Origin of the sequence: Hyphomonas oceanitis, from assembly GCF_036964545.1 — a bacterium.
Lineage (GTDB): Bacteria > Pseudomonadota > Alphaproteobacteria > Caulobacterales > Hyphomonadaceae > Hyphomonas > Hyphomonas oceanitis.
On sequence record NZ_JBALTL010000003.1, the window covers coordinates 1 to 111346 of the forward strand.

At 60.9% G+C, this 111346-nt stretch carries 113 protein-coding genes and 2 tRNA genes (1 of these 115 cut by a window edge); 48 read left to right on the top strand and 67 right to left on the bottom strand.

Annotation, left to right across the window (positions count from 1 at the left end; genetic code table 11):
- Positions 1–253: antirestriction protein ArdA (locus V7651_RS09095; RefSeq protein ID WP_335612992.1), on the bottom strand; the 253-nt coding region annotated here is incomplete at its 3' end.
- Between the two features lie 558 nt (positions 254–811).
- Between V7651_RS09095 and V7651_RS09100 the strand changes: the two genes are divergently transcribed.
- Positions 812–1720 carry a restriction endonuclease gene (locus V7651_RS09100; RefSeq protein WP_335612993.1) on the top strand — a complete coding sequence of 303 codons (909 nt, stop codon included), beginning with the start codon at positions 812–814 and terminating at the stop codon, positions 1718–1720.
- Between the two features lie 7 nt (positions 1721–1727).
- Here V7651_RS09100 and V7651_RS09105 read toward each other — a convergent pair whose 3' ends face one another.
- From V7651_RS09105 to V7651_RS09140, 8 genes are all read right to left on the bottom strand, one after another.
- Complete coding sequence (locus V7651_RS09105; RefSeq protein ID WP_335612994.1) at positions 1728–2453, bottom strand: M48 family metallopeptidase; 726 nt, start codon at positions 2451–2453, stop codon at positions 1728–1730.
- Complete coding sequence (locus tag V7651_RS09110) at positions 2450–5704, bottom strand: type I restriction endonuclease subunit R (protein WP_335612995.1); 3255 nt, start codon at positions 5702–5704, stop codon at positions 2450–2452. The genes V7651_RS09105 and V7651_RS09110 overlap by 4 nt, the downstream gene beginning before the upstream one ends.
- Positions 5701–6780, bottom strand: a complete 1080-nt coding sequence (locus V7651_RS09115) for a DUF4917 family protein (RefSeq protein WP_335612996.1) — start codon at positions 6778–6780, stop codon at positions 5701–5703. Before V7651_RS09115 ends, V7651_RS09110 begins: the two co-directional genes overlap by 4 nt.
- A 10-nt stretch (positions 6781–6790) precedes the next feature.
- Entirely contained in the window at positions 6791–8152 is a 1362-nt protein-coding gene (locus V7651_RS09120) for an anti-phage deoxyguanosine triphosphatase (RefSeq protein ID WP_335612997.1), read from the bottom strand.
- Complete coding sequence (locus V7651_RS09125) at positions 8149–9246, bottom strand: restriction endonuclease subunit S (protein ID WP_335612998.1); 1098 nt, start codon at positions 9244–9246, stop codon at positions 8149–8151. Before V7651_RS09125 ends, V7651_RS09120 begins: the two co-directional genes overlap by 4 nt.
- A gap of 79 nt (positions 9247–9325) precedes the next feature.
- Positions 9326–10843 (bottom strand): type I restriction-modification system subunit M, encoded by a 1518-nt coding sequence (locus V7651_RS09130; protein ID WP_335612999.1) that lies wholly within the window; start codon positions 10841–10843, stop codon positions 9326–9328.
- Positions 10840–11448: a restriction endonuclease subunit S gene (locus V7651_RS09135; RefSeq protein WP_335613000.1), complete on the bottom strand. Its 609-nt coding sequence runs from the start codon at positions 11446–11448 to the stop codon at positions 10840–10842. Before V7651_RS09135 ends, V7651_RS09130 begins: the two co-directional genes overlap by 4 nt.
- 391 nt (positions 11449–11839) lie before the next feature.
- Positions 11840–12349, bottom strand: a complete 510-nt coding sequence (locus V7651_RS09140) for a hypothetical protein (protein WP_335613001.1) — start codon at positions 12347–12349, stop codon at positions 11840–11842.
- 68 nt (positions 12350–12417) lie between these two features.
- Here V7651_RS09140 and V7651_RS18680 point away from each other — a divergent pair, with 68 nt between their 5' ends.
- Positions 12418–12666, top strand: a complete 249-nt coding sequence (locus V7651_RS18680) for a transcriptional regulator (protein ID WP_418887236.1) — start codon at positions 12418–12420, stop codon at positions 12664–12666.
- Positions 12667–12754: 88 nt separating this feature from the next.
- On the opposite strand, the gene V7651_RS09145 is transcribed toward V7651_RS18680, so the two are convergent.
- Both V7651_RS09145 and V7651_RS09150 read right to left on the bottom strand, forming a co-directional pair.
- Positions 12755–13969 carry a tyrosine-type recombinase/integrase gene (locus V7651_RS09145; protein ID WP_335613002.1) on the bottom strand — a complete coding sequence of 405 codons (1215 nt, stop codon included), beginning with the start codon at positions 13967–13969 and terminating at the stop codon, positions 12755–12757.
- 99 nt (positions 13970–14068) lie between these two features.
- Positions 14069–14145: transfer RNA gene (locus V7651_RS09150), tRNA-Arg, on the bottom strand.
- Between the two features lie 131 nt (positions 14146–14276).
- Between V7651_RS09150 and V7651_RS09155 the strand changes: the two genes are divergently transcribed.
- The 3 genes from V7651_RS09155 to V7651_RS09165 all read left to right on the top strand — a co-directional run bounded on the left by V7651_RS09155 (position 14277) and on the right by V7651_RS09165 (position 17383).
- Positions 14277–15041: a thermonuclease family protein gene (locus V7651_RS09155; protein WP_335613003.1), complete on the top strand. Its 765-nt coding sequence runs from the start codon at positions 14277–14279 to the stop codon at positions 15039–15041.
- Positions 15042–15110: 69 nt separating this feature from the next.
- A complete protein-coding gene (locus tag V7651_RS09160) occupies positions 15111–15674 on the top strand; it encodes a LemA family protein (protein ID WP_156950382.1) in 564 nt (187 codons plus the stop codon).
- Positions 15671–17383: a DUF2207 domain-containing protein gene (locus V7651_RS09165; RefSeq protein ID WP_335613004.1), complete on the top strand. Its 1713-nt coding sequence runs from the start codon at positions 15671–15673 to the stop codon at positions 17381–17383. The genes V7651_RS09160 and V7651_RS09165 overlap by 4 nt, the downstream gene beginning before the upstream one ends.
- Before the next feature lie 5 nt (positions 17384–17388).
- On the opposite strand, the gene V7651_RS09170 is transcribed toward V7651_RS09165, so the two are convergent.
- On the bottom strand, positions 17389–18276 hold the full coding sequence (locus V7651_RS09170; protein ID WP_035536300.1) for an RNA polymerase factor sigma-32: 888 nt from the start codon (positions 18274–18276) through the stop codon (positions 17389–17391).
- Positions 18277–18452: 176 nt separating this feature from the next.
- Here V7651_RS09170 and V7651_RS09175 point away from each other — a divergent pair, with 176 nt between their 5' ends.
- Positions 18453–18938: an MmcB family DNA repair protein gene (locus V7651_RS09175; protein WP_051624537.1), complete on the top strand. Its 486-nt coding sequence runs from the start codon at positions 18453–18455 to the stop codon at positions 18936–18938.
- A gap of 8 nt (positions 18939–18946) precedes the next feature.
- The gene (locus tag V7651_RS09180; RefSeq protein ID WP_335613005.1) at positions 18947–19393 is read left to right on the top strand and encodes a hypothetical protein; all 447 of its coding nucleotides are present in this window, start codon (positions 18947–18949) and stop codon (positions 19391–19393) included.
- Between the two features lie 75 nt (positions 19394–19468).
- Here V7651_RS09180 and V7651_RS09185 read toward each other — a convergent pair whose 3' ends face one another.
- A complete protein-coding gene (locus tag V7651_RS09185) occupies positions 19469–19846 on the bottom strand; it encodes a hypothetical protein (RefSeq protein ID WP_335613006.1) in 378 nt (125 codons plus the stop codon).
- Positions 19847–19996: 150 nt separating this feature from the next.
- Here V7651_RS09185 and V7651_RS09190 point away from each other — a divergent pair, with 150 nt between their 5' ends.
- Both V7651_RS09190 and V7651_RS09195 read left to right on the top strand, forming a co-directional pair.
- Positions 19997–21232 carry an MFS transporter gene (locus V7651_RS09190; RefSeq protein WP_335613007.1) on the top strand — a complete coding sequence of 412 codons (1236 nt, stop codon included), beginning with the start codon at positions 19997–19999 and terminating at the stop codon, positions 21230–21232.
- Complete coding sequence (locus V7651_RS09195; protein ID WP_335613008.1) at positions 21205–22005, top strand: hypothetical protein; 801 nt, start codon at positions 21205–21207, stop codon at positions 22003–22005. Before V7651_RS09190 ends, V7651_RS09195 begins: the two co-directional genes overlap by 28 nt.
- A 12-nt stretch (positions 22006–22017) precedes the next feature.
- On the opposite strand, the gene V7651_RS09200 is transcribed toward V7651_RS09195, so the two are convergent.
- Positions 22018–23025, bottom strand: a complete 1008-nt coding sequence (locus V7651_RS09200) for a hypothetical protein (RefSeq protein ID WP_335613009.1) — start codon at positions 23023–23025, stop codon at positions 22018–22020.
- A 77-nt stretch (positions 23026–23102) separates the two neighbouring features.
- A complete protein-coding gene (tkt, locus tag V7651_RS09205; RefSeq protein ID WP_335613010.1) occupies positions 23103–25073 on the bottom strand; it encodes a transketolase in 1971 nt (656 codons plus the stop codon).
- Between the two features lie 102 nt (positions 25074–25175).
- Between tkt and V7651_RS09210 the strand changes: the two genes are divergently transcribed.
- From V7651_RS09210 to V7651_RS09230, 5 genes are all read left to right on the top strand, one after another.
- Positions 25176–25478 carry a DUF4164 family protein gene (locus tag V7651_RS09210; RefSeq protein ID WP_051624539.1) on the top strand — a complete coding sequence of 101 codons (303 nt, stop codon included), beginning with the start codon at positions 25176–25178 and terminating at the stop codon, positions 25476–25478.
- Positions 25479–25787 carry a cell division protein ZapA gene (locus V7651_RS09215; RefSeq protein ID WP_335613011.1) on the top strand — a complete coding sequence of 103 codons (309 nt, stop codon included), beginning with the start codon at positions 25479–25481 and terminating at the stop codon, positions 25785–25787.
- Positions 25788–25875: 88 nt separating this feature from the next.
- Complete coding sequence (locus tag V7651_RS09220) at positions 25876–26088, top strand: twin transmembrane helix small protein (RefSeq protein ID WP_335590403.1); 213 nt, start codon at positions 25876–25878, stop codon at positions 26086–26088.
- Positions 26089–26096: 8 nt separating this feature from the next.
- A complete protein-coding gene (locus V7651_RS09225) occupies positions 26097–26669 on the top strand; it encodes a cob(I)yrinic acid a,c-diamide adenosyltransferase (RefSeq protein ID WP_335613012.1) in 573 nt (190 codons plus the stop codon).
- A gap of 163 nt (positions 26670–26832) precedes the next feature.
- Complete coding sequence (locus V7651_RS09230; RefSeq protein ID WP_335613013.1) at positions 26833–27354, top strand: hypothetical protein; 522 nt, start codon at positions 26833–26835, stop codon at positions 27352–27354.
- Between the two features lie 115 nt (positions 27355–27469).
- Here V7651_RS09230 and V7651_RS09235 read toward each other — a convergent pair whose 3' ends face one another.
- Positions 27470–28387 carry a LysR family transcriptional regulator gene (locus V7651_RS09235; RefSeq protein WP_335613014.1) on the bottom strand — a complete coding sequence of 306 codons (918 nt, stop codon included), beginning with the start codon at positions 28385–28387 and terminating at the stop codon, positions 27470–27472.
- Between the two features lie 100 nt (positions 28388–28487).
- Between V7651_RS09235 and V7651_RS09240 the strand changes: the two genes are divergently transcribed.
- Both V7651_RS09240 and V7651_RS09245 read left to right on the top strand, forming a co-directional pair.
- Complete coding sequence (locus V7651_RS09240; protein WP_035536316.1) at positions 28488–28811, top strand: nuclear transport factor 2 family protein; 324 nt, start codon at positions 28488–28490, stop codon at positions 28809–28811.
- Positions 28808–29587, top strand: a complete 780-nt coding sequence (locus V7651_RS09245) for an SDR family oxidoreductase (RefSeq protein ID WP_335613015.1) — start codon at positions 28808–28810, stop codon at positions 29585–29587. The genes V7651_RS09240 and V7651_RS09245 overlap by 4 nt, the downstream gene beginning before the upstream one ends.
- Before the next feature lie 20 nt (positions 29588–29607).
- On the opposite strand, the gene V7651_RS09250 is transcribed toward V7651_RS09245, so the two are convergent.
- The 6 genes from V7651_RS09250 to argH are packed head-to-tail and all read right to left on the bottom strand — an operon-like array spanning position 29608 to position 36508.
- Entirely contained in the window at positions 29608–30570 is a 963-nt protein-coding gene (locus tag V7651_RS09250) for an MBL fold metallo-hydrolase (RefSeq protein ID WP_335613016.1), read from the bottom strand.
- 57 nt (positions 30571–30627) lie between these two features.
- Positions 30628–33354, bottom strand: a complete 2727-nt coding sequence (locus V7651_RS09255) for a DUF4175 domain-containing protein (protein WP_335613017.1) — start codon at positions 33352–33354, stop codon at positions 30628–30630.
- Complete coding sequence (gene lysA, locus V7651_RS09260) at positions 33333–34607, bottom strand: diaminopimelate decarboxylase (RefSeq protein WP_335613018.1); 1275 nt, start codon at positions 34605–34607, stop codon at positions 33333–33335. Before lysA ends, V7651_RS09255 begins: the two co-directional genes overlap by 22 nt.
- Positions 34608–34610: 3 nt before the next feature.
- The gene (locus V7651_RS09265) at positions 34611–34862 is read right to left on the bottom strand and encodes a hypothetical protein (protein WP_335613019.1); all 252 of its coding nucleotides are present in this window, start codon (positions 34860–34862) and stop codon (positions 34611–34613) included.
- Between the two features lie 3 nt (positions 34863–34865).
- On the bottom strand, positions 34866–35105 hold the full coding sequence (gene lptM, locus V7651_RS09270; protein WP_035536329.1) for an LPS translocon maturation chaperone LptM: 240 nt from the start codon (positions 35103–35105) through the stop codon (positions 34866–34868).
- 5 nt (positions 35106–35110) lie between these two features.
- Complete coding sequence (gene argH, locus V7651_RS09275) at positions 35111–36508, bottom strand: argininosuccinate lyase (RefSeq protein WP_156950386.1); 1398 nt, start codon at positions 36506–36508, stop codon at positions 35111–35113.
- A 38-nt stretch (positions 36509–36546) separates the two neighbouring features.
- Between argH and V7651_RS09280 the strand changes: the two genes are divergently transcribed.
- The gene (locus V7651_RS09280) at positions 36547–37137 is read left to right on the top strand and encodes a TlpA family protein disulfide reductase (protein ID WP_335613020.1); all 591 of its coding nucleotides are present in this window, start codon (positions 36547–36549) and stop codon (positions 37135–37137) included.
- Here V7651_RS09280 and V7651_RS09285 read toward each other — a convergent pair.
- Complete coding sequence (locus tag V7651_RS09285; RefSeq protein ID WP_035536332.1) at positions 37120–37923, bottom strand: hypothetical protein; 804 nt, start codon at positions 37921–37923, stop codon at positions 37120–37122. The genes V7651_RS09280 and V7651_RS09285 overlap by 18 nt on opposite strands.
- Before the next feature lie 99 nt (positions 37924–38022).
- On the opposite strand from V7651_RS09285, the gene V7651_RS09290 reads away from it, so the two are divergent.
- Positions 38023–38700 (top strand): Fe2+-dependent dioxygenase, encoded by a 678-nt coding sequence (locus V7651_RS09290; RefSeq protein ID WP_035536334.1) that lies wholly within the window; start codon positions 38023–38025, stop codon positions 38698–38700.
- Here V7651_RS09290 and V7651_RS09295 read toward each other — a convergent pair.
- Positions 38697–39179 carry a thermonuclease family protein gene (locus V7651_RS09295; RefSeq protein WP_035536335.1) on the bottom strand — a complete coding sequence of 161 codons (483 nt, stop codon included), beginning with the start codon at positions 39177–39179 and terminating at the stop codon, positions 38697–38699. The two genes, V7651_RS09290 and V7651_RS09295, sit on opposite strands and share 4 nt — an antisense overlap.
- A gap of 128 nt (positions 39180–39307) precedes the next feature.
- On the opposite strand from V7651_RS09295, the gene V7651_RS09300 reads away from it, so the two are divergent.
- Positions 39308–39931, top strand: a complete 624-nt coding sequence (locus V7651_RS09300) for a LysE family translocator (protein ID WP_335613021.1) — start codon at positions 39308–39310, stop codon at positions 39929–39931.
- 12 nt (positions 39932–39943) lie between these two features.
- Here V7651_RS09300 and V7651_RS09305 read toward each other — a convergent pair whose 3' ends face one another.
- From V7651_RS09305 to V7651_RS09355, 11 genes are all read right to left on the bottom strand, one after another.
- On the bottom strand, positions 39944–40822 hold the full coding sequence (locus V7651_RS09305) for a 3-hydroxybutyryl-CoA dehydrogenase (protein ID WP_035536338.1): 879 nt from the start codon (positions 40820–40822) through the stop codon (positions 39944–39946).
- Between the two features lie 179 nt (positions 40823–41001).
- Positions 41002–41931 carry an electron transfer flavoprotein subunit alpha/FixB family protein gene (locus V7651_RS09310; protein ID WP_335613022.1) on the bottom strand — a complete coding sequence of 310 codons (930 nt, stop codon included), beginning with the start codon at positions 41929–41931 and terminating at the stop codon, positions 41002–41004.
- Positions 41931–42677 (bottom strand): electron transfer flavoprotein subunit beta/FixA family protein, encoded by a 747-nt coding sequence (locus V7651_RS09315; RefSeq protein ID WP_035536341.1) that lies wholly within the window; start codon positions 42675–42677, stop codon positions 41931–41933. Before V7651_RS09315 ends, V7651_RS09310 begins: the two co-directional genes overlap by 1 nt.
- 513 nt (positions 42678–43190) lie before the next feature.
- Positions 43191–44024, bottom strand: a complete 834-nt coding sequence (locus V7651_RS09320; protein WP_335613023.1) for an isocitrate lyase/PEP mutase family protein — start codon at positions 44022–44024, stop codon at positions 43191–43193.
- 93 nt (positions 44025–44117) lie between these two features.
- Positions 44118–45371 (bottom strand): bifunctional folylpolyglutamate synthase/dihydrofolate synthase, encoded by a 1254-nt coding sequence (locus tag V7651_RS09325; protein ID WP_335613024.1) that lies wholly within the window; start codon positions 45369–45371, stop codon positions 44118–44120.
- Positions 45368–46348, bottom strand: coding sequence for an acetyl-CoA carboxylase carboxyltransferase subunit beta (locus tag V7651_RS09330; protein WP_335590383.1), 981 nt, complete (start codon positions 46346–46348; stop codon positions 45368–45370). The genes V7651_RS09325 and V7651_RS09330 overlap by 4 nt, the downstream gene beginning before the upstream one ends.
- Positions 46349–46378: 30 nt before the next feature.
- Entirely contained in the window at positions 46379–47206 is an 828-nt protein-coding gene (trpA, locus tag V7651_RS09335; RefSeq protein WP_035536355.1) for a tryptophan synthase subunit alpha, read from the bottom strand.
- Positions 47206–47523 carry a divalent-cation tolerance protein CutA gene (gene cutA, locus V7651_RS09340; RefSeq protein WP_035536356.1) on the bottom strand — a complete coding sequence of 106 codons (318 nt, stop codon included), beginning with the start codon at positions 47521–47523 and terminating at the stop codon, positions 47206–47208. The genes trpA and cutA overlap by 1 nt, the downstream gene beginning before the upstream one ends.
- Positions 47524–48741, bottom strand: coding sequence for a tryptophan synthase subunit beta (gene trpB, locus V7651_RS09345; protein ID WP_418887230.1), 1218 nt, complete (start codon positions 48739–48741; stop codon positions 47524–47526).
- 37 nt (positions 48742–48778) lie between these two features.
- Positions 48779–49408, bottom strand: coding sequence for a phosphoribosylanthranilate isomerase (locus V7651_RS09350; protein WP_335613025.1), 630 nt, complete (start codon positions 49406–49408; stop codon positions 48779–48781).
- Between the two features lie 48 nt (positions 49409–49456).
- Positions 49457–51082 carry a putative bifunctional diguanylate cyclase/phosphodiesterase gene (locus V7651_RS09355; protein ID WP_335613026.1) on the bottom strand — a complete coding sequence of 542 codons (1626 nt, stop codon included), beginning with the start codon at positions 51080–51082 and terminating at the stop codon, positions 49457–49459.
- Positions 51083–51450: 368 nt separating this feature from the next.
- On the opposite strand from V7651_RS09355, the gene V7651_RS09360 reads away from it, so the two are divergent.
- Entirely contained in the window at positions 51451–52074 is a 624-nt protein-coding gene (locus V7651_RS09360) for a porin family protein (RefSeq protein WP_035536361.1), read from the top strand.
- Positions 52075–52231: 157 nt separating this feature from the next.
- Positions 52232–52495 carry a DksA/TraR family C4-type zinc finger protein gene (locus tag V7651_RS09365; RefSeq protein WP_035536362.1) on the top strand — a complete coding sequence of 88 codons (264 nt, stop codon included), beginning with the start codon at positions 52232–52234 and terminating at the stop codon, positions 52493–52495.
- A gap of 30 nt (positions 52496–52525) precedes the next feature.
- On the opposite strand, the gene V7651_RS09370 is transcribed toward V7651_RS09365, so the two are convergent.
- Positions 52526–52615, bottom strand: a tRNA-Ser gene (locus V7651_RS09370).
- Between the two features lie 111 nt (positions 52616–52726).
- On the opposite strand from V7651_RS09370, the gene msrA reads away from it, so the two are divergent.
- A complete protein-coding gene (gene msrA / locus V7651_RS09375) occupies positions 52727–53377 on the top strand; it encodes a peptide-methionine (S)-S-oxide reductase MsrA (protein ID WP_335613027.1) in 651 nt (216 codons plus the stop codon).
- Here msrA and V7651_RS09380 read toward each other — a convergent pair.
- Positions 53374–54441, bottom strand: coding sequence for a hypothetical protein (locus tag V7651_RS09380; RefSeq protein ID WP_335613028.1), 1068 nt, complete (start codon positions 54439–54441; stop codon positions 53374–53376). The genes msrA and V7651_RS09380 overlap by 4 nt on opposite strands.
- 121 nt (positions 54442–54562) lie before the next feature.
- Between V7651_RS09380 and gluQRS the strand changes: the two genes are divergently transcribed.
- From gluQRS to V7651_RS09405, 5 genes are all read left to right on the top strand, one after another.
- The gene (gene gluQRS, locus V7651_RS09385; protein ID WP_335613029.1) at positions 54563–55408 is read left to right on the top strand and encodes a tRNA glutamyl-Q(34) synthetase GluQRS; all 846 of its coding nucleotides are present in this window, start codon (positions 54563–54565) and stop codon (positions 55406–55408) included.
- Positions 55409–55461: 53 nt separating this feature from the next.
- On the top strand, positions 55462–56307 hold the full coding sequence (locus V7651_RS09390) for a DMT family transporter (protein WP_335613030.1): 846 nt from the start codon (positions 55462–55464) through the stop codon (positions 56305–56307).
- 78 nt (positions 56308–56385) lie between these two features.
- Positions 56386–57984, top strand: a complete 1599-nt coding sequence (locus V7651_RS09395; protein WP_335613031.1) for an alkaline phosphatase — start codon at positions 56386–56388, stop codon at positions 57982–57984.
- A 110-nt stretch (positions 57985–58094) separates the two neighbouring features.
- Complete coding sequence (locus tag V7651_RS09400) at positions 58095–59195, top strand: Zn-dependent alcohol dehydrogenase (protein ID WP_335613032.1); 1101 nt, start codon at positions 58095–58097, stop codon at positions 59193–59195.
- A gap of 105 nt (positions 59196–59300) precedes the next feature.
- Entirely contained in the window at positions 59301–59705 is a 405-nt protein-coding gene (locus tag V7651_RS09405) for a response regulator (RefSeq protein ID WP_051624544.1), read from the top strand.
- Between the two features lie 38 nt (positions 59706–59743).
- Here V7651_RS09405 and V7651_RS09410 read toward each other — a convergent pair whose 3' ends face one another.
- The 6 genes from V7651_RS09410 to argB all read right to left on the bottom strand — a co-directional run bounded on the left by V7651_RS09410 (position 59744) and on the right by argB (position 64958).
- Positions 59744–60244 (bottom strand): hypothetical protein, encoded by a 501-nt coding sequence (locus V7651_RS09410; RefSeq protein WP_335613033.1) that lies wholly within the window; start codon positions 60242–60244, stop codon positions 59744–59746.
- A gap of 8 nt (positions 60245–60252) precedes the next feature.
- The gene (locus tag V7651_RS09415) at positions 60253–61377 is read right to left on the bottom strand and encodes a ParA family protein (RefSeq protein ID WP_335613034.1); all 1125 of its coding nucleotides are present in this window, start codon (positions 61375–61377) and stop codon (positions 60253–60255) included.
- A gap of 86 nt (positions 61378–61463) precedes the next feature.
- Entirely contained in the window at positions 61464–62291 is an 828-nt protein-coding gene (gene dapD, locus V7651_RS09420; RefSeq protein ID WP_035536371.1) for a 2,3,4,5-tetrahydropyridine-2,6-dicarboxylate N-succinyltransferase, read from the bottom strand.
- A 25-nt stretch (positions 62292–62316) separates the two neighbouring features.
- A complete protein-coding gene (locus V7651_RS09425; protein ID WP_051624545.1) occupies positions 62317–63060 on the bottom strand; it encodes a pyrimidine 5'-nucleotidase in 744 nt (247 codons plus the stop codon).
- Complete coding sequence (locus V7651_RS09430; protein WP_335613035.1) at positions 63050–64087, bottom strand: DUF1036 domain-containing protein; 1038 nt, start codon at positions 64085–64087, stop codon at positions 63050–63052. Before V7651_RS09430 ends, V7651_RS09425 begins: the two co-directional genes overlap by 11 nt.
- Complete coding sequence (gene argB / locus V7651_RS09435; protein ID WP_335613036.1) at positions 64062–64958, bottom strand: acetylglutamate kinase; 897 nt, start codon at positions 64956–64958, stop codon at positions 64062–64064. The genes V7651_RS09430 and argB overlap by 26 nt, the downstream gene beginning before the upstream one ends.
- A 147-nt stretch (positions 64959–65105) precedes the next feature.
- Here argB and V7651_RS09440 point away from each other — a divergent pair, with 147 nt between their 5' ends.
- Positions 65106–67265, top strand: coding sequence for a penicillin acylase family protein (locus V7651_RS09440; RefSeq protein ID WP_335613037.1), 2160 nt, complete (start codon positions 65106–65108; stop codon positions 67263–67265).
- On the opposite strand, the gene V7651_RS09445 is transcribed toward V7651_RS09440, so the two are convergent.
- From V7651_RS09445 to V7651_RS09470, 6 genes are all read right to left on the bottom strand, one after another.
- Positions 67266–68999 (bottom strand): hypothetical protein, encoded by a 1734-nt coding sequence (locus V7651_RS09445; protein ID WP_335613038.1) that lies wholly within the window; start codon positions 68997–68999, stop codon positions 67266–67268.
- 737 nt (positions 69000–69736) lie between these two features.
- Positions 69737–70375 carry a ribosome biogenesis GTP-binding protein YihA/YsxC gene (gene yihA, locus V7651_RS09450; protein ID WP_035536377.1) on the bottom strand — a complete coding sequence of 213 codons (639 nt, stop codon included), beginning with the start codon at positions 70373–70375 and terminating at the stop codon, positions 69737–69739.
- A gap of 3 nt (positions 70376–70378) precedes the next feature.
- Positions 70379–72208, bottom strand: a complete 1830-nt coding sequence (yidC, locus tag V7651_RS09455) for a membrane protein insertase YidC (RefSeq protein WP_335613039.1) — start codon at positions 72206–72208, stop codon at positions 70379–70381.
- A gap of 54 nt (positions 72209–72262) precedes the next feature.
- Positions 72263–72631 carry a ribonuclease P protein component gene (gene rnpA, locus V7651_RS09460; RefSeq protein ID WP_035536379.1) on the bottom strand — a complete coding sequence of 123 codons (369 nt, stop codon included), beginning with the start codon at positions 72629–72631 and terminating at the stop codon, positions 72263–72265.
- Positions 72632–72675: 44 nt separating this feature from the next.
- Positions 72676–72810 (bottom strand): 50S ribosomal protein L34, encoded by a 135-nt coding sequence (gene rpmH / locus V7651_RS09465; RefSeq protein ID WP_034738102.1) that lies wholly within the window; start codon positions 72808–72810, stop codon positions 72676–72678.
- A gap of 133 nt (positions 72811–72943) precedes the next feature.
- Positions 72944–74317, bottom strand: a complete 1374-nt coding sequence (locus tag V7651_RS09470) for a TrkH family potassium uptake protein (RefSeq protein ID WP_335613040.1) — start codon at positions 74315–74317, stop codon at positions 72944–72946.
- Between the two features lie 173 nt (positions 74318–74490).
- Between V7651_RS09470 and V7651_RS09475 the strand changes: the two genes are divergently transcribed.
- The 7 genes from V7651_RS09475 to V7651_RS09505 all read left to right on the top strand — a co-directional run bounded on the left by V7651_RS09475 (position 74491) and on the right by V7651_RS09505 (position 81352).
- A complete protein-coding gene (locus V7651_RS09475) occupies positions 74491–75675 on the top strand; it encodes a serine hydrolase domain-containing protein (protein ID WP_335613041.1) in 1185 nt (394 codons plus the stop codon).
- A gap of 108 nt (positions 75676–75783) precedes the next feature.
- Positions 75784–76587, top strand: coding sequence for a DUF547 domain-containing protein (locus tag V7651_RS09480; RefSeq protein ID WP_335613042.1), 804 nt, complete (start codon positions 75784–75786; stop codon positions 76585–76587).
- The gene (locus V7651_RS09485) at positions 76574–77323 is read left to right on the top strand and encodes a TVP38/TMEM64 family protein (RefSeq protein ID WP_335590359.1); all 750 of its coding nucleotides are present in this window, start codon (positions 76574–76576) and stop codon (positions 77321–77323) included. The genes V7651_RS09480 and V7651_RS09485 overlap by 14 nt, the downstream gene beginning before the upstream one ends.
- The gene (locus V7651_RS09490) at positions 77324–78769 is read left to right on the top strand and encodes a dihydrolipoyl dehydrogenase family protein (protein ID WP_335613043.1); all 1446 of its coding nucleotides are present in this window, start codon (positions 77324–77326) and stop codon (positions 78767–78769) included.
- A gap of 15 nt (positions 78770–78784) precedes the next feature.
- The gene (locus V7651_RS09495) at positions 78785–80215 is read left to right on the top strand and encodes a sensor histidine kinase (protein ID WP_241766902.1); all 1431 of its coding nucleotides are present in this window, start codon (positions 78785–78787) and stop codon (positions 80213–80215) included.
- The gene (locus V7651_RS09500; protein WP_335613044.1) at positions 80212–80859 is read left to right on the top strand and encodes a pseudouridine synthase; all 648 of its coding nucleotides are present in this window, start codon (positions 80212–80214) and stop codon (positions 80857–80859) included. Before V7651_RS09495 ends, V7651_RS09500 begins: the two co-directional genes overlap by 4 nt.
- Before the next feature lie 64 nt (positions 80860–80923).
- The gene (locus V7651_RS09505; RefSeq protein WP_335590355.1) at positions 80924–81352 is read left to right on the top strand and encodes a hypothetical protein; all 429 of its coding nucleotides are present in this window, start codon (positions 80924–80926) and stop codon (positions 81350–81352) included.
- Between the two features lie 7 nt (positions 81353–81359).
- On the opposite strand, the gene V7651_RS09510 is transcribed toward V7651_RS09505, so the two are convergent.
- Both V7651_RS09510 and hrpB read right to left on the bottom strand, forming a co-directional pair.
- Complete coding sequence (locus V7651_RS09510; protein ID WP_335613045.1) at positions 81360–81809, bottom strand: OmpA family protein; 450 nt, start codon at positions 81807–81809, stop codon at positions 81360–81362.
- A gap of 51 nt (positions 81810–81860) precedes the next feature.
- Positions 81861–84299: an ATP-dependent helicase HrpB gene (hrpB, locus tag V7651_RS09515; protein WP_335613046.1), complete on the bottom strand. Its 2439-nt coding sequence runs from the start codon at positions 84297–84299 to the stop codon at positions 81861–81863.
- Between the two features lie 152 nt (positions 84300–84451).
- Between hrpB and V7651_RS09520 the strand changes: the two genes are divergently transcribed.
- From V7651_RS09520 to V7651_RS09530, 3 genes are read left to right on the top strand one after another with little or no spacing between them, the layout of a single operon-like run.
- On the top strand, positions 84452–85765 hold the full coding sequence (locus tag V7651_RS09520) for a dicarboxylate/amino acid:cation symporter (RefSeq protein ID WP_035536390.1): 1314 nt from the start codon (positions 84452–84454) through the stop codon (positions 85763–85765).
- On the top strand, positions 85731–86489 hold the full coding sequence (locus V7651_RS09525; RefSeq protein ID WP_335613047.1) for a phosphatase PAP2 family protein: 759 nt from the start codon (positions 85731–85733) through the stop codon (positions 86487–86489). The genes V7651_RS09520 and V7651_RS09525 overlap by 35 nt, the downstream gene beginning before the upstream one ends.
- Positions 86490–86500: 11 nt before the next feature.
- Positions 86501–87805: an MATE family efflux transporter gene (locus V7651_RS09530; RefSeq protein ID WP_335613048.1), complete on the top strand. Its 1305-nt coding sequence runs from the start codon at positions 86501–86503 to the stop codon at positions 87803–87805.
- On the opposite strand, the gene V7651_RS09535 is transcribed toward V7651_RS09530, so the two are convergent.
- Complete coding sequence (locus tag V7651_RS09535) at positions 87768–88820, bottom strand: quinone-dependent dihydroorotate dehydrogenase (RefSeq protein ID WP_335613049.1); 1053 nt, start codon at positions 88818–88820, stop codon at positions 87768–87770. The genes V7651_RS09530 and V7651_RS09535 overlap by 38 nt on opposite strands.
- Positions 88821–89162 carry a DUF952 domain-containing protein gene (locus tag V7651_RS09540; protein WP_335613050.1) on the bottom strand — a complete coding sequence of 114 codons (342 nt, stop codon included), beginning with the start codon at positions 89160–89162 and terminating at the stop codon, positions 88821–88823.
- A gap of 107 nt (positions 89163–89269) precedes the next feature.
- On the opposite strand from V7651_RS09540, the gene V7651_RS09545 reads away from it, so the two are divergent.
- Entirely contained in the window at positions 89270–89602 is a 333-nt protein-coding gene (locus V7651_RS09545; protein ID WP_335613051.1) for an RcnB family protein, read from the top strand.
- 19 nt (positions 89603–89621) lie between these two features.
- Positions 89622–90044, top strand: coding sequence for a DUF4112 domain-containing protein (locus V7651_RS09550; protein ID WP_335613052.1), 423 nt, complete (start codon positions 89622–89624; stop codon positions 90042–90044).
- Here the strand turns inward: V7651_RS09550 and V7651_RS09555 are convergent.
- Positions 90041–91804 carry a cell envelope integrity TolA family protein gene (locus V7651_RS09555; protein WP_335613053.1) on the bottom strand — a complete coding sequence of 588 codons (1764 nt, stop codon included), beginning with the start codon at positions 91802–91804 and terminating at the stop codon, positions 90041–90043. The two genes, V7651_RS09550 and V7651_RS09555, sit on opposite strands and share 4 nt — an antisense overlap.
- A 171-nt stretch (positions 91805–91975) precedes the next feature.
- Here V7651_RS09555 and V7651_RS09560 point away from each other — a divergent pair, with 171 nt between their 5' ends.
- The 4 genes from V7651_RS09560 to V7651_RS09575 all read left to right on the top strand — a co-directional run bounded on the left by V7651_RS09560 (position 91976) and on the right by V7651_RS09575 (position 94948).
- On the top strand, positions 91976–93217 hold the full coding sequence (locus V7651_RS09560; protein WP_035536394.1) for an argininosuccinate synthase: 1242 nt from the start codon (positions 91976–91978) through the stop codon (positions 93215–93217).
- A 54-nt stretch (positions 93218–93271) separates the two neighbouring features.
- The gene (locus V7651_RS09565) at positions 93272–93724 is read left to right on the top strand and encodes a hypothetical protein (RefSeq protein WP_335613054.1); all 453 of its coding nucleotides are present in this window, start codon (positions 93272–93274) and stop codon (positions 93722–93724) included.
- Between the two features lie 444 nt (positions 93725–94168).
- Positions 94169–94471, top strand: coding sequence for a GIY-YIG nuclease family protein (locus V7651_RS09570; RefSeq protein WP_335613055.1), 303 nt, complete (start codon positions 94169–94171; stop codon positions 94469–94471).
- Positions 94472–94540: 69 nt separating this feature from the next.
- Complete coding sequence (locus V7651_RS09575; RefSeq protein WP_335613056.1) at positions 94541–94948, top strand: hypothetical protein; 408 nt, start codon at positions 94541–94543, stop codon at positions 94946–94948.
- 63 nt (positions 94949–95011) lie between these two features.
- Here the strand turns inward: V7651_RS09575 and V7651_RS09580 are convergent, their stop codons facing one another.
- The 4 genes from V7651_RS09580 to cobS all read right to left on the bottom strand — a co-directional run bounded on the left by V7651_RS09580 (position 95012) and on the right by cobS (position 100517).
- Positions 95012–96790, bottom strand: coding sequence for an alpha/beta hydrolase (locus V7651_RS09580; protein ID WP_335613057.1), 1779 nt, complete (start codon positions 96788–96790; stop codon positions 95012–95014).
- Between the two features lie 67 nt (positions 96791–96857).
- Positions 96858–98852: a cobaltochelatase subunit CobT gene (gene cobT / locus V7651_RS09585; protein WP_335613058.1), complete on the bottom strand. Its 1995-nt coding sequence runs from the start codon at positions 98850–98852 to the stop codon at positions 96858–96860.
- Complete coding sequence (locus tag V7651_RS09590; RefSeq protein WP_335613059.1) at positions 98852–99520, bottom strand: dienelactone hydrolase family protein; 669 nt, start codon at positions 99518–99520, stop codon at positions 98852–98854. Before V7651_RS09590 ends, cobT begins: the two co-directional genes overlap by 1 nt.
- Positions 99521–99533: 13 nt before the next feature.
- Positions 99534–100517 carry a cobaltochelatase subunit CobS gene (gene cobS, locus V7651_RS09595; RefSeq protein ID WP_199285873.1) on the bottom strand — a complete coding sequence of 328 codons (984 nt, stop codon included), beginning with the start codon at positions 100515–100517 and terminating at the stop codon, positions 99534–99536.
- A 172-nt stretch (positions 100518–100689) separates the two neighbouring features.
- On the opposite strand from cobS, the gene V7651_RS09600 reads away from it, so the two are divergent.
- A complete protein-coding gene (locus V7651_RS09600; protein WP_335613060.1) occupies positions 100690–101976 on the top strand; it encodes a tetratricopeptide repeat protein in 1287 nt (428 codons plus the stop codon).
- Here V7651_RS09600 and V7651_RS09605 read toward each other — a convergent pair.
- From V7651_RS09605 to rpmB, 4 genes are all read right to left on the bottom strand, one after another.
- On the bottom strand, positions 101973–103643 hold the full coding sequence (locus V7651_RS09605; protein WP_335613061.1) for an amidohydrolase: 1671 nt from the start codon (positions 103641–103643) through the stop codon (positions 101973–101975). The two genes, V7651_RS09600 and V7651_RS09605, sit on opposite strands and share 4 nt — an antisense overlap.
- Positions 103644–103704: 61 nt before the next feature.
- Entirely contained in the window at positions 103705–103917 is a 213-nt protein-coding gene (locus V7651_RS09610) for a helix-turn-helix transcriptional regulator (RefSeq protein ID WP_335613062.1), read from the bottom strand.
- Between the two features lie 2 nt (positions 103918–103919).
- A complete protein-coding gene (locus tag V7651_RS09615) occupies positions 103920–104393 on the bottom strand; it encodes a hypothetical protein (protein ID WP_335613063.1) in 474 nt (157 codons plus the stop codon).
- Positions 104394–104579: 186 nt separating this feature from the next.
- The gene (gene rpmB / locus V7651_RS09620; protein ID WP_035536415.1) at positions 104580–104873 is read right to left on the bottom strand and encodes a 50S ribosomal protein L28; all 294 of its coding nucleotides are present in this window, start codon (positions 104871–104873) and stop codon (positions 104580–104582) included.
- A 250-nt stretch (positions 104874–105123) separates the two neighbouring features.
- On the opposite strand from rpmB, the gene V7651_RS09625 reads away from it, so the two are divergent.
- Complete coding sequence (locus tag V7651_RS09625; RefSeq protein WP_335613064.1) at positions 105124–106017, top strand: DUF3108 domain-containing protein; 894 nt, start codon at positions 105124–105126, stop codon at positions 106015–106017.
- A gap of 33 nt (positions 106018–106050) precedes the next feature.
- Here the strand turns inward: V7651_RS09625 and V7651_RS09630 are convergent, their stop codons facing one another.
- A complete protein-coding gene (locus V7651_RS09630; protein WP_035536419.1) occupies positions 106051–107076 on the bottom strand; it encodes an RluA family pseudouridine synthase in 1026 nt (341 codons plus the stop codon).
- A gap of 89 nt (positions 107077–107165) precedes the next feature.
- On the opposite strand from V7651_RS09630, the gene V7651_RS09635 reads away from it, so the two are divergent.
- Entirely contained in the window at positions 107166–108869 is a 1704-nt protein-coding gene (locus V7651_RS09635; RefSeq protein WP_335613065.1) for an alkaline phosphatase D family protein, read from the top strand.
- A 4-nt stretch (positions 108870–108873) separates the two neighbouring features.
- On the opposite strand, the gene V7651_RS09640 is transcribed toward V7651_RS09635, so the two are convergent.
- The 4 genes from V7651_RS09640 to V7651_RS09655 all read right to left on the bottom strand — a co-directional run bounded on the left by V7651_RS09640 (position 108874) and on the right by V7651_RS09655 (position 111005).
- Positions 108874–109632: an SDR family NAD(P)-dependent oxidoreductase gene (locus V7651_RS09640; RefSeq protein WP_035536425.1), complete on the bottom strand. Its 759-nt coding sequence runs from the start codon at positions 109630–109632 to the stop codon at positions 108874–108876.
- A 5-nt stretch (positions 109633–109637) separates the two neighbouring features.
- Positions 109638–109964, bottom strand: a complete 327-nt coding sequence (locus V7651_RS09645; RefSeq protein ID WP_035536428.1) for a hypothetical protein — start codon at positions 109962–109964, stop codon at positions 109638–109640.
- A gap of 72 nt (positions 109965–110036) precedes the next feature.
- Positions 110037–110204 carry a YdcH family protein gene (locus V7651_RS09650; RefSeq protein ID WP_035536430.1) on the bottom strand — a complete coding sequence of 56 codons (168 nt, stop codon included), beginning with the start codon at positions 110202–110204 and terminating at the stop codon, positions 110037–110039.
- Between the two features lie 114 nt (positions 110205–110318).
- Positions 110319–111005, bottom strand: a complete 687-nt coding sequence (locus tag V7651_RS09655) for a GGDEF domain-containing protein (protein ID WP_335613066.1) — start codon at positions 111003–111005, stop codon at positions 110319–110321.
- Between the two features lie 162 nt (positions 111006–111167).
- Between V7651_RS09655 and V7651_RS09660 the strand changes: the two genes are divergently transcribed.
- Positions 111168–111346, top strand: partial view of a VOC family protein gene (locus V7651_RS09660; RefSeq protein WP_335613067.1) — the 5' end (the start) only. Its footprint extends 205 nt past the window's final position; the window shows 179 of its 384 coding nt (coding positions 1–179); the start codon lies at positions 111168–111170; the stop codon falls past the right edge of the window.

Consider the following 111346-nt stretch of genomic DNA (forward strand, 5'->3'; position numbering starts at 1 on the left):
CCAGAGGCATCCCTGCCTCACTCAACAGATGCGACTTTCTGGTCGCACCGTGAATGGCCCATTCCTCGGCATCGGGCTCAGGCGAAGCGGCAAGCATCGCACGAACCTCCTTCCATACCGCTTCATGCTCGGTCGCATCGATCCACCGTCCATGCAGTCGGCCGCCATTATAGGCCGCAAGGCATGCCACATAGATTCGAGGGCGTTCTACCCTGCAAGGCACTGCCGGTGCGGCTGTAGCATTGGTGTCCATGTCATCCTCCTTCCCGCCCTGTCGCTTTTCCCGGCAAGACGGGATGGGGCGGCGGAAGACGCGTCAGCCAGAGCGCACTAGGACTGGCTGCAAGGGGAACAGGTAGGACGCCACACAGAAACAGACGGCCCTCAAAGCCCGCCCCCTTGCGGCCAGGCCGCGCGCTGGCATACGCGCCGTCCGCCCCGGACCGGCATTCCGGAAACGCTCCCCGATGCCTTCACACGATCCTGCCGGTGTTCCCATCGCGCCTACGACCCCCTCTGCCCCGCAGCGAGGAAGCGCAGGCGCGGCGACAAGCCGGTGAGCCCCCGCAGCGCGCCGCACAGCGGCGTGACCGGAGACGAGCCGTGCCGGAGGCGGTGCTCATATCAGACAGGCGGGCGTGATCGCCGGACGCCAGGTCGGTGTCTCGCCCGTCTGCCGGCCGATGGTATGCCGGGCGAAGTCCGGCAGCAGCAAGGCGATGTGCGCACTGCCTCCGAACAGCCCCCCCGTCAGAGGGGTGTTCGCGTAATTCTACTTTCAAATGCACGCTTAGCCTGTAAAACTTGTCGGATGATACCTGACTACCAATCCTTGATGCGCCCTGTGCTTGAACACGCTGAACGCGGTGAAGTGCGGATTGGGGAACTCATCGATACATTGGCAGGAGAACTCAAACTAACCGACAACGAGCGCAACGAGCTGCTTCCCAGTGGAAAGCAGACCATCTTTGCCAATCGGGTGCATTGGGCGAAGACCTATCTAAAGCAGGCGGGCCTAGTTAAGCCGACGCGACGAGCTCATTTCGTGATCACAGCACGCGGCCACCAAGCGCTCGCTGATGCAAGTGCAAAGATCGACAACACCTATCTTAGACAGTTCGAAGAATTCCTTGCGTTTCAAAGTCGCAGTGTTGATCGAAATGAAACGCAGCCTCTCAACGACGAGACAATAAGTGAAATCACTCCCGATGAAGCGTTGCGCTCAGCGCATAGCCGCATCAATGAAAGCCTTGCTGCCGACTTACTCGACCGAGTTCGAGAGGCGTCACCTGCTTTCTTCGAGCTCCTCATCGTAAATCTACTCGTCGCGATGGGATATGGTGGAACTAGCGAAGAAGCAGGCCGCGCACTCGGTCAGTCGGGTGACAATGGGGTTGATGGTGTCATTGACCAGGATCCGCTCGGGGTCGATCAAATTTATCTACAAGCAAAGCGCTACGCGGAGGGAAACAATATTTCCGCCGGCGCCATCCGGGATTTTTTTGGGGCGCTTAGCCTCAAACGCGCGACAAAAGGAATTTTCGTGACTACGTCGGCATTTTCCTCTTCTGCGATCGAAACAGCGCGAGGGCTTGGTAGCAGAATTGTGCTTATAGACGGCGCCCAGCTCTCCAAACTCATGCTGAGATATAATATTGGCTGTCGTGATGAAGACGTCCTGCATCTGAAGAAAGTGGATGAGGACTTCTTCGACGCATGATCAATACCTATTCAGCCAAAAGCATTTCCGCCATGCCATCAAGCCTCGTCTTCACATGACGCCAATTAGGGGACTGCTTGTCTAGTAGCGCGTAGAAGCGCTTGCTGTGGTTGTGTTCGTACATATGGCAAAGTTCGTGCACAATAACATAATCGATGCAGTCTCGAGGAGCTCGAACAAGACGAGGGTTGAGACAAATCGCACCCGTGGGCGAACAATTCCCCCACTGCGTCTTCATCACCCTTAGCTTCAGCCTTGGTGTAGCGTCGACCCAGGACAAGTGCTCGGACAGATCCTCAAGTCTTCGCGAAAAGTACGCCATAGCGCGCGACCGATACCAACGATTCAGCCTGTCCCTGATCTCTTCGGCATTCTCGCACTTTGCCGTCACCTGCAACCGCCCCCCCATAAGCTTGACGCTTTCAAAATCATCACAGTCCTTTATGATTTTCAACACATAGCGCCGCCCCAGGTAAAAGTGCGTCTCTCCAGAGACATAGGTTCTTGGCAGAACATGCGCTTTTGAGATCTTCTGGATCTCAAGCTGAGTAGACACCCAACGAAGCCGTTTGCGGAGGGCAGTTACGATTTCTCCCTCTTCCTCCATCTGAGGCGCTTCGACTTCGACAATGCCGTTCGGGTGAACATGTATCCGGATCTTCCCAGTAATTTTCGAGTTGCGAACAATCTGGAACGGAATGACCTCGTCGCCATAAGTGATTGAGGCACTCATCTAAGCATCCCTCTGGCTAGTCCGAGCCGGGTCACTTCAACGAGCGTTTCAACAATGTTCTTCGCCTTCTCGAGCCCCACCTGCTTGAATAGGAGCGGCAGCACGTTCTTTCGAATTGCGGCTTCAATGCTCTGAGGGCTCAAGGAGTGTTCAGCAACCGCATCGGTTATAAATCCGTCGATCTGCACACTCAATTTTATCAGTCTGTCAGGATCGATGCTATCGACTGAAGTCGCCTGCTTGAGTATGCCAAAATAGGCAGAGGCGTGCCGGTTGTCTGCAATGGTACTCGGAATTCCAAGACTACCTCGTATAGAGACATCCTCCTCCAGATCCTTGAACAAGGCGTATTGCTTATACGGATGGTCGAAGAGCGCATCGGCCTCTCTGAGCGCCAGACGCAAAAGTTCAGAAAAGTGGGCCTGCGCGTATGGATCCGCTGCAAGTTCCTGCTCAATCGTCTTCTTCAATCGAGAGCGAATGATATCCGTCTCATTTCTGACTTTCTCTTCGGTCCAGTCTTCTGGATTTTCCCGTTTTCCTAATTCGTTGACGAGATAAACGCCAGCTGACTCAGCTATGTCCTCACCCACAACATACTTGTCGACCAGCCGTCTAATTTGATCTTCATAGGCGCTGAAATCGACGGTTTCTTGGGCGTCTTGTTTGGCAGTCCTTCTAATTTCGCTAAAGAATTTGAGGTCGCGCTTATACGTACTGATCTGCTCTTCTGAGACTGCGCCATCTTCAAAAAATGAGCGCGAGCCAAGCGCCACCTTCAGGCACATTCCAAACTCGGTTAACGCCTCATAGAAATCTTCGCGCACCTTCTGCCGCGTATCGACCATCGCGCCTGCAAAATCTTGTTCGAAATGAGGGATTAGAACTTGGCGGTATTGCTCTCGGTCTGCTTTGTTCCCGACGCTCGCAAATATCGCGACCAGACAGTCATGTAATTTGGTCAGTCTTTTGTACTCGGTAGAAACGTCTGCGTAGAGCCCCTCTATATCGTCCAGATCAAAACCGCCCTGCGTCCGCTTCGCCAGGTCCTGATAATCTGTAATCGCGGTATCGAGCTCTTTCAGAATACCGCGATAGTCTATGAGCAGTCCGTACGGTTTATGCTCATGCAAGCGATTCACCCGTGCAATTGCTTGTATCAGACTGTGCTGCTTGAGGGGTTTGTCGATGTAAAGAACCGCATTGCTCGGTTCATCAAAACCGGTGAGCAACTTGTCGACAACAATCAATATGTCTGGCGCGCCAGGCTCGGCAAAATCCTCGAGCACCTGGCGTTCATACTCCTCCGGATCGCCAGTTACGTGATCCTTCCACCATTGCTGCACTTCGGGTAGCTCGGCTTCATCAACATCCTCGTGCCCCTCCCGTGTGTCCGGCGGGGAGATAATGACCGCGCTGGTCACAAGTCCTGTCGCGTCCAGCGCCTTCTTGTATCGAACGGCCGACAGCTTGCTGTCGGTCGCAAGCTGTCCTTTCAAGTCTTTGTCCAGTGTTTTGAAGTTTTCGTGGAAATGGCTGGCGATATCCCAGGCAATCAGCTCAATCCGATTTCCTGAACCATAGAGGTGACCCTTTTTTCCGTACTTCTGTTTCAGGTCATGGCGTTGATCATCCGATAGTCCGCCCGTGATCCGATCAAACCAATTGTCGATCGCCGTCTCGTTGATATCGAGAATCGGACGCCGTTCTTCATACAGCAACGGCGTGACGGTTCCATCCTCAACTGCACGCTGCATGGTATAGGCGTGCACGATGGGTCCAAACTTGTTCGCTGTCTTGTCGTCCTTCAGCAAGGGCGTGCCTGTAAATGCGATGAAAGAGGCATTGGGCAAAGCCTGCTTCATGCGTTCGTGATTTTCACCGCTCTGGCCACGATGCCCCTCATCAACCAGAACAATCATATTCGGGCTGCCATTGAAGCACTCATGGGATCTCACTGCGCTCGCAAACCGCTGTACGGTCGAGAACAGAATACGCTCATCACCCTTGCCAATGCGGCGCGCGAGGTCTTGCCCACTGGTCGCCTTCGCATCTTTGGGTTTGGCCTTGTTTCCGAGTGCGCCGCCCGATGCAAACGTCCGTGACAATTGCTTCTCAAGATCAATCCGGTCCGTCACGACTACGACACGGCATTCGCTCAGACTGCGATAAAGTAGCAGCGCCTTGCAAAGCAGGACCATCGTAAAGCTCTTGCCGGACCCCGTCGTATGCCAGATCACGCCGCCCTCGCGCCCGCCGTCTGGGCGCAGCTTTGAAATCTGATCGACGAGCGCCTTTATCCCGAACACCTGTTGGTACCGCGCCGCAATCTTTCCTGCCTTTCGGTCGAAGAAGATAAAGAAGCGCATGAACTCGAGGAGGCGGCCGTGTGACAAGAGGCTGACGAGTAACCGGTCCTGGTCCGTCACCATCTGGGGGGCGGAAAAGAACTCCGTCAGCTGTTCCTGGACACCCCTCCCACGACCCTTGAGCAGTTTAAGCGTGCCTGTTGGCTGAGCTGCGTTCTTCAGATCCGAGACATGCTGTTCACTCAGCTCCTCCTCGCGCCATCTCGCCCAAAACTTCTTTGGCGTCTTGGTCGTCGCGTAACGACCGTCGTCACCACTAATCGACATCAGCAACTGACTATAGGCAAACAGGTGCGGGATCTCGTCCTGCTTCTGGTTCCGGATCGTTTGACTTATACCCTCCTCAAGCATCGACTTGTTTGGGTTACCCGAGTCGGGCCGCTTGGCTTCGATCACCACAAGAGGCAGGCCGTTGACGAAGCAAACGATGTCGGGCCGGCGCGTCCGCGTGCCATCGGTCGTCAGCACTTCGAACTCTTCCGTCACCGTGAATGTGTTGTTTGCGGGCTGGTCCCAGTCGATGATCGGTATCGTGGGCGAGTGGGACTTCCCATTCACAAATTCTGTAACGGTGATGCCCAGTAGCAGCTTATTATAAAGCGTCTCGCTCGCAGTCAGCAGGCCTTCCTGCATGTGCGGCGCGGTCAGGTCACGAACGATCTGGTCGATGGCATTTGTGGAAAGCGGATAGGTCTCGCCTTTGTACTCAAATCGCCGAGTCCTCAGAACATCCACCAGCACGCTATTCAACACGACGGCCTTGTTCCCGCCTCGCATGTCCAGGCACGCAGCAGGCGGCAGATACTCCCACCCCATCGCCATCAGCAGGCGAAGAGCAGGAATTTGCGCCGTATAAATTTCGGCGGTGTTGGGTCGGCTCACTCAGGCTCCCCCCAGACGTTTGCAGATGCAGCATCAAAGAAAACCACTTCGAGCGGGTGGCGTTCGTAGCGCAGTGCCGCCAATGCTTGTGCCCTCGCGATGATCTGCTTGTTTTCTTCGCTTTCCGGATCGCCATACAGGCTGACATACATCTTGCGGAATTTGCCACGGCCCAGGCGTTTTAGAATATGATCATCATTTTCCGCCAGCGAATGCCCAAACACAAAGAAGCAATGTGTTCCTGTGCCCGCATTCGCTGTGAGCACCTTGAAACACTGATAGAGGTACGCGTGGTGGCGAATTTTCGATTTCTTCTGCGCGCTAGTTCCCTCAGCCACGAACAGCGGAAATTTCCCTGCCTCTATGGCTTCGCGCGACTGATCTACCAGAGGTTCGCCTTTGCGCACCCAAGTGTATTTCTGGAGTTCGGATCCAGCATCAAACAAGTGCACCGCACCGTGCAGGAAATGAATGTTCGCTGAGTGGGCCGCCGTCTCTCCTTGCCAAACGACATAGTCGGTGTCGGGATCATCCTCGTCATTGCCAAAGCTGTCGTTCTTGGAAAGATTAACAGGCGCCCCTTCCTCAGGGACGTCATCGTGCATGAGTGTCCAATAGAGCAGGAGGTCGTAGTTTAGCGAGAAGACGTGACCTGGCTGGTTTCCAGCCAGGAAATGGCTGAGAAACCTACGGCACGCCCAAAACTCATCATCAAATATATCGTTCGGGCGCTCCGGGTGGTTCGCGGCGATAGTAGAGACAAGAATTTCTTTCAACGCCTCGGCGTGATCGATCATTCTCTTTGCGCCCACCTTACTCTCCGGCGCATAGAAGGGCAGCAATTTGGAAGCAGCTTCAAGGGTTCTGATCACGACTTCAAAGTCTTGAGTGCCTAGAACTTCAAATGCTTGCTGTACTTCAGGAATGGCGGAAAAATCCGCCTGTGCGTATAGAGAGGCATAGTGAAATATCTCGGCACGGCATCCAATACTGAAACCATTCCCAAGCAACAGATGGCGTTTAGTAAATTGCGCGCTGTCAGCAATGGCTTCGTCAAAAGTCGAAATACGAGGCATCTGAACCCCCTCACAAATTATCAAAGACTGAGCCCATGCGTGGGCTGAAGAGGCGTTCGTATGTTTTCAATAGATATGCGTCTGTCATGCCAGCAACGTGGTCGCAGATCACACGTTGAGGTGTCTCAGATATTTCGTAGAGCGCGTAGGCATAGCGAGGAAGCAGTCGTTTAGGGTCGGAAGCTAATGCCTCAAACACCGAGACTACCATTTTCTGACCTTTGAATTCCAAGTGTTGAACTCCTGGATCCAGAATGACTTCATCGCGAACCACGTCGTGAAGGGCATCAAGAAACTGTCGCTGAGGTCTTTTGAGTTTTGCTCGATATCGCAAAAGAGGGTCAGAAAACTCGGTTCGCTCTTCAAATTCGATTGCCGTCATGAAGTGATGGACGAGTCTACTAATGCAGTGCTTCCGACCATCGCTACCTGAGAACAACATCTCTATGAACAGTTCGCGGACTTTGTCGTCGTCCACATTTCCATAGTCGTCCGGATATTTCTGCTTCAGCGCGTCGATGAACGATTGGCACTCAGTCGTTAGGACCGCACCGAAAAATTCTTCCTTCGTCAAAAGTCCGACCGCGATAGCGTCTTCGAGATCATGAACGCCGTATGATATGTCATCAGCGACATCCATAATGCTGCAATCGAGAGATTTATGTATCGGCTTGTTATGTGTCGGATTGCCGTTTTTGTCTCGCTTTTCTTCGACGCGCTGAAACTCCTCACGTTCGCCTTGATCAACCTTCTCAAGAATCCAATCAACGACCTCCTGTTCCGAGTCGAGATAGCACTTCGGCGGATTAGAGGCCTTCACATTGATCAACCTAATTGAAGAGGGTGTTTCATCTAGCTTGGGGTTGAGCTTGTTTGTAACGCTGAACGAAGCGGGATATTTCAGGACGCCCAATAGCGTTCTTCGGGATAGGTTCGCGCCGGCTGCTTTCGAAAAATTTTCGAGTTTGGAAAGAATTCGCAGCGTCTGCCCGTTGCCTTCGAAACCACCATCTTTCCGCATGCAGTAGTTGAGCGCCACTTCGCCGCCATGACCGAACGGTGGGTGCCCCAAATCATGGGTACACCCGATTGCTTGCACAAGACTCCTGTCCGGAAGATGCTTCACCACTTCTTTACCCGCATAATCCTTCGCGAGTTGCTTGGTGAGTCCGCCTGCAATTTGCGCGACCTCAAGAGAATGCGTCAGCCTGGTGCGATAGAAGTCACTGTCGCCGAGATTCAAGATTTGCGTCTTTCCTTGGAGCCGCCGAAACGATGCCGAATGGATGACACGCGCATAATCGATATCGCCAGCTTCCCGGGCGTCCTCTGATTGCGGTCGCCATTGCTCTTTTCGATCAAACCAGATCATGCCGCCATCTCCTTTATGTTGACGCGCCGCTTTCCGGTGAGGAGTTGCTGCATCAGGGCGGCTTTTTCGGTTCTTAGGGTTTGAAGTTTTTGACGAAGGATTGTCGCATTCCGGTCGGCAATATTTAGCCGAAGCGCCACAGCACGCTGTTCGTCCAAAGGCGGACAATATAGTTCGAGCGCCTTGACTTCTTTGGTGCTGACGGCTGGGTAGTTTGAGCCAGCTACCAATCCATGAAGCTGACGCGATACGGACTCGGAAAAAAGCCAGTGCAATATGAAGTCGATATCGGCTTTTGGTGTGGCCCTTAGCACTGCGAATCCGGTAGAGGCTACTAAGTCTGCATCGCTTCGGCGAATTTTGGCAAAACCCTGAAGATTGGGACGAACCGTCGACATAATTATATCGCCTTGACGAACGATCTTCCGAGCACGTGATGGAGCATTCCCGAATCTCATTTGGGATAGTTTATTGGCCACCTCGCCGTCGGCGACTTCGCTCAGTGAGATGTATCGAAAACCAAAGTCGGGCGATGTTGCTTCGCTAAGCGTCTCGGGATCAACCTGAACAGCCGCGCTGAGCTTGATTGCAAGCCACTTTCCTTCAAATCCCGGCAAGCGTTTCTCGCCGGTGAGGAGTTGCTGCATGAGCGCTTTTTTCTGGGCCTCGCTGGCGACGATGAGCTTTTCGGTGGTGTCAATCGCGCGGTCCCAGGTGGCTAGGATCTCCGCAATCCGCCGCTGTTCCTCAATGGGAGGAAGGTCGACGGGAATGAGCGAAAAGTCATCGAAATAGAGCCGCAAGCGATCCGATGTGAGCCCATAGGAATAGGCCCAAAGCAGATAGATCATTCGTGACGATTTGAAGAGATAAGCCGCAAATAGCGGATCGATTCTTGGTGTCGGCTTCAGAACGACATAGGCAGGACTGACAAGCGCTGGATATCTGGCCAAACCGGAAGCCCCCTGCCACATCCGCATCATATTGTATGCAATGTCGCCCGCCTCGACGCGCAAGTGATCTTCCGGAGCGAGATTGGTGTCAGTTTTCCGCTCCAAACTATCGCGTTCAACAAGTCCGTCATGAAGGGTCACCGAAAGGGTTGGCAGCCCAGCGACGCCTCTGGTTCTGCGGCTCTTGAACACATCACCTAGCCGGACAGTCGACCACCCCTCAGGAGGCATAACCCAGCTCCTTCAAATACAAGTCCATTTTCGCTTCCAGCTCAGCGAGTTCCGCCTTCAGCGTCTCGCGCTCAGCTCGCACCGCCATCAAGTCAATCTCAGGCTCGGCCTCGAATGTATCGACATAACGGGGAATGTTGAGATTGTAGTCGTTTGCCGCCATCTCTTCACGACTAACCAGAGCGGCATATTTTTCCACGCCTTTCGGATCGCGCGCCTCGTAAGCCTTCATGATCGCCTTCAAGTTGTCTTCGCTCAGCTGGTTCTGGTTCTTGCCGGACACAAAATCCCGGCTGGCATCAATGAACAGCGTCGCCTCATCCGATTTGCGCTTTCTCAGCACAAGGATCGCCGCCGGAATGCCCGTTCCGTAGAACAGTTTCTCCGGCAGGCCGATCACGGCATCGATCAGGTTTTCGTCGACCAGTTTCTTGCGTATCTTTCCCTCCGCCGCGCCTCGAAACAGAACGCCATGCGGAACTACCACGGCCATACGTCCGGTCTTGGGTTTCAGGGTCTCGACCATGTGCAGAATGAAGGCGTAGTCGCCCTTGGTGCGCGGTGGCAAGCCGCGCCGAAAGCGGCCAAATTTATCATCTTCCGCCGTGCCATGGCCCCACTTATCCAGGCTGAACGGGGGATTTGCGACAACAATGTCGAAATGCTTCAGCTTGTCGTCCCCATCCAAAAGCTTAGGATTTCGAATGGTGTCGCCCCATTCAACACGGTGGTTATCTTCGCCATGCAGGAACATGTTCATCTTGGCGAGTGCCCAGGTGGAGCCGATCGCCTCTTGACCGTACAGGGCATATTTTTTGGAGCCATAGCGCTCATGAATGAGGCGTCCGCATTTCATCAGCAATGAGCCAGACCCGCAGGCGGGGTCGCAGATCTCGTCGCCTTCCTTGGGATCGACCAGCTTTGACATCAATTCCGAGACTTCCGGGGGCGTGTAGAACTCGCCCGCGCTCTTCCCGGAGCTTGCCGCGAACTGCTTGATCAGGAACTCGTAAGCATTGCCAATGATGTCCAACTGGCCAATCCGGCTCGGCCGCAGGTTCATCGTGTCCCGATGAAAGTCCTCCAGCAGGTCGCGCAGCAATTCGTTCTTTTGTGACTCCTCGCCCAAGCGATTTGAATTGAAGCTGATGTCCTGAAATACGTCCCGAAGTTTGGTGATATTGGCCTCTTCAATCGCGTGCAGGGCCTTGTCGATCCGTTCGCCATTTCCAGCTTCATGGCGACGGGCGTAGATTGAATAGAAGTCGGCGCCTTTGGGCAAGCTGAACCGCTCGGCCTTCATCATTTCTGCGATCAGATCTGGTTCGTCACCATACTCCTTCGCGTAACCATCCTGATGGTCCTGCCAGACATCACTGATGTACTTCAAGAACAGCATCGTCAGGACATAATCCTTGTAGATCGATGCATCGACCGTGCCCCGGAACGTGTCACACGCTTTCCAGACGGCGTTATTGATGTCTTCCTGTTTGACTTGCTTGGTCATGGTCTTGCCCTCTGCGCATTCTGAAAGAGACCCAATGCCAGGGCCTCCATTTGCTGTGTTCTGTTTTCCATGAGTCGGGTGAGCGTGGCGCGCTCTTCTCGCGCGGCCCGCCAAAGCTCGACGATCACTTCCTGCTGGGCCAGGGAGGGAACAATAATCGGCATCTCCTCCAGAGCCCGGCGACGAACATTTGGGATGTGCGCGCCAGTGGATCGCTGTGCGAGATACTCTTGTGCAGGCCGTTGATTGATCTGCCATGCGAGGAACCCGGGCAGCACGCGACCCTTGTCGGCTGCGCTCAACACAAAGAACTGCGGAGCGCATACTGTATGGTCAGGCGTATTCATTAGCGGATAGGCGAATGTACGCGTTCCCCGCGCCGCGAAAATAACGTCGTCGTCGGTTAGCCATTGAGGATCTCGCTTCGAAGGGAGCGCGACAGTCGGAACGCAAGCCCAGTCAAGCTCAGCCTCCGTGTCGACGTGCTTGAGTTGGATGAAATGAACGCCCCCCTTATCCAGCGCTTCCGCTGAACTTCGCAAAGGATAGCCTGCCGAAACATCGGCCACTTCCATCAATTCAAGAATTTTTGCATCATTCGACATGAGGCATATATACATCGCAGAAGGAGCAATGCAAATCTTTTTTTGCATCATACATAATGATGCATATTTACTATCTACCATAATGTCGATGAGCCCACACGTTGCCTAGTGGTATGCAGGTATTGCGCCGACCCCATTCACGGTCGGATTTATCGTTTGGGGAAATGTGAGGTAAGTACTATCGAGCCACGCCGTGCCGTTTCGCCACAAACTCGCCTCCGCAGGATCGATTGCCGAAATCGATTCACAAGGCCATCATCCTGGGCGACCAACCTCTCTCCCGGCAAGAGCGCGCGACTGGCAAGCCTTTACCCCGATCGCACGGGAAAGAGGCTGGGCCGTTGTGCATCGTTTATCGCACCGCCGTCGTTTGCAGCTGACAGGTAACCGATTACACCTTTAACTTCTGCAAGTCGCGCAGGATGCTGATTACAAGATTGTGTGCGTCCTCATTCTCATCTGGTCGGACGATGATCGCAGCGACGGAAAGTTTCAGAGCGAGACCTTGAGGAGTGCTTGCACGTAAGGCTGGCAGGGCAGTGAGAAGACCATGCTTCGTCGCATGCAATGCGTCCAGGCGCTCGTCGATTGAATCCAGCTCTGCAACCTCAGGAATAGCGGCGCACTCCTGCTCAGAAAGTTCGAGCCAGCTTCGCTCGTGAATGAGATAGTTTTCGAGCTTTTGCCAACGTCTTATCAGAGCTTCGTGTTCTTCCTCGCGAGCGAGCCAGGCTCTGCAAACGTCGACAGACGCATCCGTCTGCGCGGGGAGATCTTTTACAGTAGCGACCGCAACTGATCCCGCGATGATTTGCCGGCGTGAGAGTTCAAGAATAGCGCGTGAATCAGCATCCGCCGCGCCAAGAGGGCGTCGCGACATTGGTTTACCTTTATGGTACATGTGAGTCGTTTAGGTGCACGCACCATAACAGCGTGATCGTTTTAAGTAAATATGATTGTAAAAAGATAATGACAGTTTTAACTTCCGCCCAAATTCGGGCCGCGCGCGCCCTTCTAGATTGGACGCAGCCGAAACTAGCTGAGGTAGCAAAGTTGTCTGTGCCTACCGTCCGTCGGATGGAGGGTGCCCGGGGACCTTCGGCAAGTACGGAGGCAAATGTAGAAGCTGTGCGTCGCGCGCTGGAAGAAGGGGGAGTTGTTTTCCTTAGTCACAATGAAACCAAGGATGGTGGTGTGGGCGTAAGGCTGAACAAATGAAGTCGGTGAGCGCGCAGTTTGAGAAGCGTGTATCATACTCTCCGATTTGCCGATCGATTCCATAGTCCCAGTTTCAAATAAAGCTGACTCAACCTAACGCCAACACCGGCCCCAGCCACCCATCAATCGCCTCCGCCACATCCCGCTTCAAATCCGCATACTCCGCCCGGATATAGTGCTTGCGTGCCACGCTCGCGGTCTGGCCATGGTTATGCCAGATGTCCAACCAGCGTTCGTCGACCCCCGCATCAATGAGATGTGTCTTCATCGTGCGGCGCAGGTCACGCGGATTCCAGTCCGGAAAACCGAGCTGCTTGTTTAACCGCTTCGCCCCACGTGAAATAGCGGCGATCGTCAGCGGCTCTGCTGGATCGCGAGGATTGGACAGGAGGTAGGGCGAGCGCGGGTGCGCCAGATCAAGACACCGCGCGACAAGCGGAGCAGCGGTCGTGGTAATCGGTAGACGATGCGACTTGCCGTTCTTGGTCTCTGGTAAGGCCAGCCACCCATCGCGCCAGTTGGCGGCGAGGCTCATGCTCACTTCCGTCACGCGCAGGCCGCCCATGGCGATCATCAGTTTCAAAACGCGGTGCGTTGGATGGTTCTCGTCCAACGCATGCCAGAGCGTCTTTAGTTCGTCGTTCGAGAGATACCGGTCACCCGGTTTGCCCTTGGGCACCGTCGGCAGCTGTTCGGCTATGTTTGAGGTGATGCCATAATCGCGCGCGCCACCGCGGAAGTCGTACCGGTTCTTCACCGCCCATTTCCAAGCCGTGACAATGTAGGAGCGAAGGTGCGGCGCATAGTTCGGACTTCGGGCGTAGCTTTCTGCCATCCAGGCCTGGAGGTCATGGATCGTCACTTCCCCCGCGCGCGGCATGCCGCCATGCCGCTCCACCAGGAAGGGCAGCAGCGCATACTTCCCGTCCATCAGCGTGCCCTTGATGCGCCCATAGGATTTCACACCCCGGGCTTTCATATCGGCAACGTAGTCGGCAAAAAAGTTGGCGGCAGACGCTGACACGGCATCGGCCACCGCCTCCGCCCGCGCGGCCGCAGTAGGCGCCAGCGTACGTAATTCCCGGAACTCTCCGGCGCGCATTCTGGCCTCTCGGAGGCCGATCTCGGGATAGGCGCCAATGCGGACCCGCACCGTCTTGCCGCTCAGCTTCCGCACAGCCGAAAATGTCTTTGCGCCGGTCTTGGCCACCCGTACTTTCAGGCAGGATTCGATCGTGTCGGAATAGTCTCCGGCGTCGGTCACAGCCGAAAGCCAGGTATCCGTAAGGCGCAGTTTTGCCATGAGTTTTTGATCTCCGGTTACCGTATGGTTACCACGGAGCCATTTGTGAGCAAAGTCTAACTTTTTCAAATTTATAATACATTGTTTTTAATGTTCTTTTGGTGGCCCCGGCGCGATTCGAACGCGCGACCTACAGATTAGGAATCTGTTGCTCTATCCTGCTGAGCTACGGGACCACACGGGGTAGGCTATACGGCATGCCGGTGCGGGATTGAAGCCTGTCATGGGTGGTTTTCGCGGGGCCTCCGCGTGTTAAGACAGGGTGTTCGTGGGGTATTCAAGGGTTGTTCAGGGGAGTTTGCGGGGCGTGACCGGGGTGTGGCAGGGCCTTTTCGGGGCGCTTCTGGTGCTGGCCGCCTGTAGCGGGCCCGATCCGCTGGCCGGAACGCAGCCCGGCGAGCATGGCCGCGTGGTGCGCGTAATCGATGGTGACGCGCTCGTGCTGGACACTGGGCAGAGCGTGCGGCTGATCGGGATCGAGGCGCCTGCCGGGCCCTACAAGGACCGGGAGGGGGCGCCGTTCTACACAGAGTCCAAGCGGATGCTGGAGGACATGGCGCTTGGGCGCGAGGTGCAACTCTTCTATGCCGGGCTGACGCGCGACCGGTATGACCGGGCGCTGGCGCATGTGATGACGACGGACGCGCTGGGGCCGGACCTGTGGCTGAACCGGGAGATGGTGGCGCGCGGCGGGGCGCGGGTGCGGGTGTATCCGGATACGGCCGGGGCGAACGGTTTGCTGCTGGCGCCGGAGGCCAAGGCCCGTGAGGCGAAACTGGGCCTCTGGAAGACGAAGGCCTATCGCATTCCCGTGGCGAGTGACCTGCCGGAGCCGTTCGAGAAGTTCCAGCTGGTGGAGGGCGTGACGGGCGAGCGCCTCAGCACCGATGAGCAGGGCGCCTCGTGCGAGCTGGCGCTCGCGGAGTCGGCGCTGACGCTGGAAATCCAGACCTCGGCGGCGGCGCTGTGCCAGACGCCAATGGGCACGGCGGTGCGGGCACGAGGCTATGTTTACAGGGGCAAGCTGGAGATTTCGCATCCGTTGAACCTGGAGACACTGCCGCGCGATTAGGGGCGGGCATTCACAAGCGGCTGCGTTTGTCCGATACAAGGACAGTCAAACCACTGGGAGACGACGCGCATGCTGGGCATATATATCCTGATCGGACTGGGCGTTATCGTGCTGGTCGCGGTCATCCTGATCTATAACGGACTGGTGCAGAAGCGGCAGATGGTGCGCAATGGCTGGGCCGATGTGGACGTTCAGCTGAAGCGGCGGGCGGACCTGATCCCGCGCTTGATCGAGACGGTGAGGGGCTATGCCGCGCACGAGAACACGCTGTTCCAGGAAGTGGTGGCGAAACGCGGCGCGGCGCTGGCGGCGGGCGATGACCCCGTGGCGCGCGGCACGGCCGAGTCGGCCCTGTCGCAACCCGTGGCGCGGCTGGTGGCCGTGGCTGAGGCCTATCCGGACCTCAAGGCGAACCAGAACTTTCTCGACCTTCAGAAAGAACTGGTCGACACCGAGAACAAGATCGAGATGGCGCGGCGCTTCTTCAATGGCGCGGTGCGCGAGCTGAACATTGCGGTGGAGAGTTTCCCCGCGAACCTGATGGCGGGACCGTTCGGCTTCCAGCAGAGCCCGTTCTTCGAGATCGAGACGGCCGACCGGGCGTTGCCGAACGTCAACTTCCGGGGCGCATGATGGGTATACGTCGCTTTCTTCTGGGCCTGATGGCCGCGCTGTTCGTACTAACCGCCACGGCGGAGGAGCGGATCAACCGGTTTGATGTGGCGATCAATGTGGAACGCGACGGCGATATCGTGGTCAGCGAGACGCTCGACGTGACGGCGGAGGGCTACCAGATCCAGCGCGGGATATTCCGTCTGCTGCCGCGCTATTATGAAGATGAAGGCGCCAAGTTGCCCTTCGACTACAAGATATTGAGCGTGACGCGGGACGGGGTGCGCGAGCCCTATGAGACCTCGACCGACGGCAATGCGATGCAGCTGCGAATCGGGGATGCGAATACCTATCTCGAGAATGGTGAGCATATTTACGAGATCCGCTACCGGGTGAAGAATCAGGTGCGTTATTTCGACGACATGGATGAATTCTACTGGAATGCCACAGGCAATTACTGGGACTTCCCGATTGATGTGGCCGACGTGACAATCACCTTTCCCGAAGGCGTTCAGGTGAAAGAACACGCGTCCTATACGGGTGCGGTGGGCGCCGCACATTCCGACTCTTCCTATCGTGACGAAGGCAATGTGCAGCGGTTCACAACGACACGTCCCTTGCAGCCTGGCCAAGGCCTGACCGTCACTGTCGGCATTGAGAAAGGACTGATCGACCCGCCTTCGAACGCGGACGAGACGCGGCGCTGGTGGCAACGCAATGGCGCGCTGGCGATCCTGATCGCGTCCCTGCTGGGTGTGTTCTGGTTTTCATGGCGCAACTTCAATCGCGTCGGGCGCGACCCTGTGAAGGGGCCGGTGTTTCCGCATTATGCGCCACCAGAAGACTATTCACCGGCCGCCGTGCATTACATCTACAATCGGGGCCTTTCGGGACACAAGGCGCTGATCGCCACACTGATGAACCTGGCCGTGAAGGGGCACCTCATCATCGATGCCGGCAAGGACAAGGTTACGACACTGACGCGCACCGAAACCCGGCAGAAGTCCGCCACGCTGGCGGCGGAAGACCTGAATCTGGAGGCAGGCCTTTTCGGCGCACAAGCAACGCGGATGCTGGGCAAGGTGACTGATCCCGCCTTCCTCAAGACCTATACAAAATTCACATCGACGCTTGAGCGCAAATATGGCGACACGTATTTCCGCTGGAATATCGGCTACACTATCATCGCCATCCTGCTGAGCGGCGGGGCGATCACACTGGCCGTGTTGCAGGCGACGCAATGGTCGTGGTGGCATATGGGCCTGGTCATCGGCATTATCGCGCTGAATGGCTGGTTCATGTATCTGATGCCGGCGCCGACGAAACTCGGCCAGAATGTGCGCACCGAAATTGAAGGCTTCAAGCTGTATATGGAGACGGCCGAGAAGCTGCAGCTGAACGCTGTCGAGGTGGGGAGCGAAGCGCCGCCGCCGATGACGGCAGAGCGCTATGAGACCTTCCTGCCCTATGCGATTGCGCTGGACGTGGAAAAGCCGTGGACGAAGCATTTCGAGAAACTGATGCCGGAAGCGGCGAAGGCCTATAATCCGGTCTGGACCAATATGGCCGCGAACGGGTTCAGCGATGTGGGCCATATGACGAGCGGCATGGTCAGCTCGATCAGCTCGGGCGTTACGAGTTCAATGCCGCAAAGCTCAAGCTCGTCCGGCTCTGGCGGGGGCGGCTTCTCCGGTGGGGGCGGCGGTGGCGGTGGCGGCGGTGGCTGGTAGCCGCCTCAGACGTTCGGGATAAGGCCTGAGTCTTCCGGATCGCCAACGATACGCACGAGCGCCTTGCGCAATTTGCCGAGGGCCTGATGCTCGATCTGGCGGACACGTTCCTTTGAGATACCAAGCTCGATGCCGAGCGCTTCCAGCGTAACGGACTCGTCGCAGAGGCGGCGCTGCAGGATGATATGGGTCTCGCGCTCGTTCAGCGCCTTCAGGGCATCGGCGATCCATTCCTTGCGGCGCGTGGAATCGTGGTCCGTCATGACCTGGTCTTCCGGAATGGCCGAACCGTCGACAATCAAATCCTGCCATTCGCCATCGCCATCGGCGACCATGGGGGCGTTCAGCGAGCGGTCGCTGGCCGACAGGCGCGAGGCCATGGATTCAACATCGCGGACCGGGACGCCGAGATGTTCGGAAATCCAGGACGTGTTCTCTTTGGTCATCACGCCATCGCCCGTGTCGTCGATCTGGGCGCGCAGGCGGCGGAGATTGAAGAAGAGGGATTTCTGGGCCGACGTTGTGCCGGTGCGCACGATGGACCAGTTGCGCAGGACATAGTCCTGGATCGAGGAGCGGATCCACCAGCTGGCATAGGTGGAGAAGCGCACTTCGCGCGACGGCTCGAACCGGGCGGCGGCCATCATCAGGCCGACATTGCCCTCCGACACAAGGTCGGACATGGGCAGGCCATAGTGACGGAAGCGCGTGGCCATCGAGATGACGAGACGCATATAGGCGGTGGTGAGTTCGTGGAGGGCGGCTTCATCTTCCTCATCGCGCCAGCGGCGGGCGAGGTCCAGCTCGTGCTGTTGCTCGAGCATGGGCGCCTTCATGGCGGTGCGGACAAAGGCTCGGTCGGCCGGTCCGTTGGAATCGTATGCGCTCGCCATGGTTCAGACTCTCCCGAAATGATCCGGACAATTCCGATACCTTTGCTTTACGCATCGGCGCTGCGATCGGATCAGCGGGCCTTGATATTTTCACGGGCGGCGGCCCGCTTGACCCTGACGGGCCGCCGGGCGTAGGCTTCCTATGAGAACAATAGCGGAACGAATAATCTCGGCGCATGGCGGACGGACAGAACCTGACGAGTGAAATACCCCTGCCGAATTCGCGGGCGGGCGAGATTGCGCGTGGCACGCTGCGCCTTCTGGCGGGGCTCGGCTATTACGGGGTGACGGAGATGACGCTGGCGAACAATCGCCGGGCGGACATTGCCGCCGTAAGCCAGGCGGGCGAGATTGCCATTGTGGAGATCAAGTCGTCCGTCGCCGATTTCCGGTCTGATGCCAAATGGCAGGACTATATGCCCTTTTGTGACCGGTTCTATTTTGCCGTGATGGCGGATTTTCCGCAGGACCTGATCCCGGAAGACGTGGGCCTGATCGTGGCCGATGGTTTTGGCGGGGCGGTGATCCGCGAGGCGCCGGTGGCCAAGCTGGCAGGGGCAAGGCGCAAGGCCGTGACGCTGAAATTCGCCCGGCTGGCGGCGTGCCGGTTGCAGATGGTCAATGATGCGGGCTGGACGGACCGCCAAGTCTCGCTTACCTGACGCCGCTCATGAGCCACGCCTATCCCCTTGCCCGCAATGTGACCGAAGCCCTGGACCCGGCGGCCCGTGGCGCGCGTACACGCGTCGAAGCCGAAAAGCTGGCGGGCGGACTGGTCGTGGAATCCCTGCACACCGAATGGATGAGCGTGAGCGAGGAAGAGGCCGCGGCAAAGATGGCCGGGACGGCGGACGGCCTGACGCATGGCTTCCTGCAGCGCTATGAAGACGACAAGGGCGCGCCGGTTCTGGCGGTGAGCTATTGGCGTCTGGTTGATCCGGCGACGGCGAAGAAGGCCGCGAAACCGAAAAAGCCTGCGCCGGCGCCAGAGCCAAAGGCCGAAGAAACCGACCATACCGATGATCTCTATTTTCGCTCCGGACGGACCAAGCCCGGCCGCCGGAAGCGCTTTGTCGACCCGAACCAGCTGGACCTGTTCGAGCCGAACGAGGGCTGACATTGCCACCTGCACGTGCGGCGCCCGGTGAGGCGCTTTGGGGTGGGGGCTGGATTTTCAGGATGTGAGCGGGGGTCAGGTGTCCGGGATGGGGGCTTCAGTTTTCGCAAAGCGCCGTGTCCCCAGCGTATGCTGGGGCCCAGAGAGACCAAGACCCGATCCTGCGGCACTGGATCCCAGCGTGCGCTGGGAAAGCGGGACGAAAGGGGGAAGGGGTTCACTCAACGCGAGCGCCAGCCTGGCCGAGACGGGCGCTTTGATGACGCCGGGTCGCGGCGCTCGGGGATCGTCGCCGATTGCGCGGATATGGATATTGCCTCGGCGATCGGTGTCGATCAGCAGGGCGCGGCCCGTTTCGATGCGCCATCGGGTAATGATCCGCAGCTGCCACCAGAGCCAGGGCCAGTAGAGCACCATAACGTGCCGGTAGAGGGAGATGTATTCAGGCTCCATGGCGGGGATTATAGGCCCGTCCTGGCAGGGGGCGGACAAGACGCGCGGGATCGCCCGCAGGGATTGGGCGCAGGGAGGGGAAAACCGCCCGTCTGCGCCTGCCTCATGGTGAAGGCTTGCGCCGGGCGCCTAATCGGGGTGGGGTGGCGCATGGATATTGCCCCTGCCCCCGCCGATACACTGCCCCCTCCCCCACCGAAATATCTCAGCAATCGCGAGCTTTATGTTCTGGCGGGCGCGACGGCGGTGGTGATTGCCAATGCCTATTATTTCCACCCGATCATCTCGCTGGTGGCGGATGGATTTGGCGTCAGCCATGCGATGATCGGCATGGTGCCAGCCTTCAACCAGATCGCGCTGGCATTGGGCATTCTGTTGCTGCTGCCGCTGGGCGATTGGTTCAGCAATCGGCGGCTTGTGTCTGTGCTGGTGGCGGCGCAGTGCGCCTCGGTGGGCGTGATGGCCTTTGCGCCGCATTATGGCCTGTTCGTGCTGGGCTCGACCGTGCTCGGCTTCTTCACCATCGCGCCCTACCTGCTGCCGGCCTATGTGTCGAAGCGCGTTGCGCCGGGCGACCTTGGCCGGGCGACGGGCATTATCACGACGGGCATTGTGGGTGGCATTCTTGTGGCGCGCGCGGGGGCGGGCGTGGTGGCGGAATATTTCGGCTGGCGCACGGTCTATTTCATTGCCGCAAGTCTCATGCTGGCCGTGACCTTCCTGTTGCCGCGCATCATGGAACCGCGTGAGGCGGGCAAAGATCGCCAGGCCGGGCAGAATTATTGGCGGCTCATCCTCTCGATTGGCCGGATCGTGCGGGACTTCCCGGAAATCCTGCTGTCGGGCGCGATACAGGCGCTGGGCTTTGGCGTGTTCCTCGCGGTGTGGATGGGGATCGGCCTGCACCTGACCAGCCCGGAAATGGGCTATGGCGTGGATGTTGTGGGCTATCTCGCCGTGCTCGGCGTGGTGAACCTCTATACGACACCGCGCTTTGGCGCCTGGTCTGACAAGGTGGGGCCACGGCGGGCGCGCGTTGTGCTGGCGGCAACACAGTTGCTGGGCGTGTCGATGCTGTTCTTCGTCGGCAGCAGTCTGTGGCTGTTGATGATCCCGATCGTGATGATGAATGTCGGCGGGCCCGCGCTGGACGTGTGCAACCGGATGACCTTCCTGAACCGGGCGCCCGACATCCGCACCCGTTTGATGACCGTTTATATCGTGATCATGTTCCTCGGTGGCGGCGCCGGGAGCTGGGCCGGGACGGCGGTGTATGATGCGGCTGGCTGGCATGGCACGGCGCTGCTGGCGCTCGCCATGTCGGTGACCATGTTCGGTCTTTGCCTGTGGAGCTTCCGGTGGACCGACAAGACGCAAGCCACCTGACACCGCTGGCCGAGGCGCTGCTGGCGCTGGCATTGGGCGAGATCGCGCGCGGGGCGCGGGTGATCTTTCTGGCCGGGCCGCAGGGCGTGGGCAAGTCGACGGCGATGGCGGCGCTGACCGAGGCCATTCCGGGATCGGTGGTGCTGGGGCTCGATGATTTTTACCTGACGCGGGGCGAGCGCATAGTGTTGGCGCGGGACGTTCATCCCCTCTTTGAGACGCGAGGACCGCCGGGAACACATGATGTGGCGCTGCTGATGGAGACAATCGCGCTCTTCAAGGCGTCGGGCGCGGATGAGCGGATTGCCGTGCCTGCGTTTGACAAGGCGGCCGATGAGCGACGGCCTGAGGCGGAGTGGCCGGTGCTGGCGGGGGCGCCGCGCGTGATTTTCGTGGAAGGCTGGATGATGGGCGTCGCGGCGGACCTGTCAGCGCCTGAGGGGCCGCCGCTGAATGCGGTGGAGGCGGAGGATGTGGACGGTGCGTGGCGCACGTATCAGGAGACGCAGCTCGCCGGGCAGTATCAGCGCCTCTGGGACATGGCCGACGCGTTTCTCTATATCGACGCGCCGGGCTTTGACGTGGTGAAGGACTGGCGCATGCAGCAGGAGGAGACGACGCGGGGCGTCGCGCCGGGCGGCCTGCCCGCCGAGCGGCAGGCATGGGTTGCCCGCTTCATCCTGCACTACCAGCGCCTGACCGAGCGGTTGCTGGCGGGTGAGCGGCGGCCGGGAAACTCAGTGACGGTGGATCGGTTTCGGCAGCCCGGGTGAGGCGTCACGGCCTCACTTGAGAGATTGCTCCCTCAGAATGAAACGGCCCCGATTGGCAATGGAGGGGTAGGGATCGGTCGCCAGCTTTTCGGCCAGGACAGTGGCGAAGTCTCCCAGTTCATCCCGGTGCGAAATCAAGGCGTCACCGGCAACCCTGCGAACGGCTGCTGAGGGATCATTTGCGGCAGAGACAAGTAATTCCCGCAGATCGACACTGATCGTGAGGGTCCGCTCGGCGATCTTCGGCTCCCTGACCCTTTCGCCCAGTGACTTGTCTGTCCAGCGCCATCTCCATCCATCGGCCCAGGTCGCCCGTTGCTCCATGAGCATGCGATAGGCCGTTCCGCGAACGGCCGGCTGCAGCGCCGCCTCTGCCAAACGCGGCAAATACGGGTCCAGCGACGCGCCGCGACAGGCCTGCTGCAAGACTCTCGCAGTAGGCCCCGCCGTTTCGCTCAGCAGTCTACGGACCAGATAGGGCGTGATGCTGGGTCTTTCGAAGCCTGCATCAAGAACCGCGCTCTCATCGCCACGCATGCGCTTCCAGCTGTTCCTGACCGACAGGATCGACCAGAGCACCTCGCCAACAATATCCGGATCTGTGCGGTCGAGGACATTTTCGGCGGCCTGCCGTGCCGCCACCCGGACCTGCGGCACCCAGTCATTAAGGCGCCTCAGAAACATCGTCAGCAGAAAAGCGCTGGGGGCGCCCTCATGCACTTCGAGAAGGAACCTCTCTCTTCGAAAGCCATCACCACTCAAAAGATCGTACCAACAGGTCGCCCCCCGCTGTGCGTGGCGGCGGCGGACCTCCAGCTGGTCCTCTGGCAGCCGGCCGACCTTATTGGCGACCATCCTGATGGCATGCACACGGTCACTGATATGCGTCAGCGGAAGCCGCTTTGTCTCGTCAACGAATGCCTCGGCGACACCGGGCGATATCTCTCCGTTCCGCTCTGCTGTGGCCAGCACTGTCACCGATTTGCACATCGAGGGCGTGAGGAGTGGCGGTTGAACCATTCCTCAATTCTTGCACGAGATAGCCGCGCGGAACCACTCGAAAGTGCTTACGGTCGAAGGTTATAGCCTTTTTGAGGCTAGACCCGCGCTTTGACGGCGTCTGCGACGGCTTCGGCGGTGATGCCGAAGTGTTTGTAGAGGTCCTTGGCAGGGCCGCTGGCGCCGAAGCTGTCCATGCCGACGAAGCCGCCGGCGTGGCCGATCCAGCGATCCCAGCCGAAGCGGACACCGGCCTCGACGGCCACTTTCGGCGTGTCGCCGCCCAGCGTGTCGGACTGGTATTTCGCGTCCTGTGCTTCGAAGAGCTCCATACAGGGCATCGAGACGACGCGCGTTTTGACGCCGTCTTTCGCGAGCTGTTCCTGCGCGGCGAGGGCGATTTCGACCTCGGAGCCGGTGGCGATGATGACGGCCTGGGCCTTGCCCTTGCAGTCTGACAGGACATAGCCGCCCTTGGCGCAGAAGTTTTCCTCTGTGTGCGTCGTGCGGGCGGGTTTCAGGCCCTGACGCGTGAGGGCGAGCGTAGCCGGACCTTCCGCGTTTTCGAGGGCAAGTTCCCAGCACTCGGCTGTCTCAACGCCGTCCGCCGGGCGGAAGACATGCATGTTCGGCATGGCGCGGAGGCTGGCGACATGTTCGACCGGCTGGTGGGTGGGCCCATCTTCGCCAAGGCCGATGGAATCGTGCGTCATGACGTGGATGACGCGTGTGCCCATCAGGGCGCCGAGGCGGATGGCCGGGCGGCTGTAATCAGCGAAGACGAGGAACGTGCCCGAGTAAGGGATGATGCCGCCGTGCAGCGACATGCCATTCATCGCGGCGGCCATGCCATGCTCGCGCACGCCATAGTGGATGTAGCGACCGCCCCAATTGGTGGGCGTCAGCGCAGGCGTGTGCGAGGTAAGCGTATTGTTCGAACCGGTGAGATCGGCCGAGCCGCCAATCATTTCCGGCACGAGACCGGTGATGACTTCGAGCGCGTCGCCGCTCCACTGGCGGGTGGCTTTCGATTGGCCGCCGTCGACAACGGCCTTCTTGTGCTTGACCAGCGCCTTGCCGAGATTCTTGGGCAGGCGGCCAGCAATCGCAGCGTTGAACTCGCCCTTTTTCGGGGAGGCTGCGAGGCGTTTCTTCCAGGCAGCGCGATCATCCTTGCTGCGCTGGCCGGCTTTTTTCCAGGCATCTTCGATGGCGGCAGGCACTTCGAACGGCGCGTGGGGCCATTTCAGGCTTTCACGGATGCCGGCGATTTCGTCGGCGCCATAGGGGCCGCCATGGGCCTTGCCGGTGCCGGCAAGCTTTGGCGCGCCGAAGCCGATGATCGTCTTGACCGCAAGGAAGACCGGCTTCTTCTGTGTCTGGGCCCATTTGAGGGCGGCGGTGACGTCTTTTTCGTCATGGCCATCAACCTTGCGCGTGACCCAGCCGGAGGCTTCGAAACGGGCGCACTGGTCTGTATTGTCCGAGAGGCCGACGGCGCCGTCGATGGTGACATGGTTGTCGTCGAAAAGGACGATGAGGCGGTTGAGATTCAGGTGGCCGGCCAGCGTGATGGCTTCCTGGGAGACGCCTTCCATGAGGCAGCCGTCGCCTGCGATGACATAGGTCTTGTGATCAACAAGGTCGTCGCCGAACCGCGCATTGAGGTGGCGCTCAGCGATGGCCATGCCGACAGCGGTGGCGATGCCCTGGCCGAGCGGGCCGGTGGTCGTCTCGACGCCTTCGGTGACGAAATTCTCCGGGTGGCCCGGCGTGTTGGAGCCGACCTGGCGGAAATTGCGGATATCGTCGCGGCTGACCGACTTGTAGCCGGTGAGGTGGAGCAGCGAATAGATGAGCATCGAGCCGTGACCGGCGGAGAGCACGAAGCGGTCACGGTCGGCCCATTTCGGGTCTGTCGGGTCATATTTCAGGAATTTGCGGAACAGGACCGTCGCCGCATCGGCCATGCCCAGCGGCAGGCCAACGTGGCCAGACTTGGCCGCTTCTACTGCATCCATCGACAGGGCGCGGACGGCATTTGCCATATCCCGGTTCGTAACAGCCATTCTGCTATCTCCAAAAAAATCTTCGCGTGTCGTAGGCCAGACTCCCGCCCCAACGTCAAGCCGCTTGGCGGATGGCAGCAATGCCGTTACTTCATTGAGGAAATGAGTGACCTTGACCCATCTGCCCGCCGCCTTGATGCGGCCCTGAAGCGCCTTGAGGGCGCGCTCGACTCGCTCATGTCGCGAACGGGCGACCCGGCCGTGACCCGCGCAGAGCTGGCGGCGCTGGTGGAAGACCGTGCCCGCATGGCCGAAGAGCTGGATGCGTCACTCGCCCGGGAGGAGGAATTGCAGTCCCTCGCCGACGAGGCCAGCGAGGCGCTCGGCGCCGCCATAGAAGAGGTGCGTGCGGCGCTGGGCAATGGCGATTTGGCCGGCGGAACACCCGAAGAAAGCCCGGAATAGATGGCAAAAGCGGACATTTCCCTGCGCGGCAAGGCCTATGCCATCGCCTGCGCGCCCGGCCAGGAAACCCGCATCCAGATGCTGGCAGAGCAGCTGAACGCGCGGGTGAACCAGATTGCCGGGGCCGTCGGCGACATTGGCGAGGAGCGCCTGTTGCTGATCACGGCGCTCGCCCTGCTGGACGAGCTGGACGCCTCGCGCAGGGCTGTGCCGGGCAATAAGGCCGCTGAAGACAAGGTGGCCAAAGCACTGAGCGATGCCGCCGCGCGGATCGAGGCACTGGCGGCGCGGGTTGAAGGCAGCCACTGAAAAGCAGACCCCGCGACCCTTTGCGCATGGCCGAGCAGGCCCCAAGCGCCCATATTGAGGGCTGACACAGCCGGAAAGGCAGACCCAGATGCAAACCTTCCTGTCGATTGCCTTCTATATTGGCATTGCCGCCCTCGTGATCGTGCTGTTCCTTGGCATCGCCAACCTCGCGCGCACGGACGACAATCAGGCGAGCCGTTCGAACAAGCTGATGCGGCTGCGCATATTCGTGCAGGCCATCGTGATTGCCATTCTCGTGGCGCTTGGCGCGCTGGCGGGTGCGTTCAAGATCGGCTTCTAGGAGGCATTATGGTCAAGCTCGACAAGATCTACACCAGGACCGGCGACAAGGGCAAAACGCGCCTTTCGACCGGCGAACCGCTGGACAAGTGGGACAAGCGCGTTGCGGCCTATGGCACGGTGGACGAGGTGAATGCGGCGCTGGGCGTTGCGGCGCTGCATGCCGAGGGCGAGACGCTGGCAGCCCTCCGGCGCGTACAGAACGACCTGTTCGACCTCGGCGCGGACCTCGCGACGCCGGACCGTGGCACGAAGCTGGAATGGACGCCGCTGCGGATTATCGAGTCGCAGGTGAAGCGGCTTGAGAGCGAAATTGACGCGATGAACGTGAACCTCGCGCCGCTGGACAGTTTCATCCTGCCGGGCGGCAGCCCGCTCGCCGCGCAGCTGCATGTGGCGCGCACGCTCTGCCGCCGGGCCGAGCGGATGATTGCGGAACTGTTCGCGATGGACGACGAAGTGGTGAGCCCGGAAGCGCTCGCCTATGCCAACCGCCTCTCGGACTGGCTGTTCGTGATCGGCCGCGTGGCGAACAATAATGGCAAGGATGACATCAAATGGGTGCCGGGGGCGAACCGGTAGGAGAGCGCGTAACACACGCAATCATCTTGTCTGCTTTCGGCGTCGAAGCAGGCGTCGGCACGCATGCTTTCCAGTGGCAGAGGCTCGCCAAAAGGCGGACCTTCATGTTTTCAATCGAAGTGCGCGCTGCTAACGATACACGACTTCATTGGGCGGATTGATCATGATTTCCTGGTTTGACCTAGGCGAGAGGCTAACTGGCTATCTTGACCGACTTGCCTATCCCGAGACGAAACTTGCAATCAAGCACGCGGCTAAAATGCTCGGTGCGAAGGCAGCCATAAAGGGAGAAAACGGCCTTATCTTCATCTCGCCGTACGGACTTCTCTTTTACATCGGTGGTCCAGATTTGCAGGCATACTGTTGCGTCTGCGACCAGGAAAGCCTTAATCTGCAAGCCGCAAAACGGCTGCACTTCCATCAACATGAAGAGCCCCTTCAGCGAAATTCATGGATATGGTTCCCCAGGCTCAGTGAGCAAGGCGCGACTAACTATAAGATGGAAAAAAGTGATCGACACTATGCTTGGATCATCAACCGAGTGCAGCCCGCCGTCGAGACACGGTTTGAAGCCAATAGCCGGCGAGACGCGATCGTCGCCATGGGCACTAGAATTGCGAGCGACTTCCAAGCCTACCAAGAGACGCTAGCCGGAATCTCTCCGAACGAGCCAATGTCCGCATAGGGCCAAACCCAAACATTGACGCAAAAAAAAATTCTAATAACTGCTTGTGAGCCAGAGCAGTCATAACCCTTCCTCCGCATCGCATCGCGTGTTTCGCCTATCAGGGCGAAGAGGTCTAGGGCGGGGGTGACCGTGCCGCGGTCTTGCTGACTTCGCGGGCGAGGGCGATGAAGGCCTTGAGGGCGGCGGAGGGATGGCGCCGGCCGGTATAGTAGAGGCAGAGATCGCCGGTCGGGAGCGTCCAGTCGGCCAGCACGCGCTGCATGAGGCCAGCCTCCAGATCATCGCGCACATTCTGCTCCAGGAAGAAGCCGATACCGACACCTTCGAGAACAGCCGTCCGGGCGAGGCTGGCTTCATCTAGTGTGATCGGCCCGGTCACATCGATCTGCAGGGCGTGCCCCTGCTTTTCAAAATGCCATGGAAAGAGCGCGCCGTTCGGCAGGCGCACACGGATGCATTTGTGCCTGTAGAGGTCCGGCGGCGTGAGCGGCTTTCCGTGCTGTTCGAAATAGGCCGGTGATGCGACCACGGCGTAGCGTTGCGGGCGCCTGAGCGGCACGGCAATCATGTCGGCCGGGACAAGGTCCGCCCGCCGCAGGCCCAGATCAAACCCGTCGGCGACAATGTCGACAATGCGGCCCTCGGTGACGAGATCCACATGCACATCCGGATAGCGGCGCAGGAATTCCAGCACGAGCGGTGACATGATCTGCCGCGCACCGGCCGCAAACGTGTTGATGCGGAGTGTTCCCGAAGGCGTGTGCTGCTGCGAACGGACGCCCGCCATGGCATCCTCGATGTCGCGCAGCGAGGGCTCGACCTGCGTGACGAAGGTGCGCCCGGCATCGGTCAGCGAGACACTGCGGGTTGTACGGTTAAACAGGCGCGAGCCGAGGCGGGATTCCAGTTTGGCGACGGCATTGCTCAGCGATGTGGTCGACAGCCCGAGCGCCAGGGCCGCCTTGCGGAAGGATCCCTCACGCGCAACGGCGACGATGGCTTCAAGCTCGGTGAGGCTAGTCCTGTCCATTATCCCGAAAATCGCAATTCCTGATCCCAATTTGTCCTAATTATCGGGATGGTTGTCCACACCTAAATTGACAGGACCAACCCATACCAAGGAGACAGTGATGAAACTTCCAGCCCCCGTCCAAGCCTTTTTCGATGCCGACAAGGACCCTCATGGCGCAGCGCCCGTGGACGCCTTCGCGAATGATGCGATTGTCCATGACGAAGCCAAGACCCATGTCGGCCGCGCCGCCATAGGAACCTGGTTCCGCCAGGCGAAAGAAGAGAACCAGCACAGCTCGGAGCCGCTTGAACTCTCCGAGGATGGCGGACTGACAATCGTGCGCGCGGAAGTAACCGGGCAATTCCCCAGCAGCCCGGCCATGCTCACCTTCAAGTTCAAACTCGATGACGACCAGATCAAGGAACTGGAGATCACCGTATGAGCGCCTTCCTGAACCTTCAGGACAAGCGGGCGCTGATCACGTCGGGCACGCGGGGGGCGGGCGCGGCAACCGTCTCGCTGTTCCGCGCGCTTGGCGCCCGCGTGGTCACGACGGCGCGGACTCGGCCAGACGACGTGCCCGAAGACATGTTCGTGGCAGCTGACCTCACCACCGCGCAAGGCTGCGCCGATCTTGCGGCGGCGGCGACGGAGCGGCTGGGAGAGATCGACATAGTGGTTCACATGCTGGGCGGCTCGTCGGCGCCTGCAGGGGGCTTCACCGCGCTGGGCGATGGCGAATGGGACAAGGAGCTTGATCTCAACCTCATGGCGGCGGTGAGGCTGGACCGCGCGCTTGTTCCTGCGATGGTCGCGCGCAAACGCGGCGTGGTGGTCCACGTTACCTCTATTCAAAGCCAGCTGCCGCTGCCGGATTCAACGACAGCCTACGCGGCGGCCAAAGCGGCGCTTTCCACCTATAGCAAGAGCCTCTCCAAGGAAGTCTCGCCACAGGGTGTGCGCGTCGTGCGGGTGTCGCCGGGCTGGATCGAAACGGAGTCATCCGTGGAACTGACGAAGCGTGTGGCCAGGAATGCGGGCACTGACGCGGAAGGCGGCAAGCAGCTCATCATGAATGCGCTGGGCGGGATTCCCATCGGGCGGCCATCGAAGCCCGAGGAGGTTGCAAACCTCATTGCCTTTCTCGCCTCTGACCGGGCGGCCACCATTACCGGGACCGAATACGTCATCGACGGCGGCACCATTCCGACAGCCTGAGTGGGATGGAACGGGAGCGGTTACCTCCGCATCGCATCGCGGGTTTCGGCCATCAGGGCGAAAAGTTCCAGCACAGGCGTCACCTGCCCGTCGCCGCGATATTCCCGGTAGAGACTGTCGACATTGACCGCGATGCGTTCGGCGTCGCCCCAAGCTGCATAGTCGCCCAGCGCAATGTCATGCACGGCGTCGCGGACGCTGAGGCCGGCGTCGAAGCGTTTGCGGGCTTCGATATGGATGTAGCGGAGGTAATCGGCGACGCGTTGCACGCCGGCCTTGTCGGTAATCGGGCCGTGGCCGGGAACGATCACGTCGACATCCATTTCGCAGATGAGGTCGCAGGCGCGAATCCAGTTGGCGACGGGGCCTGCCCACATCAGCGGCGTGCCGTCGATGAAAAGAATGTCGCCGGTGAAGACGGCGCGGTCGCCCGGCACATGGACGATGACGTCGCCGCCCGTATGGGCCGGGCCCACCTCGATGAGTTCCACCGCCTTGTCGCCGACCTTGAGATCGAGGTGGCCGGAAAAGGTGCGTGTGGGCAGGCGCTCGTCGACGGCGGCGAAGTCAAACGGGGCAAAGATGTCGGCGAAATAGGCGCCGGCGGGGCCGAGCTTGGCGCCCGCCTGCTTGAACTGGGCGAGCATGGCGGACGGCACTTCGGTCATTTCGCGAAAGCTGGCTTCCGAGGCGATGATCTCCGCCTGCGGACAGCAGCCATTACCGTGGCAATGATCGCCATTGGCATGCGTGTTGACAATGGTGCCGATGTCGCGGCGCTTGAGGCCGGTGGCCTCGTGCATGGCTTTCAGCATGTCGGACGTGAGGTGCATGTCGAACAGCGTGTCGACGAGCAGCGACTGGTCGCCATCCGTAATCAGGCCCGCATTCGACCAGCCCCAGCCGCCATCCGGCTGCAGCCATGCATGCAGCCCGTTGCCTAGATCCTTCAGGCCTTTTGTATATGTCCAGCGCTCTGCCATGCGCATCCTCCCTGATTTTTCCTTGCATCAAGGCAGGCTTGACGCGTCAGGGCAAGATCAGAAGCGTTCGAGGAGGCGGCGGAGATATTCGCGTTCGTCTTCGTCGTCGGCATCATTGTAGCGGCGGCGGAGTTCGTCGAGGATGTCCTTGGCGCGCTGGCGTTCGCCGACATCGGGAATGTTGACGTTGTCGCCATTGCTGCCACTGCCGCTGGCATTGCGACCGAAGGGATCTTTTGCATTGCCCGCGTCGCCTTCGCCATTGCGCGCGGCGCGGATAGCATCAAGCGCCTGGGCAAGTTCGCGAGACTGTTCGGAAAGGAGCTGCGTGGCCTGTTCCTGATTGCGGGCGGCGCTGCGCCCATTGCCGCGATTGAGCGCGTCTTCGGCCTGACGCTGGGCGCGGCGGATATCTTCCATTGCATCCGGGTCGATACGGCCCGCCAGGGCATCATCGCCCGCCTCGCCGCCCTGCCCCAATCCCTTTTCGCGTGCGAGCTTTTCGACCAGTTCGCCGAGACGGGCCTGACGTTCGGCCAGCGTGCCCTCGGTGATGGGCTTGCCGCCACCAGACCCGTTTTGTTCATTGTCAGCTGACTGACTGTCACCGCTACCTTCACCCGGCGTTTCACCCGGCTGGGAGCCATTGCCTGCCTGCTGGTCGCCGGAGGGGTCTTCGCCGCCGGGTTGCTGGCCCTGCTGCTGGCCGGGCTCCGTGCCCGGTTGCTGTCCGGGTCGTTCGCCGCGTTCCTGCGCGAGCGTATCATCATTTAGCTGCCGCTGCTCGCGCAGGATGTCGGACAGGCGCTTCATCGCGTCGGTCAGCTCCTGCTCTTCGGGCGGAAGGTCTTCGTCATTTTCGGCATTCTCGCCCGGCATGCCAGGCATGCCCTTGCCGCCACCGCCGCCCTTCTGGAATTCCAGGTTCTGCAGCATGTTGGTGATGTCGGAAAGGAGCTGGCGGGCCTGATCTGTCGCACCGGTTTCGGTGAGATCCTGCAGGGCTTTGAGCATGTCCTCAAAATCCTGCCCACCCAGGTTTGGCCCACCGGCCGATTGCTGGCCGTCTTCATTCGAGGGCGCATCCTGCATGCCATTGGCAATGGCCTCAGCCATTTTGGCGGCGAGATAATTGCTGGCCGCGTCCTTGAAGGCCTCCATGCGGCGCTTGATCTCGTCTTCCGAGGCGCCGTCGCGCAGGGCCTGTTCGAGCGCCTTGCGGGCGGCTTCAAGCCGGCGGAGTGCATCTGCGGAACTGCCATATTCGGATTTCAGCGCGAGAGCCCACAGAAGCGGATCAATCGCGTCGGCCTCTTCCTTGGTGCTGGCTGCCGCGAGCACGCCGCGCGCGGTGCGAAACGCAAAGAAGGCGGCAAGGTCCGGCATGAATTGCTCGCCCTTATAAGTGACCGCGTCCAGCATGAGTACGGCCTTCTGGACATCCGGCGGGGCGGCAGCGAGGCGGTTGGCGGCCTCGGCGTTCAGGGCATCCTGATGCAGGGCGTCTTCGTTTTTTGGCAGTTCGGCATAGGGCCGCGGCTCGCGCAGGACGGTGACGCGCACTTCCTGCGCCACGCGCGCGATAGGCTCGAGGAAGAGTTTCTCTGGCAGGATGAAGGGAACGCTGTCGCTCGTGCCTTCCTGACCGGCGCCGTCCGTGGCGACCAGACGGACATTGACCGGGAGGCCTGCCCAGCGGTGGCGTGTGAGATCAAGCTGGGCGGCGTCCGTGCTTTCAGTGGGTGTGACGCCGGGCATGGGCACCGGCATGCGGTCTTCAGCGTCTGGCGCCGCAGGGTTCGGGTCGCGCAGCGAAATGGCGAGTTCGAGGGCGGTGACACCGTAGTCGTCGCTGGCGCTCCATGTGAACTCGATGCGGTCCTGCTTGCCGACGGATGGAATGACGACGAATTTGACGGTCGGGGGATCATCAGGCGAGGCAAGAAGCCGCCAGGCCGCGCGCTCGCCCCACCAGCGGACGGAGAGACGCGTGTCTTCCATGACCTTGGCTTTGGCCTCAAAGGCGCCATCGGGCGTCGCGACGAAAGCCTGTTTGTGGGTCTTGCGGCCTTTCATCACGAGTCTGGGCGCAGACGGCGCCTGCGTCCGCAAAGTGACCTCAGATCCTTTCGGGATGCGCAGACCATCAAGGCCGGGCTTCAGGAAGATAGGCGCGCGGCCTGTATGCTCAGGCGGCGTGATCCAGGCTTCGACGACCATGTCGTCAGCGCCCATCAGCGCACCATAGTCTGGCGCGAAGGCGCGGTAGACACGGCCGGGCGCATCGCTCCAGGCAATAACGGCAATGGCGATAAGGGCTGCTGGCAGGATTGCCCGCAGGAAATAGGGATCAAGCGCTTTCCATGCCGCACTGAGCGAAGGCGGGTGGAGATTGCCAAGCTCTGACAGGAGCCGCGCACGATGGTGGCGCCAGAGCGTCTGGGCGCCGCGCGATGGATCGGCGGGCCGGTCGGCGAGGCTGGTAAGGGGGCGCAGGTCTGACTGGCGGTCGAGGGCTTGAAGCGCAGCCTGGCGCGTCGGGGCATCATAGCGGCGCAGGCCCCGGAGCAGCAACAGGCCGCCACCGATGAAGAAGACCAGCGTCATCACCGCGCCGATTGCCGGCTGGACACGGTCGAACACGCCCGCCAGCGCCATGGCGATGAAGAGGCAGGTGAACACGAATAGCGGCCAGAAGGCCCGGCCGAGGGCAAACAGCGTCAGTGTCCGCCACGTGGCGGAAACCTTGGCGTTGATCGCCTTCATGCCGTCTGTGTCAGCCAATCGGGTACCTGTTCGAGCTCAATCATTTCGTCAAAGGACGGGCGCCTGCGCACGATATCAAACCTGTCGCCTGTCACCAGCACTTCAGGCACAAGCGGACGCGCATTGTAAGCCGAGGACAGGACCGCGCCATAGGCCCCGGCCGACATGAAGGCGAGCCGGTCACCCGGGGCAACCTTCGGCAGTTCGCGTGCGACGGCGAACTTGTCGGTCGACTCGCAGATCGGGCCGACAACGTCATAGGTGGCTGTGGGGCCATCGGCGGCGGGTTCTTTCAGGGGCACGATATCGTGATGGGCGTCATAGAGCGCCGGGCGCATGAGATCGTTCATGCCGGCATCAAGGATGAGGAATGTGCGATCGGGCGCGGGCTTTTCATACAGCGCGGTGGTGAGCAGGACGCCTGAATTGCCGGCAATGACGCGGCCCGGCTCGAGGATGACCTGAACATCCATGCCCTGCATGACTTCAGCAATCATGCTGGCATAGGCTGATGGGGGCGCGGGGGCATCGCCCGCCTTGTAGGGAATCCCCAAGCCGCCGCCGACATCGATGCGGCTGATCTCATGGCCTGCCTCGCGCAGGCGGCGTGTGAGGCCGACAATTTTCTCGAAGGCGGCGCGCATCGGCACGAGATCGCCGATCTGGCTGCCGATATGGACGTCGACGGCCACAACCTGGATGCCGGGCAGTGTGGCGGCTTCGGCATAGAGGGCCTCGGCCTCGCTCCACGGGATGCCGAACTTGTCACCTTTCTTCCCGGTGGAAATGTTCGGGTGGCCACCGGCGGCGACATCCGGGTTCACGCGCAGGGCGATCGGCGCCTTGCGGCCAAGCACACTCGCCACTTTCGACAGGAGGCGAAGCTCGCCAGCACTCTCGACATTGAACTGATGGATGCCCTTTTCCAGCGCGAGGTCCATTTCCACAGCGGTCTTGCCCACACCCGAGAACACGATGCGGTTGGCCGGGATGCCGGCCTTCAGGGCGCGCTGCAATTCGCCGCCGCTGACGACATCCGCGCCGCAGCCTTCGCGTGCGAGAGTCGAAAGGACCGCAAGGTTGCCATTGGCCTTGACCGAATAGGCGATCAGGCAGTCCTGCCCTTCAAAGGCTTCGGCAATGACGCGGGCATGGCGTGTCAGCGTGGCGGCAGAATAGACATAGCAGGGCGTGCCAACGGCGTCGGCAATCACATCGAGGCTGACGCCTTCGCATTGGAGGCTGCCATCGGAATAGGTGAAATGATGCATGGTCTAGCGCGGTTCCGGTTCGCTGAGGCCGCCATCTTCGACGGGCACGGCCGGGGCAGTATCCGGCACGATGCCGCCCCATTGATTGATGCGATCACCGTCCTGTTCGACAGGCTCGACGAGCACGGTGAGGGGCATGACGGGCGACGCAGGGGGCGTCACACGCGGGCCGGGTGCCTGACAGGCGCTTAGAAGCAGGGCGCCGCCGAGTGTGCCGGCACCTAGCCGGGGAATGCGCACGAAAGTCCTGCGCATGGATTAGTTCCCGTCGGTGCCGCCGAGCAATTCGTCGTCGGCATCATCGGTCGTGGCTTCGGAATCGCGCTCGGGCAGCGGTGGCAGGTCGGATTTAGCCGTATCCGGCAGGTCGGCCGCTTCGGTATTCTGGTTCGGATCGCCCCACAGGGGCGCCGGGCGCTTCAGGTCGCCGGTAAGGCCGCAGGCCGACAGGCTGCTGGCAGCCAGCAGCGCGGCGCAGAGCAAAAGGGGACGTTTCATTCGGGTTACTCCAGTCGCAATCTCTGTTTCCACTGTGCCACTTGTTCAGCGACGCGAACAGGGCTTGTAGCGCCATAAGATGTCCGAGATGAGGCGGACGCCTCGACCGTCAGCACATCGAATACGCTTTGCGTGATTCCGGCATTCACGTCCTGCATTTCGGCGAGCGACAGCTCGGCCAGGTCGCAGGATTTCGCCTCTGCCTTGGCGACCAGCGTGCCCGTGACATGGTGGGCATCGCGGAAGGGCAGGCCAAGCTCGCGCACCAGCCAGTCGGCGAGGTCTGTCGCGGTGGAGAAGCCCTTGGCAGCAGCGGCGCGCATGGCATCCGGCTTGAAGCGGATCGTCTCGATCATGCCGGTCATGGCGCGGACACAGAGGTTGAACGTGTCGAAGGCCTCGAAAGTGAGGCGCTTGTCGTCCTGCAGGTCCTTGGCATAGGCGAGCGGCAGGGCCTTGATGGCGCCTTGCAGGGCGCTGTAATTCGCGGTGATGAGCGACGCCTTGGCGCGCACGAGTTCAGCCGCGTCCGGGTTGCGCTTCTGCGGCATGATGGAACTGCCGGTTGACCAGGCATCCGTGAGAGCTGCAAAGCCGAATTGCGGACTGGTCCAGAGGACGATCTCTTCGGCGAGACGTGAAAGATGGGTGGCGGCGATGGAAAGATCAGCGAGGGCCTCCAGCGCGAAATCGCGCGAGGCAACAGCATCGAGGGAGTTGGCCATGGGCCGGGCGAAGCCGAGGGCTTCGGCGGTCATGTCGCGGTCGATGGGAAAGCCGGTGCCGGCAAGGGCGGCAGCGCCAAGCGGGCTTTCATTGAGGCGCACGGCGCAATCAGCGAGGCGCGAACGATCACGCGAAGCCATCTCGACATAAGCGAGCAGGTGGTGGCCGAGCGTGACCGGCTGGGCCGTCTGCAAATGGGTAAAGCCGGGCATGATCGTGCCGGCGTTTTCATCGGCGCGTGTGACGAGCGCGGCCTGCAGGCCCGCCAGCAGCGACCCCGCGCCATCAAGCGCAGTCCGCGTCCAGAGGCGGAAGTCGGTGATGACCTGATCATTGCGCGAACGGGCGGTGTGAAGCCGGCCAGCCGGCTCGCCAATCAGCTCCTTCAGACGCGCCTCGACATTCATGTGAATGTCTTCAAGCGCCCGGCGGAATGGGAATGTGCCGTCGCGCAGTTCGGCGAGCACGCTGTCGAGGCCGCCCTGGATGGCCTCGTTGTCGGCTTCGGTAATGATGCCCATTTCGGCCAGCATGTCGGCATGGGCGCGGGATCCGGCGATGTCCTCGGCGGCCATGCGGCGGTCAATATCCAGTGAAGAATTGATCTCTTCCATGATTTCGGACGGGGTCGCGGCAAAGCGTCCCCCCCACATTGTCTGGCCTTTGCCCTGGTTCATTGCCATATCCTTTATTCGACGCGAGGAGACCGTTCCCGATGACCCGCCTAGCCTTTATCGGCCTCTTCTTGGTCGCCCTTGGTGCAATTGTCTATGTGCTGTTCAGCGCAGCAGGCGGAAAGCCGCCCTCCAACGCGTTCGAACGCTATGCCACAGGCGATATGGCGAAGCTGAGTTTTGCCTCTTCGGGCGAAGCTGCGCCGACAGCCAACATGTTTGCTGCCGATGGCACACCCGTCACACTTGACGCCTGGAAAGGCAAGACCGTGCTGGTGAACTATTGGGCCACATGGTGTTCGCCCTGCGAGCGCGAAATGCCGTCGCTTGGCGCCCTGCAGACGGCGCGCGGGGGCGACGCATTCGAGATCGTGGCGGTCAGCGTCGATTCCAGTGAGGACAAGGACTATGCCGCTCAGCGCCTCGGCGAACTTGGCGCCGCCAATATCTCCTTCCATATTGCCCCCCCGGAAAACTACGAAATCGTGTATGATTCCGGCGTGCAGGGCTTTCCGACCAGTGTGATCTACGGCCCGGACGGCAAGGAAATCGCCCGGCTGGCCGGGGATGCCGACTGGTCATCCATCGAAGCGGTGAACTTTATCGACGCTATCCTAGCGAAGGTCGGATAGTTCGAGCTTCACACGGCTGACTTGCGCGGCGATCTCGTTGACCGGCGCCGGGATGCTTTCCGCCAGCGGTCCCTCGGATGGCCACATGCGCACCAGCAGTTCCAGTTCCATCACAACGGCCTCGGCTTCCGGCTTGTCGATACGCTTGGCGATATCACGGGCCGTTACGGCAAAGCCATAGGCGTCCTGATATTCGCCCGCCTCAACGATGTCGCCATTGACGACGCCGACTTTGTATTCGGCAATGCAGGTGTCCATCAGGAAGTCGATCTGGCCGACGGGATCTGCGTTCGCGTTTTGCTGAAGGAGCGCGATATTTGCCTCGGCGGCGTCGAGTTCGGGCGCGATCTCTTCGGCTGACTTGCCGGCGGCAAGGTCGGCGGAGACCTTCTCGAAGATCGCCGCATCAAAGCCGAGCGCATCGATACCTGCGCGCTCAGCTGCGTGCGTTTCGGATACCGGGTGAAGCAGGTGGCGAGAGGCCTGATCCGGCGCGCCCGCGCGGAAGAGGGCGAGCCCCGCCGCGACATGGCCTGACATGAAGGCGATACGCTTGTCGACCGGCAGGGTCTGCATGTCCGCCATGCCAGCCATGGCGCCATTCTCCGTGCCGCCTTCGCCGCCCTCGCCCGCCATTGCGGCAGGCGCAGGCGCCGGGGCCGGGGCCGCAACGGGCGCTTCAGCCCGGACGGGCTCGTTGCGGTCACCGCAGGCCGTCAGGCTCGTCGTGCCCAGCAAGGCGGCGCCAAGGCCAAGGCTGGCCCAGCGTTTCGGAGTGTAGGTCATTGTCGCAGCTCCCGGAGTTTCGATTGCGCCCCGAACCTACGCCCGATACGCTGGCATCTGCAAGTCATTCTCAAACACTAATCGCAGTCCGGACAATCCATGTTCCTTACCATCGCCAACCTGCTCGGCCCGCGCGACGTGGCCCGCGTCCAGAAGAAAGCCGATGCCCTGGATTGGGTGGACGGTGCCCGCACGGCAGGCGGGCGCGCGCGCGTGGTGAAGCGTAACCTGCAGGCCAATTTGCGAAGCGGGCCGGGCGAAGGCCTGCACACATTCCTGATGGACGCGATTACAGCCCATCCTGTGCTGAAGGCGGCGGCCCAGCCTGCGCGCTTCTCACGCCTGATGCTGAGCCGCACAGGGCCCGGCAGCCATTATGGCCCACATGTCGACAATGCCCATGTTGGTACGGGCGAAGAGCGCGTGCGGACCGACCTCTCCTTCACGCTCTTCCTCAGCGACCCGGCCAGCTATGATGGCGGCGAGCTGGTAGTGGAATCGCAGAGCGGCGCGCATGCGGCCAAGCCGGCAGCGGGCGACCTCGTACTCTATGCCTCAGGCGACATCCATGAAGTGCGGCCCGTGACACACGGCGAGCGGCTGGCTTGTGTGGGATGGATCGCGAGCGCAGTGCGCGACCCTCAGGCGCGCGCAGCCCTGTTCGAGCTGGAGAATTTGCGCGCGGCGCTGGGCACGAAGCTGGCGGCCGATGAGCCGGAGCACCTGGCGCTGGAGAAAGTCATCTCCAATCTGGTCAGGCGCTGGGCGGAGGACTAGCCGACGAAGGCAACAGGCACGCGGGCCTGCGCAGCGCACCAGTCAGGCTTGCGCTCGCCGCCATCATAATCCCAGGCCTTGTGCGTGCCTTCGGAGATGAGCGTGGTTGCCACGTCCTTGCCCGCAACCTGCAGATCGACAACGAGGCGGCCATAGCGGTCAGGTCCGTAGGACTTGGCGATCTTGGCTGACTTGTCGCGGGTCAGCTCGACAGCGGCTTCCTTGGCTTCATAGCCCTTGATGCGCTCGAGCTCGCACTTGGCGCCGCCGCGCTGTTTCATACTGCCGGTTTCGGGTGAGTCGACGCCGTGGAGGCGGAACTTTGTACCATCGGGCAGACGGCCACTGTCGCCATCCGACCAGTAGACCGGAGCGGGATCGCCTGTCGCGGCCTGCGCAGCGAGCGCCACGGCCCCCGCGCCTGATGCCAGAACCAGCGCCGCTGTCAGCCACGGCGGAGCTTTGAATATGTGAGCCATTCTAGCCTCCTCGAAAGGAGGCAAAACTGGGGCGCAGGGGTTAATCCCGGATTAAGGTCTGCGGCAGAAGGCGGGGATTGCTCTGTAATTCACCCGCGCCTATTGATCTTCCAAAGGGGTCGATTGTGATGGATGGCGTAAATTATTCCCTGATCCTGCTGGCCGCATTGATGGTCATGGCGAGCCCGGGCCCCGCAACACTGGCCATTGCAGGCGCCTCCATGGCATCAGGGCGCCGTCAGGGACTCGCGACAGCCCTGGGCGTCACGACCGGCTCGGTAATGTGGTCAGTGCTGGCGGCCTTTGGCCTTGGCGCCGTGATGGTGTCGAACGCCTGGGTGTTCGGTATCCTGAAATATCTCGGCGCCGCCTATCTGCTGTTTCTGGCGTTCAAGTCGGCCATATCGGCCACCCGCCCGCACAAGACAGAGATTGTGGGAATCGCGCAGGCGTCTTTCAGAGCAGCCTACGCCAAGGGGCTCGCCCTCCATTTGACCAACCCGAAGGCGATTCTGTTTTTCGGGTCGCTCTACTCGATCGGCATTCCAGTCGGCACGCCGTTCCAGAGCCTGTTCACGATCATCGCCCTGCTTGGACTGATGGCCGCGTGCATTTTCCTTGGCTATGGAATCGTGTTTTCCAGCCCGGCGATTGTTCGCGGTTATACGCGGATGCGGCGCTGGTTCGACGGCGTGTTTGCCGTGTTTTTCGGCGCGGCTGCCCTCAAGATACTATCGACGCTCGTTAAATAGGGCGGCGCTGGCCTAACGTGTCGGGACGGGGTGCTCGCCGGAATAGTCGTAGAAGCCCTTGCCGACTTTCTTGCCGACCCAGCCGGCCTCGACATATTTCACCAGCAGCGGGCACGGCCGATACTTCGTGTCGGCGAGGCCATCATGCAGGACCTGCATGATCGAGAGACATGTATCGAGACCGATAAAGTCGGCCAGCGTCAGCGGGCCCATCGGATGGTTGGCGCCAAGGCGCATGGCCGTATCGATGCTCTCCACCGTGCCGACGCCTTCATACAGCGTGTAGACGGCTTCGTTGATCATCGGCACCAGGATGCGGTTCACGATAAAGGCCGGATAGTCCTCGGCATTGGTCGTGGTCTTTTCGAGGCGCTGGGCGAAGGTGATGGCGGTTTCATATGTGTCCTGGCTGGTCGCAAGGCCGCGGATCACTTCCATCAGCTTCATCAGCGGCACCGGGTTCATGAAGTGCATGCCGATGAACTTGTCGGGCCGGTCCGTCACGGAGGCGAGGCGCGTAACCGAGATGGAGCTGGTATTGGTGGCAAGATAGGTGTGCGCGGGCACGATTTCGCAGATCGAGCGGAATATCTGCTCCTTCACTTCGCGTTTTTCGGTGGCCGCTTCGATGACGATGTCTGCATCTTCATGGGCCTTGATCGAGGAGGAAGTGCGGATGCGCTTCAGGCCGCTCATCATGGCGTCGTCTGTGATCATGTCGCGCATGACCTGACGGCGCATATTGCCCTCGATCGTGGTCACGCCCTTGGCCAGTGCCTCGTCAGAAATATCGGTCATGATGACGTCATAGCCGGCAAGGGCGGCAACATGCGCGATGCCATTGCCCATCTGGCCCGCACCAATCACGCCAACAGTTTTCAGCTCTGCCATCTCGATACCATCCTGAATGTGCAAGTTTTGCTACACCTAGCCATATCCTTTTTGTGCACTGCGTCAAAGACCACGCTTCAGTACCGGAAGGCACCGTCGACAAGGGGCAGAGGCGCCCGAACATAAAAAGCCCGGCGCGAGGGCCGGGCTTTTCAAACGTTTGGGAGGAAACGCTATGACTAGAGCGCCTCGGTCAGTTCCGGAACGGCGTTGAAGAGGTCTGCCACGAGGCCGTAATCGGCAACCTGGAAGATCGGCGCTTCTTCGTCCTTGTTGATCGCGACGATGATCTTGGAATCCTTCATGCCGGCAAGGTGCTGGATGGCACCCGAAATGCCGATGGCAATGTAGAGTTCCGGCGCAACGATCTTGCCGGTCTGGCCGACCTGGTAATCGTTGGGCGCATAGCCAGCATCCACAGCAGCGCGCGAGGCACCAACAGCCGCGCCGAGCTTGTCAGCGAGTGGCACGATCAGGCGGTTGAACTCATCAGCCGAGCCGAGGGCACGGCCGCCGGAGACGACGCGCTTGGCGCCGGTCAGCTCAGGACGGTCGGACTTGACCATCTCTTCGGACACGAATTCGGACTTGAACGGGCCTTCTGGCGCCGCAACGTCTTCAACCGAAGCCGAACCTTCATTGCCAGCCGCTTCAAAAGCCGTACCGCGCACGGTGATGACTTTCTTCGCGTCGGAGGATTTGACGGTCATGATGGCGTTGCCGGCATAGATCGGACGCGTGAAGGTCGACGAGTCGACCACATCGATGATCTCGGACAGCTGCATGACATCGAGCTTGGCGGCGATGCGCGGCGCGATATTCTTGCCGGTTGTCGAGGCCGCGATGAAGACAGCGTCATAGTTGGCCATCAGAGGCACAACCAGGGCTTCCATGGATTCACCGGTCTGCTTGCGAAGGCTTTCGCCTTCAGCCTTCAGGACCTTGCGGACACCGGAGACCTTCGCCGCCGCTGGGACGACCTCGGCAGCGTGTTCGCCAGCCACGAGGAGATCCACGTCGCCGCCAAATTTCGCAGCGGCCGTGACGACCTTGTGCGTGGCATCCGACAGGGCGCCGTGGTGATGTTCAGCAATTACGAGGACGGCCATTACACAGCTCCTGCGGTTTTGAGTTTGGAGACGAGCGTCGCAACGTCTTCGACCTTCTCACCGGCCTGGCGCACAGGCGGCTCGGTGACGGTGACGACAGTGAGGCGCGGCGAAATGTCGACGCCGTACTCTTCCGGCGTTTTCTCGACGATCTCTTTCTTCTTCGCCTTCATGATGTTCGGCAGCGACGCATAGCGCGGCTCGTTGAGGCGAAGGTCGACCGTGACAATGGCCGGCAAAGTGAGCGAGACGGTTTGCAGACCGCCATCGACTTCGCGCGTGACTTTCAGCTTGTCGCCGTCTTTTTCCAGCTTGAACGCGAACGTGCCCTGCGGCCAGTCCAGCAGCGCGGCCAGCATCTGGCCCGTCTGGTTGCTATCGTCATCGATGGCCTGCTTGCCGAGGATCACGAGGTCCGGGCTTTCGTCGGCGACGACCTTGGCCAGCAGCTTGGCAACGCCAAGTGGCTCAACGGTCGCGTCGGTCTTGATCAGGATGCCGCGATCCGCGCCCATGGCGAGCGCTGTGCGCAGGGTTTCCTGGGCCTGTTGCGGGCCGACGGAGACAACCACGATCTCGGTGACCGTGCCGGCTTCCTTCATGCGCACGGCCTCTTCGACGGAAATCTCGTCGAACGGGTTCATGGACATCTTGACGTTGGCGAGGTCGACTCCGGTTTTGTCCGGCTTGACACGGACCTTCACGTTATAATCGATCACGCGTTTGACGGGCACGAGGACCTTCATGCGGTGCTCCCTTTTGGTTTAGAGACGTTTGACATATGGCGGCGTGAGTAGACGTCCACTGCAAAAGACGCAAGGTTTACGTTGACGTAACGGTCAATTTGGCGCGGTTTTCATTTTGTAATGGAACCATTTCGTGTATGAGGCGCGCTCGTTCATTGATGCGCCTTCGCGCACCCAACCTCAAAGCCGGAAAGGAAACACAACCATGATCAGCCCCCGTTTCCACATCCAGCTTTCAGGTTCACATGAACATTCTCAACGTGCTGGCGCGCGGCGCCAGACGGGTTTGGCCCTTTTCCGGTAAACTAAAGGTCCCTTCTGATATCCAAACCGACAAGCTGCACGCGCATGCGAGGCTTCGCACGAAACTACCGCCACATCTGTTGAAGGATGTGGGGGCCGATGACGGCTGACCCAAGGACCTCATCCTGAGCGAAGTCGAAGGACGGGGTCCGGGCGACAAATACTGGAAGCTCACGCTCGTCCTTCGACTTCGCTCAGGATGAGCGCTGCTTAAACGTCTGCGCCTCTGGCCATCAGGGCGGCGAGGTCCTTGCCGGTTGCGGCCCCTTTGAGGAAGCCGAGCGTACCGGGGCCGAGGAGTTCCTCCCCTGCCCTGACCAGCGCGCCATAGGCCGCATAGGCAAGGCTCGCCCCCATGCTGACGCGCTTGACGCCTAGCGCTTCAAGCTCCGCCATCGGCACGAAGCCGGCACGCGGGCCCATCAGCACATTGAGGGGCCGGTCGATGGCGGAGAGCACGGTCTTGATATCCTCCATGGTCTTGAGGCCCGGCGCATAGAGCACATGGGCGCCCGCTTCCTGATAGGCCTGCAGGCGGGCAATCACGTCTGCAAGATCCGGCACGCCCGTGAAGAAATTCTCGGCGCGGGCGGTGACGAGAAAGGGGAATGGCAAGGCATTGGCCGCCTCGACCGCCGCGCGGACACGGTCAGCCGCTTCGGCGATGTCGTATTGCGGCCGGGCATCGTCGCCCGTGAAATCCTCGATCGAGCCGCCGACAAGACCGGCCTCGGCGCCAAGGCTGATCGTCTCGGCGCAGGCTTCCGGGCTGTGGCCGAAGCCGTTCTCGAGATCGGCGGTGAGAGGCAGCGGCGTCGCCGGGGCGAGGGCGCGAATGTGAGCGAGCTTCAGGTCCCGCGTTATCTGGTAATCGGCGACGCCTGTGCTGGCGGCAAAGCCCGCGCTGGTCGAGGCAAGGGCCTTGAAGCCGAGCCCGGCAAGCATGCGGGCCGAGCCGACATCCCACGGGTTGGGCAACACGAATAGGCCCGCATTGTCGTGCAGCGCCTTGAAGGCGAAAGCCTTGTCTTTTTGCGGTGTCATCTCCGTGTCCCTCCGTTTGCGTACCAGTCTGGTGACACAAGGACGTTGCGGCAAGCCACCCGTTTCCTGCGCATGGCTGGAATGCAGGAAGGTTTAAGCCGGCGGCTCGTTATTGGCCGCGAGCACTTCGCCGGCAAGATAGAGCGAACCACAGATGAGGATACGGTCCGCGCCTGTTTCAGCGGCCGCGCTGACGGCGGCGCCCAGATCGGCGCATACGGTGACATCAAGGCCCGCCGTGCGCGCCGCGTCCGCCAGGTCGTGAGGCTCGGCGCCGCGATGGCCGGGTGCATTGGGCAAGGTGAAAACGTCCGGCTTCAGGTGGCGGAAGGGCAGGAAGAAACCTGTCGCGTCCTTTGAAGCCAGCATGGCGGTCACCAGCACCGTGCGCCCCGGCAGCGTTTTCAGATGATGCGCAATCGCCCGCGCCGCATGCGGATTATGCCCGCCGTCGAGCCAGACTTCAGCTTCAGGCGCGAGAGCCGTGACCGGACCCTCGCTGAGCCGCTGCATGCGGGCAGGCCATGTGGCCGTGCGGGCGCCTTCGAAGATGGCGTCCTGGCTGATACGTGTAGAGCCGCCGAACAGCTGCATGGCCATGGCGGCAAGCGCCGCATTGCCGCGCTGGTGTTCCCCGATCAGCGAAATGTCTTCCGGCATGGCATCAATGAAATGCGCCTTCAGCCGGTAGAGCGGCGCGCCATGGAGGGCGGCTTCCTGAGTGATCACCTCATCACACACCTTGCGCTGGATCGCCGACAGGACCGGGCGACCGGGGCGGATAATGCCCGCCTTCTCGCCCGCGATCTTGCGGATATCCGAGCCAAGGAAAGCCTTGTGATCGAAATCAATCGGCGTGATCACGCACAGCGCTGGCTCGGCGATCACATTGGTCGCATCATAGCGCCCGCCAAGGCCGACTTCGAGAATAAGGAGGTCAGCCGGCACTTCGCTGAAAGCGAGCAGAGCAGCGGCCGTCGTCGCTTCGAAATGCGTGATCTGCAGGCCCTGAACGGCCTCGAACGTGCGGTCGAGCCAGGCGATCAGGCCCGCATCGTCGACAATCTCTCCGGCCAGCCGAATGCGCTCATTGAAGCGCACGAGATGGGGTGAGGTAAAGACATGAACCGTAAGGCCAGCCGCCTCAGCCATGGCGCGCATGAAGGCGGAGGTCGAGCCCTTGCCGTTCGTGCCTGCCACATGAATGACCGGCGGCAGCCTGTCCTGCGGACGGCCGAGCGCCTCAAGCGCCGCCTCGACCCGCCCGAGCGATAGCTGGATGGTTTCAGGATAGAGCCCTTCGAAACGCGCTAGCGCTGCGGCAAGGGCCGCATTGTTTCCGATCAAGCAGGCTTGCCTTTGGTCTCCGCGGCCTTGGGCACATGGGTCTTGGGCTGGCTGAGCGCGGTGATGCGCGCATCATCGCGGCGGCGGGAATTGGGCAGGAGATGCGACAGGATACGCGTCAGCGTCGCCTTCATCTCGCGGCGGTCGACAACGATATCGACCTGGCCCTTTTCGCGCAGGAATTCCGAGCGCTGGAAGCCCTTGGGCAGGCTTTCGCGAATGGTCTGTTCGATCACGCGTGGGCCGGAGAAGGCAATCATCGCACCGGGCTCGGCCAGATGGATATCGCCCAGCATCGCATAAGACGCCGAGACACCGCCCGAAGTCGGGTCCGTCAGCACAACGATATAAGGCAGTTTGGCTTCAGCCAGTTCGTTCACGGCCAGCGTCGTGCGCGGCATCTGCATCAGGCTGAGCGTGCCTTCCTGCATGCGTGCACCGCCGGAAGCCGTGCAAACCACAAAGGCCGCCTTGCGGGCGAGGGCCATTTGCGCAGCAGTGACGAAGGCTTCGCCCGCCGCCATGCCGAGCGAACCGCCCATGAAGTCAAAATCCTGCACCAGCAGGACCGTCGGCACGCCGCCGATCTTGCCATAGGCCGCAACCATGCAGTCATCCTGCAAAAGAGGCGCGCCGCCATTCTCGGTTTCGCGCTTCTCGCGCGCGGCGATCTTGGCCTTGGCCGCCTTGATGCGGGCGGGATAGGGCTTGTCGTCCTTGAATTTCAGCGGGTCGGACGGAACAGGCGGCAGCAGGATCGGCTCCCAGCGCTCTTCATCGAACAGAAGGCGGCAACGCGTGCGCGGACTGATGCGCATGTGTGCGCCGGCGGGCGTGACCCACCAGTTCTCTTCAAGGTCCGTCTTGTAGACAAGTTCACCGGACGCAGGACATTTGACCCAGAGGTCGTCCGGCGTCTCTTTCTTGGCGAGCATGGTCTTCAGGCCAGGGGGAGTGACCTTCGTGATCCAGTTCATGCCTTAACTCCTTAAAGACCGTAACAGCCTCTACGCTTTAACCACCGCAGCGATCGCTGCGCTCAGTTCCCCTGCCAATGCGCCCATTCCCCGCGGCGCTTTTGAATAATCACCCGATTCGTGGGCTGACTGAGCATGCTCCACGAAAGCGGAGCCTACGACAACCCCATCGGCGATTTTAGCCATTTCTGCAGCCTGTACACCATTTTTCACACCAAAACCAACGCAGACGGGCAATCCTGATACGCGTCGCACCATCTCGACGTTCCCGGCGATGGACTCAGGATCAGCCGATCCGGCGCCTGTAACACCGTTAACGGCGACAAAATAAACGAAGCCAGAAGCGCCATCGGCCACTTTAGCCATGCGGGCTTCATGCGTGGTTGGCGTGGCGAGGCGGATGACGGAGAGGTCGTGCTTGGCATATTCGGCGCGCAGCTCTGCGTCTTCTTCCGGCGGAAGGTCAACGAGGATCGTGCCATCAATGCCAGCCGCATGGGCCGCTTCGGCAAAGGCCGCATAGCCCAGCGAATGCACGGGATTGGCATAGCCCATCAGGATGACAGGCGTTTCCTGATCGGTTTCGCGGAAGCGCGCGACGAGCGAGATCACGTCGATCAGCTTGGTATGATTGGCGAGCGCACGCAGGCCGGCCCGCTGAATGGACGGGCCGTCCGCCATGGGATCAGTGAAGGGCGCGCCGATCTCGATAATGTCGGCGCCATTGTCCCGCAGGGCCTGCATGGAGGCAAAGCTGCCTTCAAGGTCCGGGTCGCCCGCCATGAGGTAAGCAACCAATGCTGCGCGTTTCTCCGCTTTAACCTTGTCAAAGCGTGCCGTAATTCGGGAAGTGGGCATCAGGAATCCGTATTTTCGTTGACCCAGGCCTCATAAGGCGCGGAAACATGGGCGCAAGGCAGCGCGACAATGGCCGGCACCTCATAGGGGTGGATCTCGTTCACCAGCGCTTCGATCTCGGTCCAGTGCGCCTCGGGCGCCTTCATCCACAGAACGAACTCGAAAGCATGCTCGACCACGCCTTTCCAGCGATAGGTGGAGGTGACCGGCCCTTCGAGATTGGCGCAGGCCGACAGGCGGCGCTCGACAGCGGCGTCAGCAATTTCCTCGGCGACACGGCGGGACGGGCAGGTAACGCGGATAAGGAGAATGGTCATTTAGATTTCAAACCCCAGTGCTTTGGCGACGCTGAAGACATCCTTGTCGCCGCGGCCGCAGAGATTCATGATCAGCAGGCCGTCCTTGTCCATGGTCTCCAGCACGTCGCCCAAGCGTGCAATCGCGTGCGCGGGCTCCAGCGCCGGGATGATACCCTCAAGCTGGGTACAAAGTTGGAATGCAGCGAGCGCCTCATTATCAGTGCAGGAAAGATACTCAGCGCGGCCGGTATCGCGCAGGAAGGCGTGTTCCGGCCCGATGCCCGGATAGTCGAGCCCGGCGCTGATGGAGTGCGCATCGACGATCTGGCCGTCATCGGTTTGCAGCAAATAGGTGCGGTTGCCATGCAGGATGCCGGGCTTGCCGCCATTCAGCGCCGCCGCATGCTCACCCGTCTCGATGCCATGTCCCGCCGCCTCAACGCCGATCAGGCGCACGCCTTCATCATTGATGAACGGGTGGAACAGGCCGATGGCATTAGAGCCACCACCGATACAGGCCATCACAGCGTCCGGCAGGCGGCCTTCGCGCTCGAGGATCTGCTGGCGGGCTTCGATGCCGATAATGCTCTGGAAGTCGCGCACCATTTCCGGGTAGGGGTGCGGGCCAGCGGCCGTGCCGATGCAGTAGAACGTGTCATCCACATTCGTCACCCAGTCACGCAGGGCTTCGTTCATCGCATCCTTCAGCGTGCCCGTGCCGGAAGACACCGGCACGATCTCGGCGCCCAGAAGGCGCATGCGGAAAACGTTCGGCTTCTGGCGCTCGACGTCGGTCTCGCCCATGAAGACCACGCATTTCAGGCCAAAGCGCGCGCAGATCGTCGCCGTTGCCACGCCATGCTGGCCGGCGCCCGTCTCGGCGATGATACGTGTCTTGCCCATGCGCATGGCCAGCAGGACCTGCCCGAGGCAGTTATTGATCTTGTGCGCGCCGGTATGGTTCAGCTCGTCGCGTTTGAAATAGATCTTGGCCCCGCCGAAATGCTCGGTCATGCGCTCGGCGAAATAGAGCGGCGACGGGCGGCCGACATAATGGGCCCACATGTCGTCCATCTGCGCCTTGAAGGCGGGGTCGAGCTTGGCCGCCCGGTATTCCTTCTCAAGGTCCAGGATCAGCGGCATCAGCGTTTCGGCGACATAGCGTCCGCCGAACTCACCAAACCGGCCGTTTGCGTCCGGCCATTTGTCCCAGGTATTGCGCAGGTCCATCGTCATGCCTTTGTTTCCTGTCCCGAAGACGCGCCAGGCGCGCTCAGGGCTGCTTCGCGGCGCGGATAAAGGCCCGCACCAGCTCTCTGTCCTTTAACCCTCGTACCCGCTCGACGCCAGAGGAGACATCAACTGCGGGCGCTCCTGTCGCGGCAATAGCTGAGGCGACATTGTCCGGCGTCAAGCCGCCCGCCAGCATCCAGGGCGCCGCAGGCTGCCATCCGTCGAGGATTGCCCAGTCGAACACCTGCCCATGACCGCCGGAATAGGCCGCATCCTTTGGCGGCTTGGCATCAATCAGCAGCTTGTCCGCGCTCACGAACGTATTGGCGGTGTCCAGGTCGGCGCGGGTGGCAACGCCCAGCGCTTTCCAGACTTCGCGGCCCGTACGCGCCTTGATCTCGGCCAGCCGCTCAGGCGTCTCGGCGCCATGCAGCTGCAGCACCGGGAAGCCAAGCGCAACAATCGCGTCGACCTCGGCATCGGTCGGATCGACCATCAGCGCCACGGGCCGCGCCTTGCCGACCTGCAGCAAGAGGCTCGCCGCCGCTTCCGGCGTCACGCGGCGCGGGCTGCCGGGGACGAAATTGAAGCCAATCCAGTCGGCCCCCTCACGCGCAGCAAAGCGCACGAGGTCCGGATCGGTAAGGCCGCATATCTTCACGTGGGTCATGACATGCCCGTTACGCCAGCACCGGGCCTACGTCCACACTTCGGGCCTTCAGGCGCGGGGCGCGCGGGCCAGTCCCATGGTGGCCGGGCCGGAGACATTTACGGCCTGAGCGGGTGGCTGCTCGCCATCGGGGCGCGCGATCATGGCCTTGAGACGCTCAAGCTGGTCATGCGCCAGAGGACTGAACGCATTCACGGACGACGGCATGGACGGGCGCCCGAAATAATAGCCCTGCGCCGTCAGGCAGCCGATGTCGCGCAACTGGAACGCCATGTCGCTGGTCTCAACACCCTCGGCTGTCACTTCCACATCCATGCTGGCCGCGAGCGACACCAGCGCCTCGACGATCTTCCGGCTGGTCGGGTTGTGCGTCATGGTCGCAATGAAGGACTGGTCGATCTTGATCTTGTTGATCGGCAGTTTGCGCAGGTGCGTAAGGCTGGAATAGCCCGTGCCGAAATCGTCAAGCGCCAGCGAGAAGCCCGCACGCCGCAGCTGCGCCAGGACAAGACCGGCCGCCTCGATATCATTTATCAGGGCGCTTTCGGTGATTTCCAGCTCCAGCCGCTCTGCGGGAAAACCAACGGCCTGGATAATCTTGACCACATGCGCGCAGAGATCGCGATTGAGCAGGGAGGCGGAAATATTGATGGCAAGATAGTGCTGCCCGGCCTGGTGCATCGGGTCCGAGCAGGCTTCGCGGATCAGCGCCATCGTCATTTGCTGGATCAGGCCCGTATCCTCGGCAATTGGAATGAAGGCATCCGGCATGATCATGCCGAGATCAGGGTGCAGCCACCGCGCCAGAACCTCGAAACCTTCGACACGCCGGTCCGACAGGCGCACAAGCGGCTGGTAATGTGCGCGGATCTCGCCATTGGTCAGCGCGCGCTGCAGGTCGTGCTCGAGGCGTTTGCGTGCCGCCAGCTGATCGCTCATTTCGTGCCGGAAGTGACAGAACGTCCCCCTGCCCGACCCCTTGGCCCTGTAGAGGGCGAGATCGGCGCGGCGCATGAGCTCATCACCCGACAGCGCAGCATCCGGCGCACAGGTGGCGATACCGATGCTTGCGCCCACCGTACAGACTATCGCGCCAATCCTGACCGGCTTTTCCATCTCGGCCAGAATGCGTGTGGCAATTGCGGTGCGCATTTCCAGTGTTTGTGCGCCGCTATAAAGGACAGCGAACTCGTCGCCGCCGAGACGCGCAAATATGGCCGCACCCTGGGACACGTTTCTGAGGCGCGCCGATAGTTCCCGCAACACGGTATCACCGACGCCATGTCCATGCAGGTCATTGACCGGCTTGAACCGGTCCAGATCGATCATGAACAGGACGCATGATCCATTGCCGGCCTCGGTGAGGTTCTGCAGGACCCGGTGGAAGGCCCTGCGATTGGGCAGTTCCGTCAGCGAATCCGCTAGCGCGAGATCCGACATGGTCTGCTCGGCAACCACACGCCGGGCGTGTTCCCGTTGCATTTGCCGATAGCGCAGCGCCGCAATGATAAGGGCCTGAATCGATAGCGAGATGAAGACCAGCGCGAACTCATCAATGTTCCAGTGCTCATGCTTGGCAGAAAACGCAGCGAAACGCTCAAACAGGTCGAACTGACCGCCGATCATGATGGTCAGCGCACTTCCCGCGATGAGGAACGCGATGTCATTATGCAACCATGAGGGCAGCATCCTGTCGCTTGCGCGGATCAGATTACCAATAAAACGACGCATGCTGTTCAGGCGAACCAATCCTTGGTTTCGGGAGAAGCCGGGTTACTAGGCCGACATGTCTAAATAGTGCTTGTGCCATTCAGCCAAATTGACCGGAAAACATCGACGTTTCGGGCTAATTCAGGCGCTTTTTTACCGCGAACTGTTGGCTCGAATACAGGTCAGAACGTTAACGCCCTTTAACAAAGTGTGCTGCAATTGCCACAGCAGGATTCAGCGCACATGCGGGGCTGGAACGCGGCGCTCATGGGAGCCGTTAGCGCACCATGTCCCGAACAGTTCGGGATGCCTAAACCAAAGGATTTCCTCCCATGAAAAAGCTTTTGATCATTTCCTCGTCCGCTGCCGCGATTGCCCTTGGCCTTTCCGCCCCCGCCGTCGCTCAGGAAGATACCGGCCTCTATGTGCAGGGCGGCTATTCCTATGTGAACATCGAGCCTGACGGTGCTGATTCCGGTATCGACACCAACGCCATCACAGGCCGCGTCGGCTACCAGTTCACGCCGATGTTCTCCCTCGAAGCAGACGTGACGTCCGGCATCGATGATGGTGAGTTCGACTACAATGTCGACGAAGACGACTTCGATCTCGACGACAATGAGGACACGGACCTCAATGACGTGATCGCCGCTTCGGGTGACCTCGGCCTGAACTATCTGGTTGGCCTTTACGGTCGCGCCAGCGTGCCACTGACCGAGCGCCTGAATGTCTCGGCCCGCGCCGGTTATGCCTATATCGACGTTGACGCTTCGGTCATCACACCCGGCGGCACGACGCTCGCCGTGATCGAGGATTCGGCTGATGGCCCTGCCCTCGGCGCCGGTCTCACCTATGACCTGACCGACAGCTGGCAGCTGCGCGGTGATTACACCTATTACGACTTCGAAGACACCGACACGGGCGCTGCAACGATTGCGGTTGGCTACAAGTTCTAAGCCTGCCTGATTGCCTGAATGAATGCGCCGGTCTCCGAAAGGAGGCCGGCGTTTTTCATCATGCCCGTATGGAACCCGCCTGCAGTCGCACTCATTGGAATGGGGACACCGGAGACTTATCTCTCAATATTGGAACATACAGGAAACGGGAATCGACATGGCCAATGGCTGGGCGCGGGATGGCGCCGTACAGGATCAGATCGACGACAGCATCAAGGATGCCGTGCGCAATGCGCGCGCCAGCATCCCTGCGGGTGCAAGCGCAACCCATTGCGACGAATGCGAGGAACCCATTCCCGAAGCGCGCCGCAAGGCCGTGCCGGGTGTACGTACGTGCGTTAAATGCCAGTCGGAGCGCGACAAGGCCCGCGTCCATTCCGGCATCAACCGCCGCGGCAGCAAGGACAGCCAGCTGCGTTAGGCCTGTCGATTGTCCGGATGGAAGCCGGGCTGGCGGTGAGACAGGGATTCGAACCCTGGAGACTATTGCTAGCCTACACACTTTCCAGGCGTGCGCCTTCGACCACTCGGCCACCTCACCATCGCCTTCGCGAAGCACAGGGCCATAGCGGAACGCATGGCCGCTCGCAAGACCGTGATTGCCGTTCGCAGCATGCAGCCCCATATTCCTGTCAGCAAAGGAGACCGCACCATGTTGTTCTCAACCAAACCCGCAACCATTCCGGATGCCGCGAGCGCCCTTCCCGGCCGCAGCGCCGCCATCCCGACGGCTGCCGAACATTTCGTCTTTCATCGTCCGCTTCAGGGCGAAACGCCCGCCGGATTTGAACTTGCCATTTTCGGCCTTGGCTGCTTCTGGGGTGCAGAACGCAAGTTCTGGCAACAGGATGGCGTCTGGATGACAGCTGCCGGCTATGCCGGTGGACCGACCCCGAATCCCACTTATGAAGAAGTCTGCAGCGGCCGCACCGGCCATACCGAAGTCGTACGCGTTGTGTTTGACCCGTCAAAGATCACCTATGGCGAGTTGGTGAAGCTTTTCCTCGAAAGCCACGACCCGACCCAAGGCATGCGCCAGGGCGGCGACGTGGGCACGCAATACCGATCGGCCATCTACACGACCAGCGATGCGCAGGAAGACACGGCTCACCAGATGGTCGAAGCCTATCAGGGCGCCCTTGCCCGTTCAGGCCACAGCGCCAGCATAACGACCGAGATCAAGCCGATTGATAAATTCTACTATGCCGAGGACTATCACCAGCAATACCTTGCCAAGAACCCGGCGGGCTATTGCGGGATTGGTGGGACAGGCGTGTCCTGCCCGATCGGGCTCAGCGTCTAGGAGCCGAAATTCATCGAGAAGCGCTTGCGCGTCTCGATCATGGTCTGCGCCTTGAACATGGCGTCTGAGGCGGTCTGTGCCTTCTGGATGGACGGATCGCCTCTCAAGGCCTCGACCACCTGCGACAGGTGGGCAATCGCTTCCTGAACCGTCTTCTGGTCGAACTGTTTCTCGGCACGTGCCAGCAGGGCCCGGCCAAGATCCATCCGTGCCTGCGAGACAAGCGCGGAATCCGATGTCGTGTCGACGGCTTCAAGATGCCCGCGGCGCATGGCGATCACCCGGTCGAGCGCGGCCAGATCGCCCATGGCCTCAGCCACATGCACGCCGGACGCGCAGAAATCGGCCTCAAGCTCGCTGCGAACAACCGGCGCAATGCCGCCTGAACCCGCCATCATTTCGTCCAGCGCCTCAGCCAGCAGCTTCATCTTCTCGGGCCGGAAGGCCTGCGGATTGGCCAGAGCCGGCTGCAGTTTCTTGGCCAGCAGGTAGGCCGCCACACGCGGCATCTCGTCGTCCAGCGCGTCAAAGCGGCCGGGCAGCGGAATGCTGAAGGCCCGCGCTTCATCTGCCCGCAGGCCACCGCCGCGCGACAGTCCCTGAACGACCAGCCCATCCGCTCCCTTGCCGATACGGCTCGCCCAGACCAGCATGTCGGCATCCGCCGTCGCAAGGCGCTTGCGGGCCTCAGCCAGAATTTTTTGCTCCGAGCCGCCAGTGATCTGACCCGTACCGACAACGCGGAACGGTGCGCCAAAATTGAACTCGGCGAGATGGTCCTGGATGGCAGCGGTCAGCCATTTGCGCGTCCGACCGGCACCCGGCCCGGCCGGACGCGCCAGAAGGATGCGATAGCCCGGCTCCTTGCTGCGGCGGAAAGCCCTTGCACCGGCCGCATTGCGCATGCGCGTCACCAAAGCGCGAAGGCCCGAGAACAGGAGGAAGATCAGCACAAGGCACAGGAGCACGGCCATCGCGAACCCGAACGTCGCGAACTCATGGGCACTGAGCGCATGCGTCTCGACCCAGTCTTCAGCTGCCGTGAACCAGCCTGTTTCCAGCATGGCAATTGACCTCGTTAACGCCAAGGCGATACGAGCCTTGCCCTTCTCTGGCAACAGGTAATGACTGTTAGACCGGGCGATCCCGCGCTAGCATCGCCATGCGGCATCAATGGGAGGGCACGTGTCAGAATTTGTCACCCGTTTCGCGCCATCCCCCACGGGGCACCTGCATCTCGGCCACGCGGCCTCGGCCTTTCATGTCTGGGATGCGGCCCGCGCAGCTGGCGGACGCGTTCTGCTGCGCCTTGAGGATATCGACCAGACCCGCTGCCGCCCGGAATACGAAGCCTCCATTCTCGCTGATCTGGAATGGCTGGGGCTGGACTGGTCCGGCCCCGTCCGGCGCCAGTCAGACCATTTCGACGACTATGCCCGCGTCATCGACAGCCTCAATGAGCGCGGCCTGATCTATCGCTGCTTCAAGACCCGGCGCGAGATCGCCGCCGCCCTGCCCGCCGGGGTGGACCCTGACGAAGCCGGCTATGTCGGCAAGCCGTTTTCACCTTCAGAGGAGGCCGAATACCTGAGCCGGGGCCATGCCTTTGCCTGGCGGCTCTCGCTTGCCCGCGCAAAGGTCGCACTTGGGTCCCGCTATGGCGCGCTCGCGTACACGGAAGTGACCGCGAATGGTCCACGAACGGTCCCGGCTGACCCACAAGCGTTCGGTGATGTCGTCCTCGCCCGCAAGGATACGCCCGCCAGCTACCATGTCGCCTGCTGCCATGATGATGCGCTGCAGGGCATCACCCATGTCATACGCGGCGAAGACATACGCGCCATGACCAGCGTGCATGTCCTGCTGCAGGCACTGATGGACTGGCCGACACCGATCTACCGGTTCCATCCGCTGGTCCTCGGACCGGACGGTAAAAAGCTCTCCAAGCGCGCCGGCGACAAGGGATTGTCAGCCTACCGCGAAGAAGGGATGACACCAGACGATATCCGGGCCATGACCTGCGCCGCATGACCTCCCTGGAAACCCAATCACCGCCTCTAACCCGTCACTGGATCGGACCCCTCATGGTCCTGACCGGCGGCATCTGCATTGGCTTTGCGCCCATCGGGCTCCGGCTGGGTCTGGGTGAGCTGGGCCCGCAGGGAATCGCCTTCTGGCGCTACGTCTTTGCCGCGCCGCTCCTGCTGGGCCTCGTGTTCCTGATTGAACGCCGCGCGCCCCGTGCACCAAACCGGTTCGTGCTGCTCGCAGGCACCTTCTTCACGCTCGATATTGCCCTCTGGCATTGGGGCCTGACGCTGACCACGGTGTCGAACGCGACATTCATCGTGAACCTCGGCAACGTGTCCGTCGGCTTTGTGGCGTGGCTGTTCCTGAAGGAGCGCCCGACCAATATCTGGTTTGTTGCCATCCTGCTCGCTGTTGCGGGCGCTGCGGCCCTCTCACTGGGCGGCGAAGTCGGCGGCAAAGGCGACATACGCGGCGACCTGCTGGCCCTCGGGGCGGCGCTGCTCGTCTCGGGCTACATGCTCTGTTCGAAACTTGCCCGGCGGCGCCTTGGCGGTATCGAGACCATATTCTGGCTGACCATTGTCGAAGTCTGCGTCGGCGGGCTTATTCTGCTGGTGTCAGGCGAACCGCGCCTGCCGGCCACACTCAATGGCTTCGGCGTGCCGCTCTTCCTGGCCATTTTCGTGCAGATCATGGGTCAGGGCCTCATCATTGCCGGGTTGGGGCGAACACCCGCCGCCATTGCCGGCGTCCTCGTGGTCGTCCAGCCCGTTGTCGCGGCGGCCATTTCATGGGTCATGTTCGACGAACCGCTCACTGCCCTGCAAGCTGGCGGCGCCGTTGCCATTCTCGTGGCTGTGTGGCTCTCGCAACGCGGAAAACCGGTCCCGATCGACTAAATCGCGGCGACTGAATCGAAACTGCCACAAAACTCGTCTATCACTCCCCCCATCGTATCTGATCGGGGAACCAAAGACATGCGCACATCCATCGCCGCCCTCATGACGGGCCTCGCGCTCGCCTCTACGGCCTGCACCACGACTACGCCGCCGCCTGCCGAAGCGCCAGAAGCGTTGGCCGCCACCGAAACCGTGACACCCCCTGCCCCGCTGCGTCCGGGCCTCGTGCCGGAACAGGCAAGTGATTCCTATTACGTCTCCGCCGCCGAAGCCGTGCAGAAGCGGATTGACGCGCAAGGCGTGAAGCCCGCTAAAAACGTGATCCTCTTCGTCGGCGACGGCATGAGCATTCCTACCGTCACGGCCGCTCGCATCTATGCCGGCCAGAAACGCGGCCTCGACGGCGAGTCTTATTCGCTGACCATGGAAACCCTGCCCCACATGGCGCTGTCGAAAACCTACAGCCATGACTATCAGGTCGCCGACAGCGCCTCGACGGCCACGGCCATGACCGCTGGCGTCAAGGTCAACTCCGGCACGCTCGGCGTGCTGAAGGAAGCGACCCGCAACAATTGCGCTCTGGCGCAGGGCAACGGCACCGATTCCATATTTGACCTGGCAGAGCGCGAAGGCCTCGCCACAGGAATTATCTCCACGGCCCGCATCACGCATGCGACACCGGGCTCGACCTATTCGGAAACCCCGAACCGCGACTGGGAATCCGACGCAGACCTCAAGGGCGGCGATGCCGGCGACTGCAAGGATATCGCCCGACAGCTGATCGAATGGCCGGAAGGCGACGGGTTCGAAGTCGCCATGGGCGGCGGTCGCTCGGCCTTCCTGACCGAGGCCGAAGCCGACCCCGAGAATGAAGGCAAGACCGGCAGCCGCAAGGATGGCCGCGACCTGACCGCCGAATGGGTCGCCAAGGGCCCTGACCGTGTCTACATCACCGATCAGGCTGGCTTCGACGCCACCGACTTCACCTCGGATGTGAAAGTCCTCGGCCTGTTCGAACGCTCGCACATGCAGTTCGAAATGGACCGCGCCAAGGATACGGCCGGTGAGCCCTCGCTGGTTGACCTGACCAAGGCAGCCATCACGCGGCTGTCCCAGGATCCGGACGGCTTTGTCCTTATGGTCGAAGGCGGCCGCATCGACCATGCCCACCACGGCGTCAATGCTGCCCGCGCGCTCGACGAGACCGACGCGTTCGACCAGGCCATCGCTGCAGCCCTCGACATGACCGATAATGACGACACGCTGATCATCGTTACTGCCGACCATTCCCACACGATGACGATTTCCGGCTACCCACAGCGCGGAAACCCGATCCTCGGCAAGGTCGCAACGGGTCTCGACGACGACCATATGATGGCGCAGGACGGCAAGCCCTACACGACCCTTTCCTATGCGAGCGGCATGACCGCCTGCCGCATGGTCGAAGGTGAGCCGGACTGTACCCGTGAAGACCTCTCCGATGTCGACACGACAGAGCCGGACTTCCAGCAGCCTTCGCTGGTGTTCATGGGTTCTGAAACCCATGGCGGTGATGACGTGGCCATCTTCGCAACTGGCCCCGGCTCGGAGCTCGTTAGCGGCGTGATGGAGCAGAACGAGATCTTCCATGTCATGGGCCGCGCCAGCGGGCTCGTGAAAGCGCCCAGCGCCGAATAGCCTACCTTCCGTAGCGGCCGGGCTGTTCAAGTCCCGGCTGCTGCGCAATGGTGGGATCAAAGATCCGAGCGCCACCGAACGAGCGCCGGACCAAAACCGGAGGAAACACGATGAAAGCTGCCGTCATGCGGGCGCCCAATGCGCCGCTCTCGATCGAAGAAGTCACCATTTCCAAGCCCGGCCCGCGCGAAGTGCTCGTGCGGCTGAAAGCGGTCGGTGTCTGCCATTCGGACGTGCACTTCTGGGACGGCGCCTTTCCGACCGAAATGCCGGTCATCCTCGGCCATGAAAGCGCAGGGATTGTCGAACAGGTCGGCTCAATGGTCAGCGCGGTAAAGCCCGGCGACCATGTCGTCTCGATCCTCTCGCCCTTCTGCGGCACCTGCGAATTCTGCCTGACGGGCCATATGTCGGTCTGCCACACGGTGAACGGCGAACAGTTCAAGCGCGGCCCGACAGAGGCGCCCCGCCTGTCGATCGGCAAGGAAAAGGTCTCCCAGTTTCTCAACCTCTCCTCCTTTGCCGAACAGATCCTCGTCCACGAGAATACGCTCTGCGTCATCGACAAGGACATGCCGATGGACCGCGCCTGCCTGATCGGCTGCGGCGTCATAACGGGTGTCGGGTCCGTGTTCCACGCCGCGAAAGTCGAGCCTGGCTCGACCGTGGCCGTGCTCGGCTGCGGGGGTGTCGGCCTCTCCACGATCAATGGCGCGGCGATTGCCGGTGCCTCGCGGATCATCGCTGTCGACCTTTCAGACGAAAAACTGGCCATGGCGAAGAAATTTGGCGCCACCGACTTTGTTAATCCAAAGAATGGCGACCCGATCGAACAGGTGAAGGAACTGACGCAAGGCGGCGTTCACTATGCCTTCGAATGCGTCGGTTTGAAGCTGACGGCAGAGCAGGGCTACATGATGATGCGCCCGCGCGGCGTGATGACGGTGATCGGCATGATCCCCCCCGGCGTGAACATTGAAATCCCGGGAATCGAACTGCTTGTTACAGAAAAGCGGCTACAGGGTGCGGTCATGGGCTCGAACCGCTTCCGCATTGATTTCCCAAGACTTGTGACACTTTACCAACAGGGAAAACTCCACCTCGACGACCTTGTGTCCGATCGGATCGGTCTTGACGGGTTGACCGGTGCGCTCCAGAATCTTAAAGATAACAAGGGTTCCGTCGCTCGACAGGTTGTCATGTTTGACTAAGAATCTACGGGAAAACGTGCGCCGTTAACGGGAATGTTAACCATCTGAGGTAGCTTGTTAGAAACTAGCTGCATGAAAATGGGAACGAAAGGAGGGCCTGTTCATTTGACCAATATGACCAAGCCGCCTCAAATCCTTATTGTCGAAGACGAGATCCTCATCGCGATGGATCTTGAAGACATGGTCGCCGAAATGGGCGGTGCCGCTGTTGCGTCCGCCCATACGATTCAAGCAGCCATGAAACTTGCCGAATCAATCGAAGCCGATGCGGCCATTCTCGACGTGGATGTGGCTGGACAACTTGTGTTTCCGGTCGCCGATATCCTTGCCGCACGGGGCATCCCCTTCCTGTTCAATACAGGCCATTCGGCTGAGGACATTCTCCGGGCGCGCTATCAATCAGCTCCGATCTGCCGCAAGCCCACGCTTCCGCGCCAGCTCAAGTCTGCCCTGAAGCAGCTTCTCTCATCAAAAAATGATTCGGTCGGCAGCGGGCCCCTGCCAGCCTAGTCGCGTACTGCGTTCACGCTTTTTGTTTAGTATGTGAACTAGAAGGCCTTGTGCCGTTGGGAATGCTTTAGGGACTGCGAGTCATTAATGCGCTCAATGAGACGCTGCCTAATACTATCTGAAGCCATGTCGATGGTTGCGAATCTGACAGTAGAGCCAACAAGAGTCGCATAAAGTGCTTCAAGCGCAGTCTTCGTAAGAGTGCCAGATCGTCGAGACTTCGCCTCACTACGCATGCTTTCAATTGTATTATTGAGCATGCTGGGATCATTGATGGTTAGATCGAATAGCTTACTAAAATGCTCGATACGGTCCGCTATTACTGAAGTGCTTTTCGTCTGAGACGCTGACTTCTTGGGCTTCGTATTTTCAGTGACAAGAAGACTGATGAAATCATCAAGTGAATGCTCTGAAGTAGATTGGAGGGCTTTTGTTAGCTTAACTAAGCTGGGAGCTGTTTTGCCTGCGGACGAGTAAGCATCCAGGACACTGCTAAGTGCTGCAGCTATTTGTTGAATGGTCGGTTTTTTGTCGAACATGATCCACGTCATTCTGCCGCTACGATTCTTAAGTCAGTATCGAGAAGCTCCATGTCTTGCAAAATCTCATGGGCGAGCTGATCGAACCAAGACCTAACTGTTTCGCCCTCCTTGCCCCCGAGCATGTATGCAACGGCGGTTGTGCCGGGCTTGCCAATATAATTTTTGTCAGGGACGAAGGGTTGATATAATTTTGAACCTTGAGGAAGGGCCGACAATATCGAATTGAAATAAGGGATTTCGGCTTGTATTGGCCCATCCAATTTCCAAGTCATATTGCAAACCACACCAAGCACCGAAAACTTCGCGCCAAACTGGACAGCTAGCTGTTTGAGTTGATCAAGTAGCTTTCTGATCGGCTCAGTCGCAAGATGCTCTAGCTTCGCAGGTATCAATACGTGCGAACTCGCAACGAGGGCGTTGATTGAGGCGACGCTCAGCCTTGGTGGAGCGTCCATTATAATCAGATCATATTGAGTAAAGCCGTTTTTTGCCCAGCTCAGAGTTCGCGCAAACTTTGTGGGCAGGTCGGCTGACAAATCATCCGCATGAAGAAGCCATCTTTGGAGCTGATTGTTCTCAACTTCGGTTAACTCATATCCTGCCGTAACGAGGTCGATTGGCAAATCGGGATAGATTGTTTTCGTAGTAAAGTACTCCGCAGATACGCCATGCGGATGCTTCGTCTTTAGCCAGTCTCCCGCGAGATTCATCCTCCCCTCATCGAGACCCGCAGGCTTTAGAAGAGATGTCAGGGAGCCTTGATAGTCGAGGTCAACAACGAGTATTTTGAGTCCGAACTTGAGCGCAAAGCTGCATGCTAGATTGGCAACGAGCGTAGTTTTTCCAACTCCTCCTTTGAAGTTCATCACCGTGAGCACTTTCGGCAAGCTGTCCCGCTGCTTTCTCGTAAGCCTTCTTGTTGCGCGGTAACTCCATATGCTCCCGCCGCCGCGAAAATGGCGCCTCATATCATGGAATCGATATACCGCTGGAACGAACCTAAACAGCGCATCCCACATATTGGCAATTAGCTGACGAGTGCGACTCCACGCTAAACCCAGTATTTGCATGCCTATAAAGCCAGCAAGAATTTGTGCCCAACTAATCTGAACACCAAATATATCAAACATGGCTATCCCACCCCGCTGCGCCACCAGCGGCATGTTAACCAAACATTATATTATCGCTCAAGTAGAAAGAATTTCCTTGGCGCAATCTAGTCGCGCAGCAGCTCGTTGACGCCGGTCTTGGACCGCGTCTGAGCATCAACCGTTTTCACAATCACGGCGCAAGCCAGCGATGGCCCGCCATTCTTGTCGGGCAGCGTTCCCGGGACGACGACCGAATAGGGCGGCACCTTGCCATAGCTGATCTCGCCCGTCTGGCGGTTCACGATCTTGGTCGACTGCGTGATGAAGACGCCCATCGCAATCACCGATCCTTCACCCACAACCACGCCTTCAACCACTTCAGACCGTGCGCCGATGAAGCAATTGTCTTCAATGATGGTCGGATTGGCCTGCAGCGGCTCCAGAACGCCGCCGATACCCGTTCCGGCGGAGATGTGGCAGTTCGCACCGACCTGCGCGCACGAGCCGACTGAGGCCCATGTGTCGATCATTGTGCCTTCGCCGACATGGGCGCCAATGTTCACATAGGACGGCATCAGCACGGCATTCTTCGCGATGAAGGCGCCCCGGCGCACGGCGCACGGCGGCACGGCGCGGAAACCGGCTTCGATAAAGTCCGCCTCACCCCAGCCTTCAAATTTCGACGGCACCTTGTCCCACCATGTGCCTGGGCCGGGGCCGCCGGGAACAATGCCATTGGCGTTCAGGCGGAACGACAGGAGCACGGCCTTCTTCAGCCACTGGTGCACGGTCCAGCTGCCATCCGCTTCCTTGCTTGCAACGCGTGCTTCGCCCTTGTCCAGCAGGTCGATAGCAGCCTCGACAACTTCGCGCACTTCACCGGTTGTTCCGGTGGAAAGCTCATCGCGGCGCTCCCAGGCGCGGTCGATTACGTCAGCAAGGGCGTGGGTCATTTCGGCGAGTCTCCGGTGGGCAGGCTTAGAGTGTTTCAATTGCCGCTTCGAGAAAAGCGGCAAGGTCGCCCGTCACATAGTCGATGTGATCCGGCCCGTCATCCCCAAGAACATCAGAGAGGTTCGCAGGACGCGCCTCGATCGGTTCATGGCTCCAGTCCTTCTCCGAATGGACAAGAACCGTGGTGAAACCGACATCCTTGGCGGGCGCCAGGTTGCGCGCGAGATCCTCGAAGAAGATCGCGCCGTGGGGGTCGACATCATGCAGTTTCAGGAAGGCGGCATAGGAGGCAGGCTTTGGCTTGGGCACATAATCGGAATCCTCGATTCCAAAACTGCCATTGAACAGATGTGAGAGCCCCATCTTGTCGGTCACCTGCTCGGCATGGCCGCGCGAGCCGTTCGTATAGACAAACTTGCGCCCAGGCAGACGCTCCAGCGCGCTTCGCAGGTTCGGCAGGTCTGGCAGGGGGCTCAGGTCTATTTTGTGGACGTGACCCAGAAAGTCAGATGGGTCTATCTTGTGAACTGTCATGAGGCCAGCCAGCGTGGTGCCATACTCCGCATAGTATTGTTTCTGGACCTTGCGTGCTTCTGCCGGTGGCAGCATCAGCAGGCGCGAGACAAAATCTGTCATCCGCGTATCGATCTCGGCAAAAAGATCGCACTCGGCGGGGTAAAGCGTATTATCCAGATCGAACACCCAGTCGCGGACATGCCCGAAACTGCCAAACGGCGTGATATGCACGCCCGCGCGATTATCGGTCATTCTGGCTCGCCTTTGCAAAGTCGCGCTCGAAGAATTCAAATACCAGCTTGCGGTCCACCGGTGGTGGTGCCGCCTGGAACAGCGCCGTGCGATAGGCCGAGGCCTCGCACTCGTCGCGCCCGATGATCGCAAACTTGGACCGGCCAACACAGAACGCATCAGATGCCTTGGCCAGCGTGCGGATCGTGTCGCCATCCTCCATCTCGCCATAGACGTAGTGCTCCTGCCCGCTGAGCGGCCTGTCGAGCACGCGTGAACACCCGCCCGCTTCCAGCATCCACCAGCCCCGACTCTCCCAGCCCTCCGAACCGCGCCGCGCAATCGCGCTCCAGATTCGGTTCTTGGTGCGGTTACAAACGGTAAAGCCTACGCCGCGGCCGCGCTCCTTGGCGACCTGCTCGAGGAAATCGATCAGGTCCGCCTCGGACGTCGTCGCCGGGAGGCCGTTCTTCTTCAGGAATTCCGCAATTGCGGCACGCGTCTTGTGGCCGATATTGCCGTCGATCACGCCGGAGACGACGCCCGCCTCTTCCAGCAGGCGCTGGATGCCCGCCGCGCGGGCTTTCTCGGCATCATAATTGTCGATTTCGGTGAACGGCGTCATCCAGCGCGTGCGCCGGGTGACCTCGACCGCCCGAAAGCCGCGCGCTTCCAGCCCCATGGCCGCACATTCCGGCGGGCTTTCCAGCGAAAAACTGCCCGTCGGGTCAACGCAAAGCTCGGTGTTGCCGCCCCATTCGCGCACGCCGCCGCGATGGGCAGATGAAGTGCGCGCATAGACGAAATGGAATTTCGGCTCCAGCGGGCCGGGCAAAGCCAGCTTGCAGCTGCCGGGCTGAAGCTTGATCCACCCTTCGACCGTGATGCCCTTGGCTTCCGGCCGGCCGATCGCCGCCTCGATAATATAGCTGGTGCGATTGCACAGCGACCAGCCATCATTGCTGTCCTGCGCCGCAGCGACCTGACCGAAGCCTGCCAGCACGGCCATCAGGCTGAGGATTTTAAGAAACGAGCGTACCTGCGCCATGTTCTGTGAATAACTCCAGGAGGAGGGCATGCGGCTCACGCCCATCAAGTATCACAGCCGCCCCGACACCATGATTTACGGAATGCGCGGCAGTTTCAAGCTTGGGAATCATACCGCCTGCAGCTGTGCCGTCCGCGATCAGCCCCGGAATATCCGCCACGGGGATTTCCCGCATCAGTTTCTTGTCCTTGTCGAGCACACCGGCCACATCCGTCAGCAGCAGCAGACGGCTCGCGCCCAGCGCCGCCGCCAGCGCGCCAGCAGCGGTGTCAGCATTGATATTGTAGCGCGCGCCATCGGCGCCAACGCCCACCGGCGCCACGACCGGAATGAGGTTCGCATCGGCCCGCAGCATGGCCAGCAGCACGGTCGTGTCCACCGCGCTCGGCTCGCCGACAAAGCCAAGGTCCAGCACCTGCTCGATATGGCTGTCAGGATCTTTCGACGTCTTCGTTGCCTTTTCGGCGCGGATCAAATTGCCGTCAGAGCCCGACAGGCCAACGGCCTTGCCGCCCGCCTGGTTGATCGCCCGAACGATGGATTTGTTGATTGGCCCTGAGAGGACCATCTCGACGACTTCCATCGTCGCCTCGTCCGTCACCCGCAGGCCGCCTTTGAACTCGGACGTGATACCCAGCTTTTCCAGCAGGTTGCCGATCTGCGGCCCGCCGCCATGCACAACCACCGGATGGATGCCGAGCGCCTTCAGCAGCACGACATCGCGCGCAAACCCGGCAGAAAGCGCCGGATCAACCATGGCATGGCCACCATATTTCACCACGATGGTCTGTCCGGCATAGCGCTGGATATAGGGCAGGGCCTCGGACAGGGTCTTTGCCGTGAACTGGGCCTGGGAAGCGGTATCTGTCATTGCGCGGCGCGCCATCCTTCATCGTGTAACACTTGCGCCAGCCTCATAAGGCGCTTTTCGGCCCGGCGAAACCCTCGCATTCCGCACGCGACATCCGTGCGCCAAGCCGCTAGGCTCCGGCAAAAGACAAAGCAGGCGGGGAAATTCATGATGAAACGCATTCTGGCGGGCGTTGCAGCGCTCATTGTTGTCCTCCTGATCGGTGCCGGAATCTTCCTGTGGGATCCCCTGCCCGCCAACCCGTCCGCCACCGAGCTGTCCGCTGCTGCCGCAAATTATGACGCCGAGGTGATACGCGACGAATTCGGCGTACCGCATGTGCATGGCGCGCGCGACGCGGATGCCGCCTTTGGCCTCGCCTATGCCCATGCCGAGGATGATTACGAGACGATCCAGGAAACCGTTGCCGCCGGGCGTGGCATGCTTGCCCATTATCGCGGCCAGGATGCCGCCCCGGTCGACTATCTCGTTGCCCTGCTGGGTGTCTGGGATACGGTGGCCCTGCGCTACGAGACGGACGTACCGGAAGATGTGAAAGCCATGGCCGAGGCCTATGCGGCCGGACTCAACCTCTATGCCGCGGAAAACCCCAAGGCGACCTGGCGTGGCCTTGCCCCATTCACCGCAGAGGATGTCGTCGCAGGCTTCATTTTCAAGACGCCCTTCTTCTACGGGCTTGATGACACGTTCATGGGGCTCTTCGGAAATGACTATACGCAGACCATTGCGCTCGACCCCGCCGAGGGCCGCAAGGCTTTCCTGATCGGGCCGAAGACCATGGCGGAGCGCGGCTCCAATGGCATCGCTGTCTCAGGCCGCCGTGCGGGCGATGACGTCACACGGCTGATGATCAATTCCCACCAGCCACTGACCGGCCCTGTCGCCTGGTACGAAGCCCAGCTCACCTCCGATGAAGGCCTCGACATCACCGGCGGCCTCTTCCCCGGCACGCCGGTTATCCTGCACGGCTTCACGCCCGATCTCGGCTGGGCCAATACGGTCAGCGCACAGGATCTGGTCGACACCTATGTCCTCACCGTCAACCCGGACAATCCGCACCAGTACAAGCTCGACGGCGAATGGGTGGACTTTACCGAAGCGACCGTCACGCTGCACGTCAAACTGTTCGGTCCCTTTGCGCTCACCGTTAAGCGCCCGGTCAAACGCTCAGCCCAAGGCCCCGTCATCGAAGCCAAGCACGGCACCTATGCCGTGCGCTATGCTGGCATGGGCGAGATCCGCCAGCTCGAGCAATATTACCGGCTCAACAAGGCCGAGGACATGGATGGCTTCATGTCCGCGATGTCGCTCAACGCCCTGCCGAGCATCAATTACATCTATGCCGACAAGGACGCCAACGTCGCCTTCATCCATAACGGGCAATATCCCAATCGCGATAATGCCTGGGACTGGTCAGGCGACATGCCGGGCGACCGGTCGGACCTGATCTGGCAGGGCTACAGGCCATGGGATGCGGTGCCGAAACTGGTCAATCCCGTCTCCGGCCTCGTCTTCAATTCCAATAACACGCCCTATAGTGCCACCGATGGCCCGGACAATCTGAAGCCGGATGACTTTCCCCAGTCCATGGGCCTGCAGACCAACCAGACCAATCGCTCCCTGCGCATGATCGAACTGACCGACGGCAAGAGCCCGATCAACGAGCCGGACCTCCTCGCAATCAAGTTCGACACGACCTATTCCAGTCAGTCAGAGGCGGCAGACCTGATTGCGAAAGTTGTCGCCATCGACTGGAGCCAGGAGCCGGAAATGGCCGAAGCCGCCAAACGCCTCGCCGCCTGGGACCTGAACATGAATGCCGACAGCCGCTATGCCGCGCTCGGCGGCCTCACCGTCCTGCGCGAAATCACGGCGAAGTACACACGAATTCCTGCCCCCAAGCCCGAAACGGCCTTCCGCGAGGCGGTTGAATGGCTGACGGTCCATCACGGTCGGATTGATCCGGAATGGGGCGAAGTCAACCGGCTCGTGCGCGGCAATGTCAGCCTGCCGATCAGCGGCGGGCCGGACACGCTGCGCGCCGTCTATCCTGCAGGCATGCGCGACGATGGCACGCTGCACATGACCGCCGGCGACACATGGATCGCCCTCGTCGAATGGGACAGGCAGGGCCGTCAGACCGCCCGCGTCATCAGCCCCTATGGCAGCGCCATACTGGATGCGGCCTCCCCCCATTATGCCGACCAGGCCCCGCTCTTCGTCGCCCGGGAATGGCGCAAGGCCCACCTCACGCATGAGGACGTCGTGGCGAACGCGACGCGAACCTATCATCCCGGGAAAGATTGATCAGAACAGGAATTCAGAAGCAGCTAGTATAGAAGCCAGCATTGTTCCGCCAATAATTCCGATTAAGGATGTGCTTCTCCAGATCGCGACAGGCGCGCCCTGTTCATCAACCTCCAGAAGTAGCGCATGAACCCGCGTCGCGAAGCTGGAACTGACGCGTGCCACCGCGTGCGCAAATCCCGTCGTGAATATTATTAGCAAGTTCACTGCCGACGGTATCAGGGCGGTGAAGATGAAAAACATTATAAACTGCCTGAAAAATGCCGTGCCGTTCAGGGAACTATTATCCAGCACAATTGAATGCCTCAGCCCGATACTTTCAAAAATAGAAAGGTATACGGCGCTGACATTTGTCATGAAGAACTGGCCTGCAATAGACATTCCAGGCACGATAGCCAAGTTTCCCGTCGTCGTATCTCCTCCAAACAGATTCACTATTTTTATCAGCACCTCGCTTGTTAAAAACACAGCGCCCCCGCCAATAAAAAACAGTGCGCCGCTCATGAGAACGCACGCCACTGCGACCGCACAATCTATCACGGCAAAATACATCAACTCACTCACGTTGACCGCCTTGCTGCATTTTCGAATGCAATACCGCGTGAACCCCATCGAGATGCTGTCAGGAATACTGTTGGAATAGATCGGCGTGTAAACGAGCAGGAAAAGCTGCACAAAAACAAACAGTGCCAAGAGTGTTCCGCCAGGCCCGAACGGCGTCATGCCTATTCCCTCGACAGTCGCCCAAACTGGTGCCAGCATCAGAGTAAAGGGGTAAGTCAGCAAGACCGCGCCCCAAGTGACGTAAACAAAGCGTCGCGGCACAACGCTGAGTTTGAAATACTCTAATCCCGTCCACGCAACATAGGTGAGCGTAAGCGCAACAATGATAACTCCGAAAATGGTGCTAAATGCGGATGCGAGCGGAAACCGAATCCACATTTGAGTTGCCGATTCGGCGTACTGCGAATTGAAGTACATGGCGGGCGTGTAGATAGCTATAAAACCGCCAAGACCAATCAGTATAAAAAATGTTCCTATGCCGATAATTACAGGGGAGCGCAGAGTGAAATTCCAGATCGTGATGACCAACCAGTACATATAAATGAACAGAGCCGACAGAAATAAAACTGCCACAAGGCTTGTTGTCATAAGTGTCTGCTCAAAAGTCGCGAGCAACATGAGTGGGCCAAGAAACAACGACACAACGAGCAGAGGTAGGCGCGCATTATCAAACAGGCGTGGCGCAGACTTTGTCACATTTTTTGTTTGCAACCGTATTCGCTTGATGATGAGCCACACCAGAACAAGGGTGGTAAGGACAGCGCCTAACGCAATGCATGCCCTCACCCATTGGGAGATGCCTTTTACGGTTTCGTTTGGAAGGTAGTACCAGATCGCAAATAGAAATGTCGCGAGAATAGCCGGCAGGATAAACAGGTAGAAGGCAACGATCGTCGCGCTGGCCCTCCAGGCCCGGTCGGTCATGAAATGCCGAAAATGGGTCCCGGTGTCTTTAGGCGGCCCATACACCCGATCCAATAAGTGGGAAATGGTATGCAGCGAACTTTTGATACGTTCAAACCAAGTGGCCTTGGCCACAGCTTCTGCATAGCTAACTATCTGCTCATGGTGCTTAACTCGCGTCGCCTCTAGCGTGTTGAAGCGATAAATTCCTCCAAACAGGCCGCATAGTCCGGCAAACACAAGCGAATAGTTAACTATTTCAAGCATGCATCAGCCCCCACTGACTTGTCATCTTGAGCAACAGATCAGATATTTCCACCTGAAAGAAGAGATGAATAGGTGGAAACTGGACGATGAAAGGAATTCATTCGCGTTGTGTAGCGAGGTCTTCCTATTCGGGCTGCAACATTGCGCGTCTCATCGCCCCTGGTCCTCAAAGATTGAAAAGCCGTTTGGGTTCGTATCTGGCGCCTAGGTGCTGGCTCGCAGTGGTTGCAATAGCGAACTCTTATCCAACCCCAATCCACCCCGGCGTATAATCACGCCGATGCCAGACTACAGCCTCCTCCGCCCCATGCCGGGCTTGCCATGGTACCTGCTCGCCATCTGGCCGCTGATCTATGTCAGGATCCGGCGCCTACAGGCATGGTTCTACGCCAATTGCGGGCCTGAATCCGAGATGCACTGGGCCGTGACGAAACATGGCCGCGTCGACCTGATTCGTCTCTCCGATGACATGAATGAGAATCCGAAACATCCATGGATTCCGATCCCCCTATCCCACGGCTTCAACACAGCCCTGATAGGGGAATCCCAACGCCCCACACATCCGTGTCCCCGGCGCACGCCGGGGCCTCAGGCGATGGCTTCAGAACAAACTGCAAGAGATCCCGGCCTTCGCCGGGAATACGGATATGCTGGACCTATTCCAGACACCTGACCCGGAATCCCAATCTCAAAAACAGGAAACACACCTCCAAGCGCCTTCACAGGCGTCGCTGGCGTTACAGCATCGCAATCTCGGCGCGCAGCTCGGGGATGCCCCAGCCCTTTTCGGACGAGGTCATCATCACAAACGGGTGGGCCGCGCCATGTTTCTTCAGCTTGGTCTCGATATCCGTCACCAGCTTGTCGACTTCGCCCTTGTTGAGCTTGTCCACCTTGGTCAGCAGAATCTGGTAGGTCACCGCTGACCCGTCCAGCATCGCCATGACCTCTTCATCCGTGTCCATCAGGCCGCGGCGGGCATCAACCAGCAGGAACACCCGGCGCAGGCTTGGCCGCCCGCGCAGGTAAGACCGCGTCAGCTTCATCCAGGCTTCGGCCTGCGTGCGGCTGACCTTGGCATAACCAAAGCCCGGCAGGTCGACGAGATAGAGCTGGTCTTCGCCGACGGTGAAATAGTTGAGTTCGCGCGTCCGGCCGGGCTCGGCCGAAGAGCGGGCCAGCTTGTTACGGCCGGTCAGCGCGTTGATCAGGCTCGACTTGCCGACATTGGAGCGACCCGCAAAGCAGACTTCCGTGCGGTCAGCCGGTGGCAGGCCTTTAAGGTCGACCACGCCCATGACGAATTCGACAGGGCCAGCGAACAGGAGCCGCCCGGTTTCGATCTGGTCTTCACTCGGGACGGGGCGGGAATCCATGGCTCAACCCGCCGGTTTCTTCTCGCGGCCAAGCCAGCGCGAGATTGTCTTGCCGAGCTCGGTATCGACCCCGTTGCGGCGCATGATGAAATACTGCTGCGCAAATGACAGCGTGTTGCTCCACACCCAGTAGAGGACGAGGCCGGCCGCAAAGCTGCCGAACACGAACATGAACACGATCGGCATCGCCTGGATAACCATTTTCTGTGTCTTGTCCGTCGGCGCAGGATTGAGGCTCTGCAGCATTGCCATCGTCGCCCCGTAAAGCAGCGGCAGGATACCGATGCCGATAATCATGCCGATCACCGGGATCGCCTTGATGTCGGATGCCGCCCAGGGCAGCAGGCCGAACAGGTTGCCAATGGCCGTCGGGTCGGGCGCCGAAAGGTCCTTCAGGAACAGGAACGGCGTGTGGCGCATTTCCAGCGTCACATAGAGCGTCTTGTAGAGCGCGTAAAAGATCGGGATCGTCACAACGAGCGGTAGGCAGCCGCCGATCGGGTTGGCGCCTTCCTGCTTGTAGAGCTTCATGATCTCCTGCTGCTTGCGCTGCGGATCGGCGGCAAAGCGCTCGCTGATCTCCTTCATCGGGTCCTGCAGCTTCTTCATCTTGGCCATGGACTTGTAGCTCTGGTTGAACAGCGGCACGAGCGGCAGCTTCACGAGCACCGTGAAGGCCAGGATCGCCCAGCCGAACGAGCCGAGCACGCCCGCCAGATATTCCAGCACATAGAAGAACGGCTTGGTCAGGAAGAACGCCCAGCCCCAGTCGATGGCATCGACCATGCGCGGGATGCCTTCCTTGTTCTGATAGTCCTGCAGAACCTGGAAGCGCTTGGCGCCGGCAAAGATGCGGTTCTGGACGGTCTGGCTGGCGCCCGGCGCCAGCGTGATCGCGTCGCTTTCGGTGCGCACTTCCAGCGGGCCGCCGGTGGCGATCGCCTTTTTGTTGAGGCTCGCATCGAACGCGCGGTCCTGCTGGGGCACAAGCGCGCCCATCCAGTATTTGTCTGTGAGGCCCCACCAGCCGCCTTCGCTGGACGGGAAGGTGCCTTCGGCGGTCTCGCCGTCGATCTTCTTCAGTTCCAGCAGCGGCTTGTATTTCTTCATCCGCAATTCGCCATCCACCACACCCATCAGGCCCTGGTGGGCAAGACCGCTGGCCGTGGCCGAACCGGGATCTGTGACTTCAAGGAAGTCCTTATAGGCGCCGTGGCGCTCGACCGAGCCGATGGCGCGGATAATGCGTTCGCCGGAGCCTGTGTTTGTCAGGGTGTCCTCGAAAGAGAACATATAGTCCTTGTCGACCGAAATCGTCCGCTCGATCGTCAGGCCGTCCGTTTCAAGCCGCAGCGTGATTGGCGTCGCCGGGGTCAGCTCACGACCGCCAACCTGTACCCAGGCCGAGTTACGACCGGCGACCAGCGCCTTGCCATCCGCCCAGTAATAGGTGGCAAAATAGCCATACTCAGCCGATTCCGGACGGAACAGGCGCACTTCCTGGGTCTTCTCGACCGTCAAATAGTGCTTGCGCAGGCTGAGATCGTCGATGCGCGAACCGGCGAGGCGGATCGATCCGTCGACCGAATCGGCCTCGAACTTCACGCGGCCAGGGCCGGAAATGGCTTCCTCGACCGTCTTGGTCGCGGCGATAGCCGGCACATTGCTCAGCTCGCTGGCGGTCACGCCCGGCGTTTCCTCGGCCTTGATCGCGGCCTGCTGGGCCTCAAAGCGCTTCTGGGCCGGCTCCATGAAGACCTTCTGGTACCCGAAAACGAAGGCCACCATCAGTGCCATCGCGATCAGGAAATTGCGCTGATCTTGCTTTTCCATGGAATTTTGCCCCGGAGGTTTATGGGCGCCAACTCGCAGATCGAGGCGGCACGGTCAATCAGCGGCGAGGCTTATCAGCGCGCTTTCCATATCGTCAAGCAAACGCGTCCAGCCAATGTCAGCGGTCGCATCCCGCGCAATGAAGACATAGTCGGTTCCAGGCTTGCCAAACCGGGGCAGAAGAAGACGCGCGGCCTCACGCAAACGGCGCTTTGCGCGGTTGCGGACAACCGAATTGCCGACCTTCTTTGTCGCCGTGAACCCTTCACCCATATGCGTGCCGGGGGTCTCGCCGGTCCGCTGTCTCGCCTGTACCACAACGGATTTGCGCCGTTCGGCCTTGCCGCTGCGCACAAACAGGAATTGAGGCCGCTTCGCCAGGCGAACGACCTCAATCGGAATGTCTTGATTGTCCTGCGGCATGGGCAGCTCCCGGCCTTTCAGGCAGCGGGAAGGTCATGTCTCGCCTAGGCGGACAGTTCCTTGCGGCCTTTTGCCCGACGGCGTGCCAGAACCTTGCGACCGTTTTTGGTGGCCATGCGAAGGCGGAAACCATGGGTACGCTTGCGGCGCAGGTTGCTCGGCTGGAATGTACGTTTCATGGGTCTGCTCTAAGGCTGATGTGTCTCGGAAAGAGGGGCCAATACAGGCCACAGGCGGCAAGGTCAAGGCAGGCGGGCAGTATCCGGGGTAATTTCTGCGCATCGGACGTGGCGCATCTAACCCTTCCGCGCCCTAGAGCAGCAACTCATTATCCGCTTCTTCCGCCGGTGTCTCGTCATGCATGGCAAACGCGATACCAAAAGACAGGATACCGACCCGGCCGGCGGTCATCAGGATGATTATGATGAGCTTCCCGAGAACGGACAGATCACCCGTCAATCCCATACTTATACCGACAGTGCCCAGCGCCGAAATGCACTCGAAAACCATGACTTCGAAGGCCGCGCCCGGCTCGGTCAGCGACAGAAGGAACATGGCGAGTGTCAGCAGGATCATGAAATAGAAGAATGTCGCCCCCGCCGCCTGCAACCGTGAGGCAGCGATACGTCGCTTGAAAAGCCTGACATGGGCACGCTGCTTGAGCGTCGAGCGAACCAGCCCGACCATGGCGGCAAAGGACGTGGTCTTTATGCCGCCGCCGGTTCCCGAAGGCGATGCCCCAATCGCCATCAGGAAGAACATCACGAGCAGGGTCGCATGGCTGAGCGCGCCGATCGGCACCGTGTTGAAGCCAACGGTGGTAGATGCAGACATGGTCTGGAAGAAAGCCGCAAGCAGTCGGTCGAGGGGGTCCAATGCCGCAATACTCGGTTCGGCGACAAATAGAATGATCGTCCCGATGAGCAGAAAGGCGGCCGTCATGCGAATGATCAGCTTGCTGGTGAAACCGAGATACACAGATCGCCCCGTCAGGTTGCGCCAGATGTCCCAGATGATCAGGAACCCCATCGCGCCGAACAGACTGAGCGCCGAAATCACGAAGTTCAGCCCGGGATGGCCCGCAAGGCCCTCGAAACTGTTGCTGTTGAGGCTGAAGCCGGCTGTGCAAAAGGCAGACACAGAATGAAAGATCGCGCTCCAGACGGGGTTGCTGATCCCTTCCGATGCAAAGATCGCATAAAGCGCGATCGCCCCCACCAGTTCGCAAATCAGCGTGAAAAGAATGACCGTGCGGACAAACTGGGCCGGACTCGATCCATTCGGCAGTGAAAAGGCTGCCATCGTCACGCGTTCACGTATCGGGGTCAGGCGCTCATGGGTCGCGAGCATCGCAAACGATCCAATCGTCATGTAGCCGACGCCGCCTGCCTGAATCAGCAGGAGAAGAACAATCTGGCCCCAAATATTGTAGGTGCTGCCCGGATCAACCGTGACCAGACCTGTTGTCGAGACAGCAGATACTGCGGTGAACAGGTTATCTATCTGCCTCACCGGCACATTCTGCATGAAGGGCAGGGACAGCAAGGCCCAGCCGATCAGCATGTAGAAGACATATCCGAAGACGAGCAGCTTGGCCGGATTGATGCGAAGCAACATCGCGCGGGCACCTTTGTGTGTCTCAAGAAGGGAGCGGCGGAAGACGTCCAGGACACGAGCCTCTGGCATGAGAGCACCTTTGAAGTTGCGCACCACAACGTGAAGAGACGCCGCAAAGTTCCATCTGCACAGCGTCATATCAGCATGCCAGCCATGCACGTAACGTGTACCCGGCTCTTTACACGGCCAGCCGGCTTGGCTCACACTCGCCACGGGCGGGCAGCAAGAATCAAGGGATATTCATGCGTTTCCTGCGCTCTGCCATCCTATGCCTCAGTGCCGCGCTCGCCGTATCGGCCGCTCTGGCCCAGGCCATCGACTATGACCGTCTGGACCAGCGCCTGACGCGCCTTGCCGCCGATGATGAGATCGTCGGGCTTTCAGTTGCCGTGATCGAGAATGGCGAGATCCGTTTCGCCAAAGGCTATGGCTTTACCGAGATCGGCGGCGCCCCCGTCACCGACACGACCGTGTTCCGCTGGGCCTCGCTCTCCAAGGGCGTGGCCGCCAGCCAGGTCGCGATCCTTGCCGAACAAGCCAGACTGAACCTCACTGACACAGTGTCCAAGTTCAAGACATCGCTGCGCCTGCCGGGCGGCGGCGAAACGCGCGCAACGCTGGAAGATGTCCTCTCCCATCGGCTCGGCATTGTCTCAAATGCCTATGACACGACGCTGGAAGACGGCCGTGACCCGGTCGAGATCCGTGAAAGCCTGCGCGGCCTTAAGAATATCTGCGCCATCGGCGAATGTCATAGCTACCAGAATGTTGCCTTCGATACCGTTTCGGAAATCGTCGAGCAGGTGACCCATTCTTCCTATGCCGACACGGTGGAGGCCTCGATCTTCCGGCCCCTCGGCATGGTGACGGCCAGTATCGGCCGGGCTGGCCTGCAAGGTTCGGACTCCTGGGCAAGACCTTATGCGAAACGCTCAAAGGAGGCAGGTCCCCCGCTCGAGAAGATCGTGAATGACGATTATTACCGCGTGCCCGCCGCTGGCGGCGTGAATGGCTCTGTCCGAGACCTTGCTCTCTATGCCCGCGCGCAGATGGGCCTCGTGCCCGACGTCCTCAGCGATACGGCCCTCACCATGCTTCAAACGCCGCGCATCTATACCAGCCGCGAACAATCGGGCCTCACAAGGCGCTACAAGGGCCATATGAAGGATGCCCGCTATGCCCTTGGCTGGCGCGTCTACAAATATGGCGAGACCGGCAACCGCGTCGTCGGCCATCGCGGCGCCGTGGAGGGCTACCGCTCCATGATCCTGTTTGATCCGGAACGTGACACAGGCATCGTGGCGCTCTGGAACTCCAGCTCCCGCAAGCCTGTCGGGATCGAGTTCGAAGTCATGGACATGGCCTATAACCTGCCCGCGCAGGACTGGATGGAAATCGACACGGAATCAGCTGGCGGCAGCAAATAGCTCTCCTATCGCGATCACGGGGCTTTGATCGCAGGCCAATCAAGCGTTACGGGCATGTCATCCGGTGATAGGATATAGGTTCCGGCTGAATCCCGAGGAACCTGTCCCGTGCAACCCGCCCGCGTCCTGCTTGCCACCCTGTTGATTGCGATGCCGCTCGCACTGCCCGTCATGGCAAGGGAAGCGGAGGCCGGGATCACAACAAGAGACACTGTCATGACAGAGGCCCAGCACGCCCCATGGACGGCGCTCCTGTCGAAATATGTGCACACCTCCCCCGATGGCGTGAACCGGTTCGACTATGCCGCCCTGAAAACCAGCCCGGCGAATCGCGCCGCGCTCAATGCCTATATTGCCGGTTTCGAGACCATGGACCTGTCCGGCGACAACAAGGCCGCATTCGCCGCCTGGGCCAATCTCTATAATGCCGTCACTGTGCGCCATATCATCAGCAAGTATCCCGTCCGCTCAATCAGGGATGGGTTCCTGTTCGGCGGCCCCTGGAAGAAGGTGAAAGTCATGGTCGGCGGCCGGGAAGTCTCGCTCGACGATATCGAGCACAAGATCCTGCGCCCGACCTTCCACGACCCGCGCGTGCATTATGCCATCAATTGCGCCGCCATCAGCTGCCCCAACCTGATGGCGCGGGCCTGGGAGACCGACACGCTGGACGGTGATCTCGATGCGGCTGCTCGTGCCTATGTCAACGATCCCCGCGGCGTCACGGTGACTGACGGAGGCCTCATCCTCTCGACGATCTATGACTGGTTCAAAGCCGATTTCGGCGATTCCCGACAGGGCGTCATCGACCATTTGCTCAAATATGCCGATAAAGGCCTCGCCCAGCAGATCAACGCCAATCCGAAGATCCGCTCCTACACCTATGACTGGTCCCTCAATGACACAGAATGAGCCTCAAACCGACAAGCCCACGCCGCTCGCTATCCGACTTTGGCCGCTTTACGTTATCGCGGCAGGCATCATCGCCGCCTGGGCGTTTGGGCTGTTCGACTATCTCTCTCTCGAGACACTCCGCACACAACAGGATGCGCTGCGCAGCTTTGTGAGTGAGCATCTCATCCTGGCCGTGGCCGCTTATATTCTCATCTATGCCGCTGCGACGCTGTTCATGCTGCCCGGCGCGCTCTGGATAACGATTGCGGGCGGTTTCCTGTTCGGCCTCTATGGTGGCACGCCGGTGACCATTGTCGGGGCGACACTGGGCGCCAGCCTTCTCTTCTTTGCCGCGCGAACATCCGTTGGCGCCGCCTTGCGCGAGCGCGCCGGGCCCTTCGTCAAGAAGATGGAGCGCGGCTTCCAGGAAGACGCGCTCTCCTACATGTTCGCACTGCGCTTCCTGCCGGTCGTGCCTTTCCCGGTTGCCAATATCGCCCCGGCCATTCTCGGCGCAAAATACCGCGACTATGCGATCACGACAGCGCTCGGCATCATTCCCGGCGTCATCGCCTATACGTGGATCGGCGCCGGACTGAGCGCCACCTTTGCAGCGGGCGAGGAACCAAACTTTGCCAGTGTCGCCAAGAACCTCATACCTGCAGTCGTTGCCCTCGGCGTGGTCTCGCTGATCCCGGTCATCTACAAGAAACTCTTCTCGAAAAAAGCCGCCAAGCTGGAAAGCGCCCTTTAAATGCATGATACAAAACTTCAGGTGACGGATCACAAGGCTGATCTCGTGGTCATTGGCGCCGGCTCCGGCGGCCTTTCGGCTGCGGCTGGCGCGGCCATGTTCGGTCTCAAGGTCGTACTCTATGAAAAAGGCGAGATGGGTGGCGACTGCCTGAACTATGGCTGTGTTCCGTCCAAGGCCCTGATCAGCGTTGCCAAGGCGGCCCAGTCTGCCCGCGACGCCGGCAAATATGGCGTAACAGTCGGGGCGCCGACAAGTGATTGGGAAGCGGTCAAGGCGTATGTCTCCCAAGTGATCGAGACCATCGCACCGGTCGACAGCCAGGAGCGGTTCGAAGGCCTTGGCGTCACCGTTATCCGTGAGGCTGCGCGCTTCGCCGATCCGGACACGATTGTCTCGGCCACGAGCCGCACCCGCGCCCGGCGCATTGTCGTCGCCACCGGCTCCACCGCTTTCATCCCACCCATCGAAGGCCTGAGCGGCGTACCTTACCTGACGAACGAGACCATTTTCTCGATGCCGGACTTTCCCGAGCATCTCGTCATCCTCGGTGGCGGCCCCATCGGCATGGAACTCGCGCAGGCCTTCACCCGACTGGGCGCGAAGACCACAATCATCGAAATGGGCAAGGCGCTCGGCAAGGCCGATCCTGACCATGCCGCCGTTGCCCTCGGCGCCCTGCGCGCAGAAGGCGTGACCGTGATGGAAGGCCACAAGGCCGTGCGCGTGTCCGGCGAAGGTGGGCGCATCAAGGTCCACGCCGAACACGAAGGCGCCGAAAAAGTGATCGAAGGCAGCCATCTCCTCGTCGCCGTCGGTCGGCGTACCATGCTCGATGGGCTCGATCTCGAAGCCGGCAAGGTCGATTTTGATCGCAAAGGCGTCGTCGTCGGCGACAATCTCCGCTCAGGCAGCAATTCGCGTGTCTGGGCACTGGGCGACGCTGCCGGGCGCGAACAGTTCACACATGTCGCGGGCTGGCATGCTTCCGTCTTCTCGCGGCGCGCCTTCTTCAAGCAGCGCACCAAGGCCGACAGCCTCCCCATACCGGCGGTGACTTATACATCTCCTGAAGTGGCCCAGATTGGCCTGATGGAAGCCGAAGCGCGCGAGCAACACGGCGACTCTATCGCGACCTCCTCCTTCCCCTTCCACGACAATGATCGCGCAATCGCCGAGGGCAAGACGCTCGGCGAAGCCAAGCTTGTCATCCGAAAGGGCAAACTGGTCGGCGCCTCGATTGTGGGCGAGGGGGCAGGGGATATTATCCAGATCCTCGCCGTCGCCATGTCGAACGGTTTGAAGGTGCAGGACCTCACCAATTTCATCTCGCCCTATCCGACCCGTTCGGAAGTCGTGAAGCGCGCCGCCTCTGCCCATTTCACAGAGGCGCTCTTCGGCAAGACCGCGAAGCGCCTTGTCGGCTTGCTCCAGCGTATCCCGTGAGCTAGTTCACCTAGGGTGAGCGACGAGACCCGGCCCGCCCTTGCACGCGACCTGCCCGCACCCGCGCTCTCGCGCTGGTTCGAAAGCCTTTCCTTTCGCCTGTTTGCCCTCACGCTGGGCTCGGTCCTGCTGGTCGAATCGCTGATTTTCGTGCCCAGCGCCTCAGGCTTCCGCAACAGCTGGCTGAATGAGCGCGTACAGGCTGCCCGCACGGCGGCCCTCGCGCTCGATGCGTCGCCTTCGCGCAATGTGTCTGATGAATTATCCGACCAGCTCCTGATGAGCGCCGAAGTTCTCGCCGTGACCGAAATCGAGGACGACATGCGCTTCCAGCTGCTGCCAGCGCAGCAACCGGTCGAGGGCGAAACCCACAATATCGACATGCGCGGCTCGACCATGATGGGCCGGTCCTTTGCCGCATTGGGCGCATTCTTCGCCCCCAGCGACAGGATTCTCGTCATCCAGGCGGATGGGTCCGCGCCCGGCCGTGTGCTGGAGATCGTCGTACCGCAGGCGCCGCTCAAGGCCGCGATCAGCGCCTATGCACGGCGCGTTGCGAGCCTGTCCCTGCTGATCGCCCTCGTGGCGGCAGGCATTATCTACGTGATGCTTCACCTGCTTGTGGTGCGCCCGATGCGGCGTGTTACGCTCAGCGCGGAGCAATTCCGCGATGATCCGGGCGCTTGGTCACGGCGCCTGCCTCCAACACGGCGCCGCGACGAGATCGGCCGGGCCCAGAACGCCCTCGCCGACATGGAAGAAACGGTCGCCACAAGTTTCCGCAACAAGACCCACCTGGCCGAACTCGGTACGGCGGTCGCCAAGATCAATCACGACCTGCGCAATTCGCTCGCCTCGGCGCAACTCGTCTCCGATGTGCTGGCCAGCTCCGAGGACCCCCGCGTGCAGAAGGCCGCGCCGCGCCTTGAACGCGCGCTCGAACGCGCCATCACGCTGGCCACTGAAACGCTCGACTATGGCAAGGCGACGCCGACACCGCCCCGCATGGAAGCAGTGATACTGCGCGCCGTGCTGGACGAGGCCGCCGCTGAAGCGCTCGGCGCGCATCCCGATATCGTATGGGAAAACAATGTGCCTGCAGGCCTGCAGATACAGGCTGACGCCGACCACATGCACCGTATCACGAGCAATCTGGTGCGTAATGCCGCCGAAGCCATGACCCCGCGGGTCGAGGGGCCTTCGCGCATTGTCGCCTCTCTCGGGCCGGACGGTCTGGATTTCACCGACAATGGCCCCGGCATACCGGATTCAGCGCGCGACAACCTGTTCCGGCCCTTTGCGGGCAGCGCGCGGCGTGGCGGCACAGGCCTTGGCCTTGTCATCGCGCGGGAGCTGGCTCAGGGCATGGGCGGAAGTCTTGTCCTCGCCGAGACGGGCCCGGACGGTACCGTTTTTCGCCTCCGGCTGCCGGGCCTCGGCGCGTGAGCGTCTACGCTCCGCCGCAAGGCAAGGTCTGCTATCTCCACACGGACCCGGACCTGATCGTTATCGACAAGCCTGCCGAACTTCTGTCCGTACCCGGGCGCGGACCCGAGAAAGCTGACTGCGCCATCTCCCGTGTGCAGGCGGACTATCCTGATGCGCTGACCGTTCACCGGCTCGACATGTCCACCAGCGGCCTGCTTGTCTTTGCCCGGTCAAAAGCCTCCCAGCGCCATCTCGCCATCCAGTTCGAGAAAGGCGGGGTGGAGAAGACCTATATCGCCGATGTCTGGGGCGTGCCGGAAAATGCGGTCGGCCTCATCGACCTGCCGCTTGGCCAGGACTGGCCAAACCGGCCTCGCCAGAAAGTCGACCCTGACAAGGGCAAGCCGAGCCAGACGCGCTATGAGATGATTGCCAGCCATGCCCATGGCGCGCGCCTCAGCCTCACGCCGCTGACCGGCCGCACGCACCAGCTGCGCCTGCACCTCGCCGCTATCGGCCATCCCATCCTCGGGGATGACATCTATGCCCATACCGATGCGCTTGGCGCAGCCGACCGGCTTCGCTTGCACGCTACATGGATGCGGTTCCGCCACCCTGCGAGCCAGGACTGGATGTCATTCGAGGCCGCTTGCCCTTTCTGACGAACGGTCCGTTGACTCCTTTGCCACCGGGCATTATCGTTTTACGATAAGATGGAGTTCTACCATGCACGCCGAGATCGTTCGCCTTTCGCTTCACCATGTCGATATCAAGATCGTCAATGAGGAGCGCATGCATGTCCTGCAATGGCGGCGTAACCTGCTGTGGGATGAAGTGCTGCTCGACGGGAAACGCCAGGCGGCGAGCCATGGCCTCTGGGGCCGCGAAAATGTCTATGGCCTTGTGTTTGGCCGGGACCTCGACGGTTCGGGCGGCGAACAGGTCATGTTCCTGATTGATCCGGGTGTTGGCTATACAAGCTGGTCGTCGGGCGAACAGCGCGTCAAAGGCGTCCGTCTCGAAGGCCGTGACGGTCCGCTCGTGTCGTACGGTACGCTTGATCCGAAATCGCTCGAAAAGCCCGCCACCTTCTCCGACTGGATGAAGAAGTCGATGGGCATGAACTGGGGCACGGATATTTCGCGCCCCCACTAGCCAATTATCAGCTTTCCGGGATCAGGCGCACTTCGGTCTTGCGGTTGAGCGGCGCTTCAACGCCGCCGGTCTTGATCGCACCCTGATCACCATAGGCCACAAGATGCACGCGCTGGGCATCGACGCCGCGCGTTTCAAGTGCCGCCAGAACAGCATCGGCCCGCTTGGCGGAAATCACTTCATTGGTTGCCGAATCACCGCTGGCATCGGCGTGACCTTCGATCTCCATCTTGTAGAGATCGCAGCGCGAATAGGATGCCGCGACAGCGTCCATCACGGCATCGGATTCTTCAGAAAGCTCGGTCGCGCCTTCCTCGAAATAGATGGCGAAGGATTCAGCGCTGCAATCCGGCGCAGGCAGGGCGACTTCGGCCGCCACAGGCTCAACCGGCGGAACCGGACGCGACACACAGGCCGCCAGCATAAGCGGCGCGAACAAATAAACAGAAATTTTCATCAGACTCTCCAGCAGCGCCAATCAATCCCTTATGCATGGATTGGTTCCCGCTCACAGCCTTTTCTTGGTCCGCCCCTCATGCGCCCGCGCATTGGCCGGATCGTCGGGCCAGTCATGCTTGGGATAGCGCCCGCGCATGTCCTTCGCCATGTCGCGATAGCCATTGGCCCAGAAGCGCGGCAGGTCCTGCGTGGTCGCCGCCGGTTTCATGCCCGGCGACAGCAGCTCCACCGTCACAGGCACACGCCCGGATGCAATCGCGGGATGCGTCGCAAGGCCATAAAACGCCTGCGCCCGCGCCGACACGAGTGGCGCGCGCGGGTCCACATAATCAACCGAAGCGGTCTGGCCGGAGGGCAGGGTGAGCGCCAGCGGCGCATGCAGCCGCAGCGCCTCCTGCACCTGCCAGTCGAACGACGCCACCAGCGCCTCGCGCACTTTTCCGGCCGCCGGAACCTGCGCGCCCTGCCGCTTCAGCAATGGCATCAGCCAATCAGGCGCATCCGCCAGAAGACTCTCAATCGACCAATCGGCGCCCTCAATCAGTCCGGCCTGCACAAGCACGCGCAGGCGTCCCAGCGTCTCCTCCACCACATCTTCCGCTCCAATCGCCCCAAAGCCTTCCGTCACAACGGCATCCAGCATGGCTTTGGCCCCAACGGCGGGCGCAGGTTTCGGCAGCGGCGTTTCGGACAGCACGATGGCGCCCAGCGCGCGCACGCGCCTTGCGGCAAACTTGCCCGTCTTCGGATCAAAGTCCGCCCGTTCCTCGGTCGCGACGCCTGTGGCCAGCGCATCGGCCTCGCTGATCGGCACGGCCAGCGTGATCCGCGCCTGACCGCTCGCGCCGCCAAGATCCGCAATCACCAGCCACTCGGACTTCGCCAGCGCGTCCGTCACCGGCAGCATCGCCGCCCGGCCCGACGCCATCAGGTAGACGCCCTCACTGCCAGGCCGGGCCCGCGCGATCTGGTCCGGCCACGCCCCGGCGAGCAGGGTCGCAGCATCGCCCGAAGGCGCCGCACCCTTGCCCCAAGTCTTCGCCTGCTGTTGCAGCGTACGTGCGCGCGGCGACCGCTCCGCCCGGAAGCGTGACAGGCGTTCGCGAATGTCCGCCGCATTGCCGCCCATTCCGCGTTCACCCGCCAGCGCCGCAATCTCTGCCGCCAATGCCCGCTCGCCGGGCGATCCGGCCCCGGCCACAAGTGCCGCAAGACGCGGCGCAAGCGGCAGACGCGCCATCTCTGCCCCTAGCGGGGTCAGGCTGCCCGCATCATCCAGCGCACCGAGGCGCGTCAGCATATCGCTCGCAGCCTTCAGCTTGCCGGCAGGCGGCACGTCCAGCCATGTCAGATGACCTGCATCCCGCTCGCCCCATTCGGCGAGCGCCAGCACGAGACCCGAAAGATCGCTGCCAAGAATTTCCGGCTGCGGCGCGGCGACCAGCCCGCGTGTCGCCGCTTCGTCCCAGAGACGGTAGCAGACGCCCGGCGCTGTGCGCCCCGCCCGCCCCCGGCGCTGGTCCACGGAGGCCCGCGATGCCTTCACCGTTGTCAGCCGTTGGCCGAGACCCCCCGTATCATCCTCGGCCACGCGGGCGAGGCCAGAGTCGATCACGACGGTCACGCCTTCAATCGTCAGCGCACTCTCGGCAATATCGGTCGCCAGCACAATCTTGCGGATACCGGGTGGGGCAGGGGAAACCGCTGCATCCTGTTCAGCCGGCGACAGCGCGCCGAAGAGCGGAGCCACACGGCAGTCTTCCGGCAGATCCTCCAGCCGCTCTGCGACACGCGAAATCTCCCGCGCACCCGGCAGGAAGACGAGGATGGAGCCCTTTTCCTCCCGCAGCGCCCGGCGAACCGCCGCCGCCATCCGGTCCTCGATCCGGTCAGTCGAACGGCCAAGATATCGCGTCTCCACTTCGAACTGGCGCCCCGCACTCTCGATAACCGGCGCGTCAATGACAGTGGCCACCCGGCCCGTATCCAGCGTCGCCGACATGACAAGAATGCGCAGATCCTCCGCCAGAACGCCCTGCGCTTCAAGCGCGAGGGCCAAACCAAGATCAGCATTCAGGCGCCGCTCGTGGAATTCGTCAAAAATGACCGCTCCGACGCCCTTCAATTCAGGGTCTGACAGGATGCGCCGCGTGAAGAGGCCGTCCGTAATCACTTCAATGCGCGTTGCGGCCGAGACCTTCCGGTCAACGCGCGTCGTCAGGCCCACGGTCTGCCCCAAAGGCTCGCCGAGGCTTTGCGCCATCCGCACCGCGGCCATGCGCGCGGCCACACGGCGCGGCTCCAGCAGCAGAATGCGTCCCGGAATCACCACAGGCCCGCCCGTCAGTCCGGCCAGCGCCAGCGGAACGCGCGTTGTCTTGCCAGCCCCCGGCGGCGCAGCGAGCACGAGGCGATGGCCGTCGCGAAGCGCGCCGCAGACCTCGTTCAGCACATCATCAATCGGCAGGGGAGACATCGCGGCGCTCATGGGGCGCAGACATAGGGCCGGGGGGCATTGCAGGGCAATGGGCATTACGTGGGCAGCCAGCCCGACCACTGGCAAAATCGCCATCTCGGCATTTGCCTTCCCCGCAAAGCCCCCCTACCGTCCCGGCTTCAAATGACTCATGGGAGTGGCGTATGGGCTGGTGGTTCAAGATAGATTTGTGGAAGCGGGTGATGGTCGGCCTGGCGCTGGGCGCGATCACCGGGCTCATCCTCCGGCAAGTCATGGGGGCGGAGGCCGCTGGCGCCAATGTCACCGCATGGGCCAAGCCCATCGGCGATGCTTTCATCAACCTGATCAAGATGCTGGTTGTTCCGCTCATCTTCACCACGCTTGTTTCGGGCGTGCTGGCCATGGGCGACCCCAAGAAACTCGGCAGTCTCGGCGGCCGCGCCCTCGGCATGTATATGTGCACGACGCTAATCGCAGTCTCCTTCGGCCTGCTGATGGGCTCGATCATCCAGCCCGGCGCCGGCTTCGATACGACCACCGTTAATCCGGCTGACATGGAAAACACGCGCGCCCAGCTCGCCGCCAATCCGCAGCCCGGCAGCGTCGCCGAGCAGCTGATGAACACGATCCTGTCGATCATCCCGACCAATCCCGTGGCCGCCATGGCCAATGGCGACGTCCTGCCCATCATCTTCTTCGCCATCATGTTCGGCATCGGCATCCTCGTCTCCGGCGATGCCGGCAAGCCGCTGGCCAATGTGATGAACAGCGCCGCCGAAGCCATGATGAAGCTGACACTGATCGTCATGGAAACGGCGCCCATCGGCGTCTTTGCCCTGATGGCCTGGGTCCTCGGCGATCGGGGGCTCACCATTCTCGCCGTGCTCGGCAAGATGACGGCGGCGCTCTATATCGCCTGCGCCCTGCACATGCTTTTCACCTTCGGCTTCGTCATCAAGGTCATTCTGCGCCTGCCGCTGTTCGACTTCTTCAGGGGCGCCGTGGATGCGCAGGCCGTGGCCTTCTCGACCTCCTCGTCGAACGCCACCCTGCCAATGACCATGTCCTGCGCCACGCAGAACCTCGGCATCAGCAAATCGATTGCCTCCTCGGTCCTGCCACTCGGCGCGACCATCAACATGGACGGGACGGCGCTCTATCAGGGCCTGATCGCCCTGTTTGCTGCTCAGGCGCTCGGCCTGCCAATGACGTTCAGCATGTATTTTACCATCGCCCTGATGGCGACGCTCGTGTCGATCGGCACGGCAGGCATTCCTTCGGTCAGCCTGTTCCTGGCCGCCACCACGCTCAGCGTTGTTGGCGTGTCAGCAGACCAGACCGTACTGATCATCGCTCTTCTCTTCCCCTTCGATCGCATCCTCGACATGGCGCGCACGGTGACCAACATCACTGGCGACCTGGCGGTTGCAACGGCGGTCGCCAAGTGGGAAGGAGAGTTCGATGAAGAGGTCTTCCGAGCCCGAGACGCCGTCTAGGCACAGAATGCGGCGCACCGCCCTGGCGGTGCCCGCAGCCCTCTGCGCGCTTGTCCTGGCGCTACTCGTCTCCGGCATCGCGGGTCTCTGGAATATTGACGTCTTCGACCGGGCCATTACCGATCAGGTGCCGGGCTGGCGCACACCGGCGCTGACCAATGTCATGCTCTTCGTCTCCGCTTTTGGTGACGCGGTCTATCTCTGGTTCATGGGGCCTCTGGTCCTCGTCACCCTCGGCCTCTATCGCAACTGGCGCGCTCTCGCCGCCTATTCGGCGGCCTTCGTCCTGACGCCCATTATCGTCCGCCTCGTCAAGGCCTGGGTCGCCCGGCCCCGTCCAACCGTTGATCTCTATGGCGGCGTCGAAGCCTTCAGCTTCCCGAGTGGCCATGCCACCAATTCCACCCTCATCTACGGCGGGCTCGCCCTGCTCGCCTTGATGACGTTCAAGGGTGCCGCGCGCTTGTGGGCGGTCGGCTGCCTATCCGTACTCATCCTCCTCATCGCGGCATCCCGCATCTATGTCGGCGCCCACTGGCCGAGCGACACGCTGGCGGGCCTTGCGCTCGGCGGCCTGATGCTGTGCGGACTCGGAACGGTCACGGAATACCCCGCGAATAACCGCTCAACACTCTTCACTGTCACCGCACTGGCCCTGACGGGGCCCCTCTATGCCCTGCTGACGCTGCCGGCCGCGCGCGTGCTCTATCACGCACTCGGTTAGGCTGGCCGCCGATGCTGACGCGCCGGAAGGTCTTCTCCCTCGCCATTCCCATCGTGCTGGCACAGGCTGCCACCGCCACGACCGGCATTGCCGACACGTTCGCCATGGGCCGCTTCGGCGACAAGGCAGACCTCGCAGCGGTCGCCATCGCCGCCGTCGCATACAGCTTTATCTATTGGGGTTTTGGCTTCCTGCGCATGTCCACGACGGGCCTTGCGGCACAGGCCAATGGCCGTGACGACGCGCCGGAAGTGCGGGCCACATTGCTACGCGCCCTGATGCTTGGCGCCGCCATCGGCGCAGTCCTTTTCCTCCTTTCCCCGCTGCTGCGCGGGCTCACCTTCGCCGCCTTTGCCGGAACCGACCATGTGGAAACCCTCGCCGCAGGCTATTTCAACGCCCGCATCTTCGGCGCCCCCGCCTACCTGATGGGATTGGGCATTACAGGCTGGCTGATTGGCACGGGAAAGACCGGTCAGATGCTGGCCGTACAGATCGTGATGAACAGCGTGAATGTGGGGCTGGATATATGGTTCGTGGCCGGGCTGCACCTTGGCCCGACAGGCATTGGCGCCGGAACAGCCATTGCAGAATGGACAGCGCTGGCCTTCGGACTGGTTCTCGTGCGCGGCGGCTTCAAGGCACCTGCCCGACTGCTGGACAAGGCACGCCTTGTCGCCCTGTTCTCGGCCAATCGCGACATCATGATCCGCACGCTAGCCCTCGTGTTCAGCTTTGGCTGGTTTGTCCGCTCCGGCACACTCATCGGCACTGCGGCAACGGCTGGCAACGAAGTCCTGCTGCAATTCATCACCGTGTCAGCCTTCGTGCTCGATGGCTTTGCCTTTGTCGCCGAGAAGGAAGCAGGCGAAGCCTTTGGCGCAGGCAACAGCAAGCGGCTCGGCCGGGCCATGCGCCTGACGTCTGAGTTCGCACTCGGCTTCGGCGCCCTGTTCGCTCTGTCCTATTTCCTGGGCGGCGGCTGGATCATCAGGGCCTTCATCGCCGACCCCGAAGCACGCACAGCCGCCCTTGATTTTCTTCCGTGGTGCGCAGCCGTTCCCTTACTGGGTGTCGCTGCCTGGCAACTGGACGGGCTGTTCCTGGGCACAACGCAGGGCAGGGCGTTGCGCACGGCCGGGCTTATATCTGCAGCCCTCTATCTGGCGACCGACATGGTGCTGCGCCCGGTATGGGGAAATGCCGGTGTCTGGACCGCTTTCCTGCTGATGTATGTCTATCGCGCGGCGGCACTGGGCTGGTTCGTGCCGGGGCTCTTCAAAGGTCTTTCCCGACCGCCTGTTCCAGCCGCGTAAACCCGTCGGCCTTCAACAGGCCAGCCAGTTCCGAATGGACCCGGCTGACAAGCCCGGGGCCTTCATAGACCATTGCCGAATAGAGCTGTACCGCATGGGCACCGGCCCGAATCTTGGCATAGGCATCGGCGCCACTGGCAATGCCGCCAGCCCCAATAAGATCAAACTCACCCTTGAGCGACCGGGCAAAGGCTTTCAACACTTCAGTCGAAGGCGCCATGAGCGGGGCGCCGGACAGGCCACCCGTCTCGGCCTTGTCACGGCTGGTCAGGCTGTTTGGCCGGGCAAGCGTGGTGTTCGAGACGATAAGTCCCGACAGCCATGCGCCCTGGTTGCGCACGACCCCGACAATATCGGCAATCGCCTCGGCGTCGAGATCAGGGGCCACCTTCAGGAAGACCGGCTTCCCCGCCCTGTCGGCTACGCCGCAGGCCGTGAGGAGGGATTCAAGCGCGGCCTTGTCCTGAAGGCCGCGCAGGCCGGGTGTGTTGGGCGAGGAAATATTGACGGTGACATAGTTCGCATGCGGCGCGACGGCCTCGATGCCGCGCACATAGTCGGCAATCCGGTCTGCGCTTTCCTTGTTTGCGCCGACATTGGCCCCGATGGGCGGCGCGGCGCGGTATTTCGACAGGCGCCGCACGAAGTATTCGAGGCCGAAATTGTTGAAACCCATCCGGTTGATGACAGCTTTGTCTTCACTGAGGCGAAAGAGGCGCGGCTTCGGATTGCCCGGCTGGGGCAGCGGCGTGACCGTGCCGCATTCGATGAAACCAAAGCCGAACCGCGCCACGGACGAAGGCACTTCGCAATTCTTGTCAAAGCCCGCCGCAAGACCGACAGGGCCTGCGAATGTCAGGCCGGATTTGGGCAAAGTTGTTGCCAGGATCGGATCAATGGCTGGCGCCTTGAGAGGCACGCCAAGCCCCTTTTCCAGCGCTTTGATAGTCGCGGTATGGGCCGCTTCCGGCGGCAGGAGTTTTACGGCGGCAACGCCGATATCAGTCAACCCCATCTAGAGATCCTCCGGCATGGTTGGCGTGCCGCTTGTGTCCGAGCGAAGCTGCCAATGACGGCTGGCAAGCGCAATGGAAAGATCGCCATAAAGATGCGGAAACAGCGTGCCGCCACGGCTCGGTTCCCATTTCAGGGGCGGCAGGTCTGCCACGGCGAATTCAAGAAGATGCACGACGGGCTGGCCTGAATAATAGAGCCGGGCCGTCTCCGCGACGGTCCCAATGCCTGACAGGTGAACATAACCGTCTGCCGCGTCCAGCGGGACAGACGTGACGCCAGCAGCTTCTGCGGCGGACCAATCGGCTTGGCTAAGTAATTTGTAGACATGCGTGTCGCTCATTGGGCGGTTTCAGCAGGCTTTGGGAGACTGCGCAACGGCGCGTGACGCCCTATGCAGCGGAACCCGGTTGGTCCGCTCGCGTTTGGCTGCAAAGAAGGAATTATTCCATGCTGACCAGAACCCTCGCCATACTTGCGCTGTCCGCAGCTTTTAGCCCCGTCGCGCTGGCTGATCCCGGTGCGCATGGCGGCCCTAAAGCGTGTCCGCCCGGGCTTGCCAAAAAAGGCTGTATCCCGCCCGGACAGGCCAAGAAATATGACATTGGTGGCCATCTGCCGCGTGAATATGACCGGTTCCGCGATTATGATCGCTATGACCTGAAAGCACCGCCGCCCGGATACTATTATTCGCGTATCGATGATGACGTGCTGCTGGTTGATGAAGACACGCGCACAATCATCAGCCTTGTTTCAATTCTGGGAGCACTTGCGCAGCAATAAGAGCGCAAAGGGGGGATAAATGGGAAAGGATCGCACAGCGGATAGCGAACTCCTGAATGTACAGCTCGGAAACGGGCGAACGCTCGAGGATGAGTTGCGCCACCTGCAGATGTTTGCGCGTGTGCTGGATTCGCGCTTTTCGCTGATGGGCATGAAGTTCGGGCTGGATTCCGTGCTTGGCCTTGTGCCTGTGGCGGGGGATGTCGCCACGGGTATAGCGGGCACCTATGCGCTTTACACCGCGGCGCGGCTTAAGCTGCATCCCATCGCTTTGGCCCATATTGGCTGGAATCTGCTGTTCGATACGACGCTGGGAGCGATCCCGGTCGTGGGCGATGCGTTCGACTTTTTCTTCAAGTCGAACACCAAGAATGTACGCGTTATCGAGAAGCATCTTCGCCGCAAAGTGCAGAAACAGCTGAAGAACCAGCCCTTGGCCTAGACGCCTGAATCTGATGCGCGACCGAGGATCCAGCCGCCTGTCGGAGCCTCGCAGGCGGCAAAACGGCCGCGTTCCTGTCCGGGGAAGGCATAGGCAATGTCGCGGCACGTAACGGACACTTTCATCGGCATGACATCGGCGACGTAGCGGACGACGGAATCGGTTGCCTGACCGGTATAGCTGATGGGGCGGACCGTGGGCTTGCTGGCCTCGCGCGTTGTGGAGCGTTCAATACGGATCTCGAGTTTGCGACCATCCGGCGTGGCAAGGATCTGCGTGGCGCCATCGGCCTCGGTTTCGACGAGGCGGAGGAAGTCATTCTGCAGTGTTTTCAACAGCGTAGGGTCTAGCGCCTCGGCGGCGGTCAGCTCGACGCGCTCGGCCATGAATTCATCGACATTGCGCGGACTTGGCAGGGCTTCAGCGGCCGCGAAGGGGCGCACTGTGGGGGCAGACTGGGTATAGGCCGGGGTATTCACGGACCGTTCCGTGACCGTTCGCGGGTTACCAGCGACCAATTTGGGGCCCATGGCGGGTTTGAGCGTGGCCGCCGCCGGGACCGGGCCTGTATAGGCGACCATCTGGAGCGGTGCTTTTGGCGTGGCCGATGGCTTGACGGCGACAGAGGCGGGAACGACCGCGCTGGCGTTCAGCGCTGCGAGACGGCGCTCTTCAGCCTCGGCAGCAGCGAGACGCTTCTTCTGGTTTTCCGAGGCGAGGGCCGCGAGGCGTTTCTGCTCGGCGGCGGCATCGGCCACGCGTTTGGCTTCGGCATCTGCGACCTGCCTGGCCTTGAGTTCGGCGACACGTTGCGCTTCGGTTTCAGCCTGGGCGACGCGGCGGGCTTCGATCTCGGCGAGGCGTTTGGCCTCTACCTCGGCGGCGGCAGCCTGTTCGGCCTCCAGCGCGGCCTGGCGCCGGGCGTCTGCCTCGGCGACCCGGGCGGCTTCAGCTTCGGCCAGACGGGTCTTTTCCTGCTCAGCGGCAGCATCGCGGGCGCGTTCGGCGGCGGCAACCTGCTGGGCCGCTTCGGCAAGGCGCTGGGCCTCTGCATCGGCAATTGCATTCGCGGCTTCGACGCGGGCCTGTTCGGCCTCGGCGGTGGCGGCTTCACGTTGCGCGGTGTCAAAGGCGGCCTTGCGGGCGGCCAGCTGGTCAGCCACGCCCTGATAATTGAACCATTGGGTTGGCGCGGTTCCGACAGGTGTGGAGGCCTCCGCCATAGCGACAGATGACGCGGCGCTGGGTGCAATAACCGGATCGAAGGTGGCTACACTCGAAGCGTCAGTTTCCGAACCGGACTCAGCCTCACCATTATTCAGCGCGCTGTCTGCGGCCATGACGGAGAGGCCCGCGAGGCCCAGAACAGCGATGCCGGCAAAGGCCAGCTGGGAAATGTCTGCCAGGCGGCTGCCGGAATCATCATCGTCATGCCCGCCGCCCTTGCCATTACGGCCCAGCGGCAGGAGGCCCGGATTGGCAGACACGGCGCGCAGCGGCCGGATGGGGCCGCGATTGTGCGAAGGCTTTAAGGGCTTGGCCGTGTCGGAGGCCTTGGCCTGGATGCCGGAAATGATGGCGAGGGTGGATTGCGGGCGCACGGCATCGCGTGCGCGCAGGCGGGCCCGGAAGGGCATGTTCATGTTCGCGCGCTCCTCGGCGCGGCGACCGGCATCCTGCGCGGCGCGCACCGTCTGGCGCACGCTTTCCGGAATCATCGGGCGAACCGGTTCCGGCTTGGTGAAATCCTTCGTGAACATCGGGCAGTCTTACGCCCCGGAAGGCGCCTCTGTATGAAACGGTGTTGGCCGATTATAGCCGCTTAGGCATTCTTTAACCATAGGAAATGGCCCGGCCCCCGGCTTGTCATCACGGGCTTCTGTCCTTAAGGCAACACCCATTGAAAACACGCACAATAAAGGTGCACGCGCATGTCCAAGGCCAAAGCCGCCCCGAAGAAAGTCGTCCTCGCCTATTCCGGCGGTCTCGACACATCCATCATCCTGAAATGGCTGCAGACCGAGTTCGGCGCCGAGGTGGTGACCTTCACGGCGGACCTGGGGCAGGGCGAAGAACTGGAACCGGCCCGCAAGAAGGCGCTGGCCGCTGGCGTGAAGCCGGAAAACATCTTCATTGAGGATGTGCGCGAGGAATTCGTGCGCGACTTCGTGTTCCCGATGTTCCGCGCCAATGCCGTGTATGAAGGCGTCTACCTGCTGGGCACGAGCATCGCGCGGCCGCTGATCGCCAAGCGCCAGATCGAGATTGCCGACATGGTGGGCGCCGATGCCGTCTGTCATGGCGCAACCGGCAAGGGCAATGACCAGGTGCGCTTCGAACTCGGCTATTATGGCCTGAACCCGGACATCAAGGTGATTGCGCCCTGGCGCGACTGGGAATTCAAATCGCGCACCGACCTGATGAAATTTGCCGAATCCCACGGCATCGAAATCGCCAAGGACAAGAAGGGCGAGGCGCCCTTCTCGGTCGATGCCAACCTGTTGCACTCGTCTTCAGAGGGTAAGGTTCTGGAGAACCCGGCCGAGGAAGCCCCGGAATTCGTGCACATGCGCACGGTGAGCCCGGAAGCGGCACCGGACAAGCCGGAAGTGATCACGATCAGCTTCGAGCGCGGCGATGCCTGCGCCATCAATGGCGAGGCAATGAGCCCGGCCACGATCCTCACGGAACTGAACGCCTATGGCAAGAAGCACGGCATTGGCCGGCTCGACCTCTTGGAAAACCGGTTCGTCGGCATGAAGTCGCGCGGCATCTATGAGACGCCGGGCGGCACGATCCTTCTGGTGGCGCACCGCGGCATCGAGCAGGCCACGCTCGACCGGGGCGCAAGCCACCTCAAAGACGAGCTGATGCCGAAATATGCCGAGCTGATCTATAACGGCTTCTGGTGGAGCCCGGAGCGCGAGATGCTTCAGGCCGCGATTGACTACTCGCAGCGCTGGGTGACCGGCGACGTGACGATCAAGCTCTACAAGGGCCAGGCCTATCTCATCGGCCGCTCATCACCCTATTCTCTGTACTCGGAGAAGATCGTGACCTTCGAGGACGACCACGGCGCCTATGACCAAAAGGATGCGGAAGGCTTTATCAAGCTGAATGCGTTGCGGTTGAGATTGCTGGCGGGACGGGACCGGAAGTTCGGGAAGAACTGATTGAAGGCTGCGATATATCGACTCTCGGGACCAATCGGTTTTCTGATAGCGGTGATGTCCGTTATCGCAGTGACATACCCGTTGCAGATGGCCCATCGCGATTGGCAGATTTGTTTTGATGCCATCTCAGGGCCCTTAGGCGCGCCACGCGGCCTGGCGGACCTGACGTTGGGACAGCAGATTTCGGAGTTCTTCAGGGCAATAAACCCGCTCGCTGCGTACTTTGCTGTTCTTGTTGGCCTCGGTTTTGCGCCATTCGTTCTCGGAGCGTCAAAAGCACCTACACTTCGTAGCAGATTCGTCTGGCTGTTGGGCCTTGTCGCCGCATGCTCGCTAGGTATCTGGGTCTCTGGCAGATTGGATGCCTCCACCTGGCATGATTGCGACCGCAAGGGCGCAGAGGTGGGTGTCCTCGTAATTCCTTTGCTTGTTTGTATGATGTCTGGCGTGTTCGCTGGCATTACGTTTCTGGTCGGCAAAGCCATCCGCAAGAGTAGGGCGGGTTGAGCGCGCGATACCCACCGTTGGTTCTCGCCGCAGGAATCACCCAACTGTTTAAGAGCGCTGATCTCTAGTGGAGCATTCGGGTGATGGGTTCCCAGATGGCCGGGGGCCATCGGGAATGACGCGGGTGGGGAGGGCAGTGTTGGAGCGTGCGGGGCTTGTGCTTGGGGCATAGATTGCTCGGTGGGGTGGTGGGTTACGCTTTGCTAACCCACCCTGCGGGCCCACTTCCGATCTCTCCTCTTGCGTCACCCCCGACGCGGAGCGTCTGGGGGCCCAGCTCTGGACGGGGCGGCGTGCGATACGATTGCACGGTGATCTCTTGCGGCGCGTGCGGGTGATGGGCCCCCAGATGGCCTGCGGCCATCGGGGATGACGCGTGTTGGGAAGCTTGATCTTTTATCGGTACGCCGTTTCATTCCTGTCGCGAGGCAGGGGGAGGACGCCATGGCGAATGAGGATCGCATCATTGCGGTTTACATGATGGCGAACCGCAAGAACGGGACGCTTTACATCGGCGTCACATCCCATCTTGTGCAGCGGACATGGCAGCATCGGGAAGGCACGGCGGCGGGCTTCACCAAAAAGCATGGCTGCAAGAGGCTCGTCTGGTACGAGGTGCACGAATGGATCGAGGCGGCGATTGCGCGGGAGAAATCCCTGAAATCCTATCGTCGGCAGAACAAGATAAACCTGATCGAAAAGATGAATCCCGACTGGAAAGACCTTTGGTTCGAGATCACGGGGTAAGCGCTTGCCATCCCCGGCGCCCTGCCTAAATTCAGGCCATGAGGCGAAATACCGGAGGAGAGCCGGGACGTGAAGTTCTACCAGATTACCTATTGGAAAATACCGCCGATCTCGGTGATGACCTATTGGGTGCACAGGCCGCTCGACGGCGAGAGCCTGAATACGGCGACCCTGTTTGACCCGCCGAGGCCGGGCCCCGTGCCGGGCGAAGGCTGGCCGGTGCTGATGGTGGAAATTGACGGGGTGGAACTGGTGTTCACCTCGCTGGCCGAACTGGACACCTATGTCGAAGTGATGTCGCGCCAGCCGCTGCCCACAACGCGGGAACTATCGCGGGAAAAACCCATCGGCCCGAACAAGCACTGGCTGAGCCGCATGCCGAAGAAGGCGAAATCGACCAAGCATCGCGAGAAGGCGATCAAATACCTGAGCGAGATACGCGGGGCGTTTGCGGCCGTGGCGGAACGCCCCTTCTGAGGGACGCCGAAGGTCGGGCGCCGACGGCACGAGACCCCGGCTTTCGCCGGGGATGCGTTGGATTTAGTCTTTCAGGCTCTCGACGATTCGGAGGGCGGCTTGCCAGCGGGCGGCATCGCCCACGCCGGAGAGGGCGCGGGACTGGAGTTCGGTGAGTGCCTTGTCCGGGCCGAGGCGGCGGACAGTGGTCATGGCGGTGGCGAAGTCTTCGGCGTCGCAATAGTCCGCCCTCGGTGTGCCAAAGATCCAGGCCGTGCCGGTCTTGCCTTCACGCTTGCCGAGGATGCAGCGCTGTTCCGGCTCGAGGCTGAGCCAGGTGATGGCCTGGAAATCCGGGAAGGCGGCGCCGAAAATATCCGAATGGCCGAGGTCAAGACCGCCCGTGGCGCCGGGCGTGGTATCGACCGTGTTGAGGCCCGCGAGCAGGATCGGCTCGCTCGCATCGCCAGCGCGGCGGCCGGACTTGTTGAAACGACTGGACGCCTGCAGGGCGCGATCCTTGGCGCTGGCATAGAGCGTCATGTCTTTCGCAAGGCCATGGACGCGGTCCATCATCTCGATGAAGTCATCAGCGTCGACATCGGGCGAGGCGAAGACGACCTGATCGAAGGGCGCAGGCACGGCGCGCTCGTCATCCGCCATTTCCTGCAGGGCACGGACGAGGAACTCATTGCCCATGGAATGGGCGACGATGTTGACGCGCTCCGCCCCCGTCTGCTCGGTGAGGACGTGGAGAAAGTGTTCGAGATCGTCGATCGTGGCCTGCGTGATCTGGGCGCGGTCGGCCTTGTAGCCGAAGACACTGCCGGCCGACGGCCATGAATAGAGGACGGGAGCGCCATCAATCTCGAGGTCTACGGCGAGCTGGGCGGTGCGCTCAACCGCTGTCGGGAAATCATTATTGTAGCCGTGGATGAAGATGAAGATCTCGCGGCGCTGGGAGCGGGCGAGCGAGATGCGCACATTGGCGAGGAATTCGGCCATGGTCGCGTCGACCTGCATGTCACCGAGGATGACGTGCTTGGCTGGGTCTGGTCGGCGGTCGAAGCTGAAAATGCTGGGCTTGGGAATATCGCCGACGGCACGGTTGCGGGGCACGGAGACCATGACGCTGCCCGTGGCGAGCGGCGCGTGTTTGCCGCCATAGTACTTGTAGGGATCAAAGACCGGCTTGCTGTCGACCATGGCAACGCGCTTGATCGTGGGCGCGCGGTTCGTGCCGAAGAAGACGCGGACGAGATCAAAGTCCGGCTCCGCGCCGAGGGCGCGGGTGCGGCTTGAGGCGGCGGCGAAGGCACGTTCGCGGCCGCGTTCAACGCTTTCGGCCAGCGCGTCATCGACATTGAGGCCGGTGATCTCGGCGATGCGGGCATTATCGAGATCGTTTTCGATGGCGAAGGCGAGCAGAGGCGCAAGGCGCGGATGGTCTGCGCCGAGATGGATGCGGACCTGCCTGATGGCGGCGGACAGTTCTTCGGTCGCGCGCGGTTTGTCGCCAGCGGCGAGGGCGATCTCGGCCATGCGGGCGCGCAGGTCGATCTGGTAGGCATAGTCTGGTGGTGTGGCCGCGCTCGCCTCGGTCAGCACCTGGCGATAGGCGACGAGGGCGGCTTCGGTCTGCCCGGCGTCTGCGAGGATGTCGCCAAGGTCTGCGCGCACGTCGCCCCTTATCGCAGGATCGGCCAGCAGGGCGCGGGCCTGAGCGACCTGTTCAGCCATGTCCCCGGCCGCTTGTGCATCACCAAGGAGGACGAGGCGGTCCGGTTCGGGCTTGGAGGCGCAGGCGGCCATGAGGCCGAGAAGGCCAATGCAGATCAGCCTCGAAATGGTTTTGTGATGCATCGTTTCGTCCCCTGACTTGCCCCATCAAACCCTAGCATGAAGGCAAAAATATGGGACAGGCTTTTGCCTAGCGTTTCGGGCCTTTCACGGCCTGGAGCGTCGTGGTTTTGACATCGCGGCCAAGATCGACCTTGCGGCCACCATAGCTCGGTGCGCCGCTGGCCGCACCGGAGACCGCGCCGCGAACAGTACGTTCTGTCAACGGCGGGATGGCCATGGCCTGTGGGTTTGGACCGTTCTCATCGAACAGGCTGGCGAGCTGCTCCGTCATCGCGCCGCCGAGCTGTTCGGCATCAACAATGGTGACGGCGCGCTTGTAATAGCGGGTCACGTCATGGCCGATGCCGATGGCGATCAGCTCGATCGGGCTGCGATTCTCGATCTCGTCGATGACCTGGCGCAGGTGGCGTTCCAGATAGTTGCCGATATTCACATTGAGCGTGGAATCGTCGACCGGCGCACCATCAGAGATGACCATCAGGATCTTGCGCTGCTCGGTACGGGCGAGCAGGCGGTCATGCGCCCAGAGCAGGGCCTCACCGTCGATATTTTCTTTCAGCAGGCCTTCGCGCATCATCAGGCCAAGGTTCTTGCGGGCGCGGCGCCATGGAGCATCGGCCTGCTTGTAGACGATATGGCGAATGTCGTTGAGGCGGCCGGGCCCGTTCGGCTTGCCGCCGCGCACCCAATCCTCACGCGACAGGCCGCCTTTCCATGCCTTGGTGGTGAAGCCGAGAATTTCGGTCTTCACGCCGCAGCGTTCCAGCGTGCGGGCCAGAATGTCAGCGCACAGGGCCGCAACCATGATCGGACGACCGCGCATGGAGCCTGAATTGTCGAGCAGGAGCGTGACGACCGTGTCACGGAAATTGCTGTCGTCTTCCTGCTTGAAGCTGAGCGGCGCTGTCGGATCGGTGATGACGCGCGTGAGGCGAGCTGTGTCGAGCACGCCTTCTTCAAGGTCAAAGCTCCACGACCGGTTCTGCTGCGCCATGAGGCGGCGCTGCAGCTTGTTGGCCAGTTTGGACACGGCGCCCTGCAGGCCTTGCAGCTGGTGGTCGAGATAGGCACGCAGGCGGGTCAGTTCTTCCGGGTCGCAAAGATCAGGGGCCTGCGCCACTTCATCATGCGCGCGCGTGAAGACCTGGTAGTTGAAGCGGTCGCGTTCGTCGCCATCCCGGAAGTTCGGGCGTAGCGGCTTGGAGCCGTCATCGCTGTCGTCCGGCTCGTCGTCGGCTTCCATGTCGGCGTCCTGATCGACGCTGACATTGGTTTCTTCGCCGTCCATCTCTTCGGTATCGCCGGCTTCCATTTCCTCGGCGGAGGCGCCCATGGGCTCTTCGGACTCCATGTCCTGTTCGCCCTGCTGGGATTGCTGGTCGTCTTCGCTCTCTTCCTGTTGCTGCTCGTCCTGGGACTCAGCCTCATCGCCCGACTGGTCTCCGGCGGTCAGATCGCGGATCATCTCACGGATGGTGCGCGCAAAACCGGACTGATCGTGCAACTGGCCGATCAGCTTGTCGAGCGCGCCGCCGGTATCGGCCTCGACGCGGTCTCGCCAGACATCAGCCACGCGTTTAGCGCCTTCCGGCAGCGGACGGCCGGTCAGCTTTTCGCGCAGCAGGAATTCCAGGGCTGGCGCGAGGATCGCTTCGGGCTCTTCGGCGCCCATGGCAAATTCGCCGGACTTGCTGCGATGTTCCAGCACGGCGTCGAGATTATTGGCCGTACCACGCATGGCATTGGCGCCAAGGCTTTCGATGCGCGCATGTTCTGCGGCGTCGTACACACGGCGCGGCAGGTCACCCTGCGGACGGTGCTGGAGGTGGGCCGCTTCATTATGGTGGGCCCGGCGGAGCGCCACGGCATCTGCCTCCCCGCGAATGCGCGCAGCAACAGGCGCGGGAACTTCAACCGGTGGCGGACGCAAGACGATACGCGCGGCGTCTGACCCGGCATCATTGCCAAAGCCAACCTCAACCTCGCGATCGGCGCTCATCGCCTTGGTGGTGGCGGCGAGGGCCTGTTTGAAAAGTTCCTGAGGGCTTGTATCCTTCGCCATCACTGCACCGCGTCTGAGAACAGGTCCAGCGTGCGTTTGAAGGCGAGGGCATCACTGGCGGCATCATGATCGTCGGAGCCCTGACGGGCAAAGCCATGGCCGGCATCATAGACGTGAACCTGCACGTCCTTGCGGGCAGCGGTGAAGGCTTCAACGCCGTCCATGGGAATATGGGGATCATTCCGGCCGAAATGCGCCGCAACGGGGCATCTTGGCTCGGCCGTCTGGAAGGAGGGCAACAGGCTGCCATAATAAGCCGAAGCCGCGACAATTCCCCTGAGTCGGCAAGCGGCCAGATAGGCAATCGATCCGCCATAGCAAAAGCCGGTGATGAAGACCGGGCGCTCCAGCGCATCAACGCAGGCGCCAATATCCGCCATGGCGTTATCCAGCCCGTTGGCGCGGGCATAACCAGCCCCTTCCGTCATGGCTTCGATGGAATGGTCTTCGCGGGCAAAGCCCGGCTTCTGACGATCAAACATGGATGGCAGGAGCACTTCATAGCCTTCGCCCGCAAAGCGCTCACCTGCGCGGATCATGTCGGAATTGATGCCAAAGATTTCCTGCACGACAATCAGGCCGCCTTTGCGCACACCTTTTGCCTCGATGCGCACGGCACCGAAGACAAAGCCGTCATGGCTTTTAAGGGTCAGGCTGGTCGTGGTCATCAGATGTCTCCGCTCAGGCGACCTTCACCATCAACGCGCTCTCTGGCAGTTCCTCGGCAAAGCAGCGCTGGTACATCTCGGCCACGAGGGGGCGCTCGAGTTCATCGCATTTGTTGAGGAAGGTCATGCGGAAGGCATGGCCGAGATTCTGGAAGATCGCGTAGTTTTCAGCCCATGTGATCACGGTCCGCGGGCTCATTACGGTGGAGAGGTCTCCGGCCATGAAGGCATTCCGCGTGAGATCAGCGAGCGTGACCATCTTGGACAGTGTGTCGTCGTCCACACCGGTCGCCTTGGTCTTCACGATTTCGACTTCGGCGTCGTGCTCAAGATAGTTCAGCGTGGTGACGATGCTCCAGCGGTCCATCTGGCCCTGGTTCAGCTGCTGCGTACCGTGATATAGGCCCGTCGTGTCGCCGAGGCCGACCGTGTTCGTGGTGGCGAACAGGCGGAAGAACGGGTTCGGCGCGATGACGCGGTTCTGATCGAGCAGCGTGAGCTTGCCGCTGGCTTCCAGAACGCGCTGGATCACGAACATGACGTCAGGACGACCGGCATCATATTCGTCGAAACAGATAGCGACCGGGCGCTGGAGTGCCCAGGGCAGGATGCCTTCACGGAATTCGGTGATCTGCTTGCCCTCTTTGAGGACAATCGCGTCCTTGCCGACCATGTCGATCCGGCTGACATGGCTGTCGAGGTTGACCCGGATCATCGGCCAGTTGAGGCGCGCAGCGATCTGCTCGATATGAGTCGACTTGCCTGTGCCGTGATAGCCCTGGACCATGACGCGGCGATTGTGCTCGAAGCCGGCCAGAACGGCCATCGTCGTTTGCGGGTCGAACCGGTAGGACGGATCGATCTCGGGCACGTATTCGGTGCGGGTTTTGAAGCCGTGAACGGTCATGGCCGTGTCGAGGCCGAAGACCTTCTTCACGTTGACTTTTTCTGTTGGCTTCAGGCCCTCAAGGGCATCGGTTTCGCTCATTACAGTCATGGAATTTCAGTCTCGTCGGGGAGGATATGTGGTTTCAGTATAGGTTCTAGCACGAGATGGGCGCGCGCCTAGTGCGACGTAGCGTAAGTAAGCCCCCTCAGACACCCCCGGGGGTGATGACAAGCCCTTATCCCGGTTCTAGATTTCACGATGAGGGTGGAGGAAAATAGCCATGGTTTCAAGATTTCTTGCGCGCACAGCCCGGATGCTGGCTGGCCTGGCCCTGATGGCGGCGCCTGTTGTGGCGGTTGCGCCCCTCGCCTCTGCTCAATCGCTCAGTGTCGAGGACACAGCCCGCCCACAGGAAGCGACGGGCGACGCCTTGCTCAGGCTTGGCCGGGAATATGCGGCGGGGACGTATGGCGCGCCCGATTTCGAGCGGGCATCCGAGCTTTACCTGCAGGCCGCAGATGCGGGCACAGCGGAAGCATATGCCGATGCCGCCATGCTGAGGGCGACGGGCAAGGTCACCTCAGGCGACGAGGCGGAAGACAATATTGGCGCCAGCTACCTCTACATGGCCGGGGCTGAAGCGGGCTGCATCACCTGTATGAAGTCCCTCGCGCGGATGTATGAAATGGCACCGATCGGCGTTGAGCGAAATCTGGCCGAGGCGCTCGTCTGGTATACCAAGGCCTACGAGATGAGCATCTTCAAGACGGATGCTGAATTCGAGAATATCAAACGCGTCTCGTCCGAGGCCTATTACGCGGCCGTGGATGAACGGGATGCCGGAAATCACTGGGAGGCCTATAACGCCTTCAAGACCCTGTGCCACTTCAAGGGACCGGCCGCCTGCTACATGCTGGGCCTCTATCAGGGCGCAGTAAACTCCCCCTATGGCAAGGATGAGCGGGCCGCGCTCGCACCGCTCGCTTTCGCTTGTGACAATAGCGTACCGAAAGCCTGCGAGAACCACGCCCGACTGACCGGATTTGTTGGGCCGAGTGCGGGCTATTCCAATGGCTATCGGGCCGAGCGCTATTTCAAATCCCAGTGCGACTCCGACACGCCGGACTATAGCGCCTGCTTCAATGTCGCCTGGCTAAACTATTATACCGATTATGGGCTAAACAATTGGGAGACGATCCGGACTTATTCCACCAAGGCCTGCTTTCAGGGCGGCGATAGCATGGGCTGCAGCCTGGCAATGAAGATGGCCAACATGATGGGCCCACCACCCGGATCCATGCCGACAAAATCAGGCGGGAACTGGGGCCGGAGTGTCGACAACGCGATTGGCGGGATTTTCGCGGCGCTGGCCAGCGGCGCCGCAGATTATGCGAGTTCGGGCAGCGGCGGCTCGTCGCGCAGTTATTCTTCGTCCGGTTCGTCTTCCTCGTCGAACAACGTCTCGACATGGCAGGACAATCGCGACTGGAACGACGCCCTCCGCGCCACGGCCAATATAGGCACAGCCTATTCCTCGTCCTGCCGCCCCGGCAACCAATACTGCTAGGGCGCCGACGCGTCAGCCCTCCAGACGACTTCGCCCCCAACCATGGTCATCAGCGGTTTGGCCTCAAGGATTTCGGCTTCCGGCACGGTCATCAGGTCGCGGTCGAAGACGGTGAAGTCGGCGAGTTTGCCGGGTTCGATGGTGCCGAGGTCGTCTTCCTCAAAGGCGGCGTAGGCTGCGTTCGATGTGAAGAGAGCGAGCGCCTCTTCCCGCGTCAGGGCCTGTTCAGGGTGCCAGCCTTCGGCGGATTCGCCCTTGAGGCTCTTGCGGGAGACGGCGGCGTAGAACTCGATCAGCGGAGAGCCAACCTCGACCGGCGCGTCAGACCCACCCGCCACAACTGCTCCGCTATCCCAGAGACTGCGCCATGCATAGGCGCCCGCGAGACGCTGCAGACCAAGGCGAGAGGGAGCGAAAAACAGGTCACCAATCGCGTGAGAAGGCTGCATCGAGGCAACCAGGCCGTTTGCGCCGACGCGCGGGATATCGGCAAGCGCGAAGTTCTGGGCGTGTTCGATACGCCAGCGATGGGAAGCATCGTAGCCACCCGCCTCAACCGCTTCGAGGATGCGCCTGTCGGCCAGATCGCCAATAGCATGGATGGCGAGCTGGACATTGGCGGCATCTGCCCGAGCCATGATGGCGGCGAGGTCTTCCGGGCTCATCAGGGCGAGGCCTGACGTTTCAGGCCGGTCGCTATAAGGTTCGATCAGCAGGGCGCCGCGGCTGCCGAGGGCGCCGTCCATATAGATCTTCACGGCGCGATTGGTGATCGTGTCCGTTTCCATTTGGCGACCCGCCGCGATATCGAAGCCTTCAGCATCCAGCGCATTGTAGAGCCGGATCGGCAGGCGGCCCGCCTTGTCCAGTTCTTCCATCAGGGGAATCTGTTCGGGTGCGACGCTCATATTGTGACCGCCCGTCCACCCGCGCGACGCATAAAGCTTTGCGCCGGTTTCAAGCGCTGTCTTCAGGCCTTCCGCATCCGGCGCAGCCACCAGGGGTGCGACGAGGTTCATCGCATTGTCGATGAGGAGGCCATTTGGCGTGCCGTCCTCATTGCGCTCGATACGGCCGCCTTCAGGATCGGGCGTGTCCTTCGTAATCCCAACGGCAGCGAGCGTCGCAGAGTTCACGACCATAGCGTGGCCGTCTGAACGTTGCAGGATGACTTTGTAATCCGCACTGACAGGATCGAGGTCAGACGCCATGGGCATGCGCGCCTCAGGCCAGCCGGTTTCGATCCAGCCGCGACCGAACACAACCGAACCGGGCGCCTTACCGGTCACTTCAGCTTCGAGGCGGGTGACAAGTTCATCGACGGAGGCGGTGCCTTCAAGGTTCAGCGTGAGTTCACGCTGGCCGACGCCGAGCAAGTGAACGTGCGCATCGGTGAAGCCGGGGAACATGACGCCGCCCTTTAGGTCAATCAGTGTGACCTCGTCCTCGCTCCAGTCTTTTGAAGCCGGCGGGACGGTGGCCATGATGCGCCCGTCAGGGCCCACAACCACGGCTTCCACGGTCGGCTGCTGCGGATTGCCCGTGTAGATCGTGCCGCCAGTGATGACGGTGACTTTCGACGCGACGGCCGCTTCAGGCGCAGGCGTTGCCTTTCCGCTACAGGCGGCAAGCAGGAGCGCGGCAAGGGCAAGGCAGGGGGTGCGCATGGGCGTCATCCTTCCGGTCAGGTATGAAGATGACCGAGCAGACGGCGCGCATTACGGGAAGTCAAGGTTCGAACGAAAAGACCGCCTCAAATGGGACGTCAAACGCAAGCGATATGCGAAAGGCAAGCTCGAGCGACGGCGCATACTTCTCCTGCTCGATGGCGATGATTGTCTGGCGCGTGGCACCGACCGCTTCTGCGAGTTGCGACTGGGTCATGCCGCCTGTCTCGGCGCGCAACTCCCTGATGCGATTGCGGACCTTACCCTTGGCCATGACTATATCCTGTAGAGGACAAGCTTGGCGGCCATCTTCACGATATGGGCGGCAAAGAGCACCGCCAGCAGGGTAAAGACGATGCCGCTGGTCGATACGATCGCGAGTGGCGTGAGGACTGAGCTTGAATAGGTTTCCTGCATGATCAGGCGCAGCGCCAGGACATTCACGACTGTAATGATGAACCAGTGCGAAATGATCCCGGCGCGCCGCTCGATCTGCTGGTCACGCTCGTCCTCGAAGTCCGCGCTGGCAACTGTCGCGTCCTTCAGGACGGACCCGGCAATCGAAACGCCGGTCGTTACAAGAATCTCGCCGACAATCATCCCGATGATGACGGTGACATAGGTACTGAGCATCTGATCAGGCGGCAGGTCCACAACCTGCCATCCGTCGAGGAACCGCGTCTGCAGGAGCCAGACGGCCCAAATGGCGATCATGAGCGACCCAAGGGTGCGGATTTCAGTCCATGACATGCGCTTGTCCTTTCCCAGTTATGTAAGATATGTTTTACATAGCGACGGACGAGGGAAATGTCCAACATGTTTTACAATTTTGTTCGCATGCTCACCGAGCCCGTTTCAGCCTCCAGACTCCCGGACAAACAAAAAAACGCGCCCCCGAAGGAGCGCGTTTTTCAGTTTGCCGGTCGCAAGGAGCGATCAGGCGGCAGCAGCAACAGCCTTCTTGGCAATGTCGCGCTTGATCTTGAGGGCCTTGGACGACAGCTTGTCGTCCTTTGCCTTGGCCAGGAAGCCGTCAAGGCCGCCGAGCTTGTCGACGGTGCGCAGGGCTTTCGCCGCGATGCGCATCTTGAATTTCTGGTCGAGGGCTTCGGAATGAAGCGTCACGTCGATCAGGTTCGGCAGGAACCGTCGCTTGGTTTTCACCTGGGAGTGGCTCACCAGGTGGCCAACGATCGGCTTGGTGCCGGTAAGTTCACATTCGCGGGACATGGGCCTCGCTCCGATTGCATGTTCAGGGTTGTCTCGAAGGCGCGTCGTTACACAGTAGGAGGGGGCCGTGTCAACTGCGAAGCCACATGCGAAGTACGAGTTTTACAGCCCCCTGTCATGGCCTGTCATGAATCTTGAGTGCAACCCGTCGCTTGATTGGGGCATTATAGGGGCAATCTTGTTCAGGCGCCGTTGGTGTTGCACCCTTATATAAGAGTGCGATGGGCCCCAATCCAAAGGATACGACCTGATGAAACGCGCATACATGCTTGCTTCCGGCCTTGCGCTCGCAATGGCTGGCATCGCCGTGGCCGATACGTCGGGCGGCAGCAGCGCAGCTGCGCCAACCATTCTGGCGGGCGTGAAGGCCGGAACGCCGACACGCATGATATACGAGCTGGAAGCCAAGGCCTATGTGCTGTTCATCCCGGCGACGGGCCGTGCAAGCTTTACCGTCGACATGAAGCCGGACAATTACGTGATCAATTCCCGGGTCAAGGTGACCGGCATTGCGGACTGGTTCGTCAACTATGACATGGTCCTGCAGGCGTCCGGCTATACGCGCGACAATGCCCTGAAGACCTATTCCTATGTCTCGCAGAACCGCGACGGGAAGAAGAACCGCCGCGTGAACCTGACCATCGGCCCGGACAGCTTCAAGATGAAGGCCGATCCTGAGTTCGGAAACCTGGGCGATCCGGCCGCAACGACCGAGCAGGTGCTGAAGACAAATGACCCGATCACGGCGCTGATCACGTTCGCGCTGGAACCGCGCGCACCGGGCGCCGACCCTTGCGGCGGGCCGATCCGTATCTTTGACGGACGCCAGCTGACGTACCTCCACCTGAAAAATGCTGGCATGAAACAGGTCAAGACCGATGCCTGGTCGGGCAATGCCATTGAATGCCATGTGACGATGGAAAAAGTCGCCGGCTACAAGAAGGGCGAGTCCAACAAGGATAATTTATCAGGCATTGATGGCCCGCTGCGCATGTGGCTGGCCCCGCTGGAAAACGGCACGACCGTGCCCGTGAAGATCCAGGCCGATACGGACAAGATCGGCAAGATCACGCTTCAGGCCAAGAAGCTGCGGTTTGAACCGATCGTGACGGAAGAAGCGGCTGTCACCTCGGATGGTCAGTAAGGGCAGGCGCAAGATGCCCTGCCCTTGCCGGATCTAGTCGTGATCGTCCTTGGGCAAGAGGCGTAGCGCTGCGATAAGGCCCGTCATGTCCTCTGGCAGCGGTGCCTCGAAATGAAGGTCCTCTCCCGTAATCGGATGGACAAAACCGAGGACGGCTGCGTGCAGCGCCTGGCGTTCGAACCGGCGGGCGGCATCACGGGCGGTATCGAAATCTTCGCCCGAGCCCCAGGCCGTTACGCCTTTTGACCTGCCATAGACGGGATCGCCGATCAGGCTGGCGCCGACATGGCTCATGTGGACGCGGATCTGGTGTGTGCGGCCTGTCTCAAGCGTGCATTTGACGAGCGCTGCGGCCGGCAGACCCGTTCCCTTGTCGCGCAGGCCGAATGTTTCGAGCGCCTTGTAATGCGTGATCGCCTCGCGTCCGTGGGTGCCGTCGGGATTGCGCACGACGGCCATTTTCTTGCGGTCGCCGGTGGCCCGGGCAATCGGCTCGTCGATCGTGCCGGATAGAGGCCGCGGGGCGCCGCGTGTGACGGCAAGGTAGGATCGCTCGATATCGTGTGTCGCAAACAGGGCCGAGAGGCCGACATGGGCCGCTTCGGTCTTGGCCGCGACCATGACGCCGGTCGTCAGCTTGTCGAGCCGATGAACGATGCCGGGGCGCTCAACGCCGCCAATGCCGGGCAACTGGCCCTCACAATGGAAGAGAAGCGCATTGACCAGCGTGCCGTCCCAGCTGCCGGGCGCCGGGTGAACGGCCATGCCTGAAGCCTTGTTGATGATGATGAGGTGTTCGTCTTCGAACAGGATTTCGAGTGGAATGTCTTCCGGCTGCGGGACAGCCGGCACAGGCTCTGGCAGGGCCAGCGTATAGGTGCTGCCTTCGACAACGGCCTTGCGTGGATCGTCGGTCGGCACGCCATTGATCATGACGGCGCCTTCCTTGATCAGGGATTTGGCGCGTGAACGCGACAGCGACCCGGCCCTCTCGGCAAGGAAACTGTCGAGACGCAGGCCGGCGTCTGTCGCGCTGGCGGTGAGAGAAATCGTTTCCATTTGCACCCTTATAGACTTCGAGTTCGCCAAGCGTCATTCAGTTGTCGTAGTCGCGCCCTACAAGCGGCCCGAACTCACTGGAGGATATCATGAGCGCAGTTACCCGACGCGGCCTTCTCGGCGCCGCAGCCACCGGAGCCCTTAGCCTTGCCGCGTGCGCAAAGCCAGCCACCAATGCATTGGCGCCCACCGCACCTGCCTATGAGGGCGACGTTTCCTTCGACCACGGCGTGGCATCCGGCGACCCGCTGCCGACCAAGATGATCCTCTGGACACGCGTCACGCCGAAGTCCGGCACGGGCCCGATCCCGGTGCGCTTTGACGTGTTCGCGGCCGATAACAGCGAGACGCCTCTCATTACGGGCATGACCAGCGCCGAGGCGTCGCATGATTTCTGCGTGAAAGTGGATGTGGCAGGCCTCAGCCCTGCGACCGTTTACACCTACCGCTTTACCGCCCTGACCAGCGCGGGCGATATCGCCTCGCCGGAAGGCCGGACACGTACGACAGCCGCATCAGGCACAACGCCTGTCCGGCTCGGTGTGGTCTCCTGTTCCAACTGGCAGTTCGGCTATTTCAACGCCTACAAGGCCCTTACCGCCGAGCCAGACCTCGACGCGATCATTCACCTTGGCGACTATCTCTATGAATACGGCGTCGACGGCTATGGCTCGAAAACGGCCGAAGCCCTTGGTCGCCTGCATGAACCAACAACGGAAATCGTCTCGCTCGACGACTATCGCAAGCGCCACGCTCAATACAAAACAGACCCGAACCTGCAGGCCGCCCATGCCGCTGCGCCATGGATCTGCACATGGGACGACCATGAGAGCACCAATGACAGCTACCGCACCGGCGCCGAAAACCACAATCCGGACAAGGGTGAAGGCGAATGGTCTGACCGCAAGCTGCGCGCCATTCAGGCCTATTTCGAATGGATGCCGATGCGCGAACCGGAATCGGGCAACATCACCTCAGCCGTCTGGCGCGACTTCAGCTTTGGCGATGTTGCCACGATCTTCGCAACGGAGACCCGTCTGACGGGCCGTTCGCAAAGCATTGGCTGGTCCGATGCTGTGACCACATCCGACCAGACGGAAATGATGGCTCAGATTGAGGCGCATATGAAAGTCATCAATGACCCCGCGCGCACGATGATGGGCGCGGCGCAGGAAGCCTGGATTGATAAAGGCCTGAAGGAATCGGTCGCGGACGGCAAAACATGGCAGGTTATGGCTAATCAGGTCATGATGGCGCGCGTCGCCCTGCCAGACATGTCGAAAGCCTTCACGCCTGAGCAAATCGCGCAGGCGATCCCGCAAGTCCAGCAGATGATCGGCTTCTCGGCTCTTGGCCTGCCATTCAATCTGGACGCCTGGGACGGTTATCCGGCAGCGCGCGGTCGTCTTTATGACAGCGTTGAGGCAGCCGGCGCCCGCCTTGTGACGCTGACAGGCGACATCCATTCGGCCTGGGCCGACACACTCGTGGATGACAAGGGCGAACGCGTCGGCGTGGAATTCGTGACCACGTCGATCACCTCACCCGGCATCAGCGCTTATATCACCGACGTGCCGGACCTGGGCCAGCGCTTTGCCGACGCCAATCCTGAAGTCGAATGGCATGATCCGGAAGGCCACGGCTATATCCTGATGACGCTGACGCCAGAACGCGTCACCGGCGAATTCGTCAAAGTGTCGACAGTCCTTTCGACCGACTTCACGGCAGAGCGCGTTGCGACCTATGAAGTGACGCCGGAAGCCAAAGGTGTCTCGGCCCTGACCCGGGCCTAAGACCCTAATCCAGCAAGCCGGAGAGGCGCATGCGGCCCCCATCGAGCCGCAGCGCCTCGCCGGTTATGAAGGCGGCCTCAGGCGACGCCAGGAAGCGGCAGGCGTCGGCTATTTCATCGGCCTGCGCCGTGCGCCCCAGCGGCGTGCGGCGTGTCGTCCAGCTCTGAACGCGCTCCTCGCTCGGCCTGACGGCGACAATGGCATTCACACGAATGGACATCTCGGCGAGTTCAACGGCGCCAGCGCGCATGACGCCAAGCACGCCATTCTGCGAAATGGTTTCGGTGAACTGGCCCGGCATGGAGGCAATAGCCGAGTAGGAGAGAACGAAAGTGATCGTTCCCTTCTGCCGCAGGCGCTCGACGCCAACAGTCGGCAGGTCTTCCTGTTCGGAGAGGCGCTCGGCGAAAACCTGCAGCGCGAGGGCCGTGCCACGAATGGATTTCGCGATCGCCTTGTCAAATTTATCGCTGGCAAAGTCGAGTAACGTGTCCGGCGCTTCCAGCTCAGGAATAATGACCGCATTATCGATACGGCCAAAGCCTTCAACGGCGGCCGTGAAGGCATTGCGCAGGCCAAGACGCGTGTGGAGTTCGCCGTGGTGGAGCACGACGCCATCCGGCACGGCGTTGCGCGCTGTGGCGAGACGCTCGGCGCTCGGATCAGCCGCCATTACGCGGTGGCCGGTTTCGCTGAAACGACGCGCGATGGCATCGCCGACTTCCCGGCCAAGGCCGAGGATCGCTGTGACGGGTTCGCCCATGGCGGCTATTCCCCGGCTGTTTCAGACGGCGCGGACGTTACGCGGGTGGGATTTCGGATATCGTCGCCCAGAATGGCAAGCCGGTCGTTCAGCCTGTGCAGTGCGGCGAGAATTTCGCCGAGCAGCCTGACAGTCACAAACAGGAAGATTATCAGCGCAAACCCGAACGCGAGCCGGGTAAGCGCCATGATGACATGACCTTTGAACAAGGCCAGCAAGGCCCCGAAAAGAACGAAAAGCGCAGCCATTAAGAGCGCCAAGCCCAGAATGGCCGTGGCCAGTTTCACCGCACCGAGTGTCATCGGTCGGTCCTGGTCTAGAATATCTCGCATGGGTCGTCCTCCGCCCGTTGCCTGCACCAGTTCCCGGCGCGCCGGCGGAGGACCTGTTCCGCCTTTACTGCGCTAGCTGGCCTTCAACCATTGCAATTCTTCTTTAATCTTGAGTTTCTGTCGCTTCAAATCCTTTAGCTCAAGAGCATCAGCCGACGGGTGCTTCTGGGTTTGAGAAATCTTCTCATCCAGTTCGCGATGTTTGTTGGCGAGCTCACTGATCCGACCGTTGAGCGACATGGGCAGTCTCCTTCTGCGGTTAAGAACTTGTGTCTTTATTGCCACACTAAATCATAGAAGAAGGGTGGCGTTAAGGGGGAGAGCCACGCATTTCATGAGTTTAATAGTCTCGGATCAAGCGTGGAGCGGTCGACCCGATTTCCTGCGCGCTTTTTGGGCGAACATGTCCTGATCAGCCAAGGCAACCAGCGTATCGGCGCCTTGCCCTTCCCGCCATTCGGCAACACCGCATGAGGCGCCGATATGGACTTTTGGCGCCGCCTCATCCTCGCCATCGCAGACAATCAACTGGTCAATGAGAAGCGTCAGCTGGCTCGCCTTTGCCAGGCTATCGGCGTGGCTGGCCTGCGCGAGCACGATCCCGAACTCATCGCCGCCGAGGCGTCCCACAATGTCGGTTTCGCGCGTATTCTTCAGCAAGATATCCGAAATGCGCAGCAGGACATCATCGCCAGCGGCGTGCCCAAAGACATCGTTGACCTTCTTGAAATGGTCCAGATCGATAAAAATCAGCGAAAGCGGCGTGCGGAAGCGCCCGGCCAGCGCAATCTCCCGGCGGACTTCCCGTTCGAAGGCCCGGCGGTTGAAGACAGGGCAGAGCGCGTCATTGTCGGCAAGAAGCTCGGCTTCGGCGAGTTCCGCCCGCAGGCGCGCTGCCTCCTCGCGCAGGGCAATCACCTCTTCGCTGAGCGCCTCCAGCGCAGCCCGCTCGCGGCGGCCAAGCGCGGCGAGATCGACCCCGAGAATGTCGAGTAGGGCGCGGCGTTGATCCTGCGAAACCTGATGGAATTCTTCCGTCATGGGTCAAGGATATACGCGATTTGTGGCGAGGGGGAGACGTGCAGCAGATGATTCACCTGTGACGTGTAAACAGGGCACCAGTTGACCGCGCGCACGGCATTCTTATGGTGCGCGCTTTCTGGCAACCAAGACTACCCATACCGCTGAAAGACCGGTGCTTTTATGATTGATCATCTCTCCATCAATGTTGCGAGCTTTGACCGATCGCGGGATTTCTATGACCATGCTCTTGGTGCGATTGGTGCAGCGCTCGTCATGATGAAACCTGAAGAAGCGGGTGGACCGCCATCGGGTGGATATGGCCGTGGCAACAAGCCCACCTTGTGGATCACCCAGTCTTC

What these genes read in the sequence shown, in the direction of transcription:
- V7651_RS09100 (WP_335612993.1), top strand. Translation starts at nt 812, where the DNA reads ATGATACCTGACTACCAATCCTTGATGCGCCCTGTGCTTGAACACGCT.
- V7651_RS09105 (WP_335612994.1), bottom strand. Translation starts at nt 2,453, where the DNA reads ATGAGTGCCTCAATCACTTATGGCGACGAGGTCATTCCGTTCCAGATT.
- V7651_RS09115 (WP_335612996.1), bottom strand. Translation starts at nt 6,780, where the DNA reads ATGCCTCGTATTTCGACTTTTGACGAAGCCATTGCTGACAGCGCGCAA.
- V7651_RS09120 (WP_335612997.1), bottom strand. Translation starts at nt 8,152, where the DNA reads ATGATCTGGTTTGATCGAAAAGAGCAATGGCGACCGCAATCAGAGGAC.
- V7651_RS09130 (WP_335612999.1), bottom strand. Translation starts at nt 10,843, where the DNA reads ATGACCAAGCAAGTCAAACAGGAAGACATCAATAACGCCGTCTGGAAA.
- V7651_RS09135 (WP_335613000.1), bottom strand. Translation starts at nt 11,448, where the DNA reads ATGTCGAATGATGCAAAAATTCTTGAATTGATGGAAGTGGCCGATGTT.
- V7651_RS09140 (WP_335613001.1), bottom strand. Translation starts at nt 12,349, where the DNA reads ATGTACCATAAAGGTAAACCAATGTCGCGACGCCCTCTTGGCGCGGCG.
- V7651_RS18680 (WP_418887236.1), top strand. Translation starts at nt 12,418, where the DNA reads ATGACAGTTTTAACTTCCGCCCAAATTCGGGCCGCGCGCGCCCTTCTA.
- V7651_RS09145 (WP_335613002.1), bottom strand. Translation starts at nt 13,969, where the DNA reads ATGGCAAAACTGCGCCTTACGGATACCTGGCTTTCGGCTGTGACCGAC.
- V7651_RS09160 (WP_156950382.1), top strand. Translation starts at nt 15,111, where the DNA reads ATGCTGGGCATATATATCCTGATCGGACTGGGCGTTATCGTGCTGGTC.
- V7651_RS09165 (WP_335613004.1), top strand. Translation starts at nt 15,671, where the DNA reads ATGATGGGTATACGTCGCTTTCTTCTGGGCCTGATGGCCGCGCTGTTC.
- V7651_RS09170 (WP_035536300.1), bottom strand. Translation starts at nt 18,276, where the DNA reads ATGGCGAGCGCATACGATTCCAACGGACCGGCCGACCGAGCCTTTGTC.
- V7651_RS09175 (WP_051624537.1), top strand. Translation starts at nt 18,453, where the DNA reads ATGGCGGACGGACAGAACCTGACGAGTGAAATACCCCTGCCGAATTCG.
- V7651_RS09180 (WP_335613005.1), top strand. Translation starts at nt 18,947, where the DNA reads ATGAGCCACGCCTATCCCCTTGCCCGCAATGTGACCGAAGCCCTGGAC.
- V7651_RS09185 (WP_335613006.1), bottom strand. Translation starts at nt 19,846, where the DNA reads ATGGAGCCTGAATACATCTCCCTCTACCGGCACGTTATGGTGCTCTAC.
- V7651_RS09190 (WP_335613007.1), top strand. Translation starts at nt 19,997, where the DNA reads ATGGATATTGCCCCTGCCCCCGCCGATACACTGCCCCCTCCCCCACCG.
- V7651_RS09200 (WP_335613009.1), bottom strand. Translation starts at nt 23,025, where the DNA reads ATGGTTCAACCGCCACTCCTCACGCCCTCGATGTGCAAATCGGTGACA.
- tkt (WP_335613010.1), bottom strand. Translation starts at nt 25,073, where the DNA reads ATGGCTGTTACGAACCGGGATATGGCAAATGCCGTCCGCGCCCTGTCG.
- V7651_RS09210 (WP_051624539.1), top strand. Translation starts at nt 25,176, where the DNA reads ATGAGTGACCTTGACCCATCTGCCCGCCGCCTTGATGCGGCCCTGAAG.
- V7651_RS09215 (WP_335613011.1), top strand. Translation starts at nt 25,479, where the DNA reads ATGGCAAAAGCGGACATTTCCCTGCGCGGCAAGGCCTATGCCATCGCC.
- V7651_RS09220 (WP_335590403.1), top strand. Translation starts at nt 25,876, where the DNA reads ATGCAAACCTTCCTGTCGATTGCCTTCTATATTGGCATTGCCGCCCTC.
- V7651_RS09225 (WP_335613012.1), top strand. Translation starts at nt 26,097, where the DNA reads ATGGTCAAGCTCGACAAGATCTACACCAGGACCGGCGACAAGGGCAAA.
- V7651_RS09230 (WP_335613013.1), top strand. Translation starts at nt 26,833, where the DNA reads ATGATTTCCTGGTTTGACCTAGGCGAGAGGCTAACTGGCTATCTTGAC.
- V7651_RS09235 (WP_335613014.1), bottom strand. Translation starts at nt 28,387, where the DNA reads ATGGACAGGACTAGCCTCACCGAGCTTGAAGCCATCGTCGCCGTTGCG.
- V7651_RS09240 (WP_035536316.1), top strand. Translation starts at nt 28,488, where the DNA reads ATGAAACTTCCAGCCCCCGTCCAAGCCTTTTTCGATGCCGACAAGGAC.
- V7651_RS09245 (WP_335613015.1), top strand. Translation starts at nt 28,808, where the DNA reads ATGAGCGCCTTCCTGAACCTTCAGGACAAGCGGGCGCTGATCACGTCG.
- V7651_RS09250 (WP_335613016.1), bottom strand. Translation starts at nt 30,570, where the DNA reads ATGGCAGAGCGCTGGACATATACAAAAGGCCTGAAGGATCTAGGCAAC.
- lysA (WP_335613018.1), bottom strand. Translation starts at nt 34,607, where the DNA reads ATGCATCATTTCACCTATTCCGATGGCAGCCTCCAATGCGAAGGCGTC.
- V7651_RS09265 (WP_335613019.1), bottom strand. Translation starts at nt 34,862, where the DNA reads ATGCGCAGGACTTTCGTGCGCATTCCCCGGCTAGGTGCCGGCACACTC.
- lptM (WP_035536329.1), bottom strand. Translation starts at nt 35,105, where the DNA reads ATGAAACGTCCCCTTTTGCTCTGCGCCGCGCTGCTGGCTGCCAGCAGC.
- argH (WP_156950386.1), bottom strand. Translation starts at nt 36,508, where the DNA reads ATGAACCAGGGCAAAGGCCAGACAATGTGGGGGGGACGCTTTGCCGCG.
- V7651_RS09280 (WP_335613020.1), top strand. Translation starts at nt 36,547, where the DNA reads ATGACCCGCCTAGCCTTTATCGGCCTCTTCTTGGTCGCCCTTGGTGCA.
- V7651_RS09285 (WP_035536332.1), bottom strand. Translation starts at nt 37,923, where the DNA reads ATGACCTACACTCCGAAACGCTGGGCCAGCCTTGGCCTTGGCGCCGCC.
- V7651_RS09290 (WP_035536334.1), top strand. Translation starts at nt 38,023, where the DNA reads ATGTTCCTTACCATCGCCAACCTGCTCGGCCCGCGCGACGTGGCCCGC.
- V7651_RS09295 (WP_035536335.1), bottom strand. Translation starts at nt 39,179, where the DNA reads ATGGCTCACATATTCAAAGCTCCGCCGTGGCTGACAGCGGCGCTGGTT.
- V7651_RS09300 (WP_335613021.1), top strand. Translation starts at nt 39,308, where the DNA reads ATGGATGGCGTAAATTATTCCCTGATCCTGCTGGCCGCATTGATGGTC.
- V7651_RS09305 (WP_035536338.1), bottom strand. Translation starts at nt 40,822, where the DNA reads ATGGCAGAGCTGAAAACTGTTGGCGTGATTGGTGCGGGCCAGATGGGC.
- V7651_RS09310 (WP_335613022.1), bottom strand. Translation starts at nt 41,931, where the DNA reads ATGGCCGTCCTCGTAATTGCTGAACATCACCACGGCGCCCTGTCGGAT.
- V7651_RS09315 (WP_035536341.1), bottom strand. Translation starts at nt 42,677, where the DNA reads ATGAAGGTCCTCGTGCCCGTCAAACGCGTGATCGATTATAACGTGAAG.
- V7651_RS09320 (WP_335613023.1), bottom strand. Translation starts at nt 44,024, where the DNA reads ATGACACCGCAAAAAGACAAGGCTTTCGCCTTCAAGGCGCTGCACGAC.
- V7651_RS09330 (WP_335590383.1), bottom strand. Translation starts at nt 46,348, where the DNA reads ATGAACTGGATCACGAAGGTCACTCCCCCTGGCCTGAAGACCATGCTC.
- trpA (WP_035536355.1), bottom strand. Translation starts at nt 47,206, where the DNA reads ATGCCCACTTCCCGAATTACGGCACGCTTTGACAAGGTTAAAGCGGAG.
- cutA (WP_035536356.1), bottom strand. Translation starts at nt 47,523, where the DNA reads ATGACCATTCTCCTTATCCGCGTTACCTGCCCGTCCCGCCGTGTCGCC.
- trpB (WP_418887230.1), bottom strand. Translation starts at nt 48,741, where the DNA reads ATGACGATGGACCTGCGCAATACCTGGGACAAATGGCCGGACGCAAAC.
- V7651_RS09350 (WP_335613025.1), bottom strand. Translation starts at nt 49,408, where the DNA reads ATGACCCACGTGAAGATATGCGGCCTTACCGATCCGGACCTCGTGCGC.
- V7651_RS09360 (WP_035536361.1), top strand. Translation starts at nt 51,451, where the DNA reads ATGAAAAAGCTTTTGATCATTTCCTCGTCCGCTGCCGCGATTGCCCTT.
- V7651_RS09365 (WP_035536362.1), top strand. Translation starts at nt 52,232, where the DNA reads ATGGCCAATGGCTGGGCGCGGGATGGCGCCGTACAGGATCAGATCGAC.
- msrA (WP_335613027.1), top strand. Translation starts at nt 52,727, where the DNA reads ATGTTGTTCTCAACCAAACCCGCAACCATTCCGGATGCCGCGAGCGCC.
- V7651_RS09380 (WP_335613028.1), bottom strand. Translation starts at nt 54,441, where the DNA reads ATGCTGGAAACAGGCTGGTTCACGGCAGCTGAAGACTGGGTCGAGACG.
- V7651_RS09390 (WP_335613030.1), top strand. Translation starts at nt 55,462, where the DNA reads ATGGTCCTGACCGGCGGCATCTGCATTGGCTTTGCGCCCATCGGGCTC.
- V7651_RS09395 (WP_335613031.1), top strand. Translation starts at nt 56,386, where the DNA reads ATGCGCACATCCATCGCCGCCCTCATGACGGGCCTCGCGCTCGCCTCT.
- V7651_RS09400 (WP_335613032.1), top strand. Translation starts at nt 58,095, where the DNA reads ATGAAAGCTGCCGTCATGCGGGCGCCCAATGCGCCGCTCTCGATCGAA.
- V7651_RS09410 (WP_335613033.1), bottom strand. Translation starts at nt 60,244, where the DNA reads ATGTTCGACAAAAAACCGACCATTCAACAAATAGCTGCAGCACTTAGC.
- V7651_RS09415 (WP_335613034.1), bottom strand. Translation starts at nt 61,377, where the DNA reads ATGTTTGATATATTTGGTGTTCAGATTAGTTGGGCACAAATTCTTGCT.
- dapD (WP_035536371.1), bottom strand. Translation starts at nt 62,291, where the DNA reads ATGACCCACGCCCTTGCTGACGTAATCGACCGCGCCTGGGAGCGCCGC.
- V7651_RS09425 (WP_051624545.1), bottom strand. Translation starts at nt 63,060, where the DNA reads ATGACCGATAATCGCGCGGGCGTGCATATCACGCCGTTTGGCAGTTTC.
- V7651_RS09430 (WP_335613035.1), bottom strand. Translation starts at nt 64,087, where the DNA reads ATGGCGCAGGTACGCTCGTTTCTTAAAATCCTCAGCCTGATGGCCGTG.
- argB (WP_335613036.1), bottom strand. Translation starts at nt 64,958, where the DNA reads ATGACAGATACCGCTTCCCAGGCCCAGTTCACGGCAAAGACCCTGTCC.
- V7651_RS09440 (WP_335613037.1), top strand. Translation starts at nt 65,106, where the DNA reads ATGATGAAACGCATTCTGGCGGGCGTTGCAGCGCTCATTGTTGTCCTC.
- V7651_RS09445 (WP_335613038.1), bottom strand. Translation starts at nt 68,999, where the DNA reads ATGCTTGAAATAGTTAACTATTCGCTTGTGTTTGCCGGACTATGCGGC.
- yihA (WP_035536377.1), bottom strand. Translation starts at nt 70,375, where the DNA reads ATGGATTCCCGCCCCGTCCCGAGTGAAGACCAGATCGAAACCGGGCGG.
- yidC (WP_335613039.1), bottom strand. Translation starts at nt 72,208, where the DNA reads ATGGAAAAGCAAGATCAGCGCAATTTCCTGATCGCGATGGCACTGATG.
- rnpA (WP_035536379.1), bottom strand. Translation starts at nt 72,631, where the DNA reads ATGCCGCAGGACAATCAAGACATTCCGATTGAGGTCGTTCGCCTGGCG.
- rpmH (WP_034738102.1), bottom strand. Translation starts at nt 72,810, where the DNA reads ATGAAACGTACATTCCAGCCGAGCAACCTGCGCCGCAAGCGTACCCAT.
- V7651_RS09470 (WP_335613040.1), bottom strand. Translation starts at nt 74,317, where the DNA reads ATGCCAGAGGCTCGTGTCCTGGACGTCTTCCGCCGCTCCCTTCTTGAG.
- V7651_RS09475 (WP_335613041.1), top strand. Translation starts at nt 74,491, where the DNA reads ATGCGTTTCCTGCGCTCTGCCATCCTATGCCTCAGTGCCGCGCTCGCC.
- V7651_RS09485 (WP_335590359.1), top strand. Translation starts at nt 76,574, where the DNA reads ATGACACAGAATGAGCCTCAAACCGACAAGCCCACGCCGCTCGCTATC.
- V7651_RS09490 (WP_335613043.1), top strand. Translation starts at nt 77,324, where the DNA reads ATGCATGATACAAAACTTCAGGTGACGGATCACAAGGCTGATCTCGTG.
- V7651_RS09505 (WP_335590355.1), top strand. Translation starts at nt 80,924, where the DNA reads ATGCACGCCGAGATCGTTCGCCTTTCGCTTCACCATGTCGATATCAAG.
- V7651_RS09510 (WP_335613045.1), bottom strand. Translation starts at nt 81,809, where the DNA reads ATGAAAATTTCTGTTTATTTGTTCGCGCCGCTTATGCTGGCGGCCTGT.
- hrpB (WP_335613046.1), bottom strand. Translation starts at nt 84,299, where the DNA reads ATGAGCGCCGCGATGTCTCCCCTGCCGATTGATGATGTGCTGAACGAG.
- V7651_RS09520 (WP_035536390.1), top strand. Translation starts at nt 84,452, where the DNA reads ATGGGCTGGTGGTTCAAGATAGATTTGTGGAAGCGGGTGATGGTCGGC.
- V7651_RS09525 (WP_335613047.1), top strand. Translation starts at nt 85,731, where the DNA reads ATGAAGAGGTCTTCCGAGCCCGAGACGCCGTCTAGGCACAGAATGCGG.
- V7651_RS09530 (WP_335613048.1), top strand. Translation starts at nt 86,501, where the DNA reads ATGCTGACGCGCCGGAAGGTCTTCTCCCTCGCCATTCCCATCGTGCTG.
- V7651_RS09535 (WP_335613049.1), bottom strand. Translation starts at nt 88,820, where the DNA reads ATGGGGTTGACTGATATCGGCGTTGCCGCCGTAAAACTCCTGCCGCCG.
- V7651_RS09540 (WP_335613050.1), bottom strand. Translation starts at nt 89,162, where the DNA reads ATGAGCGACACGCATGTCTACAAATTACTTAGCCAAGCCGATTGGTCC.
- V7651_RS09545 (WP_335613051.1), top strand. Translation starts at nt 89,270, where the DNA reads ATGCTGACCAGAACCCTCGCCATACTTGCGCTGTCCGCAGCTTTTAGC.
- V7651_RS09550 (WP_335613052.1), top strand. Translation starts at nt 89,622, where the DNA reads ATGGGAAAGGATCGCACAGCGGATAGCGAACTCCTGAATGTACAGCTC.
- V7651_RS09555 (WP_335613053.1), bottom strand. Translation starts at nt 91,804, where the DNA reads ATGTTCACGAAGGATTTCACCAAGCCGGAACCGGTTCGCCCGATGATT.
- V7651_RS09560 (WP_035536394.1), top strand. Translation starts at nt 91,976, where the DNA reads ATGTCCAAGGCCAAAGCCGCCCCGAAGAAAGTCGTCCTCGCCTATTCC.
- V7651_RS09565 (WP_335613054.1), top strand. Translation starts at nt 93,272, where the DNA reads ATGTCCGTTATCGCAGTGACATACCCGTTGCAGATGGCCCATCGCGAT.
- V7651_RS09570 (WP_335613055.1), top strand. Translation starts at nt 94,169, where the DNA reads ATGGCGAATGAGGATCGCATCATTGCGGTTTACATGATGGCGAACCGC.
- V7651_RS09580 (WP_335613057.1), bottom strand. Translation starts at nt 96,790, where the DNA reads ATGCATCACAAAACCATTTCGAGGCTGATCTGCATTGGCCTTCTCGGC.
- cobT (WP_335613058.1), bottom strand. Translation starts at nt 98,852, where the DNA reads ATGGCGAAGGATACAAGCCCTCAGGAACTTTTCAAACAGGCCCTCGCC.
- V7651_RS09590 (WP_335613059.1), bottom strand. Translation starts at nt 99,520, where the DNA reads ATGACCACGACCAGCCTGACCCTTAAAAGCCATGACGGCTTTGTCTTC.
- cobS (WP_199285873.1), bottom strand. Translation starts at nt 100,517, where the DNA reads ATGACTGTAATGAGCGAAACCGATGCCCTTGAGGGCCTGAAGCCAACA.
- V7651_RS09600 (WP_335613060.1), top strand. Translation starts at nt 100,690, where the DNA reads ATGGTTTCAAGATTTCTTGCGCGCACAGCCCGGATGCTGGCTGGCCTG.
- V7651_RS09605 (WP_335613061.1), bottom strand. Translation starts at nt 103,643, where the DNA reads ATGCGCACCCCCTGCCTTGCCCTTGCCGCGCTCCTGCTTGCCGCCTGT.
- V7651_RS09610 (WP_335613062.1), bottom strand. Translation starts at nt 103,917, where the DNA reads ATGGCCAAGGGTAAGGTCCGCAATCGCATCAGGGAGTTGCGCGCCGAG.
- V7651_RS09615 (WP_335613063.1), bottom strand. Translation starts at nt 104,393, where the DNA reads ATGTCATGGACTGAAATCCGCACCCTTGGGTCGCTCATGATCGCCATT.
- rpmB (WP_035536415.1), bottom strand. Translation starts at nt 104,873, where the DNA reads ATGTCCCGCGAATGTGAACTTACCGGCACCAAGCCGATCGTTGGCCAC.
- V7651_RS09625 (WP_335613064.1), top strand. Translation starts at nt 105,124, where the DNA reads ATGAAACGCGCATACATGCTTGCTTCCGGCCTTGCGCTCGCAATGGCT.
- V7651_RS09630 (WP_035536419.1), bottom strand. Translation starts at nt 107,076, where the DNA reads ATGGAAACGATTTCTCTCACCGCCAGCGCGACAGACGCCGGCCTGCGT.
- V7651_RS09635 (WP_335613065.1), top strand. Translation starts at nt 107,166, where the DNA reads ATGAGCGCAGTTACCCGACGCGGCCTTCTCGGCGCCGCAGCCACCGGA.
- V7651_RS09640 (WP_035536425.1), bottom strand. Translation starts at nt 109,632, where the DNA reads ATGGGCGAACCCGTCACAGCGATCCTCGGCCTTGGCCGGGAAGTCGGC.
- V7651_RS09645 (WP_035536428.1), bottom strand. Translation starts at nt 109,964, where the DNA reads ATGCGAGATATTCTAGACCAGGACCGACCGATGACACTCGGTGCGGTG.
- V7651_RS09650 (WP_035536430.1), bottom strand. Translation starts at nt 110,204, where the DNA reads ATGTCGCTCAACGGTCGGATCAGTGAGCTCGCCAACAAACATCGCGAA.
- V7651_RS09655 (WP_335613066.1), bottom strand. Translation starts at nt 111,005, where the DNA reads ATGACGGAAGAATTCCATCAGGTTTCGCAGGATCAACGCCGCGCCCTA.